This window comes from Myxococcus sp. MH1 (assembly GCF_059738865.1).
The window spans coordinates 3,654,127-3,765,898 of record NZ_AP026947.1; the positions used below are offsets into that span (position 1 = coordinate 3,654,127).

96 protein-coding genes (2 of these 96 running past the window's edge) are annotated in these 111,772 nt (G+C 70.6%); 47 read left to right on the forward strand and 49 right to left on the reverse strand.

Going from position 1 to position 111,772, the window contains the following annotated elements; genetic code table 11:
• A protein-coding gene (purL, locus tag AC6JA9_RS14555) for a phosphoribosylformylglycinamidine synthase (protein ID WP_497959963.1) crosses the window boundary here: on the forward strand, window positions 1-2,690 show its 3' portion. It extends 1,222 nt beyond the left edge of the window; only the last 2,690 of its 3,912 coding nucleotides appear in the window; its start codon lies beyond the left edge, outside the window; it ends in the stop codon at window positions 2,688-2,690.
• Between the two features lie 146 nt (window positions 2,691-2,836).
• On the opposite strand, the gene msrB is transcribed toward purL, so the two are convergent.
• Window positions 2,837-3,259, reverse strand: coding sequence for a peptide-methionine (R)-S-oxide reductase MsrB (msrB, locus tag AC6JA9_RS14560; RefSeq protein ID WP_141327068.1), 423 nt, complete (start codon window positions 3,257-3,259; stop codon window positions 2,837-2,839).
• A 211-nt stretch (window positions 3,260-3,470) separates the two neighbouring features.
• Here msrB and AC6JA9_RS14565 point away from each other — a divergent pair, with 211 nt between their 5' ends.
• Window positions 3,471-3,887: a CBS domain-containing protein gene (locus AC6JA9_RS14565; RefSeq protein ID WP_223746498.1), complete on the forward strand. Its 417-nt coding sequence runs from the start codon at window positions 3,471-3,473 to the stop codon at window positions 3,885-3,887.
• A gap of 61 nt (window positions 3,888-3,948) precedes the next feature.
• Here the strand turns inward: AC6JA9_RS14565 and thrS are convergent, their stop codons facing one another.
• The 5 genes from thrS to AC6JA9_RS14590 all read right to left on the reverse strand — a co-directional run bounded on the left by thrS (window position 3,949) and on the right by AC6JA9_RS14590 (window position 9,270).
• A complete protein-coding gene (thrS, locus tag AC6JA9_RS14570) occupies window positions 3,949-5,181 on the reverse strand; it encodes a threonine--tRNA ligase (RefSeq protein ID WP_497960692.1) in 1,233 nt (410 codons plus the stop codon).
• 236 nt (window positions 5,182-5,417) lie between these two features.
• Window positions 5,418-5,798, reverse strand: coding sequence for a hypothetical protein (locus AC6JA9_RS14575; protein ID WP_473567107.1), 381 nt, complete (start codon window positions 5,796-5,798; stop codon window positions 5,418-5,420).
• Window positions 5,799-5,923: 125 nt separating this feature from the next.
• Window positions 5,924-6,190 carry a hypothetical protein gene (locus tag AC6JA9_RS14580; RefSeq protein ID WP_497959964.1) on the reverse strand — a complete coding sequence of 89 codons (267 nt, stop codon included), beginning with the start codon at window positions 6,188-6,190 and terminating at the stop codon, window positions 5,924-5,926.
• A 155-nt stretch (window positions 6,191-6,345) separates the two neighbouring features.
• Window positions 6,346-8,208 (reverse strand): OPT/YSL family transporter, encoded by a 1,863-nt coding sequence (locus tag AC6JA9_RS14585; RefSeq protein ID WP_497959966.1) that lies wholly within the window; start codon window positions 8,206-8,208, stop codon window positions 6,346-6,348.
• A gap of 51 nt (window positions 8,209-8,259) precedes the next feature.
• Window positions 8,260-9,270 carry a hypothetical protein gene (locus AC6JA9_RS14590; RefSeq protein WP_223746503.1) on the reverse strand — a complete coding sequence of 337 codons (1,011 nt, stop codon included), beginning with the start codon at window positions 9,268-9,270 and terminating at the stop codon, window positions 8,260-8,262.
• A gap of 193 nt (window positions 9,271-9,463) precedes the next feature.
• On the opposite strand from AC6JA9_RS14590, the gene AC6JA9_RS14595 reads away from it, so the two are divergent.
• Window positions 9,464-10,282, forward strand: coding sequence for a methylase (locus AC6JA9_RS14595; RefSeq protein ID WP_497959967.1), 819 nt, complete (start codon window positions 9,464-9,466; stop codon window positions 10,280-10,282).
• Between the two features lie 133 nt (window positions 10,283-10,415).
• A complete protein-coding gene (locus tag AC6JA9_RS14600; protein ID WP_483577559.1) occupies window positions 10,416-11,732 on the forward strand; it encodes a carboxylate--amine ligase in 1,317 nt (438 codons plus the stop codon).
• Window positions 11,733-11,788: 56 nt separating this feature from the next.
• Here the strand turns inward: AC6JA9_RS14600 and AC6JA9_RS14605 are convergent, their stop codons facing one another.
• From AC6JA9_RS14605 to AC6JA9_RS14615, 3 genes are all read right to left on the reverse strand, one after another.
• On the reverse strand, window positions 11,789-13,237 hold the full coding sequence (locus AC6JA9_RS14605; protein ID WP_497959969.1) for a type III PLP-dependent enzyme domain-containing protein: 1,449 nt from the start codon (window positions 13,235-13,237) through the stop codon (window positions 11,789-11,791).
• Complete coding sequence (locus AC6JA9_RS14610) at window positions 13,234-14,085, reverse strand: glycosyltransferase family 2 protein (RefSeq protein ID WP_141327081.1); 852 nt, start codon at window positions 14,083-14,085, stop codon at window positions 13,234-13,236. The genes AC6JA9_RS14605 and AC6JA9_RS14610 overlap by 4 nt, the downstream gene beginning before the upstream one ends.
• 148 nt (window positions 14,086-14,233) lie before the next feature.
• Window positions 14,234-14,488 carry a hypothetical protein gene (locus AC6JA9_RS14615; protein ID WP_141327083.1) on the reverse strand — a complete coding sequence of 85 codons (255 nt, stop codon included), beginning with the start codon at window positions 14,486-14,488 and terminating at the stop codon, window positions 14,234-14,236.
• Window positions 14,489-14,680: 192 nt separating this feature from the next.
• Here AC6JA9_RS14615 and AC6JA9_RS14620 point away from each other — a divergent pair, with 192 nt between their 5' ends.
• Window positions 14,681-15,454, forward strand: coding sequence for an arginyltransferase (locus tag AC6JA9_RS14620; RefSeq protein ID WP_497959970.1), 774 nt, complete (start codon window positions 14,681-14,683; stop codon window positions 15,452-15,454).
• A gap of 10 nt (window positions 15,455-15,464) precedes the next feature.
• Here AC6JA9_RS14620 and AC6JA9_RS14625 read toward each other — a convergent pair whose 3' ends face one another.
• On the reverse strand, window positions 15,465-16,361 hold the full coding sequence (locus AC6JA9_RS14625; protein WP_497960694.1) for an alpha/beta hydrolase: 897 nt from the start codon (window positions 16,359-16,361) through the stop codon (window positions 15,465-15,467).
• A 220-nt stretch (window positions 16,362-16,581) separates the two neighbouring features.
• Between AC6JA9_RS14625 and AC6JA9_RS14630 the strand changes: the two genes are divergently transcribed.
• Window positions 16,582-17,685, forward strand: coding sequence for a glycosyltransferase (locus AC6JA9_RS14630; protein ID WP_473567095.1), 1,104 nt, complete (start codon window positions 16,582-16,584; stop codon window positions 17,683-17,685).
• 50 nt (window positions 17,686-17,735) lie between these two features.
• Window positions 17,736-19,418: a glutamine--tRNA ligase/YqeY domain fusion protein gene (locus AC6JA9_RS14635; protein WP_141327090.1), complete on the forward strand. Its 1,683-nt coding sequence runs from the start codon at window positions 17,736-17,738 to the stop codon at window positions 19,416-19,418.
• A gap of 14 nt (window positions 19,419-19,432) precedes the next feature.
• On the opposite strand, the gene AC6JA9_RS14640 is transcribed toward AC6JA9_RS14635, so the two are convergent.
• The 3 genes from AC6JA9_RS14640 to AC6JA9_RS14650 form a co-directional block, all read right to left on the reverse strand.
• Window positions 19,433-19,600, reverse strand: coding sequence for a hypothetical protein (locus AC6JA9_RS14640; protein ID WP_223746511.1), 168 nt, complete (start codon window positions 19,598-19,600; stop codon window positions 19,433-19,435).
• Between the two features lie 9 nt (window positions 19,601-19,609).
• Complete coding sequence (locus AC6JA9_RS14645; protein ID WP_497959972.1) at window positions 19,610-19,828, reverse strand: hypothetical protein; 219 nt, start codon at window positions 19,826-19,828, stop codon at window positions 19,610-19,612.
• Between the two features lie 115 nt (window positions 19,829-19,943).
• Complete coding sequence (locus AC6JA9_RS14650; RefSeq protein ID WP_497959973.1) at window positions 19,944-22,124, reverse strand: M4 family metallopeptidase; 2,181 nt, start codon at window positions 22,122-22,124, stop codon at window positions 19,944-19,946.
• Window positions 22,125-22,510: 386 nt separating this feature from the next.
• On the opposite strand from AC6JA9_RS14650, the gene AC6JA9_RS14655 reads away from it, so the two are divergent.
• Together AC6JA9_RS14655 and AC6JA9_RS14660 are read left to right on the forward strand one after the other, a co-directional pair.
• Window positions 22,511-23,101, forward strand: coding sequence for a DUF4291 domain-containing protein (locus AC6JA9_RS14655; protein ID WP_223783146.1), 591 nt, complete (start codon window positions 22,511-22,513; stop codon window positions 23,099-23,101).
• 95 nt (window positions 23,102-23,196) lie between these two features.
• Window positions 23,197-23,940, forward strand: coding sequence for a class I SAM-dependent methyltransferase (locus AC6JA9_RS14660; RefSeq protein ID WP_267696898.1), 744 nt, complete (start codon window positions 23,197-23,199; stop codon window positions 23,938-23,940).
• A 1-nt stretch (window position 23,941) separates the two neighbouring features.
• Here AC6JA9_RS14660 and AC6JA9_RS14665 read toward each other — a convergent pair whose 3' ends face one another.
• From AC6JA9_RS14665 to AC6JA9_RS14690, 6 genes are all read right to left on the reverse strand, one after another.
• Window positions 23,942-24,538, reverse strand: a complete 597-nt coding sequence (locus AC6JA9_RS14665; protein WP_141327100.1) for a tRNA-uridine aminocarboxypropyltransferase — start codon at window positions 24,536-24,538, stop codon at window positions 23,942-23,944.
• A 108-nt stretch (window positions 24,539-24,646) separates the two neighbouring features.
• Window positions 24,647-24,805: a XapX domain-containing protein gene (locus AC6JA9_RS14670; protein WP_497959974.1), complete on the reverse strand. Its 159-nt coding sequence runs from the start codon at window positions 24,803-24,805 to the stop codon at window positions 24,647-24,649.
• Entirely contained in the window at window positions 24,802-25,029 is a 228-nt protein-coding gene (locus tag AC6JA9_RS14675; RefSeq protein WP_046712631.1) for a DUF1427 family protein, read from the reverse strand. The genes AC6JA9_RS14670 and AC6JA9_RS14675 overlap by 4 nt, the downstream gene beginning before the upstream one ends.
• Complete coding sequence (locus AC6JA9_RS14680) at window positions 25,026-26,681, reverse strand: MFS transporter (protein ID WP_223783143.1); 1,656 nt, start codon at window positions 26,679-26,681, stop codon at window positions 25,026-25,028. Before AC6JA9_RS14680 ends, AC6JA9_RS14675 begins: the two co-directional genes overlap by 4 nt.
• The gene (locus tag AC6JA9_RS14685) at window positions 26,671-28,527 is read right to left on the reverse strand and encodes an amidohydrolase (RefSeq protein ID WP_497959976.1); all 1,857 of its coding nucleotides are present in this window, start codon (window positions 28,525-28,527) and stop codon (window positions 26,671-26,673) included. The genes AC6JA9_RS14680 and AC6JA9_RS14685 overlap by 11 nt, the downstream gene beginning before the upstream one ends.
• 103 nt (window positions 28,528-28,630) lie before the next feature.
• A complete protein-coding gene (locus tag AC6JA9_RS14690) occupies window positions 28,631-29,290 on the reverse strand; it encodes a hydrolase (RefSeq protein WP_223746517.1) in 660 nt (219 codons plus the stop codon).
• Between the two features lie 170 nt (window positions 29,291-29,460).
• Here AC6JA9_RS14690 and AC6JA9_RS14695 point away from each other — a divergent pair, with 170 nt between their 5' ends.
• Window positions 29,461-30,093 (forward strand): response regulator, encoded by a 633-nt coding sequence (locus AC6JA9_RS14695; protein ID WP_223746518.1) that lies wholly within the window; start codon window positions 29,461-29,463, stop codon window positions 30,091-30,093.
• Window positions 30,094-30,105: 12 nt separating this feature from the next.
• Here AC6JA9_RS14695 and AC6JA9_RS14700 read toward each other — a convergent pair whose 3' ends face one another.
• Window positions 30,106-30,588 carry a GNAT family N-acetyltransferase gene (locus tag AC6JA9_RS14700; protein WP_497959978.1) on the reverse strand — a complete coding sequence of 161 codons (483 nt, stop codon included), beginning with the start codon at window positions 30,586-30,588 and terminating at the stop codon, window positions 30,106-30,108.
• A gap of 328 nt (window positions 30,589-30,916) precedes the next feature.
• Between AC6JA9_RS14700 and AC6JA9_RS14705 the strand changes: the two genes are divergently transcribed.
• From AC6JA9_RS14705 to AC6JA9_RS14725, 5 genes are all read left to right on the forward strand, one after another.
• The gene (locus tag AC6JA9_RS14705; RefSeq protein ID WP_223746520.1) at window positions 30,917-31,480 is read left to right on the forward strand and encodes a hypothetical protein; all 564 of its coding nucleotides are present in this window, start codon (window positions 30,917-30,919) and stop codon (window positions 31,478-31,480) included.
• A gap of 215 nt (window positions 31,481-31,695) precedes the next feature.
• On the forward strand, window positions 31,696-32,262 hold the full coding sequence (locus AC6JA9_RS14710; protein ID WP_497959979.1) for a hypothetical protein: 567 nt from the start codon (window positions 31,696-31,698) through the stop codon (window positions 32,260-32,262).
• A gap of 427 nt (window positions 32,263-32,689) precedes the next feature.
• Window positions 32,690-33,235 carry a hypothetical protein gene (locus AC6JA9_RS14715; RefSeq protein ID WP_473567083.1) on the forward strand — a complete coding sequence of 182 codons (546 nt, stop codon included), beginning with the start codon at window positions 32,690-32,692 and terminating at the stop codon, window positions 33,233-33,235.
• A gap of 45 nt (window positions 33,236-33,280) precedes the next feature.
• On the forward strand, window positions 33,281-33,844 hold the full coding sequence (locus tag AC6JA9_RS14720) for a hypothetical protein (protein WP_223746523.1): 564 nt from the start codon (window positions 33,281-33,283) through the stop codon (window positions 33,842-33,844).
• 217 nt (window positions 33,845-34,061) lie between these two features.
• Complete coding sequence (locus AC6JA9_RS14725; protein WP_223746524.1) at window positions 34,062-34,628, forward strand: hypothetical protein; 567 nt, start codon at window positions 34,062-34,064, stop codon at window positions 34,626-34,628.
• A 63-nt stretch (window positions 34,629-34,691) separates the two neighbouring features.
• Here AC6JA9_RS14725 and AC6JA9_RS14730 read toward each other — a convergent pair whose 3' ends face one another.
• Window positions 34,692-35,189, reverse strand: coding sequence for a DUF3592 domain-containing protein (locus AC6JA9_RS14730; RefSeq protein ID WP_223746525.1), 498 nt, complete (start codon window positions 35,187-35,189; stop codon window positions 34,692-34,694).
• 198 nt (window positions 35,190-35,387) lie between these two features.
• Here AC6JA9_RS14730 and AC6JA9_RS14735 point away from each other — a divergent pair, with 198 nt between their 5' ends.
• Window positions 35,388-36,221, forward strand: coding sequence for a 3'(2'),5'-bisphosphate nucleotidase CysQ family protein (locus AC6JA9_RS14735; RefSeq protein ID WP_473567080.1), 834 nt, complete (start codon window positions 35,388-35,390; stop codon window positions 36,219-36,221).
• A 44-nt stretch (window positions 36,222-36,265) separates the two neighbouring features.
• On the opposite strand, the gene sitI6 is transcribed toward AC6JA9_RS14735, so the two are convergent.
• From sitI6 to mug, 3 genes are all read right to left on the reverse strand, one after another.
• The gene (gene sitI6, locus AC6JA9_RS14740; protein WP_223746527.1) at window positions 36,266-36,988 is read right to left on the reverse strand and encodes a SitI6 family double-CXXCG motif immunity protein; all 723 of its coding nucleotides are present in this window, start codon (window positions 36,986-36,988) and stop codon (window positions 36,266-36,268) included.
• A gap of 6 nt (window positions 36,989-36,994) precedes the next feature.
• Window positions 36,995-37,681 carry a SitA6 family polymorphic toxin lipoprotein gene (sitA6, locus tag AC6JA9_RS14745; protein ID WP_223783177.1) on the reverse strand — a complete coding sequence of 229 codons (687 nt, stop codon included), beginning with the start codon at window positions 37,679-37,681 and terminating at the stop codon, window positions 36,995-36,997.
• 81 nt (window positions 37,682-37,762) lie between these two features.
• Complete coding sequence (gene mug, locus AC6JA9_RS14750) at window positions 37,763-38,320, reverse strand: G/U mismatch-specific DNA glycosylase (protein ID WP_497959980.1); 558 nt, start codon at window positions 38,318-38,320, stop codon at window positions 37,763-37,765.
• Window positions 38,321-38,447: 127 nt separating this feature from the next.
• On the opposite strand from mug, the gene AC6JA9_RS14755 reads away from it, so the two are divergent.
• Window positions 38,448-39,395 (forward strand): 1-phosphofructokinase family hexose kinase, encoded by a 948-nt coding sequence (locus tag AC6JA9_RS14755; RefSeq protein WP_223746528.1) that lies wholly within the window; start codon window positions 38,448-38,450, stop codon window positions 39,393-39,395.
• A gap of 91 nt (window positions 39,396-39,486) precedes the next feature.
• The gene (locus tag AC6JA9_RS14760) at window positions 39,487-40,803 is read left to right on the forward strand and encodes a glycosyltransferase 87 family protein (RefSeq protein ID WP_223746529.1); all 1,317 of its coding nucleotides are present in this window, start codon (window positions 39,487-39,489) and stop codon (window positions 40,801-40,803) included.
• Here the strand turns inward: AC6JA9_RS14760 and AC6JA9_RS14765 are convergent.
• Window positions 40,791-42,068, reverse strand: a complete 1,278-nt coding sequence (locus AC6JA9_RS14765; protein WP_408890959.1) for a metal-dependent hydrolase family protein — start codon at window positions 42,066-42,068, stop codon at window positions 40,791-40,793. The genes AC6JA9_RS14760 and AC6JA9_RS14765 overlap by 13 nt on opposite strands.
• Window positions 42,069-42,233: 165 nt before the next feature.
• Between AC6JA9_RS14765 and AC6JA9_RS14770 the strand changes: the two genes are divergently transcribed.
• Complete coding sequence (locus AC6JA9_RS14770; RefSeq protein ID WP_141326453.1) at window positions 42,234-42,542, forward strand: hypothetical protein; 309 nt, start codon at window positions 42,234-42,236, stop codon at window positions 42,540-42,542.
• A 10-nt stretch (window positions 42,543-42,552) separates the two neighbouring features.
• Here AC6JA9_RS14770 and AC6JA9_RS14775 read toward each other — a convergent pair whose 3' ends face one another.
• Window positions 42,553-42,927, reverse strand: coding sequence for a DUF423 domain-containing protein (locus tag AC6JA9_RS14775; RefSeq protein WP_141326455.1), 375 nt, complete (start codon window positions 42,925-42,927; stop codon window positions 42,553-42,555).
• A 96-nt stretch (window positions 42,928-43,023) separates the two neighbouring features.
• Here AC6JA9_RS14775 and AC6JA9_RS14780 point away from each other — a divergent pair, with 96 nt between their 5' ends.
• Window positions 43,024-43,671, forward strand: a complete 648-nt coding sequence (locus tag AC6JA9_RS14780; protein WP_497959982.1) for an SET domain-containing protein — start codon at window positions 43,024-43,026, stop codon at window positions 43,669-43,671.
• Window positions 43,672-43,759: 88 nt separating this feature from the next.
• Here the strand turns inward: AC6JA9_RS14780 and AC6JA9_RS14785 are convergent, their stop codons facing one another.
• The gene (locus tag AC6JA9_RS14785) at window positions 43,760-45,238 is read right to left on the reverse strand and encodes a S1C family serine protease (RefSeq protein WP_497959983.1); all 1,479 of its coding nucleotides are present in this window, start codon (window positions 45,236-45,238) and stop codon (window positions 43,760-43,762) included.
• A 326-nt stretch (window positions 45,239-45,564) separates the two neighbouring features.
• Here AC6JA9_RS14785 and AC6JA9_RS14790 point away from each other — a divergent pair, with 326 nt between their 5' ends.
• Window positions 45,565-46,506 carry an acyl-CoA dehydrogenase family protein gene (locus AC6JA9_RS14790; RefSeq protein ID WP_497959985.1) on the forward strand — a complete coding sequence of 314 codons (942 nt, stop codon included), beginning with the start codon at window positions 45,565-45,567 and terminating at the stop codon, window positions 46,504-46,506.
• Between the two features lie 113 nt (window positions 46,507-46,619).
• On the opposite strand, the gene AC6JA9_RS14795 is transcribed toward AC6JA9_RS14790, so the two are convergent.
• Both AC6JA9_RS14795 and AC6JA9_RS14800 read right to left on the reverse strand, forming a co-directional pair.
• Window positions 46,620-48,368: a mediator complex subunit 15 domain-containing protein gene (locus AC6JA9_RS14795; RefSeq protein ID WP_223783135.1), complete on the reverse strand. Its 1,749-nt coding sequence runs from the start codon at window positions 48,366-48,368 to the stop codon at window positions 46,620-46,622.
• Between the two features lie 299 nt (window positions 48,369-48,667).
• Entirely contained in the window at window positions 48,668-49,393 is a 726-nt protein-coding gene (locus AC6JA9_RS14800) for a hypothetical protein (protein WP_223746535.1), read from the reverse strand.
• A 197-nt stretch (window positions 49,394-49,590) separates the two neighbouring features.
• Here AC6JA9_RS14800 and AC6JA9_RS14805 point away from each other — a divergent pair, with 197 nt between their 5' ends.
• The 4 genes from AC6JA9_RS14805 to AC6JA9_RS14820 all read left to right on the forward strand — a co-directional run bounded on the left by AC6JA9_RS14805 (window position 49,591) and on the right by AC6JA9_RS14820 (window position 53,442).
• Complete coding sequence (locus AC6JA9_RS14805; RefSeq protein WP_223783134.1) at window positions 49,591-50,397, forward strand: hypothetical protein; 807 nt, start codon at window positions 49,591-49,593, stop codon at window positions 50,395-50,397.
• 45 nt (window positions 50,398-50,442) lie between these two features.
• Complete coding sequence (locus AC6JA9_RS14810; protein ID WP_223746536.1) at window positions 50,443-51,753, forward strand: M18 family aminopeptidase; 1,311 nt, start codon at window positions 50,443-50,445, stop codon at window positions 51,751-51,753.
• 48 nt (window positions 51,754-51,801) lie between these two features.
• Complete coding sequence (locus AC6JA9_RS14815; RefSeq protein ID WP_223746537.1) at window positions 51,802-52,779, forward strand: spermidine synthase; 978 nt, start codon at window positions 51,802-51,804, stop codon at window positions 52,777-52,779.
• Between the two features lie 378 nt (window positions 52,780-53,157).
• Entirely contained in the window at window positions 53,158-53,442 is a 285-nt protein-coding gene (locus AC6JA9_RS14820) for a hypothetical protein (protein WP_223746538.1), read from the forward strand.
• 52 nt (window positions 53,443-53,494) lie between these two features.
• Here the strand turns inward: AC6JA9_RS14820 and mdoH are convergent, their stop codons facing one another.
• The 4 genes from mdoH to AC6JA9_RS14840 all read right to left on the reverse strand — a co-directional run bounded on the left by mdoH (window position 53,495) and on the right by AC6JA9_RS14840 (window position 60,166).
• The gene (gene mdoH, locus AC6JA9_RS14825) at window positions 53,495-55,519 is read right to left on the reverse strand and encodes a glucans biosynthesis glucosyltransferase MdoH (RefSeq protein ID WP_497959986.1); all 2,025 of its coding nucleotides are present in this window, start codon (window positions 55,517-55,519) and stop codon (window positions 53,495-53,497) included.
• Between the two features lie 22 nt (window positions 55,520-55,541).
• Complete coding sequence (locus tag AC6JA9_RS14830; protein ID WP_223783132.1) at window positions 55,542-56,036, reverse strand: hypothetical protein; 495 nt, start codon at window positions 56,034-56,036, stop codon at window positions 55,542-55,544.
• Window positions 56,033-57,589, reverse strand: a complete 1,557-nt coding sequence (locus AC6JA9_RS14835) for an OpgD/OpgG family glucan biosynthesis protein (protein ID WP_223783175.1) — start codon at window positions 57,587-57,589, stop codon at window positions 56,033-56,035. The genes AC6JA9_RS14830 and AC6JA9_RS14835 overlap by 4 nt, the downstream gene beginning before the upstream one ends.
• A gap of 360 nt (window positions 57,590-57,949) precedes the next feature.
• Window positions 57,950-60,166, reverse strand: coding sequence for a PAS domain S-box protein (locus AC6JA9_RS14840; protein WP_223746541.1), 2,217 nt, complete (start codon window positions 60,164-60,166; stop codon window positions 57,950-57,952).
• Window positions 60,167-60,366: 200 nt separating this feature from the next.
• Here AC6JA9_RS14840 and AC6JA9_RS14845 point away from each other — a divergent pair, with 200 nt between their 5' ends.
• Entirely contained in the window at window positions 60,367-60,990 is a 624-nt protein-coding gene (locus AC6JA9_RS14845; protein WP_426746966.1) for a DUF2378 family protein, read from the forward strand.
• Here the strand turns inward: AC6JA9_RS14845 and AC6JA9_RS14850 are convergent.
• Window positions 60,983-62,020, reverse strand: coding sequence for a S1 family peptidase (locus AC6JA9_RS14850; protein WP_223746543.1), 1,038 nt, complete (start codon window positions 62,018-62,020; stop codon window positions 60,983-60,985). The genes AC6JA9_RS14845 and AC6JA9_RS14850 overlap by 8 nt on opposite strands.
• A 182-nt stretch (window positions 62,021-62,202) precedes the next feature.
• On the opposite strand from AC6JA9_RS14850, the gene uvrA reads away from it, so the two are divergent.
• The 3 genes from uvrA (at window position 62,203) to AC6JA9_RS14865 (ending at window position 69,370) form a co-directional block, all read left to right on the forward strand.
• Window positions 62,203-67,512: an excinuclease ABC subunit UvrA gene (gene uvrA / locus AC6JA9_RS14855; RefSeq protein ID WP_497959988.1), complete on the forward strand. Its 5,310-nt coding sequence runs from the start codon at window positions 62,203-62,205 to the stop codon at window positions 67,510-67,512.
• Between the two features lie 62 nt (window positions 67,513-67,574).
• Window positions 67,575-68,171 carry a glutathione peroxidase gene (locus AC6JA9_RS14860; RefSeq protein WP_483577563.1) on the forward strand — a complete coding sequence of 199 codons (597 nt, stop codon included), beginning with the start codon at window positions 67,575-67,577 and terminating at the stop codon, window positions 68,169-68,171.
• Window positions 68,172-68,368: 197 nt separating this feature from the next.
• Window positions 68,369-69,370 (forward strand): DUF5996 family protein, encoded by a 1,002-nt coding sequence (locus tag AC6JA9_RS14865; RefSeq protein ID WP_408890949.1) that lies wholly within the window; start codon window positions 68,369-68,371, stop codon window positions 69,368-69,370.
• A gap of 183 nt (window positions 69,371-69,553) precedes the next feature.
• On the opposite strand, the gene AC6JA9_RS14870 is transcribed toward AC6JA9_RS14865, so the two are convergent.
• The 5 genes from AC6JA9_RS14870 to AC6JA9_RS14890 form a co-directional block, all read right to left on the reverse strand.
• On the reverse strand, window positions 69,554-70,696 hold the full coding sequence (locus tag AC6JA9_RS14870; RefSeq protein WP_473567052.1) for a chemotaxis protein: 1,143 nt from the start codon (window positions 70,694-70,696) through the stop codon (window positions 69,554-69,556).
• Window positions 70,697-70,801: 105 nt separating this feature from the next.
• Window positions 70,802-71,383, reverse strand: coding sequence for a DUF4136 domain-containing protein (locus tag AC6JA9_RS14875; RefSeq protein WP_223746548.1), 582 nt, complete (start codon window positions 71,381-71,383; stop codon window positions 70,802-70,804).
• A 117-nt stretch (window positions 71,384-71,500) separates the two neighbouring features.
• Entirely contained in the window at window positions 71,501-72,010 is a 510-nt protein-coding gene (locus AC6JA9_RS14880) for a hypothetical protein (protein ID WP_255652834.1), read from the reverse strand.
• A 5-nt stretch (window positions 72,011-72,015) separates the two neighbouring features.
• Window positions 72,016-72,546: a zf-HC2 domain-containing protein gene (locus AC6JA9_RS14885; protein WP_408890947.1), complete on the reverse strand. Its 531-nt coding sequence runs from the start codon at window positions 72,544-72,546 to the stop codon at window positions 72,016-72,018.
• A complete protein-coding gene (locus AC6JA9_RS14890; RefSeq protein ID WP_223746550.1) occupies window positions 72,546-73,181 on the reverse strand; it encodes an RNA polymerase sigma factor in 636 nt (211 codons plus the stop codon). Before AC6JA9_RS14890 ends, AC6JA9_RS14885 begins: the two co-directional genes overlap by 1 nt.
• Before the next feature lie 175 nt (window positions 73,182-73,356).
• Here AC6JA9_RS14890 and AC6JA9_RS14895 point away from each other — a divergent pair, with 175 nt between their 5' ends.
• Window positions 73,357-73,935 carry a TIGR02265 family protein gene (locus tag AC6JA9_RS14895; protein WP_223783126.1) on the forward strand — a complete coding sequence of 193 codons (579 nt, stop codon included), beginning with the start codon at window positions 73,357-73,359 and terminating at the stop codon, window positions 73,933-73,935.
• 1 nt (window position 73,936) lies between these two features.
• Here AC6JA9_RS14895 and AC6JA9_RS14900 read toward each other — a convergent pair whose 3' ends face one another.
• Window positions 73,937-74,413 carry a peroxiredoxin gene (locus AC6JA9_RS14900; protein ID WP_141333400.1) on the reverse strand — a complete coding sequence of 159 codons (477 nt, stop codon included), beginning with the start codon at window positions 74,411-74,413 and terminating at the stop codon, window positions 73,937-73,939.
• 255 nt (window positions 74,414-74,668) lie between these two features.
• On the opposite strand from AC6JA9_RS14900, the gene AC6JA9_RS14905 reads away from it, so the two are divergent.
• The 5 genes from AC6JA9_RS14905 to AC6JA9_RS14925 all read left to right on the forward strand — a co-directional run bounded on the left by AC6JA9_RS14905 (window position 74,669) and on the right by AC6JA9_RS14925 (window position 81,482).
• A complete protein-coding gene (locus AC6JA9_RS14905; protein WP_473567131.1) occupies window positions 74,669-75,778 on the forward strand; it encodes a YcaO-like family protein in 1,110 nt (369 codons plus the stop codon).
• Complete coding sequence (locus AC6JA9_RS14910) at window positions 75,775-76,932, forward strand: TfuA-like protein (RefSeq protein WP_483577564.1); 1,158 nt, start codon at window positions 75,775-75,777, stop codon at window positions 76,930-76,932. Before AC6JA9_RS14905 ends, AC6JA9_RS14910 begins: the two co-directional genes overlap by 4 nt.
• An 801-nt stretch (window positions 76,933-77,733) precedes the next feature.
• A complete protein-coding gene (locus tag AC6JA9_RS14915; protein ID WP_408891749.1) occupies window positions 77,734-79,728 on the forward strand; it encodes a serine/threonine protein kinase in 1,995 nt (664 codons plus the stop codon).
• 10 nt (window positions 79,729-79,738) lie between these two features.
• Entirely contained in the window at window positions 79,739-80,644 is a 906-nt protein-coding gene (locus tag AC6JA9_RS14920) for a DUF2381 family protein (RefSeq protein ID WP_497960698.1), read from the forward strand.
• A gap of 55 nt (window positions 80,645-80,699) precedes the next feature.
• Entirely contained in the window at window positions 80,700-81,482 is a 783-nt protein-coding gene (locus AC6JA9_RS14925; RefSeq protein ID WP_497959990.1) for a DNA-methyltransferase, read from the forward strand.
• A gap of 191 nt (window positions 81,483-81,673) precedes the next feature.
• On the opposite strand, the gene AC6JA9_RS14930 is transcribed toward AC6JA9_RS14925, so the two are convergent.
• A complete protein-coding gene (locus AC6JA9_RS14930) occupies window positions 81,674-82,312 on the reverse strand; it encodes a hypothetical protein (protein WP_223746555.1) in 639 nt (212 codons plus the stop codon).
• A gap of 105 nt (window positions 82,313-82,417) precedes the next feature.
• On the opposite strand from AC6JA9_RS14930, the gene AC6JA9_RS14935 reads away from it, so the two are divergent.
• The 3 genes from AC6JA9_RS14935 (at window position 82,418) to AC6JA9_RS14945 (ending at window position 86,276) form a co-directional block, all read left to right on the forward strand.
• The gene (locus AC6JA9_RS14935) at window positions 82,418-83,695 is read left to right on the forward strand and encodes a dicarboxylate/amino acid:cation symporter (RefSeq protein ID WP_223783123.1); all 1,278 of its coding nucleotides are present in this window, start codon (window positions 82,418-82,420) and stop codon (window positions 83,693-83,695) included.
• A 67-nt stretch (window positions 83,696-83,762) separates the two neighbouring features.
• Window positions 83,763-84,248, forward strand: a complete 486-nt coding sequence (locus tag AC6JA9_RS14940; protein ID WP_141331737.1) for an FKBP-type peptidyl-prolyl cis-trans isomerase — start codon at window positions 83,763-83,765, stop codon at window positions 84,246-84,248.
• Between the two features lie 126 nt (window positions 84,249-84,374).
• Complete coding sequence (locus AC6JA9_RS14945; protein WP_223783122.1) at window positions 84,375-86,276, forward strand: OPT family oligopeptide transporter; 1,902 nt, start codon at window positions 84,375-84,377, stop codon at window positions 86,274-86,276.
• Between the two features lie 3 nt (window positions 86,277-86,279).
• Here AC6JA9_RS14945 and AC6JA9_RS14950 read toward each other — a convergent pair whose 3' ends face one another.
• The gene (locus tag AC6JA9_RS14950) at window positions 86,280-87,191 is read right to left on the reverse strand and encodes a flagellar motor protein MotB (RefSeq protein WP_223783121.1); all 912 of its coding nucleotides are present in this window, start codon (window positions 87,189-87,191) and stop codon (window positions 86,280-86,282) included.
• Window positions 87,192-87,488: 297 nt separating this feature from the next.
• On the opposite strand from AC6JA9_RS14950, the gene AC6JA9_RS14955 reads away from it, so the two are divergent.
• Window positions 87,489-89,945, forward strand: coding sequence for an ABC transporter permease (locus AC6JA9_RS14955; RefSeq protein WP_223746560.1), 2,457 nt, complete (start codon window positions 87,489-87,491; stop codon window positions 89,943-89,945).
• A 188-nt stretch (window positions 89,946-90,133) separates the two neighbouring features.
• On the opposite strand, the gene AC6JA9_RS14960 is transcribed toward AC6JA9_RS14955, so the two are convergent.
• Both AC6JA9_RS14960 and fusA read right to left on the reverse strand, forming a co-directional pair.
• Window positions 90,134-92,065 (reverse strand): ABC-F family ATP-binding cassette domain-containing protein, encoded by a 1,932-nt coding sequence (locus AC6JA9_RS14960; RefSeq protein WP_223746561.1) that lies wholly within the window; start codon window positions 92,063-92,065, stop codon window positions 90,134-90,136.
• A gap of 83 nt (window positions 92,066-92,148) precedes the next feature.
• Entirely contained in the window at window positions 92,149-94,263 is a 2,115-nt protein-coding gene (gene fusA, locus AC6JA9_RS14965; RefSeq protein WP_223746562.1) for an elongation factor G, read from the reverse strand.
• A 213-nt stretch (window positions 94,264-94,476) separates the two neighbouring features.
• Here fusA and AC6JA9_RS14970 point away from each other — a divergent pair, with 213 nt between their 5' ends.
• Window positions 94,477-94,839, forward strand: coding sequence for a nuclear transport factor 2 family protein (locus AC6JA9_RS14970; protein WP_267696867.1), 363 nt, complete (start codon window positions 94,477-94,479; stop codon window positions 94,837-94,839).
• 21 nt (window positions 94,840-94,860) lie between these two features.
• A complete protein-coding gene (gene encD / locus AC6JA9_RS14975) occupies window positions 94,861-95,199 on the forward strand; it encodes an encapsulin nanocompartment cargo ferric reductase EncD (RefSeq protein ID WP_223746564.1) in 339 nt (112 codons plus the stop codon).
• Window positions 95,200-95,205: 6 nt separating this feature from the next.
• Here encD and sthA read toward each other — a convergent pair whose 3' ends face one another.
• From sthA to AC6JA9_RS14995, 4 genes are all read right to left on the reverse strand, one after another.
• Window positions 95,206-96,612 carry a Si-specific NAD(P)(+) transhydrogenase gene (gene sthA, locus AC6JA9_RS14980; RefSeq protein WP_223746565.1) on the reverse strand — a complete coding sequence of 469 codons (1,407 nt, stop codon included), beginning with the start codon at window positions 96,610-96,612 and terminating at the stop codon, window positions 95,206-95,208.
• Between the two features lie 43 nt (window positions 96,613-96,655).
• A complete protein-coding gene (locus tag AC6JA9_RS14985; protein ID WP_497959992.1) occupies window positions 96,656-98,452 on the reverse strand; it encodes a dienelactone hydrolase family protein in 1,797 nt (598 codons plus the stop codon).
• Between the two features lie 80 nt (window positions 98,453-98,532).
• A complete protein-coding gene (locus AC6JA9_RS14990; RefSeq protein WP_497959994.1) occupies window positions 98,533-100,362 on the reverse strand; it encodes a right-handed parallel beta-helix repeat-containing protein in 1,830 nt (609 codons plus the stop codon).
• Window positions 100,363-100,410: 48 nt separating this feature from the next.
• The gene (locus AC6JA9_RS14995; RefSeq protein ID WP_223746568.1) at window positions 100,411-101,211 is read right to left on the reverse strand and encodes a pseudouridine synthase; all 801 of its coding nucleotides are present in this window, start codon (window positions 101,209-101,211) and stop codon (window positions 100,411-100,413) included.
• A 143-nt stretch (window positions 101,212-101,354) separates the two neighbouring features.
• On the opposite strand from AC6JA9_RS14995, the gene AC6JA9_RS15000 reads away from it, so the two are divergent.
• The 4 genes from AC6JA9_RS15000 (at window position 101,355) to AC6JA9_RS15015 (ending at window position 104,683) form a co-directional block, all read left to right on the forward strand.
• On the forward strand, window positions 101,355-102,314 hold the full coding sequence (locus tag AC6JA9_RS15000) for an alpha/beta fold hydrolase (RefSeq protein ID WP_497959995.1): 960 nt from the start codon (window positions 101,355-101,357) through the stop codon (window positions 102,312-102,314).
• 322 nt (window positions 102,315-102,636) lie between these two features.
• Window positions 102,637-102,966 carry a YnfA family protein gene (locus tag AC6JA9_RS15005; RefSeq protein WP_223746570.1) on the forward strand — a complete coding sequence of 110 codons (330 nt, stop codon included), beginning with the start codon at window positions 102,637-102,639 and terminating at the stop codon, window positions 102,964-102,966.
• A gap of 374 nt (window positions 102,967-103,340) precedes the next feature.
• Window positions 103,341-104,324 (forward strand): DUF1028 domain-containing protein, encoded by a 984-nt coding sequence (locus tag AC6JA9_RS15010; protein WP_426732049.1) that lies wholly within the window; start codon window positions 103,341-103,343, stop codon window positions 104,322-104,324.
• Between the two features lie 116 nt (window positions 104,325-104,440).
• Window positions 104,441-104,683 (forward strand): hypothetical protein, encoded by a 243-nt coding sequence (locus AC6JA9_RS15015; RefSeq protein WP_223746573.1) that lies wholly within the window; start codon window positions 104,441-104,443, stop codon window positions 104,681-104,683.
• On the opposite strand, the gene AC6JA9_RS15020 is transcribed toward AC6JA9_RS15015, so the two are convergent.
• Window positions 104,680-105,393 carry an RNA methyltransferase gene (locus AC6JA9_RS15020; RefSeq protein WP_223746574.1) on the reverse strand — a complete coding sequence of 238 codons (714 nt, stop codon included), beginning with the start codon at window positions 105,391-105,393 and terminating at the stop codon, window positions 104,680-104,682. The two genes, AC6JA9_RS15015 and AC6JA9_RS15020, sit on opposite strands and share 4 nt — an antisense overlap.
• A gap of 251 nt (window positions 105,394-105,644) precedes the next feature.
• On the opposite strand from AC6JA9_RS15020, the gene AC6JA9_RS15025 reads away from it, so the two are divergent.
• On the forward strand, window positions 105,645-111,398 hold the full coding sequence (locus tag AC6JA9_RS15025; RefSeq protein ID WP_497959997.1) for an alpha-2-macroglobulin family protein: 5,754 nt from the start codon (window positions 105,645-105,647) through the stop codon (window positions 111,396-111,398).
• Between the two features lies 1 nt (window position 111,399).
• Window positions 111,400-111,772 carry the beginning of a penicillin-binding protein 1C gene (pbpC, locus tag AC6JA9_RS15030; RefSeq protein WP_497959999.1) on the forward strand. Its footprint extends 2,000 nt past the window's final position, so the window shows 373 of its 2,373 coding nt (coding positions 1-373); its start codon is at window positions 111,400-111,402; the stop codon falls past the right edge of the window.

The following is a 111,772-nucleotide window of genomic DNA, read 5'->3' on the forward strand; positions in this document are numbered from 1 at the left end:
TGGAGGTGCGCGGCTACCACAAGCCCATCATGATCGCCGGCGGCCTGGGCAACATCCGCGCCGAGCACGTGAAGAAGGGCCAGCTCAAGCCCGGTGACAAGCTCATCGTGCTGGGCGGCCCGGCCATGCTCATCGGCCTGGGCGGCGGCGCGGCGTCCTCCATGGCGCAGGGCGCGAGCGCGGCGGACCTCGACTTCGCCTCCGTGCAGCGGGACAACGCGGAGATGGAGCGGCGGTGTCAGCAGGTCATCGACCAGTGCTGCGCGCTGGGCGAGAAGAACCCCATCCGCTCCATCCACGACGTGGGCGCGGGCGGCCTGTCCAATGCGCTGCCGGAGCTGGCGCACGACAACGCGCTGGGCGGGAAGCTGGAGCTGCGCGCGGTGCCCAACGCGGAGCCGGGCATGTCGCCGCTCGAAATCTGGTGCAACGAGGCCCAGGAGCGCTACGTGCTGGGCGTGGCGCCGGAGGACCTGGCGCGCTTCACCGCGTTCTGCGAGCGCGAGCGCGCGCCCTTCTCGGTGCTGGGCGAGGCGACCGAGTCCCAGGTGCTGAAGCTGTCCGACGAGCGGCTGGGCACGCCGCCCATCGACCTGCCGATGGACGTGTTGTTCGGCAAGGCGCCGCGCATGCACCGCGACGCGACCACGCGCGCGCTGGAGCACGCCCCGCTGTCGCTGCCCTCGGATTTGAAGTCGATGGCCGAGCGCGTGCTGAGCCACCCGACGGTGGCGGACAAGTCGTTCCTCATCACCATCGGCGACCGCTCGGTGTCGGGGCAGGTGGCCCGGGACCAGATGGTCGGCCCGTGGCAGGTGCCGGTGGCCGACTGCGCGGTGACGCTGTCCACGGTGACGAGCACCACAGGCGAGGCGATGTCCATGGGCGAGCGCACGCCGCTGGCCGTGGTGGACGCGGCGGCCTCCGCGCGCATGGCGGTGGGCGAGGCGCTCACCAACATCGCCGCGGCGCGCATCGGCAAGCTGTCCGACGTGAAGCTGTCCGCCAACTGGATGGCGGCGGCGGGCAGCCCGGGTGAGGACGCGCAGCTCTACGCCGCGGTGAACGCGGTGGGCATGGAGCTGTGTCCGGCGCTGGGGCTCACCATCCCCGTGGGCAAGGACTCGATGTCCATGCGCACCGTGTGGCAGGACGGCGGCGAGAAGAAGACCGTGACGTCCCCGGTGTCGCTCATCATCTCCGCCTTCGCGCCGGTGCTGGACGTGCGCAAGTCGCTCACGCCGCAGCTGGTGGACGTGGAGCTGGACACGCGGCTGGTCTTCGTGGACCTGGCGCGCGGGCAGCAGCGGCTGGGCGGCTCCATCCTCGCGCAGACGCACGCGCAGGTGGGCCCCAAGGTCCCCGACGTGGAGGACCCCGCGCTGCTCGCGGGCTTCTTCTCGGCGGTGCAGGCGCTGAGCTCCGAGGGGCGGCTGCTCGCCTATCACGACCGCTCCGACGGCGGCCTGTGGGCCACGCTGTGCGAGATGGCCTTCGCGGGCCGCTGCGGCGTGGACGTGGACCTCTCGAAGCTGGGGCCCGACGCGGTGGCGGCGCTCTTCAACGAGGAGCTGGGCGCGGTGGTCCAGGTGCGCGCGGGCGACGTGGCGCGCGTGTGCGAGGTGCTGGAGCAGCACGGGCTGGGGGTGCACTGCCACGAGCTGGGGCGGCCCACGCCGAAGCTGGAGGTCCGTGTCCGGCACGGTGAGCGGGTGCTCCTGTCCGAGGGCACCATGGACCTGCGCCGCGTCTGGTCGCGCGTCAGCTACGAGCTGCAGAAGCTGCGCGACAACCCGCTGTGCGCGGAGCAGGAGTACGCGGCCAAGTGCGACGCGTCCAACCCGGGCCTGTCGCCGCTGTTGACGTTCGACGTGTCCAAGGACGTGGCCGCGCCCTTCGTGGGCAAGGGCGCGCGTCCCCGCGTGGCGGTGCTGCGCGAGCAGGGCGTCAACAGCCAGCAGGAGATGGCGGCGGCGTTCACCCGCGCGGGCTTCCTCGCGGTGGACGTGCACATGAGCGACATCCTCGCGGGCCGGGTGTCGCTGAAGGACTTCCACGGCGTGCTGGCGTGCGGCGGCTTCTCCTACGGGGACGTGCTGGGCGCGGGGGGCGGCTGGGCCAAGTCCATCCTGTTCAACCCGCGCGCCCGCGACGAGTTCGCCGGCTTCTTCGCGCGGCCGGACAGCTTCGGGCTGGGCATCTGCAACGGCTGCCAGATGATGTCCGGGCTCAAGGACATCATCCCCGGCGCGGAGCACTTCCCGCGCTTCGTGCGCAACGCCTCGGAGCAGTACGAGGCGCGGCTGGGGCTGGTGGAGATTGCCCGCACGCCGTCGCTCTTCTACCAGGGCATGGAGGGCAGCCGGATGCTCATCGCCGTGGCGCACGGCGAGGGGCGCGCGGAGTTCTCCGACGACGCGGAGGCCGCGCGCGTCAACGGCTCGGGCTTCATCACCACGCGCTGGGTGGACAACCACGGCCAGGTGACGTCGACGTACCCGGCCAACCCGAACGGCTCGCCGCACGGAATCGCGGGCGTCACCACGAAGGACGGCCGCTTCACCGTGACGATGCCGCACCCCGAGCGCGTCCACCGGCTGGTGCAGCACTCGTGGCGGCCCCGCGAGTGGACGGGCGATGACGGCCCGTGGATGCGCATGTTCCGCAACGCCCGCGCCTGGCTGGGCTGAGGCGCTGTCAGAAGGTCCCGGCTCGATGCCGCGAGCCAGGGCCGAGGTTTCGGCAGGTGTCAGGTCGTCCCCGCTCCTGCTCCGCGCTCGCGACGAACACCCGGCCCGGGCTCGATGAACCGAGCGGGGCCGGGGGCTTGCAGCGCTTACGCCCGGACCAGCTCCAGCGGCTGGCCCTCGGGCACGTGCTTCATCGCCACCGAGTTCATGCAGTAGCGCAGGCCGGTGGGCGGGGGGCCGTCGGGGAAGACGTGCCCCAGGTGGCCGTCGCAGCGGGCACAGCGCACCTCGGTGCGGACCATTCCGTACGAGCGGTCATCGATCTGCGTCACCGCGTCCGGTCCCACCGCCTGGGTGAAGGACGGCCAGCCGGTGCCGGACTCGAACTTGGTGCCCGACTTGAACAGCGGATTGCCACAGCCGGCGCACACATAGGTGCCCGGCGTCTTCGTGCCCAGGAAGCACCCCGAGCCCGGACGCTCCGTGCCGTGCCTGCGCAGGACGTCGTACTCCTCGGGCGTCAGGCGCTCGCGCCACTGCGCATCGCTGAGGGTGAGCTTGTCGACCATGCCGTCACGCTCCTTTGCCCGGGCCCACGCCCGGGAGCTTCAGTCAGATGCGCATCCTGCCCAATCGTCGCGCTCGCTGGCCAACCTGGAATGACGGCGGCCGTGTGCCCGCCCGCTGCTCCGCCGAGCCCGGGTGCCTTCCTGCCGGTGGGCCGCTCCGACCTCATGGTTGAGGACGCAGTCCTACCCTCAACCCGTCAGCGGAGGCGCCATGCGGATTTTCGAACTGATGACGCGGAACGTGGAGACCATCGAGGCGGACGAGCCGCTGCGGGTCGCCGCCCTGCGGATGCGCGAATGCAACATCGGCGCGCTCCCCGTCACCGAGGGCGGACAACTGGTGGGCATGCTGACGGACCGCGACATCACCGTGCGCTCCACCGCCCTGGGCCAGGACCCCAACACCACGCGCGTGCGTGAGGTGATGACGACAGCCCTCATCACCTGCGAGCCGGACGCGGGGCTCGATGTGGCCGAGCAGATGATGGAGGACAAGATGGTGCGCCGGCTCGTCGTGGTGGACGAGGCCCGTCGCCCGCTGGGCATCCTGAGCCTGGATGACCTGGCCACCGTGCCCGCGGAGGTGCTGCGCGCCGGCGTGGTGCTCGAGCACCTGCAACACGCGTAGCCGTCCTCCAGGAACCGAGGGGCGCGAGGAGCAGACCGCCCTCGCGCCCCTCGGGGCTTCATCACGCCGGGACTCCGGGGACACACGCGGACACCAGCTCCGCCAGGCCCGCGTCCCACGACACGTCCCGCTGGGCGCCATCCCGCTGTCGCAGGCGCAGGCCCTTCGCCTGCACCTCGCGCGCGCCCACCACCACGAGCCAGGGGACACCTCCCTGGTGCGAGTCCAGCACCTTGCGCGACAGCGACTCCTGTCGCGCGTCCACGCGGACGCGGCAGCCCGCCCGTCGCAGGCTGAAGGCGACGTCGCGCGCGTACTCCTGCGCGGCGTCACCCACGGGCGCCACCACCACCTGCTCGGGCGCGAGCCACGCGGGCAGGGCGCCCTGGTGGTGCTCGAGCAGCACGCCGATGAACCGCTCCAGGCTGCCCAGGAGCGCGCGGTGAAGCATCACCGGACGGACCCGCAGGCCCTGGGAGTCCTGGTAGCGCAGGTCGAAGCGCTCGGGCAGCACGAGGTCGAGCTGAATCGTCCCGCACTGCCACTCGCGCCCCAGCCTGTCTTTCAAGACGAACTCCAGCTTGGGGCCGTAGAAGGCCCCCTGACCCGGTTGGTACTTGCACTCCAACCCCGCCTGTCTCGCCGCGTCCGAGAGCCAGGCCTCGGCCTGGTCCCAGACGGCGTCGCTCCCCGTGCGGGAGGCGGGACGCCCGGAGAAGGCCACCTGGACGTCGTGGAAGCCCAGGCCCGCGTAGAACTCGCGCAGCGAGCGCGCGAAGTTCACGACCTCTTCCACCACTTGCTCGGGGGCACAGAAGATGTGCCCGTCGTCCTGCGTGAACTGACGCAGCCGGAACAGGCCATGCAACGCGCCGCCCGGCTCGCTGCGGTGGACCAGTCCGAACTCACTCATGCGCAGGGGCAGGTCGCGGTAGCTGAGGGACATGCGCCGCACCAGCTCGATGTGGCCCGGGCAGCTCACCGGCTTGAGCGCGAGCGGCCGCCCGCCGTCCTCCACGAGGTACATGTTCTCGCGGAAGTTCTCCCAGTGGCCGCTGCGCTCCCACAGGGGCTGCGCGTAGAGCTGCGGCGTACGGACCTCGAGGTAGCCCTCGCGCTGCATGCGCTGGCGGATGTGCTCCTCCAGCAGGCGGAACAACAAGAGCCCTCGGGGGTGCCAGAAGACCATTCCCGCGGCCTCCTCCTGCAGGTGGAAGAGGTCCAGGCGTTGGCCGAGGGCGCGGTGGTCGTTTTCGTCGAGCATTGCTTCGTCTCCGTTACGGAAGGTTGGAATTGCCTTGCCGGACGGAGCGCTGAGCGAACACACGGTTGCCCCGGCCGGTGAAGGCGGGGCGAGAAGCCGTGCGGTCGTCAGCTCACTTCACGACGCGCACCGCTCCACACCTCGCCGTAGCGAGTCGTGGTGCGGGTGGTCGTGGTGACGTTGACGATGCTCACGCGGAACAAGATGCAAGCGGGTCTGGAAATTGTCAACCAGACCCGCGGGCAACCCCTCACGGGTCAGGGGACTCAGCAGTCGTAGCGGCCGGCGATGCAGTAACAATAGCCCTCGACATCGCCACGGCAGCACGGCTGCGTGCCGGCCCGGCAGTTCTGTCCGTCCATCGCCGAGCACGAGCGATAGTCGCCCGGACACACCGCCGGCGGGCAGAGCTTCCTGACCCCGTCACACGTCACGCTCCGGCCTTCGAGGGTGCTGCAGGTACTTCCCGTGCAGGAGATGAACGTCCCGTTCGGGCAGTCCGTCATGCAGGTCACGAGCTCCTGGCGGGTTTGCGCCAGCTCGACGTCCGCCGGGCCTTCATCGACTTGCACCTCGAGCGCCTCGCCACCACAGGCCAGCAACGAGACGCCGAGGATTGCCACCATCATCACCAGCACGCGCTTCATGAGGACTCCCGCGGAAGAACGACGTGGGACCGCCTGCGACCCATGAGGGTCTTTTTCGTGTTTTCCCATGAAAGCGCGTATTTGTGCGAGCCGCGCCCCGCGGTGAAGTGCTCGCGAGCGGACGTCTACAGACAGTGGTAGCGCCGCGTCGTTGGATCGCAGGCGCACCACAGGAGGAACTCTCCATCGCAGCAGTCCACCCGGCGCACGCAGCGCTGGCCCTCGTAGATGGCGCACTGAGGGAGGTCCCCCGGGCAGGTGACCAGCTCCTGCGAGACCTCCTGCGCGGGCTCGGTGGAGAGGCGCTCCCCGTCCGCCTCGGACGTGGGGCCACCGCAGCCCAGCCACGCCATGCTGAACAACGACACACACAACACGAAGACACGCTTCATGGGACGCCCTCGAATCGGGTTCACGGGCTCCGGCCGCACCGTGCGAGGGACTGTGCCATGTTCACTTCGGGTGTGTCAGGAATGGGGGCTTCCCGCAACTGTCAAGGGCGTCGCGGAGCCGGGCGCCTCGGGCCCCGGCTCCGCCGCCGACCGGCTCACGCCAGCAGCGACGCGAGGCCAATCATCCCGGCGATGAGGAAGAAGAGCGACTCGCCCGCGATGAGGCCTCCGCCCGCCAGGGACATGGTGCTCATGTCCTCGGGGAGCGCCTCGCCCTGTGCGGGGCTGCCCGCGGAGGCCGGCGCGCGCTTCTTCGTGACGGTGTTCCACACGGACGCGATGACGCCGCCCGCGCCGAACCACAGCGCCACCGGGAAGGCCACGAAGCCGCCGAAGGAGGACGCATAGGGGCTGGCCAAGAGCAGCGAGTCCATGGTCCAGCCCACCGCGAAGCCCGCGCGCGAGCCCTTGATGTAGCGCTGGTAGCCCGGGTTGGCGTGCAGCACCTTGCGCAGCGCCTGGATGCCGAAGCCCAGCCCCAGGCCGAGCAGCATCGCCTTCACCTTGGTGTCCGACAGCGAGCCCAGGTCGCGGATGGCGCCCACCAGCTTGTACGTCATCGCCGAGCCCCACTGGCCCACCTCGGCGTTGGGGTTGTCGAGCTGGTTGATGGCGAGCGCGGGGTAGGCGGTCATGAACACGCGCGCCAGGCCCACGCACAGCAGGGCGCCCATGATGACGCCCATCACCTGGTAGCGGAACTGGATGACGCGGTTGGTGCCCAGGCGCCATCCGGTGGAGCGGTCCTGCTGCATGTCGCAGCCCACGGAGGTGGAGATGAGCAGGATGGTCGCGGCCATCAGCGCCACCAGCGGGTTCTTCAGGCCCAGCAGCGACATCATCATGATGGAGATGACGAACGCGCTGGAGATGGGGTTCTGGTCGGTGATGCCGTAGGAGATGCCGTTGATGAGCACGAACAGCAGCGCCAGCGCGAGGCCGAAGAGCAGCCAGCCCAGGGGCTGACCCAGCACCGCGGTGCCCACCACCAACGTCGCCGCGCCCCAGCCGAGGACCCAGGCCAAGAGCCGGGGCAGGTTGACCTTCTTCCACGCGGGCTCCTCGTCCTTCGGCGCGTCGGCCTGGGCCTTCACGCGCGCCACCGCCTGCACCGCGAGCAGCGACAGGTCCACCACCGCCGCGCCGCAGATCATCGCCAGGCCGATGAGGAAGCCAATCTTGCGGAAGGGGTCCTCGGGGCCGAGCCAGCCGATTTCACGCAGGTGCGGCACCTGCCATGCGCCGATGACGGCCATCAACACCGCGGGGATGGTGATGCGGCTGCCGACAATCATGCCCGCGCCCAGCGTGGCGGCGCTGGTGCCGATGGCGGCCACGACGGCGATCTTCTCCGTCATCCACGCGGCGATGGCGCCCAGCAGCGTGCCGCCGCCCAGCTTGGAGATGGAGGCCTTGAGCAGCCGCTTGTCGGTCAGCGCGCGCAGGATGTTGGCCACCGCGAAGCCCGACGGGTAGTCGAGCTGCAGCCGGTCCACGAGCAGCGGCGTGTAGAGCATGCCCACGCCGACGGCGAACATGCCCACGCAGCCGACGAAGAGCATCAGGTGCCACGCGGGGGGCATCTCCATGCCCAGCCACACCATGGCCTGGATGAGCACCGACATGGCGCACAGCGAGGCCACCGACGCGGCCATCGTCTGCATGTAGTTGGCGCCGTGCTTGCCCTCCGCGCCGTAGCCGTACGTGACGGCGCTGCCGAGGATGCCGGCGAGCACCTGGCCTCCGACGAAGAAGCCCACGCTGAAGTTCATGTACGACGCGGCGATGCCACCCAGGGGCCCGAGGATGAACAGGGCCACCGCGCTCAGGAGCAGGTGGTACTTCCAGGTCCCGACGGGAGGCAGCCAGCCGAAGCGCGGCTGGAGGTTGTCGGAGTCGGGGGGCGTCGAGGACGAGGGGGGCTCCGGGTGGGGGAGCGGCTGGACGGGAGATGCCATTGGGCCGGGAGGCTACCGGCGTTCCACGCCGCTGTCACAACCCGGGACGTTTCATCGCCCATTCAAGAAGGGGAGCGCTCGCAGGGCGGCGCGAAGCCGGGCCCGCTCCTTCCAGATTTGGAGGCCGTGGAAGACGGCCAGGGTCACGAGGCAGGCGATGCCGAGCGTGACGTAGCGACGGATGAGGTCACCCTCGGACCAGCCGTGGTCCTCGACCAGTCGGCTCGGGTCGCTCAGGCCCACGCCCTCCATGCGGCCGAAGGGGATCTCCTCGGCGTCGGTCCGCGCGCGCCACCAGGTGTGGAAGCCGTCCCAGAAGGCGAGCGCGCCGATGAAGACGAAGCCCCAGCGCAGGCCTCTCGCGTGGAGGTGGCCGCCGGGCCGGGCGTGGAAGGACGCGACCAGGAGCGTGCCCAGAATCAGCATCCCCGCGTCTCCGCCGAAGACGATGAACACCTCGGTGCGCCACAGGGGGATGACCAGCGTGCAGAAGGCCTGGGCGACGAGCAGCGCCGTGCTCCAGGCCATCCAGTCCCAGCGGCGCAGCTTCCAGCCGCGCCACGCCCAGAAGCCGAGGGCTCCCGCGAGCATCGCCGCCAGCGAGTACCAGCGCTCGGAGCCCGTGGGCGTGACCCACGGGGCCGGGATGGCGGGGATGCCGCACAGCCATGCGGTGACCGCGTGCCCGACCTCGTGGACGTACATGGTGAGCAGCCGCACGATGAAGCGCGCGGAGCCGGTGGCCACCAGGTAGCCCACCAGCAATGCCAGGGGCACGACGACGAGGCGCAGGCGCAGCTCATGGACGGCGTCCTCCTCGCTCGCGTCGAGAGAAGGCGTGCTCGGTGGCAGCACCTCGGAGCGCAGTTCCGGAGGCGCCAGCCACGGGGGGTCGACCTCGAAGGGCGTGGGAGCCTGCTCGGTGGCCTCGCGCTGGACGCGCTCCTCCTCGGCCTTGCGCGCGGCGCGGGCCTCGGCGCGGGCGTAGATGATGCCGCAGCGAGGACACTCGGCCCCCTGCACTCGGGGCGCCTGACAGCCGGGGCAGGTGAGGGCGGACACGGGGCGCACGAAGGTGGAGCCTAAAGCCTCCGCGCTCCAGACGAAAACAGGGGCCCTTCGACCATGCAGGCGGCCCATTGAATCGCGTGGGTGGTGGGGGCCTCGTCAAAGCGCACGGTCCGGTGCATGAGCGCATGCCCGGGCGGAAGCGGGGTGCTTGACGCGATGGGGCCGCCTCATCGAAGACCAGGGCATGTCCACGCTCGACGCGAAGACGCGGGGGCGCACCGCACCCGGAAGGCTGCGCGCGCTCGATGCCTTCCTGTTCCGCTTCGAGCCCACGCTGCTGTCGCGCGTCGACGGCCCGTGGGCCCGCGCCGTCTTCGTGGACGTGGGCTTCGGCGAACATCCGTGGACGACGCTCGAGAGCGCCGAGGCCTTTCGCGCGCTCCACCCGGAACTCGTCGTCATCGGCGTGGAGCTCGATGACGCGCGGGCCCTCGCCGCTCAAGCCCATGCGGGGCCTCGCACCCACTTCCGTCAAGGCGGCTTCACACTGCCGCTGTCCCCGGAGGAGCCCGCCCGCCTCGTGCGGGCCATGAACCTCTTGCGACAGGGCCCCGTGGAGCGCGTCGCCGAGGTGCACCACGCGCTCAGCCGCTTCCTGCTCCCCGCGGGGCTGCTCGTGGAGGGCAGCTCGGACCCGGAGGGTTCCGTTCTCACCGCGCACCTGCTGCGTCGCTCCGACAGCGCTCCCGATGCGCCCCCTGTCCGCGAGGCCCTGCTCTTCCACACCGACTTCCGCCAGGGCTTCGCGCCGCTCTTGTTCCGCGACTGGCTGCCGCGTGACTTGCGCCGCCGCGTGCGTCCCGGTGAGCCCATCCACGCCTTCTTCATGTCCTGGGTCGACGCGTGGAAACAGGCTCGCGATGCCGGCCACTCCGCGCCCGCGGATGCCTTCCGCGAGTCTGTCTCACGTTTGTGTCATCAGGTGGACGGCGTCTCCACGGACTCATGGCTGCTCGACTCCGGTTACCTGCTATGGCGGCCGCCGACAGGTGTGGCGTCCTGACGCATGGGGCCGGGCAACCCCATCCCCATCCACCCCAGATGATTCGCCCTCCAATCAAGCGCCGCGAAGAGGGAGGGGCAAATGGCGGAGGGGGCGGATATGGTGTGGGGCCCTCCAACGGGAGACAGCACAGGTGCAGGCAGAAGACGTGAAGGTGCAGCAGTCGGCGACAGAGCGCGTGGGAGAGCGGCCGGCCGCGCTGCTCTTCTCCGCTGGCTTCTATGGGACGCTCGCCGCCGCGCGGTGCTTCGGGCGCAATGGCATCCGAGTCACCGTGGCGGACCCCGGACGGCTGGGCCCCGCGAGCTGGTCGCGCTTCGTCGGACAGCGCGTGCAGTGCCCTCCCGAGTCCCAGCCCGAGGCGTTCCTCGCGTGGCTCCTCGACTTCGGAGCCCGGGCGCCCATGAGCCACGTGCTGTATCCGACGAGCGACGAGCTGGCGTGGCTGGTGTCCGTGCACGCCCAGGAGCTGTCGCGCTACTTCCACCTCTACGACCCCGGCATCGACGCCGTCTACGGGCTGCTCAACAAGCGCAAGCTCTTCGAGGCGGGCCAGTCGGTGGGGCTGACGCTGCCGCGTACCTGGTTCCCCGAGTCCGAGGCGGACCTGGAGAGCATCTCCCGCGAGGCGCGCTTCCCCGTCCTCATCAAGCCGACGACGCAGATCCTCTACTCCACGCACCGCAAGGGCCTGCCCGTCGCGGAGCCCTCGCAGCTCGTGGAGGAGTACCGCGCCTTCGCGCGCGACGGCTACGCGCCCATGCTGGTGAAGTTCGACCCGGCCGTGGCGCGGCCCATGGTGCAGGAGTTCCACCCCGAGGCGGCCCAGGGCATCTACAGCCTGTCGGGCTTCGTGGACCGCACGGGCGCGCTGTTCGAGGTGCGCGGCGCCATGAAGGTGCTCCAGCGTCCGCGCCGCCTGGGCGTGGGCGTGTGCTTCGAGTCCGCGCCGGTGCGCCAGGACCTGGCCGACGGCCTGCGCAAGCTGTGCGCGAAGCTGGGCTACCACGGCGTCTTCGAGGTGGAGTTCATCCAGACGAAGGACGACTTCCTGCTCATCGACTTCAACCCGCGCTACTACGGGCAGATGGGCTTCGACATCGCGCGCGGGCTGCCGCTGCCGCTCATGGCCTATCACGCGGCGCTGGGTGACTTTGACGCGCTGGCGCGCGTGGGGCAGTCGGCGCGCGCATGGACGGGACGCGGCGAGGTGTTCTGCAACCGCATCGCCCTGGAGATGCTGCTCAACCTCCAGCGGCTGTCCGGCGCGCTGCCCGCCGACGAGGCGAAGCAGTGGCGACGCTGGCTGCAGACGCACCGTCAGGTGGCGGTGGACCCGCTCATCGACTCGGATGACCCGATGCCGTCCGCGGTGGAGGTGGCGCAGATCCTCTACGGCTCCGCGCGCCACCCGCGCGCCTTCCTGCGGATGATGGTGCTCAACCGCTAGCAGGCCTTCGCCGCCCGTGTGTCAGCGCGCACGGGCGGCGGACCTCGACGAAGCGCTCAGGCCGCCTCGGGCTTGCCCGGGCTCTTCGCCACCGTGTCGAGCGCCACCTGGTCCTCGAACGTCTCCGCCCGGCGCAACAGCCGCGCCTCGCCGCCGTCCAGCGCGATGATGGCCGGCTGCGGATACGAGAAGGACGTCGCGAACGGCACGAAGTACGCGCCCGCGTCCATGATGGCCAGCGTGTCACCCTCGACCAGCTGGGGCAGTCGCTTGGCGTGGTACAGCGTGTCGCCCGGCGTGCAGATGGGGCCCACCACCGTGTAGACGCGCTCGGCGGGCGCGTCCGGCCGGTCCACGTGGAAGAGCTGGTGGTACTCGTTGCGCACGCACTCGGCATGGTTCACGCCCGCGTCGAGCACCGCCCACGTCCGGTCCTCGCCCGCCTTGAGCGTGTGCACGCTGCCGAGCAGGAGCTGCGTGTCGCCCGTCATGGCGCGGCCCGGCTCCAGGAAGATGCGCGGTCGCGCGCGCCCCTTCTTTTCGTAGTGCGACTCCACCATCTCCACCACGAGCGCCACGTAGCGCGAGATGTCCAGCGACGCCGCCGGGTCCGGCGCCGGCACGTCCCGGAAGAAGGTCAGGTTGAGGCGCCAGTCGCGCTCGGCGATGTGCTCCACCGACGGCGTGCAGAGGCTGCCGCCCAGATCCAGCACCTCCAGGTCCAGCCCCAGCTCCTGGTGCAGCGTGTCCGTGAAGCCGAGCACCGCCTCCACGAAGCCCGTCAGCTCGCCCTCGGTGCGGATGGTGGCGCCCCGGTGCGCGTGCAGGCCCACCACGTCCAGGTGCGACGACGCCCGCGCCTGCGCATACGCCCGGAGCGCCGCGCCGCCCGCGATGGGCGTGCCGAACTGCGCCGCCCAGCCGCTGTCCGTGCTCACCCGCACCGCCACGCGAGGCCGCTGGTCCAGCTCCGCCGCGACGCGCGCGAACAGGCCCAGCTCCTCCGCGTGGTTCGCGGCGAGCAGCTGGATGCCCCGGCCGATGGCCTCGCGCACGGAGGCCTCCGACTTCACCGGGCCGTTGTAGACGATGCGCTCGGGCGCGACCCCCAGCCGCAGCGCCAGCCACAGCTCGTAGGCGGAGATGATTTCGGCGCCCACGCCCATCCCGTGCAGCACCTCCAGCACGCCGGGGATCGGGTTCGTCTTGTACGAGTAGAACACCTCGCACCCACCCGCGCGCCCCGGGGGCACCGCGAGGAAGCGCTCCACGTTGCGCTTGAGCGCCGCCAGGTGCACCACGTGCAGCGGCGAGCCGAAGCGCTCCACCAGCGACTTGAGCGCCACGCCCTCCAGGCTCAGCCCCTGGCCGGGGACGTGCTGGAGCCCCCAGTACGACGCGGGAATCTCCGTGCGCGCGGGCGCCATGGCGCGCTGGAGCACGGGCCTGAGCGTCTGCTTCACCTGACGCTTGGCCGTGCCGACGAACCGACTCTTCAAGCTCATGAGACCCGGCCCTGCCTGGGCAGCCACAAGGGCAGCTTCTTGGCGATGTCGAACGGCAGGGTCCGCATGAGCAGCTGCAGCGCGCGGTACTCCAGCGCGCCGTTCGTCTTGCGGTACTTGCCGTGGATCATCTCGTTGGACTGCATCACCAGCGTGCCGTCCTTGCCCAGGTTGTGCATCAGCGAGGGCCGGCCGGTGCGGTAGTGCAGGATGGGGCGGTCCACGTAGACGTGGCCGAAGGCGCGGATGCCGCGCAGGTAGAAGTCCACGTCCTCGTAGACGGGGATGGACGCGTCGAAGCCGCCCAGCGTCGCGAAGTGCTCGCGGCGCACCATGCACGCGGAGTTCACGTACAGCGTCCCGCGGAACAGGATGTGCGCCACCGTCCACGCGCTGTTGGGCGTGCTGGCGCCCACCTTGGCCGCCCACTGGAAGTACTCGCTCTTGTCCTTGAGCCAGTCCGCGTCGTCGCCGAACGGCACCACCCAGCCCACCGCCACGCCCGCGTCGGGCCGCGCGTCCAGCGCGCTCACCATGGCGTGCAGCGCGCCCTCGGCGAGCATGTCGTCGTCGTCCAGGAAGTGCAGGTAGCGGCCCCGGGCCAGCGTCACGCCGTGGTTTCGCACCACCGCGGGGCGCCCCTTGGACGGCGGGTCGTTCACCACGTAGCGCACGCGCGAGTCGCCCAGCCCCTCCACCGACGCCCGGGCGGTGCCCTCCGGCGTGTCATCCAACACGATGACCTCGACGTGGACCCCCTCCTGGCGGAGCACCGAGCGGATGGCCTCCACCACTTCCTTCTCTCGTCGGTGGGTGGGCATCACCACCGAGACATCGATTGCGGACATGTCAGGCTTATATGCGTTCGCGCCGGGGCCTGAGAAGACGCCTCCGGGTTGGCGCCGCCGCCAGGCTTGCGCGCACGCCTGCTCCACGCGCAAGGGTTGCGGGAACGTGCGTTCTCAAAATGGATGAGCTTGAGAAGCGGCGCGGGCGTCAGTAGCTCGCCACCGCGAAATCGAAGTCGTCGGAATCCCACCCGGGGTCCTGCTCGACCTGCCGGGAAATCGCCGTCCGTGGGGCAACGATGTCCTGCTCCGCGAGGCGGGCCTCCACTCGGGGGCGCCGCATCGCCAGGCCCTGGCCATCCCACTCGCGGCCCCCCAGCCGGGCGCGGGGCGAGGTGTCCTGGACCTCCACGTCGACATGGGCCAGCCGGTCCATCCAGGGCTGCAGGCAGTCTCTCGCCATGTGCTTCCGCCTTCGCGTGGGGGTTGACGGGGAGAGGTTGCAGTCGTCATGCCATGGACCTGGTAGGGCGGGGGGCCGTCGGACGCGTGACAGGAGGGCGTGCGGGGCGCGGCCCGCCGGCCACGGTGGGCGTCCGGGAGCCCTCCGGCGACTTGACGCCGGACCGAGGGCCGGACAGGAACATGGACGCAAATGGCCCTCCTGCTGGCACACGACGTCGAGCCCCCGCGCCCCTGCAGCTACCTGCCCGAGCGGCAGGCCTCGCTGGAGAACCTGGTGCTGCGGGACCTGTCGCCGGAGGAGTACGAGCACCTGCTGGTGCGCGGCTGGCGGCGCTTCGGGCCGGTGTACTTCCGGCCCGCCTGCGCGGACTGCCAGGAGTGCGTGTCGCTGCGCGTCCCGGTGGAGGGCTTCCGGCCCAACCGCAGCCAGCGCCGCGCCCGGGCCGCGTGCGCCCACCTGCGGGTGGAGGTGGGCGTGCCCAAGGCCGACGAGGAGCGGCTGGCGCTCTACCGGGCCTGGCACGCGGAGCGCGAGGCCGCGCGGGAGTGGGAGCCCTCGCCGCTCACGGTGCGCGAGTACTCGCTCCAGTTCTCCTTCCCGCACCCCTCCGCGCGCGAGGTGGCCTGGTACGACGACGCGGCGGAGGGCGGCTCCCGGCTGGTGGCGCTGGGCATCTGCGACGAGACGCCGCACGCGTGGAGCGCGGTGTACTTCTTCTACGACCCGGACTACGCGCGGCTGTCCCCGGGCACCGCCAACGTGGTGTTCCAGGTGGAGCTGGCGAAGGCGCGGGGCATCCCCCACGTGTACCTGGGCTTCCGCGTCCAGGCGTGCGCGTCCCTGCGCTACAAGGGCGGCTTCCGTCCGCACGAGCTGCTCCAGGGGCGGCCCGCGCTGGACGCCGAGCCCACCTGGGTGCCCGCGTCGGACGCGCCGGAGCCGGAGTCCGGCGCCGGGCCCTGAGCCGCGTGGGTCAGCCCGCGCCCAACAGCGCCCGGTCGAAGTGCTCGCGGAGCCGGCGCGCGTACTCCTCCGGGGCCACGCGGGCGTACTCGCCATGGCCCGCGCCCTCGACGACCCACAGCGTCTTGGGCTCGCAGGCCGCGCGGAACAGGCTGGCCTGGAGCTTGGCCGGCGCGTCCGGGTCCACGTCGCCGTTGACGAGCAGGAGCGGGCGGCCCTTCAGCTGGCACATGCCGTCGATGGGGCGCACCGCGTCCACGTCCACGCCCGCGCGGCGCAGCGTCCACAGCACCGGCTCCGCGCTCAAGGCGCCCCACCTGCCGTAGCCCGAGTACACGTCCGTCTCCAGCGCGGGGTATGCGCCCGCGGCGGCCACCGCCTTCACGCGCGCGTCGCGCTCGGCCACCAGCAGCGCGGTGGTGCCGCCCATGGAGAAGCCGAAGAGCCCCAGCCTGGCGGGGTCCACGTCCGGCCGCGCCGCCACGAAGTCCAGCGCGGCCGTCACGTCGCGGCGCTCCAGGTCTCCCCACGTCACGCGGTCTCCGCCGCTCTCCCCATGGGCGCGCAGGTCGAACAGCAGCACGCCGTAGCCGGCCCGGGCCAGCGCGCGGGCCTCGAAGAGCAGCTGCGCGCGGTTGTCCGCGAAGCCATGCACCAGCACCACCGCGGCGCGGTTCTGCGAGGGCACGTACCAGCCTCGCAGCGTCAGCCCGTCCGCGTTGGTGAAGGCGACGTCCCGCATCGCGTCCAGCTCCGGCGCGGCGGACGGCCGCGTCACCGGCACGTGGGGCGGGTGCAGCAGGCCCTGGCCGATGCGGTGCCCCTTCACGACGAGCAGCCCCACGGACGCGAGCACGCCGAGGAGCAGGACCAGGGGGAAGACGAGTCGTGGACGGAGCGCGGTCATCACGGAGCGTGACAGGATGGGAGAGCCCGGCGGTCTGCCCGGGTGCCGGCGGAGCGTACGCCGGGAGGCGCGCGATGTGTCGCCAGGAGACGTTGCAGCCGGCCGTCTTGTTGGCGGGCGTGACACCCTTGGGTTACGGTGCACCCGCCTTCAGGGAGTGGGGGGCTGGATGCTGGTGCCGGTGCCACGAGACGCCTCGAAAGACCCTGGGAGGAAGCGAGTGCTGTTCACGCTCGTGTTCCTGGGCGGAGGCGGCATCGAGCGCTCGGTGTGCAACGTCCTCGCGGGGCTGGACCCCCGGCGCTTCGCCACCCGGCTGTTCTTCCACCACCGACCTCCACCGGGGCGCGAGGACCGGCTGCCCGCGAACACCGAGGTCTCCTGGGCTACCGACTCCTACGACTACCACCGGCAGAACCTGCCCCTGTACCTGTGGCACCTGTTGCGCCATGCCCGCGAGGCGGACGTCATCGTCGCGGGGCAGGAGGGGCGCGCGGCGCTGTTGGCCTGCCTGGCCGGGAAGCTGCTCGGCAAGCCCGTGGTGGGGATGATCCACTTCGACTGGGGTGCCTTCCACCGCGAGCAGCCGCGCCGCCAGCTGTGGGGCCTGCGGCTGCTCTACCCGCGCATGCAGCGCATCGTCGCGTGTGGCCATGACACGGCGCGCTCCTTCCAGTCCCTGGTCCCCGTGCCCGAGGAGCGGCTGCAGGTCATCCCCAACTTCGTGGACGGGGAGGTGGTGCGCGCCGCCGCGGACGGGCCGGTGCCGGACTGGGCGGGCCCCGTCTTCGAGCGCCCGGTGGTCATCGCCGTGGGCCGGCTGGAGCCCCAGAAGGGCTTCGACGTGCTCATCCGCGCCCATGCCCTGGCGCGCCAGGAGGGCGTGGACCACCACCTGCTCATCCTGGGGGTGGGCTCGCTGGAGGCCGAACTGAAGGCGCTAGCGCGCTCGCTGGGGGTGGAGTCGAGCGTGTTCATGCCGGGCTTCGCGTCCAATCCGCACGCGCTGATGCGCCGCGCGGCGGTGTTCGCGCTGTCCTCCCGGTTCGAGGGGCTGCCCATGGTGCTCCTGGAGGCGCTCGCCCTGGGGTGCCCGGTGGTGAGCACCGACTGCCCGTCCGGCCCCGCGGAGGTGCTGGAGAATGGGCGGCACGGCGTGCTGGTTCCAGTGGAGGACGCCCCGGCGCTGGCCCAGGCGCTGGCCCGAGCCGTCTCGGACGAGGTGCACCGCAAGGACCTGGCCCGGAAGGCCCGGGCCCGCGCGGAGGAGCTGTCCTCGGCCAAGGCGCTGGGGGCCTGGGAGGCGCTCCTGGACTCGCTCTGAAAGGAATCCCTTGCCGGCCCCGGGCGGCTTCACGAGGATTCGCCCCCATCATGACGACGACGAACGAGACGCAGGGCCTGAACTTCCTCCAGGAGATCATCGAGGAAGACCGGCGCACGGGAAAGCACGCGGGACGCGTGCACACCCGCTTCCCGCCCGAGCCCAACGGCTACCTCCACATCGGCCACGCCAAGTCCATCTGCCTCAACTTCGGGCTGGCGAAGCAATACGAGGGGCTGTGCAACCTGCGCTTCGACGACACCAACCCCGTCACCGAGGACACCGACTACGTCGAGGCCATCCAGCGCGACGTGAAGTGGCTCGGCTTCGACTGGGCGGACCGCAAGTTCTACGCCTCCGACTACTTCCCGAAGCTCTACGACTTCGCCGTGCAGCTCATCAAGCAGGGCAAGGCGTACGTGTGCAGCCTGTCGCCGGAGGAGATTCGCGAGTACCGCGGCGACTTCACCACGCCGGGTCGTGACAGCCCGTACCGCACCCGCTCCGTGGAGGAGAACCTGGACCTGTTCTCGCGCATGCGCGGCGGGGAGTTCCCCGACGGCAAGCACACGCTGCGCGCCAAAATCGACATGGCGTCGCCCAACCCCGTGCTGCGCGACCCGCCCATCTACCGCATCCGCCACGCGCACCATCACCGCACCGGCGAGGCGTGGCCCATCTACCCGCTCTACGACTTCGCGCACTGCCTGTCGGACGCGATTGAGGGAATCACGCACTCCGTCTGCACGCTGGAGTTCGAGAACCGGCGGGTGCTGTACGACTGGATCGTCGACAGCCTCATCAAAGGGGACCGGCCGTACCAGTACGAGTTCAACCGGCTGAACCTCAACTACACGGTGATGAGCAAGCGCAAGCTGCTCAAGCTCGTCACGGAGAAGTACGTCTCCGGCTGGGACGACCCGCGGATGATGACCATCAGCGGCCTGCGCCGCCGGGGCTTCACGCCCGCGTCCATCCGCGACTTCGCCACGCGCGCGGGCGTCAGCAAGACGCAGCAGCTCATCGACATGGGCGTGCTGGAGCTGTGCATCCGGGAGGACCTGAACGAGACGGCGCCCCGGGCCATGGCGGTGCTGCGGCCGCTCAAGGTGGTGGTGGAGAACTACCCCGAAGGCCAGGTGGAGATGCTGGAGGTGCAGAACCACCCGCAGAAGCCGGAGATGGGCACGCGCCAGGTGCCGTTCATGCGCGAGCTCTACATCGAGGCGGACGACTTCATGGAGGTCCCCGCCAAGGGCTTCTTCCGGCTGGCGCCGGGCAAGGAGGTGCGCCTGCGCTCGGCGTACTTCATCACCTGCAAGGAGGTCATCAAGGACGCGGACGGCAAGGTGGTGGAGCTGCGCTGCACCTATGACCCGGCCACGCGCGGCGGGGACTCGCCGGATGGCCGCAAGGTGAAGGGCACCCTGCACTGGGTGCCGGGCAACGCGCCCACCGCGGAGGTGCGGCTGTATGACCGGCTCTTCTCCGTGGAGAGCCCGGACTCGGACGACGCGACGGACTTCACCACGTTCCTGAACCCGAACAGCCTGGAGGTGCTGCGCTCGGCGCGCGTCGAGCCGATGCTCGCCGACGCGGCGCCGGAGTCGCGCTTCCAGTTCGAGCGGCTGGGCTACTTCTTCGCGGACCCGAAGGACTCGCAGCCCGGCAAGCCCGTCTTCAACCGCACCGTGTCCCTGAAGGACTCGTGGGTGAAGGAGAAGGGCAAGTAGTCGAGGACACACGCTCAGGGTGTCGCCGGGCCCTTGCCGGGCGGCACCCTGCACGCGGCGTGACCCAGGATGACGTCCCCCTCGACGGTGCTCGTGGGCGTGGGCGTCCAGCCCGCCTGGAGCCGGGCGTCCAGGAGGTCATCGGCGCTGGGGCGACGGTCCCACACGGAGACCGCAATCACACCGCCCAGTCAGGTGGTGTCGAAGACGAGGTAGCCCCCGTCCTTCCAGGGCACCACCACGTCGTGGGTGAACTCGTCCTGGACGACGACCTCGGTCACGTCGCGCGGCGGCGTGCTCGCGAAGCCCCACCGCACCACGTCCTGGAGCAGGGTGAGCGGCCCAAGCTCCCGCTCCAGCGCCGAGCGCTCCTCGGGGGACAACCCAGCCCTGTCGTTCAGCGGGAGCATGACCCCGGCAGTGTAGCCCCGCTCCGGGCGCGGACACACGTGGGGCCCCGCGCGGCCGTCCCCGCCGCCCGTCGGTCCGGGCGGAGGTGGAGGCCGCGAGGGCGGGTGTCACGTGTCAGGGAGGATAGGACACGAGGATGGCGGTGTTCTGATAGCCGCCCTTCGCGCCGACGACCCAGACATACAGCTTGCCGGAGGTGACCTGGGGGATGACGCACTTCTCGGCGTTGGTCTCCTTCATGCCGCGGCAGTCGTACTCGTAATGGTTGGGGATGGCCCCCATGCGCACGTAGAGGTCCGCGTTGCCCGTGCCGCCCAGCAACTGCACGGTGACGCTGCGCGGCTTCCCGTTCGCGCGCGCCGGCACCTGCACGATGTAGCCATGGCTGCCATTGGCGGGGGCGGACAGTCCGCTCACCACCACGTTGGGCTCGAGCGGGAAGAAGCCGCCGTCGAACTTCATCACCAGCGAGGCGTTGGTGTAGGGCGTATAGGTGTTGACCATCGCGTACCACTTGCCGGCGGTGGGCGTGGGGAAGACGCACTCCTCGTTGGCGCCGGAGCGGTAGGGCCGGCAGTCATAGAGGCCCGTCGTGGGGTAGTTGCCCTGGCGGATGTACAGGTCCGGGTCGCCCGTGGTGCCGGACAGGGTGAAGCGCAGGTTGGTGGCGCCCTCGGGCACCTCGGCCCAGCCGTACTCCTTGGCGCCGCTCGCCGTGCCGGAGAGGACGACGGGCACGTTGCGCTCCAGCTCGAAGGGGTCGGTCGGCTCGAACACCACGCCCACGTTCACGGCCTTCCAGGCCGCGGCGACGGAGGCGACGACGGACGCGTCGTAGCCCAGCTGGACGGCGGCCTGCTCGGTGGCGATCCTCGCGGCGTCGAAGGTGGAGTTGGGCATCAGCAGGTCCCGGTTGGCCTTGTAGAAGATGCGGCCCGCCATCTCGATGCCGATGCCCGTCACGGCCGGGCGCGTGGGGAAGCGCGGGTGCGTGCCGCCCTGGGCCAGCAGGTAGAAGGCCAGGTTGGAGATGCCCGAGCTGTAGTGGACGTCCACGCCGTTGCTGTAGTTGTGGTAGTCGTCCAGCGAGTCCCCATCCTGGGTGGGGTTGTTCATGTAGCGCAGCGCATCGCCGGGGACTTCGGGCGTCCACACGTCCTCGCCCACCAGGTAGGTGCCCTCGTTGATGACCTTGCCCTCGCTGTGCCACTCGCAGACGGCGCCGAAGATGTCGGAGATGGACTCGTTGAGGCCGCCGGACTCACCCGAATAGATGAGGTCCGAGTCGACTTCCGTCACCGCGTGCGTCAGCTCGTGGGCGATGACGTCCAGGCCGTAGGCCAGGTTGATGGCGGTGGTGCCGTCACCGTCGCCGAAGACCATCTGCTCGCCGTCCCAGTACGCGTTCACGTAGTTGACGCGGTGGTGGACGGTGGAGTGGAGCGTCGCGCCGAGGTCGTCGTAGGAGTCGCGGTCGAACAGCTCCTTGTAGCAGCGCCAGACGGCGCCCGTGTTGTCGTACGCCGCGTTGACGACGGGGTCCGCGTGCGGTGCTTCTCCCTCCCGGCGCGCCACCGTCCCCGGCAGGTCGTTGGTGTTCTGGCCGTCGTAGACGATGCGGTCGAGCGCGGAGTGGATGTGGTTGAAGCGCTCGAACACCTCGCCGGAGCGGGCGTTGACGAGCACCGACTCCTTCACGGGCGTGCCGTCCTGCTTCGCGCCCGCCACCAGCACCCGCCAGGAGAGGATGAGCTGGTCCTGGTCCCTCCAGTAGACGAGCGCGGGCGCCTTGCGGACGACGAGGCCCGGCACCGAACCCTTGTCCGCCAGGGCGTTGGCCTTCGCCAGGTCCACGCCGATGGGGTCGCTCTGGAGGGCGGCAAGGCCTCCTCGCGCGTTGCCGTTGACGGCGAAGACCTGGCCGTCGCGCGCGTGCAGCCGCAGCTCCGCGCCCAGCACCTCCACGCCGTGGTAGCGCACGCCGAAGCGGTAGTGCGTGTCCCCGTCGGAGCCGACGTAGGCCTTCTTCAAGAAGAGCTGCTCGGTGTCGAGCTTGAAGAGCGGTGCCACCCGGGCGAGCACCGGCGCGAGGGAGTGGGTCTGAAGTCCCTTGAGGGCGAGCTTGCCGGTGGGGACCTCACCGAACCTGCCTCGGAGGAAGGTGGGGACCTGGTCCGGGTCCGCGGAGAGGACTTCATGGCCCTGGGCGAGGGCCGCTGCTGCCTGGGTGGCGGCGTCGTCGTGTAGGTCCTTCGGTGTGTCGGCATCGGTGCAGGCGCTCAGTGTCAGGCTCAACAGCGTGGCACCCAGGACACCGCGTCCCCGTTTCACAAACATGCACTACCCCCCAGCGAGAGATGAAGTCGCCAGCCTGTGCAATCACAACCCGAAGGAGAATTCGGTACCGGCAACCCCATGGCAATCTATCGCGAGGCCCCGGCAGTGCCCTCTCCCTCCCCGTCGGAGTTTGCTTGTCCTGAACACCTCCCTCCGCGACAGCGTCCGTTGCCTGATGTTGGTCGCTCGCGGTGTCCGGAGGACCTGGGAACGCGTGTTCCATCACCCGCTCGTCTGGGACTCCAGGACAGGGTCCGCCATGTCTGGGATTCTCAGGGAATGAAAGGACGCGAAGCTGCTACGGTGCGCGTCATGCGACGAGGATGTGGGTGGAGGCTGGTGTCATGAGCGCGCGGCGGGAGGTTCGCGCGGACTTCGACCGGGGCTCCATCGTGATGTATCAGGCCTATCCGGACGCCATCGCGGACGTGGCGGTGGCGACGCAGCGCTTCGGGCCGCCGTTCTCCGTGGGGCGGATGACCTGGATCAAGCCCAGCTTCCTGTGGCTGATGCACCGCTCCAACTGGGGGCGCAAGAGCGGGCAGGAGCGGACCCTGGCGGTGCGCATCCACCGCGCGGGGTGGGAGGCGGCGCTGGCGGTGGGCGTGCTCACCGCGTACGAGCCCGGCGCCCACGGCTCACCGGAGGCCTGGAGGAAGGCCTTCGAGGTGGCGCCCGTCCACGTCCAGTGGGACCCGGAGCGCTCGTTGCGTGGCGCGGGGCTGCCGCACGACAGCATCCAGGTGGGGCTGGGGCGCGCCATCATCCAGCGCTACGTGGAGGACTGGGTGGTCTCCATCACCGACGTGACGCCGCTGGTGCACAAGCTGCGCAAGCACCTGGACGAGGGGCGCGCGGAGCAGGCCACCCGGCTGTTGCCCCGCGAGGCCGTCTATCCGGTGCCGCGGGAGCTGGTGCGCCGACTGGGGATGTGAACGGCGGGCAGCGTCCGCTGTACGCTCGGGGCACCTTCCCTGGCTGGGGGAGGGGCCGTTCAACTGGAGCTGGGGGTCTGACGATGGGAATCACGATGTCCCCGCGGGAGTACGCCACCGCGTTCCGTCTGCTCGCATCCACCGCGCGCCATCCGGAGAACATCGCGCGGCTCGTCGAGGAGCGCTTGTCTGCGCGCATGTCCCAGGCGCCGTCGCTCCTGGACGTGGGCGCGGGCTCCGGCAAGGTGGCCCAGGCGCTGGCGACGCGCTTCGGCTCGCTCACGTTGCTCGAACCCAACCCGGAGCAGGTGGCGCAGCTGCGGCTGGAGAAGGCGAAGGTGCTCATCGAGCCCTTCGAGCGGTTCGATTCGTCCGAGCGCTTCGACCTGGTCCTGTGCTCCCACGTCCTGTACCACGTGCCGCCCTCGGACTGGCCGGGCTTCATCGACCGGCTCCTGTCGTTCGTGCGTCCCGGAGGCCACGCCCTCATCATCATGGCGGCGGGGCGCGGGCCCACGTTCGAGCTGTGCCGCGACTTCGCCGACACGCTGAACTTCGGGCAGCTGCTCCTGGACACCCTGGGGCGCATGTCGCTCTCGCACGAGGTCCTCCCGGCGATGAGCGGCTTCACCGCGCGCACCTTCGAGGAGATGTTCACCCTCTGCCGCTTCTTCGTGCTGGAGGGGTGCTTCACGGCCGAGCAGCTCGCGGCGATGGGGCCGGAGGCGTCGCGGGAGATGGACCGGAAGCTGCGCCTGCACGCGGAGGCCTGCCTGCGTCCGGACGGCACCTACCAGCTGGAGCAGGACGAGGACATGGTGCTCATCCCGAGGCCGTGACTCAGCGGCTGGGGCCCATCGCCTCGCGGTTGAGCGAGCCGCACTCGGCGATGCGCTGGACGCGCAGCTGGGCGAGGCGCGCCAGGGGGGCCGCCGTCTGGGGCCCCTCCAGCAGCTCCACCGCGCGGGCTATCGCGTCCAGGGTGGACATGCCCGCAGGGTGGCTCGGCTCGCGCAGGTGGAGCATTCCCGGGGGCGGCGGCGGCAGCACGAGCCGGGGGAGCAGGCGCAGCGTGGGGAGCCGCTGGCTCATCCGCCGCGCCTGGGACCAGCTGCCATCCAGCACCACCACCTGCCGGGGCGGCGGGGTGTCCTCGGGGAGCTCGGGCCCGTCCGGGAAGAGCAGCCACGTGCCGGGCTCGGCGAACAGGGAGCTGTCCAGGACGTCGGCGGGCGAGCCGTGGGTGAGCAGGGTGGCGTTGGTGAGGGCGAGCGCGGCCACCCGGCCGGTGTTGCTCTTCTTGCGGATCTCCAGCGCGTGCTGCACCAGGAGGAACCGCGTGCGCGTCTGCACGCGGGGAATCTCCGCGCACAGACACAGGTGCGACGGGAGATAGCAGCGGTCACATCGGGGGCGGAGGGCAACGCGCGAAGACATCCTCCGACATCCTGTTCCGTGGCCCCCCGGAAGAGAAGCGTTGTTTCGCCCCGTCGGGAGGTGGGGCCCGGCCCGCTCCCCCAGTGTGATTGATACAGGCCGGAGGGCTCAGCCCAGCAGCCGCTCCCCCAGGAGGAACCCCACCGTCATGGCCACCACGAGCAGGGCGCCCTGGATCTTCGGGGGGGCGGGCAGGGGGATGTCGAGCAGCCGGCATCCCGCGCCGATGAGCAGCGCCAGGGCGACGCCGACGAGGGCCAGGGTCATGACCTGCTCTCCTGGGTCTCCCCGGTGGGCCCACCGCAGTGGATGTGATTGCGCGACGGGCGCGAGGCGAGCAGCCGGTCCGTGAGCGTGTAGCCCGTCGTCATGGTGACGACGAGCAGCGCGCCGACGAGCGCCGGCGGCGCGGGCACGGGCACCCCCAGCCAGCGACAGCCGAAGCCGATGCCCAGGCCCAGCAGCAGTCCCACACACAGTTTCCAGTTCACGCGTCGTTCTCCAAGGGGGTGCGGCGGGGGACCATCGGCGCGGCGCCGACGTAGTGATGGACCACGGGGGGATGCGCGCCCTGGTGCAGCGCGCGCAGCTGCTCCTGCAGCGCCTTCTCCTCGCGGGTGACGCGCTCGTGCTGGCGCAGGTGCTCCATCCAGGAGCCGAGCACGAAGTACTCGAGGAACCGCCCGGGCTCCGCCGTGTCCTCCATGACGCCCCACTGCACCGCGCCGTCGCGCCGTCGCGTGTCGCCCAGCTGGTGCACCAGGGGGAGGAACGCCGCGCGACCCGTGGGGGCGACGCGGTACTCCACCGTCACGAGGACCGGGCCCTGGTCCTTCTCGACGTCCTCGGAGACCTGGGGCGTGGGCCAGTGGGCGGACGGCGCGGTGTCGCGAGCCATGGCCTGGCCCAGGCGGAAGCGCAGCGAGAAGAAACCCGCGAGCACCGCCGCGCCCGCCGCCACCGTCAGCGACACGGGCACGCCGAAGCGCTGGGCCACCGAGCCCCACACCAGGCCGCCGCCGGCCATTCCCGCGGAGAACACCACGATGTAGAGCGACAGCGCGCGGGCGCGAACCCAGGTGGGCACCGACAGGTGCGTGGCCGTCTGGAGCGAGGACAGCACGCTGATCCACGCCAGCCCGTTGGCCACCATGGCCACGCCCAAGACCGGCAGGCTGCGCACGAAGGCCACCGTCACCATGGTGAGCGCGTAGAGCAGCGTCGCCCCCAGCACCCACCGGTCCACGCCCCACCGCGCCCGCATGCGGGGCAGCACGACGGCGCCCGCCACCGCGCCCGCGCCGATGCACGTGAGCAAGAGCCCGTACGTGCCCGCGCCCGCGCCCAGCTCCTTGCGCACGACGATGGCGAGCTGCGCGGGCAGCGCGCTGGCGAAGGCGTAGAAGCAGGCCGACTTGAGCAGCACCGAGCGCAAGTCTCCCGAGCGCGCCGCGTACCGCAGCCCTCCGCGCAGCGCGGTGCCGAAGGGCTCCGACGGGAGCGTGGACTCCGCCTTCGCCCGCCGCCAGGACACGAGCGCCAGCAGCACGCCCAGATAGGAGACGGCGTCGATGGAGAAGGCCCACCCCACGCCGAAGCGCGCGACGATGAGCCCACCGAGCGCGGGGCCCACCGAGCGCGCGATGTTCATCCCGATGGAGCTCAGCGCCACGGCGGGCGCGAGCAGGGGCCTGGGGACCAGCTCCGCGGTGGTGGCCGCCTGCGCCGGCATGGCCATGGCCGCGCCCATGCCCAGGGCGAACGTCAGCCCCAGCAGCGTCCACTCCGTCATCTCCCCCACCATGGAGGCCCACGCGAGCAGCGTGGCCATGACCAGCATCCACACCTGGATGGTGATGAGGTAGCGCCGCCGGTCGACGATGTCCGCCAGCGTGCCCGCCACCAGCGCGAACACGACGACGGGCATCGTGGTGGCCGACTGCACCGCGGCCACCATCAGCGGCGAGCCGGTGCGCTCCGACATGAACCACGCCGCGGCCACGTCGTGCACCCAGGTGCCGATGTGGCTGGCCAGCACCGCGAGCCACAGCGTGCGGAACGTGGCATGACGCAGGGGCGCCAGGGCCCCCACCTCCTGGGCCACGGGGGCGGGGCTCACCGCGACGTTCGCTTCAGAAGGCATAGCAGAGGCACCCCAGCGCTCCCCAGAAGCCCGTCGCGTCGGAGGTGGGCACCTCGTGGCGCGACGCGTGTGTCCTCCCGTGGCCGTGCACGGCGCAGGCGTCGCCGTGGGCGTGTGACGCGTTGGCGAGGGCCTCGCGGGCCTGGGCCAGCGTGCCGCCCTGGTAGCCGCCGAAGCGATTCACCGGGGACCAGTCCGGCATGGGCCGGGGCAGCTCGGGCGCCAGCGGCTCGAAGTCTCCCGTGCCGTGCACCACCCGGCCGCCCACCACCGTGAGCACGCTGGTGATGTGCTGGATGGACTCCTCGGGCACCTGGAAGTAGTCCGAGGACAGCACGGTGAAGTCCGCGAGGTAGCCCCGCTTGAGCAGTCCCTTCTTCTCCTGCTCGTGGGAGAACCACGCGCTGCCGTGCGTCCACAGGCGCAGGGCCTCCTCGCGTTCGAGCAGGTTGTCCTCGCCGTACATGGACAGGCCGCCCAGCGTGCGGCCCGTGACGAGCCAGTACAGCGCCACCCAGGGGTTGTAGCTGGCCACGCGCGTGGCGTCCGTGCCCGCGCCCACCGGCACGCCCGATTCCAGCATCTTCCGGACGGGCGGCGTGCGGCGCAGGGCGTCCTGGCCGTAGCGCTCCTGGAAGTACTCGCCCTGGTAGACCATGCGGTGCTGCACGGCGATGCCGCCGCTGAGCGCGCGCACCCGCTCGAGGTTGCGCTCGGAGATGGTCTCCGCGTGGTCGATGAACCAGTGCAGGCCGTCCAGCGGCACCTCGCGGTTCACCTTCTCGTAGACGTCCAGCACCCGGCTGATGCTCTCGTCGTAGGTGGCGTGGATGCGGAAGGGCCAGCGCTTGCTGGCGAGCAGGTGGACGACGGACCCCAGCTCACCCTCCATGCCCGCGGGCAGCTCCGGGCGGGGCACGCGGAAGTCCTCGAAGTCCGCCGCGGAGAACACCAGCATCTCGCCCGCGCCGTTGTGGCGCATCATGTCGTCGCCCTGCCGGGGCGAGAGCATGCGGGTCCAGCGCTCGAAGTCCGCCTGCTCGGAGCCCTTCTTCTGGGTGAAGAGGTTGTACGCGATGCGCACCGTCAGCTCGCCGTCGGCGTGCAGCTTCTGGATGATGTCGTAGTCCTCCGGGTAGTTCTGGAAGCCGCCGCCCGCGTCGATGACGGAGGTGACGCCCAGCCGGTTGAGCTCGCGCATGAAGTGGCGCGTGGAGTTGAGCTGGTACTCCGGCGGCAGCTTGGGGCCCAGCGCGAGCGTGGCATAGAGGATGAGGGCGTTCGGGCTGGCCAGCAGCAGGCCGGTGGGGTTGCCGCGCGCGTCGCGCTCGATGCGGCCCCCGGGCGGCTCGGGCGTGTCCTTGCCGTAGCCCACCGCGCGCAGGGCGGCGCCGTTGAGCAGGGCCCGGTCATACAGGTGGAGGATGAAGACCGGTGTCTCGGGCGCCGCGGCGTTGAGCTCGGCGAGCGTGGGCAGGCGCTTCTCGACGAACTGGTGCTCGCTGAAGCCGCCCACCACGCGGACCCACTGGGGCGCGGGCGTGCGGGCCGCCTGCTCGCGCAGCATCGCCATGGCGTCCGCCAGCGAGCGCACGCCGTCCCACCGCAGCTCCAGGTTGTAGTTGAGCCCGCCGCGAATCAGGTGGATGTGGCTGTCATTGAGGCCGGGGATGAGCCTGCGCCCGCCCGCGTCGATGACCCGGGTGGAGGCTGTCGCGAGCGCCATGATGTCTTGCTCGTCTCCCACGGCCTCCACGACGCCGTCGGTGACGGCCAGGGCTTGGGCCTGGGGGAGGTCCCGGTCCAGGGTGGTGACGCGGGCGTTGCGGACAATCAGGTCGGCCATGAGGGGAGCTCGTGCTGAGGGGGAGGCGGGACGACGGCCCGGCGGAGCGCTCGAGAGGGGGCTTCGAGTCCGCCGCCGGGGTACGAAGGGGGCACGGCGGACGTCAGTGACCGCCGCCCTCGGAGGCGTTGAACATGCTCTTGGCGTACTGCACGCCCAGGCCGTAGCCGCCGCCGTGGGCGACCGCGACGCCCGTGGTCATGGCGTAGGTGGCGCCGCGCGCCCAGTCGCGCTGGAGCTCCAGCAGGTACTGGAGGCTGGTCATGGGGATGGCGCCGGCCTGCACCATGCGCTGCACGGCGCGCTCGTGGGCCTCCTGGGACACGTCACCGCTGGCGTCGGTGATGACATACACCTGGAAGCCCTGGTCGATGGCGGACAGCACCGGGCCGACGATGCACACGCCCGTCCAGAGGCCGGCGAACACGACGCGCGCCTTGTCGAAGCGGTTGACCTGCTCGGTGACGTTCGGGTCCTCCCAGCAGTTCATGGTGGTGCGGTCGATGACCTTCGCCTCGGGGAAGACCTCCTTGATTTCGGGGAACAGGGGGCCGGAGAAGCTCTTCTCCGCGACGGTGGTGAGCAGCGTGGGGACGCGGAATCCCGCGGCGGCCTTGCAGACGAGCGCGGTGTTGTTGCGCAGCAGCGGCAGCTCGATGCTGTGGGTGGCGAAGGCCATCTGGGACTGGTGGTCCACCAGGATGAGCGCGTGGTTGTCCGGGGTGAGCAGGCTCTTGCCGGGCGTGGGGGAGGCGTTGGGCATGGGGCGTCTCGCGGGGCTTCGGGGGTGTCAGGGAATTGATTTCAGTCATTGTCATGAAACACGGGGAGGCCCGTGTCGGCATCACCCGAATGGGGGATGCGCCGTTTCGATGGGCAGCCTCGCGGATGTGAGTCTTTTCACGGGGCGACGACGGGGGTACCTTGCGACGCATGACTTCGAAGGACGCGAACATCCGCATCCTGGTGGTCGACGACCATCCGATGTTGCGTGAAGGGCTCTGCGGGATGATTGCCGGTCAGCCGGACATGACGCTCGTGGCGGAGGCGGAGACGGGCGAGCAGGCGCTGCGGGCGTACCGGGCGCACACGCCGGACATCACGCTGATGGACGTGCAGATGCCGGGGATGAACGGCATCGATGCCATCACGGCCATCCGCGCGGAGTTCCCCGCGGCGCGCATCATCGTGCTGACGACGTACAAGGGAGATGCGCAGGCGCTGCGCGCCATCAAGGCGGGGGCGTCCGGCTACCTGCTCAAGAGCATGCTGCGCAAGGAGCTGGTGGAGACCATCCGCAGCGTGCATGCCGGCCGTCGCCGCATCGCCGCGGACATCGCGTCGGAGCTGGCGGAGCACGTGGCGGATGACGAGCTGACGGCGCGCGAGCGGGAGGTGCTGATCCGCGTGGCCGCGGGCAACGCGAACAAGGAGGTCGCCGCGCAGATGGGCATCTCCGAGGAGACCGTGAAGACGCACATGAAGAACGTGCTGACGAAGCTCTCCGCGCGGGACCGGACGCACGCCGTGGTGGTGGCGATGCGCCGGGGCATCATCGACCTGTGAGGTGAGCCGGGCTCAGGGCTTGGTGGCCTCGCGGGTCATCTCCACCATGGTGGGGCGCCAGCCCAGGCGGGCGAACATGCGCTGGGCGGCCTCGTTCTTCGCGGCCGTGTGCAGCACGACGCGCGGCACGCCCAGGGCGGTGAGCCGACGCATCAGCTCCTCGGCGAGCTGGGCGCCCACGCCCGCCTTGCGCGCCTTGTCGTCCACCCAGAGGTCATGGAAGCCTCCGGAGCGGTCCAGCAGGGCGTTCCAGTCCACGGGCTCGACGCGGCCGTAGGCGTAGCCCACGACCTCGCCATCCATCTCCGCGACGATGACGACGGCGTCCGGCTTCTTCGCTTCGCGTCCCAGCCACCAGCGGTAACCGGCCTCGACGTCGTCGGGCATCATGAAGCGCTGGTTGTCGAAGTCGTGGTGGAGCTGGGCGAGCGCCGCGCCCATGCGGCCCAGGGCGGGTTCATCCGAGGGCTGTGCGGGACGGAGGGTGATGGTCATGCGGGGCTCCTCTGCGGGCCGCGCAAGAGGCGCGGGGCGGCGAGCCTCACACAGGCCCGAGGCGCGTGCACCCCTCGCGTCATCTCTGTGGGGTGGTGGACGGGGGCGATGTCCACCGCGTCCATTGTCTGGAAGGACAATGACAGATGCTGCCCTGACGCGGTTGGTGCGTCCATTGTCGGAAGGGACAAGGCTGTTGTCTGGTTTGTGGGGTGGGGATTCGTCGGGATTCGCTTGTTCTTGGGAGTTGGTGTTAGTGATTGTGCCGGTGCGGATGCCGCGTCGGCGCTGGGGAGGCCGAGGATATTCGACGCCGGAGGTGGGTGACATGCGCGGAATGGCTTCGTGTCTGCTGGGGCTCATGATGCTCCTGGGGAGTCCGTCGTGGGCCGAGCCGCGAGGCGAGGTGGACCGCGCCCAGGAGGAACTCCTGCCCCTGGCGGTGGTGACCTGTCCCGTGGGGGCCTTTCGGACCACGTTCACGCCGCCGCTGCGGGAGACCCCTCAAGATGTACGCATCCAGGGGGAGGGAGGATTCAGCAACTGTTACACGCTCCTGGGTGAGCGGGTGACATCGTCGGTGAGTGCCACGGACTTCGTCAGGCCGAACTACGACTGTTTTGACCTGCTGGAGATCCTCCCGGTGACGATTCAGCTCACCTGGAACACGGGAGAGGTCTCGACGTTCCGTCTGACGCAGGTGACGGCGCGGGCGGATGGGCCCCTGCTGGTGCTGGTTCAGACGGGGACGGTGCTGTCGGGGAAGTTCGAGGGAGCCACGGTGGTCATGAACGTCACCTTCACCTCCACGGACCTCGATGCGTGCCGCAGTCCCGAGGGGCTCCGTGGCATGAGCGCCACCCAGACGCTCGTGATGACCCGGGTGCTCTGAGTCGCCGGGCGGAGGCAGCACGTCCATCGTTCGAAGGGACGATGCTGTCTGTCGGGATTGCCGCCGGCGATTGCCTGGTGGAGCAATGGCTGTCTGTTCGTAGCGCGGTGAGATGAGTGTGTCTTGTGTCCTGTTGTTAGGCGCTGTTCCTGATTGCGTCGATGCGGATGGAACCGGAGAGCCCTGGGACCTCTGTCATCGGAGGGGTGTGTGACATGCGTGAGATTGCTTCGTGCCTGATGATTTCGCTGTTGCTCGTGAGTGGCCAGGTGTCCGCGGAGCCGAGCGTTGAGGGAGGGGCTTCGTCGCGTGAGGTCTTGACGCTGGCGGTGGTGACGTGTCCGGTGGGCGGCGTCCAGATTCGCTACAACCCGCCGTTGCGGGACACCCCGCAGGATGTCCGTATCCAGGGTGAGGGGGTGTTCAGCAACTGCGTCACGGTGCTGGGAGAGCGCGTGACGTCCGGGACGACTGGGACGGACGGCGTCCGGCAGGGCTACAGCTGTGCGGACCTGCTGGGCATCGTGCCGGTGCCGGCGGGGCAGCTCGTCTGGAACACGGGGGAGGTCTCGACGTTCCGGCTGACGCAGATTTCGGCGCGCGTGGACGGACCGTTGCTCGTGGTGGTGCAGTCGGGGACGGTGCTGTCGGGGAAGTTCGAGGGCGCGCAGGCCGTCAACACCATCGCCTTCGCCGCCACGGACCTGGATGCGTGCCGTTCCCCCGAGGGGCTTCCCAGGATGAGCGGCAACCAGACCCTGGTGCTCACGAAGGTGCTGTAAAGCACTCCGTTTCACGCACCTGGACCTGGGGTGGAGCTGGGCGAACGCCGCGCCCATGAGGCCAGGGCGGGATCGTCGGAGGGCCGTGTGGGGACGGAGGGGGCCGGTCACGCGAGGCTCCTCCGCAGGCCGCGCGAGGGTGCGGGGCGGCGAGCCTCACACGGGCGCGAGGTGCGTGCACGGCGCTCGTCACCACTGCGGAGCGGCGGACTGGGACGCGGGCCTTGTCCTGGGTTCGTCGGTGCGTCGTCATGATGAGGACGGGATGTCCCGACACCGTCCATTGTCTGTCGGGACACGCGCGATGTCTGTTTTGTGCGCGCGAGCGTGGGCGGCGTCGCGCGTGCTTGATGTCTGGTGTCATGGGCGTCTGGCGCGAAAGGCCTTGACCCGAAGAGAGCGCAACTGGCGCTATGAGGTGGGGGACATGCGTGGACTTGCTTCATGGCTGTGGGTGCTGGCGATGCTTGGCAGTGGTCCGGCGTTCGGCGCGTCGGGCGAAGGAGTCCTTCCCGCGTTGACGTTGTTGACGTGTCCGTTGGGGACGACGGTCAGCGAGTACTCTCCGTCCTTGAAAAACGAACCCCAAGACGTGACGGTCCGTGGGGCGGGGGAACTCAGAGGATGCATCGGATTGCTGGGGGCCCAGGTTTCTTCGGCGAGCAACCGGACGGAGACGTTCCGTCCTGGGTACAGCTGTCTGGATTTGCTGGCCATTGTCCCGGTCCTCGCGCGCCTGACCTGGAACACAGGGGAGATCTCCGAAATCGCGCAGACCCAGGTGACAGTGCGCACCGAGGGGCTCTCGCTCGTCTTCGTGCAGATGGGGACGGTCCGGTCCGGGAAGTTCGAAGGGGCGACGGTCGTCCGGACGTTCTCCTATCTCTCGACGGACTTGGAGGCCTGTTCGTCCGCCGAAGGGTTGGCTCGACTGGAGGGAACCCAGACGCTCGTCCTGACGGGGCTGCTGTGAGCGCCGTCGGCAAGTTGGCTCACGATGCTGAGAAGGAGACGTGACATGCGCGGAATGGCTTCATGTCTGATGGGATGGATGATGCTCGCGGGCAGTCCTTCGTCGGCGGAGCCGCGAGGCGAGGTGGACCGCGACCGGGAGGAACTGCTGCCCCTGGCGGTGGTGACCTGTCCCGTGGGAGCGTTCCAGACCACGTATACCCCGCCGCTGCGGGACACTCCTCAGGACGTACGCATCCAGGGGGCGGGAGGGTTCAGCAACTGCTACACGCTGCTGGGTGAGGACGTCAGGTCGACGTCGAGCGCGGCGGACTTCGTCAAGAGGGGCGCCTCTTGTTCGGATCTGTTGGAGATCGTCCCTGTGACGAATCAGCTCACCTGGAACACGGGAGAGGTCTCGACGTTCCGACTGACGCAGGGGGCGGTGCGAGCCGATGGGCCTCTGTTCGTGTTGGTTCAGACGGGGACGGTGCTGTCGGGGAAGTTCGAGGGGGCCACGGTGGTCATGAACGTCACCTTCACCTCCACCGACCTCGATGCGTGCCGCAGTCCCGAAGGGCTCCGTGGCATGAGCGCCACCCAGACGCTCGTGCTGACCCGGGTGCTCTGAGTCGCCGGGCGGAGGCAGCACGTCCATCGTTCGAAGGGACGATGCTGTCTGTCAAGAACACCGCGGCCTGTCGCCTGGTGAAGCAATGGCTGTCTGTTCGTGGCGCGGTGAGATGAGTGTGTCTTGTGTCCTGTTGTTAGGCGCTGTTCCTGATTGCGTCGATGCGGATGGGACCGGGAAGCCCTGGGACCTCTGTCATCGGAAAGGGGTGTGTGACATGCGTGAGATTGCTTCGTGCCTGATGATGTCGCTGTTGCTCGTGAGTGGCCAGGTGTCCGCGGAGCCGAGCGTTGAGGGAGGGGCCTCGCCGCGTGAGGTCCTGACGCTGGCGGTGGTGACGTGTCCGGTGGGCGGTATCCAGATCCGCTACACCCCGCCGCTGCGGGACTTCCCTCAGGATGTCCGTACCAATGGTGAGAGTGTGTTCAGCAACTGCGTCACGGTGCTGGGAGAGCGCGTGACGTCCGGGACGTCCGGGACGGACGGCATCCGGCAGGGCTATAGCTGCGCGGACCTGCTGGGCATCCTACCGGTGCCGGCGGGGCAGGTCGTCTGGAACACGGGCGAGGTCTCGACGTTCCGACTGACGCAGATTTCGGCGCGCGTGGACGGACCGTTGCTCGTGGTGGTGCAGTCGGGGACGGTGCTGTCGGGGAAGTTCGAGGGCGCGCAGGCCGTCAACACCGTCACCTTCGCCTCCACGGACCTGGATGCGTGTCGTTCCCCTGAGGGCCTTCCCAGGATGAGCGGCAACCAGACCCTGGTGCTTACGAAGGTGCTGTAGGTCTCTTGGGGGACGAAGCGCCGGTGGCCCCGCGTCCCGCCCTGTGACCAAAAGGTCCGTGAGTCAGGCGGAGAGCTGCCTGCCCTTGTTGCGCCGACGCTCGCGGGCGTCGGCGCTGATCATGTCCACCATGCTCGTCCCCGCGACGCCGGCGACGGCGAGGCCGCCGAACATCACGACGTAGCTGGACACGCCCGCGCCACCGCATTCGACGCACGCGATGGCCGGGTCGTCCGGCGCGTAGTGGACAGCCATCTTCGTGCCGGAGGCATACCGGCGCGTCAGCCGCTGCGCGTCCGGCAGCGCGCCCGTGTCGTTGCCTCCGAAGGAGACGGTGTCGGACGTGTAGTGGCTGCCGCCCACCGTGTACTCGTAGCGCACCTCGGGGTGGAAGCGGGTGTTGCGCCGGTCGTGCATCGTCTGCACGGACGAGGAGACGACGGTGCCCTCGGTGGTGGGCCACTGCTCGCTCGCATGCGCGCGGTACAGCAGGCGTCCGCCTCCGTAGGCCAGCATCACGCCGAACAGCAGCATCAACCCCGTCATCAATCCCTTCATCATCTCGGCCTGTCCTCGCGCTGGCCCGGGGAGGCCCCAGGGCTCACGGTTCGCTTCCTGCAGTGCAGAAGCCGCGCCAGCATCTCTCCTCGGGGCCATCATCCGGCGATGGGGCAATTCGCCCCGCGTGGGGCGGTTCGCCCCATGCCCGTTCGCTTGGGGCTCCCCGGAACGCGTCAACGGGGGCAGACTGTGAGGACCATGCCCTCCCTCGACACCGAGCTGGAAACCGCCCGTCGAATCGCCCGTGAAGCAGGCGCCGTGCTGCTCCAGGTCTACGCCACACCCTTCGCGGTGGAGGACAAGGCGGGCGGGCAGGGGCCCGTCACGGAGGCGGACACCCGCGCCAATGCGCTCATCGTGGACGCGCTGCACCGGGCCTTCCCGAAGGACGGCGTGGTGGCGGAGGAGTCGGAGAACGACGCGGTGGCGACCCGCTTCGAGCGGTGCTGGTTCGTGGACCCGCTCGATGGCACCCAGGAGTTCGTCCATCGCAACGGTGAGTTCGCCATCCACATCGGTCTGGCCATCGGCGGCGAGGCGCGGCTGGGCGTCGTCTACCGGCCGGTGGGCGACAAGCTCTACTCGGGCGTGGTGGGGGAGGGCGGCTTCGTGGAGGAGGCGGGCGCGCGCCGGGCCCTGCGGGTGTCGGACGTGGCGGAGCCCTCGGCGCTGCGCCTGGTGGTGTCACGCTCGCATCGCTCGAAGCTGACGAACCAGGTGGTGGCGCGGCTGGGAATCACCCGCGAGCAGGAGTCCGGCTCGGTGGGCATCAAGTGCGGCCTGCTCGCGGAGTCCGTCGCGGACCTCTACCTGCACGTCAGCTCCAAGAGCTACCGCTGGGACAACTGCGCGCCGGAGGCGGTGCTGCGCTCCGCGGGCGGAATCCTCACGGACCTGGGCGGCACGCCGTATCGCTACAACACCGCGGAGTTGCAGAACCTGCGCGGCCTGTTGGCCTGCAACGCCGCGGCCTTCCCCCACGTGCAGCCGGTGGTCACCCGCTTCGCTCGCGAGGCGGGGCTGCTCGACTGAGCAGGCGGACCTGTTCGAGGGGACATCCTCGGGCGGACAGCCCTTCACCGTGTCGGCACCTCGCGGAACGTGAGCCCCTCGAGCCCGAGGTGACTCACGGCGTCCTTGAATCGTTCGGTGCCGATGACCATCGTCGCGAGGTTGCCGAGCCGGAACAGGTCCACCTCGGTCGGCAATGAGGCTGCGTCCAGAATCGGGTCATCGGGGCGCTTCAGTCCCATTCGACCGCAGGTCTTGCACGGCCCCGGATGGTCTGGCGGCATGCAGTCTCGATGCAGGTGCCCCTGGAGTGGGATTTCAAGCTCCAGAAGCGCTGGGGCCTGCTTCTGACGGAACCGCAGCTCGGTAGGGAATCCACGAAGGCCGTTCACCGCCTGCTCCTGAAGGCGTTGAAAGGGCTCGTTCTGAATCATCAGGGCGGTTGCCGACCACGCGAAGTCCGGGACCTTCCCAGTCACCCGACCGACGAGTGGTCCGAACTCAGTCCCTGGGGGGAGCTGTGTCTCGGGCGGCACGAGCGGGCGGACGAGGTCGCGCAGCCGCATGAACTCTTCGTAGGGCTCGGGTCGAGCCTCCTCGAAGGACTCGCTCTCCGCCAGTCGCGACAAGTCGACACTGGGCAGGTGGTGCCCCGCGCTACTCCAGGTGACCGCGCAGGCGGGGCATGTCCGCAGGCCCGGCAGTCCCCACTTGTGGGACGCGTCCACCAGCCCACCTCGCTGGGCCGCCGCGACGCGGTCTTCGTCCACCCAGAAAAATCGCCGCATTCACCCTCACGTCCCTGGCCGCGAATAGTACGATTGGATGGGGCCACCCAGTAGCTGGAAGCGATAGATGAGCTCACCCGCGTGCCTGAAAATCGCCTCCGGCGACGCTTCGCCATTGTCCCGTTGGAACTGTCGCCAGGCTTCGTTCCACTCTCCGCCGCGATTGCCTCCACTGTGGATCCTCCGATGAACCTCATAGGGAATCGGCAGCGTGTAGCTGTGGATCTTGACGCCCTGGCGCCTGAACCATCTCGCGAGCCCTTCCTCCTGGGGGAAGATGTGGTGCTTCTCCCATCGCCCAGGCGGGAGTCGGTGCGATGGCGGAACGACCTGCTCCGCGCCATTCCAGTTGGGGAACGTCATGATGGGTTCGCCCGGCAGCCTCTGGGCATCTCCCCAATTCCGACGAGGCCCACTTCCCGGAGCTGCTGCCGCGGCGGGTGGACGGGACGGTGGGAACCGCGCCGGCTCAATCACTCCCTCGAAGCGGTCCTCGCAGCGATAGAAGCCGCAGCGATCGCCGAGACACAACAGCGTGACGCACTGGTCCTCGTGCGGCGCTTCGCACTCGAGCTCCGCGGACTCCCATGCCTCCTGCATGGGAGGTGGCGGTGTCGCGGCACAGGCCATCCACGCCAATGCGAGAATCGATAGACACCAAGAGCGCCAGTTCCGACAGACAACTGTTTGCATGAAGACCCCCGCGCCAGCATTGGCCAATCAGGGAATATCCATCAAGAACCTGATGCGTCGAGGACCCGGCGGACCTTGCCGTCAGGCTTCCTCCGCCGCGTGGCGGAGCTGCGCGAAGAGTCTGGCCAGGTCTGGAAGCTGGTAGTGGGCGTTGAGCCCGCTGGGATTCGGCAGCACCCACAGGCGCGTGGCGCCGAGCGTCTCCGGCTGGAGCCCGAGCTTCGCCTTGGGCCTCGCGAAGGCCGTGCGGTACGCCCCCACGCCCAGCACCGCGAGGACCCGCGGCCGATGGCGACGGACCTTGGCCTCCAGGGACTTCGCGCCTGCCCTCAGCTCCGAGTCGTCGAGCTGGTCCGCCGTCGCCGTGGCCCGGTCGACCACGTTGGTGATGCCCAACCCGAACCCCAACAGCGCCCCCTGCTCCGAGGGCGACAACTGCCGGGGCGTGAAGCCCGACTGGTGCATCGTCGGCCAGAAGCGATTGCCCGGGCGCGCGAAGTGGTACCCCACCACCACCGAGTACAGGCTGGGATTGATGCCGCAGAACAGCACGCGCAACAGCGGGCCGATGAGGTCCGGCATGGTGTGGCCCATGGCGGCATCGAGCTCCTCGCGCGTGGGTCGCCGTGATGCGGGCATGGGGCGCTTCTCGCACCCCTGGCGGGCCATGACAACGCTTCGCTGGCGCCCGGCGCGTCCGCTGGGGCACTCTGTCGCGATGCGTCCCCGTGGGGACGTCCCCTTCTGATTGCTGGAGACCCCGCACATGGCTCACATCGTGACGCTGACGCTCAACCCCGCCATCGACGTCGCGACGTCCGTGCCGGAAGTCACGCCGGAGCACAAGCTGCGCTGCGGCTCGGTGCGCAGGGACCCGGGCGGCGGCGGCATCAACGTGGCCCGCGTGGTGCGCGAGCTCGGCGGTGAGTCCATCGCCGTCTACACCCGCGGCGGCGCCACGGGGCTGCTGCTCGAGGAGCTGCTGGAGGAGAAGGGCCTCCTTCGTCGCTCCATCCCCGTGGAGGGCTCCACCCGCGAGAGCTTCACCGTCGCCGAGGGCAACAGCGCCCGCGAGTACCGCTTCATCCTCCCTGGCCCCGTTCTCACCGAGCGCGAATGGCAGCGCTGCCTGGACGCGGTGGGTGAGGTGTCCCAGGGCGCCGCCTTCATCGTCGCCAGCGGCAGCCTGCCCCAGGGCGTCCCCGAGGACTTCTACGCGCGCGTCGCGCGACTCGCCAAGAAGCTGGGCGTGCGCTGCGTGGTGGACACCAGCGGCAAGGCGCTCGCCGCCGCCCTGGAGGAGGGCGTGTTCCTCGCCAAACCCAACCGCCGCGAGCTGCGGGAGCTGACGGGCATGCAGGTGGAGGACCTGGACGCCCAGGCCTCGGCCGCCCGGGAGCTGGTCGCCCGGGGCCGCGCGGAGGTGCTCGCCGTGTCCATGGGCGCCGATGGCGCGCTGCTCACCACCCGCGACGTCCAGCTCCGCGCCTCGCCGCCTCCGGTGGAGACCCACAGCTCCGTCGGAGCCGGGGACAGCTTCGTGGCCGGGGTGACCCTGGCGCTCGCCCGGGGACAGTCCCTGGAGGAGGCCCTGCGCTGGGGCATCGCCTCCGGCACCGCGGCGCTCCTGTCCCAGGGGACCGACCTGTGCGCCCGGGCCGACGTCGAGCGTTTGTTCACGCTGGTGAAGGCGCTGCCCGTGGCGCGTTCGTAACCCGGGTGGGCCTTGCCTCCTCGCACGCCCGCCGGGCGGGGCGGCGGCATGTCTCGACAAGGATGGCCGGGATTGGACAGAGTGCGCTCGCGTGTCCGCCCCCACTCCGCCGCTCCCCGTTGATTCCCGTGTCCGCCTCGGCCCCTGGCATTGGGTCGCGCTCCTCGTCGGCGTGACGCCGCTCGTGGTGTACGCGTTCTCGCCGCGCGTCGGTGACCTGGACCTCTACTTCCGGACGGCGCGCGCGTTCCTCACCGGGGCCACGCCCAACCAGGACTTCCGCTTCGAGTATCCGCCCTACGCGCTGCTCTGGTTCGTGCCGGCCGCGTGGCTGCGCTCCACGCAGTGGGAGTTCGTCCCCGTGTTCGGCCTGCAGCTGGCCATCATGGACGGGCTCATCAAGTGGACGCTCCTGCGCGAGGGCGCGCGGCGCTGGGGCCGCGAGTGGCGCTCCGTCGTCCCGTGCCTGGCGTACTCGGTGACGTCGTGGGCGGCGGCGCTCTACTACCTCAAGCGCTACGACCTCATCCCCGCGGTGCTGACGCTGGGCGCGCTGGTGGCGCTGGCCCGGCGGCGGGACGCGCTCGCGGGCCTGGCGCTCGCGGTGGGCATCGTGACGAAGCTCTACCCCGTGGTGCTGGTGCCGCTCGCGGTGGCGGTGTGCTGGAAGCGCGGCACGCTGGGCAAGCTGGTGATGGGATTGACGCTGGGCGTGGCGCCGCTGGTGCCGCTGAGCTTCGTGTGGCCGTGGTGGGGCTTCGCGTCGTTCCACGTCGACCGGGGCCTGCAGGTGGAGTCGCTGGGTGCGTCCCTCCTGTGGGCGGCGCACCACCTGGGGCTGGTGAAGGGAGTGCTCTGGGTGCACGCGCCGGCGGCGTACGAGCTGCACGGCGCCGTGGCCGAGGGCGTGAGGGCGACGACGCGCTGGCTGTGGGTGGCCGGCTCGCTGGGCATGGCCGCGCTGGGCATGTGGTCGGTACGCCGCAAGATGCCGGAGCGGGTGGAGGACCTGGCCCGGCTGGCGCTGGGGCCGCTGGTGGCCTTCATCATCCTGAACCCGGTGCTCAGTCCCCAGTTCCTCACGTGGCTGATGGGCGCCGCGGCGCTGTCGCTCCTGTCCGGCTCGCGCTCGGTGGCGGTGCTCGTCCTGGTGGCGGCCATCCTGTCGCGAGGCGTCTTCGTGGGCCCCACGTACAAGCATGGGCTGGGCATCCCGCAGACGCTGCTCCTGCTCACGCGCAACGGGCTGTTGATGGCCGCGGCGGTGCTGCTCGTGCGTGATGCGTGGCGCCGGGCCTCGGTGAGCGCCTCCGCGCCGGACGCCTCCGTGCCGTCGGTGGACTTCATCCCCGCGGCGACGGAGCCGGTGGACCCCGCGAGCGTGGGGCTCGCCGCTCAGCGACGGTAGGGCACGCCGCCCTTCATCACCCAGCGCACGCGGCGCACGGCGGAGATGTCCTTCGTGGGCTCTCCGTCCACGGCGACCAGGTCCGCGAGGAGCCCGGGCTTCACCTGCCCGAGCGAGTCCTCGCGGTGCAGCATCCGCGCGTTGCCGGACGTGGCCGCCCGGAGCACCTGCACCGGCGTCATGCCGTACTCCACCATCAGCTCCAGCTCGCGCCCGTTCTCTCCGTGCACGAAGACGCCCGAGTCCCCGCCCACGCACATGGGGACCCCGGCCGCGAGCGCCGCGCGGAAGCTGACCTTCTTGGCCTGGATGGCGGCGGGCTCCGGGTCCACCCCCTTCTTCCAGCCGTGGTAGCGGTAGAGCGCGTCGCCGGCCGCGAGCGTGGGGCAGAAGAAGACGCCCCGCTGGGCCATGAGGCGGAAGACCTCCGTCGTGCCGCCGTCGCCGTGCTCGATGCTCTCCGCGCCGGCGAGCACCGCGCGGCGCATGCCCTCGGGTGTGCTGGCGTGCACGGAGACGGGGCGGCCGCCGTCGCGCGCGGTGTCGACGATGCGCTTCAGCTCCTCGAGCGAGTACGTGGGGCGCGCCTCGCCACCGGGGCCCCAGCGGTAGTCGCCGTAGACCTTCACCCAGTCCGCGCCCCGGCCCATCTGTTCGCGCACCGCGCGCACCAGCGTGTCCTCGCCGTCGGCCTCCTCGGCGCCCTGGGGGACGTGCCACTCGGGGGCGAAGCCCTTGGGGCCGTAGGTGCCGCTGGCCACCAGCGCGCGCGTGGCCACGAGCAGTCGGGGGCCGGGGATGATGCCCTGCTGGATGGCCTGCTTGAGGCCGACGTCCGCGTCACCCGCGCCCTCGGTGCCCAGGTCGCGCGTGGTGGTGAAGCCCGCGAGCAGCGTCGCCTTCGCGTGCTGGGTGGCGCGGGCCACGCGCAGGGCCAGGGCCTCCTTCAGTACCTGGTCGTTCCAGTTCGCCTCGTTGTACGGGTGGAGGAAGAGGTGGGAGTGGCCCTCGATGAAGCCGGGCAGGAGCGTGGCGCCGGCGAGGTCGACCCCCTCGGCGCCCTCGGGGACCTGGACCTGGCCAGCGGGGCCGGCGGCGGTGATGCGCTCACCGGTGACGACCACCACCCAGCCCGCGTGGGGCTTCGCGGTGACGCCGTCGAAGACGCTCGTGGGGCGGAGCACGTAGCTCTTGGGCGGCGTGGGGCTCGCGGGCTGCTGGGCCGAGGCCGTGGTGACGACGAGGGCGAGGAGGAGGGCGCGCATGGCGGTGCCGGGGAGTGGGTGTGGGGGAGGGGATGATGACGCGCCACCAGGAGAGGGGCCACTTCGCCGCCCGGGGGGTGTGGGGACAAGCGGGGCTGAGAGGCCGCTTCAGCGGGGCTCATCGACGGCGCTGCCGGTGGGCGCGCGGATGGTTAGAGGGAGGGCATGGCCCGAAACGAGAACGTCAACGCGTTGTTGCCGGTCGAGGTCGAGTTCCAGAAGGAGAAGGCGTCCGCGCTCAGGCGCACCGGCGAGAAGCTGGAGAAGGCGCTCGCGGCGCTGGCCCTCGCGGAGCGGGAGCTGCTGAGTTCCCAGGGGACGGCGCGTGCGGCGCGCCATGCGCGCTACCGGGAGGTCCGCAAGGAGGCGGAGGTCCAGCGGTGGAACCTCATGGTGCAGCGCGAGGCGTGCGGCATCCGGAACAACCGGGAGCTGGACCTGATGTACCCGATGCCGCCGCTGGTTCGCGAATGACTCGGGCGGCTCAGGGCGTGGAGCGCCAGGCGGCGACGGCGAGCAGGGCCCAGCCGGCGAGGAAGCCCAGGCCGCCCAGGGGGGTGATGGCGCCCAGGGCACGCACGCCGGAGAGCGCGAGCGCGTAGAGGCTTCCGGAGAACAGGAGGATGCCCACGAGCATGGCCCAGCCCGCACCATTGAGCAGGGGCGCGGGGCGCAGGGTGCCCAGCAGGCCGACGGCGACGAGGCCGAGCGCGTGGTACATGTGGTAGCGCGCGCCGGTCTCGAAGATGACGAGCAGGTCCGGGGAGAGCCGGGACTTGAGGCCATGGGCCCCGAAAGCTCCCGCCGCCACGGACAGGAACGCGTTCACAGCACCCAGGACGAGCCACCACCGCATCATCGTGCGCCTTTCATCGAGAGTCCGACTGGTGCACGCTACACCGGCAGTTGATGGAGCGTCCCGGCCGACGTGAACTCCGGGCCGCTCATACTCCGCATGACATCCCCCAATTTCGTTCCTTCCTCCAAGCCTCTCCCCTTCGAGCTGCGTCCGTCGTCCATCCAGGGCACGGGCGCCTTCGCCACGCGTCGCATCCGCAAGGATGAGCGCCTCATCGAGTACGTCGGTGAGCGCATCAACCAGGCGGAGGCCGACCGCCGCTACGACGACGAGGCGATGGGCCGCCACCACACCTTCCTGTTCAACCTGGACAGCAAGACGGTGCTCGACGCCGGCACGCTCCACAACGAGTCGCGCTACATCAACCACTCGTGTGATCCGAACTGCGAGGCGCTCATCGACAAGAAGCGCATCTACATCTTCGCCCTGCGCGACATCGAGGTCGGGGAGGAGCTGGTCTACGACTACGCCTACGAGCGCACCCCGGAGATGGATGCGGAGTCCGAGGCGCTGTACGTGTGCCGCTGTGGCTCGCCCAAGTGCCGGGGGACGATCCTCGCCCCGGTGAAGCCCGCTCCCGCGAAGAAGAAGTCCGTGAAGAAGAAGTCTGGTGCGAAGAAGGGGACGAAGTCCGCGTCCAAGTCGCGCTCGGCGAAGAAGCCCGTGAAGGGCAAGACGTCGAAGCCAGCGAAGTCGACGAAGGGCAAGAAGTCCGCGGGTGGTCGCAAGCGCCTGGCGGGGTGATGCGTTGGTTTAGAGGCCCGGCGGTGGGCGCCGGGCTTCGCTTTCTAGCGTGAGACTGTCTGACTGAGGGGTGTCGGGGACCCAGCGGCTACAGCCCACAAGCAGTCTCTCCGATCAATTCCCCGATGCTTCCCGGTGTCCAGGGCAACCAGCGACTTGATGCTCCATCCGAGTCGACCAGTTTGCCGTCTTCATAGTAGGCATCGCTGAGATGATGAGTTGCCCGCTCGGTACAGTCGTATTCTTGTTGCGACTTGTAGTTGTTGTAGCGGCCTAGGTTATGGCTTTCCCAACCACGGTACTCCCACCACACCCATGCCTTGCGGTGGGTCTGTGTGGCTTTGCGGAACGAGGTTTTGTCGAGGTAGATGGAGTACTTTGATTCCTTTGTTAGAAGCAGCCAGCGATTGCTGGATATACGCTTGGAAGCGTCAAGGAGGCCGAGTTCTCCCTTGAAGAGGCCAATTTTATAGCTGCCGGTTACGTCGGATGTGACTGTGGATATGAGAAGTCCGAATAGACCTGAACTTCTAAGCCGGATGACGAGTCGGGAGAGGTGCGCACCGGAGCCGTCCATGGTGCCGATGCTTTCGGGCACACCATTACTGTTCGCAATGACCACTGCAATGGATGGGCTGAATGATTCGCTAACTGCGACGACAGTGTAGACGTCTCCCTTCTTGCCTTCCGCAGAGAATATATCAGTCCGTCCTCCCGAAGGGAGCGGGGGGTCGTCGTCATTGATCTCGCCGTAGAGGGGTTGATTGGGGGAGATACGGGGATATGCGAGAAGGGCCCTATTGAAGTCAGGTTTGGGTGGGGGCTCTGGTTCACTTGATGCGAGAGCGGTGTCCTGGGGCTGGCTTTGTGGCCGGGGTACTGTAAAGGTAATGCGACCAGGTGGGCTTCCAATCAAAGCTTTCACGTCTCGGATTGGGACCGCAAAGTTCAAGTTCTGCCCATCACGGAGCACTGCGACGCTGACACCAACGACCTCTCCCGAGTGGTTGAGAACGGGGCCTCCACTAGAGCCTTGTGAGATTGGCGCCGTAATTTGAATCCAGCGTTTTCCTTCGTTTCCGCGAAGGGCGCTGACGATGCCTGTTGAAACGGTGTTGGAGAGACCCTGCGGGGCTCCTATGACGAAGATGTTCTCCCCAACAAGTGGCTCGCTTGTCGCGAGATGCAGTGTTTTCGGAGGGCTGGGCATTGCTGGAAGTACCGCCAGGTCGACGTGCGCGCTGAGGCTCTCGGCATAGTCCGTGACGCCCAAGAGCTGTTCTTCCGAGTCGTAGACTTCGGCGCGCGCAGCGTTCTCGACTACATGTGCATTGGTAACGACTCTGCCACCCTCGACAAGAAATCCGCTTCCCAAACCGAGAGGAGCGCCTTGACTGTCATAGGTCTTGATGGTGACGACGCCAGGAGCAACGAGCTTGATGGTTTGAGGAAGGCTTGTGCTCGGTGCTCCAGCAGGAGTTGTTTCTGTCGGAGGTGGTGTGGCCGCCTCCTCCGTTGGTGGAGTCGACATGCTGGTACACACGAGCAACACGAGTATGGAGACCATGTCCACCCCTCGGTACAATGGTTGCTGAATGGTTGCAGGTTTGGTGGATTTCTTCAAGATGCCGGTCCCTGTGCGCGCCAAGAGAGACAGCCTGGGACAAAGTCGACTCAGGTCCAAGTGACACGACTTCCCCACGCTCATTCAGTCTGGTTTGGACGGATGGCTGTGCTTGAGCTTGAAGATGGCGCCAATGCTCCTGCAGATATTCATAGTTTGTGGGAAGGGCGGCAGGTGTCTCACCTCTCTAGAGGCGGTGCTACTTTAGCCTACGGCCCCTGGGGCCGACTTGACTGGGGCACGAGTCGAGAGTGACGTACGATGCCCCCGTGAATGCCATCCTGAACTTCCTGCTCACTGAGTCGCCCGAGCCTGTCGTGCTCGATTCCATCGAGTCTTGGTGGCGACGGCATGTGGAACTGGTGTCCCGCTTTCCCGAGCCCGCGGACCTGGCGCTCGCGGGTGGGTTTCGCGCGGACCGGCTCGGCTATGCGTTTGCCTCCGGGTACCACGCCGCGCACCGCTTCCTGTTCCCCTCGCTCCCCGCGGACAAGCCCGTCGCGCTCTGCGCCACCGAGCCCATGGGCGGCCATCCCAACGCCATCCAGACGCGCCTCGAGTCCACCGCGTCCGGCTTCTCCCTCACGGGTGAGAAGGCTTTCGTCACGCTGGGCACGCGCGCGGAGGTTCTGCTCGTCGTCGCGACGGAAGGACAGGATGCGCAGGGGCGCAACCGGCTTCGCATGGTGACGGTCGACGCGAAGCGCGCGGGCATCGTCGTCAGCGAGCTGCCCGAGCTCCCCTTCGTGCCCGAGGTGCCACACGCCGAGCTGCGGCTCGAAGGCGTCGCGGTGGCCGACGGCGAGGTGCTCCCGGGCGATGGCTACACGCGCTATCTGAAGCCGTTCCGCACCGTGGAGGACTGTCACGTCCAACTCGCGCTCCTCGGCTGGCTCATCCAACTGGCGCGGCGCTGTGGCTGGCCGGAGGTCGTGCGCGAGGAGTTGCTCTCTCTCTCGTTGATGATGCGGGGCCTCGCTCAGGCGGATCCGACGGCGGCCTCGACGCATGTGGCGCTCGGCGGTGGACTGGCGCTGGTGAATCGGGCGCTGACCTCCATCGAGCCCTTGTGGGCCCAGGTCGATGCTCCCACCCGTGAGCGATGGGAGCGTGACCGGCGTCTGCTCGGTGTCGCGGGGAAGGTCCGCGCCAAGCGCCTGGAGGCCGCTCGCGTGAAGCTCGCCGGTGGTGCGCCGACACCCGACGTCTGACGCCCCGGCGCTTGAAATAGAAAGACCCTCGGAGCTTCCCTGCCGCCGCAAGGTTGCTCCGAGGGCCCCTCTACCGAGCAGATCCCCCGCTCGCGTCACGACTCACTTCAAGCTCACAGCATGCTGGCGATGTCCTTCACCGGCTGCGGCGCGGCCTCCGTGTTGGCCAGCGCGCCCGCCGCGCCACCCAGGATGAGCGAGGCCGGGTTGATGCGGCCCGTGGTGACGGCGCCGAGCACACCCTCGGCCGCGCCCTTCAGCGTGTTGACATAGCCCTTGGCCGCGCCCTCGAACACGCCCTTCACGCCACCCTCCGAGTTGCCGATGCCCGTCAGCACGTTGCTCACTCCCGGCAGGAACCACAGGTGCTTGCCCGCCTCACCCGCGGCCCACTGGAAGTTGTCCTTGTTGCTGCCGTCCGCCTTGACGTGCGTGTCCTTCGTCTCCGGCAGCTTCTGCTCGCCCAGGAACGAGTAGCCCTTCTCCGCGAAGTCCTTCACCATGCCGGCCTCGGTGCCGTGGCGCGCATCACCGTCCTTGGTGATGCCCTCGATGTTGCCGTCGCCCTTGCCGTTCTTCACCTTGTTGTCCCGGTCCCCACCGTTGGCCGCCTTCGCGCTGTCGATGAACTCCAGCACCTTGGCCAGGCGGAACACCGCGTCCGGGTTCTGCTTCGCGTCCTTCAGGTCCAGCTTCGGGTCGATGCCCGTCTGCTTGCAGAGCAGGTCGAACTTGATGTCCTTCTGACGGCCCAGGTTCTTCAGCGCCGGCGAGTCGTCGACGATCTGCGCCGCCGAGCGCTTGTCCCCGGCCGGACGCTTGTCATTGGCGCTCGGGATGCCCGAGGACTCCGGCTCGGCCTGCTGCGTGACGCGCGGCGTGGTCTCACGGGCCGGAATCATGTCCCGCAGCTGCGGGGGCAGCCCGCGCGGCGCGGGGTTGGCGGTCTCGTGGGGGAGCGTCGGAGAGAGGTTCTGGGCCTCCGGGGGCATCCCGCGAGGCCCGAACTCGGCCGGCCCCGGCAGCGACGGCACCCGCAGGCCCTCCAGCATGTTCGGCGTCATCATCGGCGGCGCCATCGGGAGCCCAAGCTCCGGCGGGAGCGCGTCCAGCGAGGGCATCCCCCTCTGCATCGGCGCGTTCATGGGCGCCAGGGTGTCCATCGCCGGCAGCCCCTGCTGCATCGGCGAGAAGCCGCCCATCGCGGGCAGGCCCTGCTGCGTCGGCGCCAGGGTGTCCATCGCCGGCAGCCCCTGCTGCATCGGCGAGAAGCCGCCCATCGCGGGCAGGCCCTGCTGCATCGGCGAGAAGCCGTCCATCGCGGGCAGGCCCTGCTGCATCGGCGCCAGGGTGTCCATCGCGGGCAGTCCGCCGGCCATCATCGGGGAGAGCTGCGCCGCCCCGGGCAGTCCGCCGGCCATCATGGGCGACAGTTGCGCCGCCCCGGGAATCCCGCCGGCCATCATGGGCGAGAGCGCCTGCATCGCCGGCAGGGCCGCCCCCGACACGTTCGCGAGCGTCTCCATCGCGGGCGCGGCGACCCCCGAGATGTTCGACAGCGCATCCATCGCCCGGGTGCCCCGGCCGCCCAAGGGGTTCTTGCCCTCGAACCCGTCCGTCGGCCGCTGCGACTGTCCGGGCGAGTTGGTGGGGTTGCGGAACTTCGGGTCCGACGCCCCGGGCGAGTTCGTGGGGTTGCGGAACTTCGGGTCCGACGCTCCGGGCGAGTTCGTGGGGTTGCGGAACTTCGTGTCCTGCGGCGCGGGGGCCGGGGTGGGCGTCTTCTTCGGCGGGCTGATCGAGTCGGCCGGGTTCTTGTTCAGCTTCGGGGAGGAGAACGACGGGACCTTGAGCTTGACCATGAGAGCACCTGTTTCAGGACAGCGATGGGGGACCGCTGCGGCGAGGAGTTCGTCGTCTCGCCCGTGCTCTCCCTCATTGCAGCGCGGATGCCAGCCCTTCCGGCCTCGCAACCCCGCGACTTCACTGAGCCGATGCCTCCCACTCGGCCCCCCAGCCGATGACTGCAGACATCAGGGGACTGGCTCCAGTCATCAGCACGCGGTGATCAGCGGGACACCTGGACCCCTGGAAACACGAAGGGCCGTGTTCCCCTCGAGGAACACGGCCCAGGTGCCAGGATCGGCGCGTGGCCGGTGCTTCAGTACCGCCCGCCGCCCACCGCGGAGACGATGGCGGAGAGGATGCGGCCCTCGACGCCCCAGACGGCCTTGTTCAGGCCCTTGATGCCCGCACCGCGCAGGTAGTCCGTGAAGTCGTGCAGCGCCGTGGAGCGCTGCAGGCCCGCGCCGTCCGCCGCGAACAGCAGCGGGGTGCCCGGAGCGCCCGTCAGGCCCAGGTCCGGGCAGGCCTCGGACAGCTTCTGCGGATCAATCCCCGTGGCCGCCGACAGCATCGCCACCGTGAACTTGTGCACCGGCAGCTCGCGCGCGTTCGGCACCTTCTTGAGCACCTTCTCGCGGTCCTTCGGATCCGTCGCGAGCTGCTCCAGCGTCACCTTCGACATCGCGATGATCTGCTCGTTCGTGACCTTCTTGCCGTCCAGGATGGCGCGGCCGAGCAGCGACGCGGGCGTGTCACCCTTGATGGTGACGTCCGCGCCCGGCATGGTCTGCATCCGGTCCCAGATGGCCTTCACGGCCTTGCCCACCTCGGTGTCCGGCCCGCCACGCCACGCGCCCGGCGTGGGCTGCGCGGCCTGGGCCTGCGCCGGCGCCACCAGCTTCGTCTCGAAGGAGCTCAGCTGCGTGTGCCCCACCGCGTTGGCCCGCGCGGGAGCGGCCGTCGGACGCGCCTCCGCCTGCGGCTGGAGCGACGTGGAGGGGTTCGAGGTGACGACGCGGGGACGGCTGCGGATGGGGTCCATGCCTGGGGGAGTCTCCGGAGTTCGACGATTGGGAGGTTATCGCAGTCGTCCGGTAAAGGTTTCCGCCCAGCGTCACTTCACCCGGACGCCATGTGTGACGCGCTGAGTCGAGACGTCGTGGGTCTTCTGGAACACCGGGCACGTCGGCTCGCGCATTCCGCACGACAACCGGCGCGTGAAGCCGTATTCGGGGCGGCATGAAGCGATTCCCCAGCCAGTTCGCAGACCTGCTCACCCCCAAGGGCCGCCGCATCCTGGAGGGCAAGGACAAGGCGGTGGCGGGCGCGCTGCTGGACCCCGCGCGGCGCTTCGTCGCGCTGCAGGGCGTGGTGGACGTGGCCAAGGCGACGGCGTGCCGCGACGCGCTCGACGCGGCGCTGCGCGACCTGGTGGTGCCCATGGAGGACCCCATCCCCGTGGACTCCATCTCCGGGATGACGATGAACTACATGGAGCTGCTGCCCAAGACGGTGCGGGTGCGCACCGCGCTCCTGGAGAACCGGCGCTCGCGCTCCTGGAAGGCGGCGGAGGCGGTGGGGCTGACGGGGATGCTGCGCTCGGACACGTTCGCGGGCTTCGCCGCCGCCGTCAGTGGCCGCGTGCTGCGCCGCAACTGGGGCATCCAGGTGCTGTGCTACGGCCCCGGGGACTACTCCGGGCCGCACAATGACCACCACCCCGAGGAGGCCGAGGCCCGCGACGGCTACGTGGACATGCACCTGAGCCTCACCATGCCCGGGGTGGAGCACCAGTACCTGGTCTACGAGAAGGACCATCACCTGTCGGAGATGGCGAAGGTGAGCACCGTGGGAGGGATGACCGTGTACCGGCTGCCCTTCTGGCACTACACGACGCCGGTGGTGGCGCGGCGCGGCGCGGAAGGGGAGGCGCGGCGCTGGGTGCTGCTGGGCACGTTCCTGGACGCGGCGCCCAAGGCCCGGCCAGCCTCCGTGGTGGTTCCCCCGGGACAGCCCGGGGGCCGCTCCCCCGTCCGGGTGGCGTGATTCGGACGTGGCGCGACGCCCGCCAGGGGTTAGCTTCGGGCCGACATGAGCCCGACCGATACCGATGCCCTGGCCAATGACTTGCTCGCGTACATCGACGCCTCGCCGACGCCGTACCACGCGGTGCGCGAGACGGCCCGCCGCCTGGAGAAGGCCGGCTATCGCGCGCTGGACGAGCGCGAGTCCTGGACGCTGAAGCCGGGCGAGCGCGTCTACGTCACCCGCGGCGACACCAGCATCGCCGCCTTCCAGCTGGGCACGGCGCCGGTGGACCGCTCGGGCTTCCGGCTGGTCGGCTCGCACACGGACTCGCCCAACCTGCGGCTCAAGCCGAACGCGCAGGTGTCGAAGAACGGCTACCAGCAGCTCGGCGTCGAAATCTACGGCGGCGTCCTCCTGCACACGTGGACGGACCGCGACCTGTCGCTCGCCGGCCGCGTCGTGGTGATGGAGGGCGGCAAGCCCAGGGGCCACCTGGTGGACTTCCGCCGGCCGCTGTTGCGCGTGCCCAACCTGGCCATCCACCTCAACCGCACCGTCAACTCGGACGGCCTGAAGCTCAACGCCCAGGAGCACATGGTGCCGGTGCTGGGGCTGGAGAGCGGCGGCGCGGTGGACCTGCGCGGGCTGCTCGTGCACGAGCTGGCGAAGGGTGGGGTGAAGGCCGAGCCCGCGGACATCCTCGGCTACGACCTGTGTCTCTATGATTTGCAGCCGTCCACGCGCTCGGGCGCGCACGACGAGTTCCTCCATGCCGCGCGCCTGGACAACCTCGCCAGCTGCCACTCGAGTCTGACGGCGCTGTTGACGGGCCCGGCGTCGCGCGAGGCCACCAGCGGCGTCATCCTGTTCGACCACGAGGAGGTGGGCAGCCGCAGCGCGCAGGGCGCCGCGTCCCCCTTCCTGCGCACGCTGCTGGAGCGCCTCACCCTGGCGCACTCGGACGGCAAGCCCGACGCGTTCCACCGCGCCATCGCCCAGTCCTTCCTGGTCAGCGCGGACATGGCGCACGCGGTACACCCCAACTACGCCTCGCTGCACGAGCCCAAGCACCAGCCGCAGATGGGCCTGGGCCCGGTCATCAAGTCCAACGTGAATCAGTCGTACGCGACGGATGGCGAGTCGTGGGCGCACTTCGCCGCGCTGTGCCGCGAGGCGGGCGTGACGGCCCAGCACTTCGTGACGCGCACGGACCTGGGCTGCGGCAGCACGATTGGGCCCATCACCGCCGGGCAGCTCGGCATCCGCACGGTGGACGTGGGCAATCCCATGCTGTCCATGCACTCCATCCGGGAGATGGCGTGCGCCAGCGACGTGGCGGCGATGGTGGCCGTGCTGCGCAGGTTCTTCGCCTAGCAGGCCATGTCCGCCAGCCTTGCGCGCGGAGGTGATAGACCTGGGCCCGTGACCTGGCCACGCGCACGAGGTCCCTGGTGGAGACAGGCGCCCTGGACGCGGGTCCTCTCGCGCTCCGGGGCCTCGCTCGGCCTGACGTCGCCGGGGGCCCGCGCCGCGCGCACCCGGCGCACCCTGTCCCGCGTCTTCCGCTGGCTCAACGTCCCGCGCACCGTGCTGTACGTGGGCCAGCCCGGCGCCTACCGCTGCATCGTCAGCCAGGACACGGAGGGCCGGCGCTACCTCCAGTTCGGCTGGGACAGCGCCTATCAGAGCGTCACGGGGCAGGGCTTCCCGCTGCAGTTGGAGCTCGAGTACACGCAAGGCATGGTGGCCGGCGTGGCCTTCGTGGCGCAGCCCCGGCGCATCCTGATGGTGGGCGTGGGCGCGGGCTCGCTGCCGATGTTCCTGCGTGCCGCGCTGCCCCAGGTCCACATCGACGCGGTGGACTGTGACGCGGAGGTGCTCGACGTGGCCCGGCGCTACTTCGGCCTGCGCGAGGACGCCCAGCTGCGGCTGCACCTGGAGGACGGGCGGCGGTTCATCGAGACGCCCGGGCCCGCGTACGACGTCATCCTCCTGGATGCCTTTGGCCCCCGGGGCGTGCCGCGCTCGCTGGCGACGTGGGAGTTCCTCCGGGCCGTGCGCTCGCGCTTGACGCCCGACGGCGCGGTGGTGAGCAACGTGCACCGCTCCCCCAATCCGCTCTATCCCGCCATGCTCCAGACGTGGCGCGCGAGCTTCGAGCAGTTGCATGCCTTCGATGCGCGCACCACGGCGAACCGTGTGTTCGTGGGGTTGACCACCTCACGCAAGGTCTCGCGTGGCACGCTGAAGGCTCGCGCGGGACCGCTGGCGCGGGCGGCGCGCTTCAACCTGCGCGGGCTGATGACTCGCAGGCTCGAGGACCGCGAGGTCCGTCGCACCGCGGAGCAGGGCCTGCCGTGGCCGCTGACGGCGGGCATCCTGCGCGACTCGGACGAGTAGACGGCGAGGCCTGGTCGTCGATAGGCCCGAGGCCCGCGAGTGCGGACTCAGGCCTCGTGTCGCGAGACCGGGTTGGCGGCCCTCCGTGCGCGGTCGCGAGCCGGAGCCGGCGGTCATCCGTCAGCGGGAGCGAGTCGTCTACGGTGTCGCGTTCAATCGAGCGCCCGAGGTCCGCGGGCGAGGACACGTCGTGTCTCGCGGATGACGAGCCGCCTGAAGTGAAACATTGCAGTCGCTCGCCCCTGCGAGATGTCGCGGGTCGGGAAAGACACATCAGGGTCCGAATTGGCCGTCTGGACAGTGCTCAGCCAGTTGGCTGAGTCTCTCACCGCCGTTCGTCGCAGTGCCGTCTCAACCCCCTCACAACTGGAGTGGTCCATGCGAGTCCACGGAGTGTCGGCAGCGCTGATGATGAGTCTCTTCACGGTGGGCTGCGGTGGCGTCGAAGCAGAGGCACCGACGGACGTGGCCGCGGAGAGCCAGCAGCAGGCCCTCTATGACGGCTGCGCACCCGGGGACACGGGCTATCCCGTCTGGGAGTGCCTGTCGCTCGACGAGTGTGGTGGCCGCTGGGGCAACCAGATGCGCTACTACTGCTACACGCCGGGCGGAGGCATGTACCTGGGCAGCGTCATCACCTCGAACTGCGCCGAGTGTTATTGACACGGCTCCCAGGAGCCCGGGCATCCGCGTGACGCGGGTGCCCGCTCCAGGCTCACGACAGCGTGCGCGTCAGCCGCTGCTCGCGGGCCTCGCTCAACGTGGTGACATCCAGCAGCGCCGCCACCTTCTCCTGCGCGGAGAGGGGCTCTGCATTGTCCCCCAGCAGCTTGCGCCGCGCGGACTCCAGTGCCGCGGGCGTCGTCGTCTCCGCGAGCCCCGGCTGCGACTCCAGCAGCGCCACGTGCAGCGCGTGGGTCTTCGCGTCGGTGAGCACCCGCTCGATGGCGTCCGGCACCGGCTCCACCCCGTGCTCCTCGGTGATGGCCTGCGCGCGCTCCACCACCTCGGGCGGCTCGGTCTCCTCGGGCATCAGGAACAGCCCCCGACGCGCCGCCCACAGCCCCAGCGACGCGCGCGCCGTCAGCACCGTGAGGGGCACCGCGAGCAGGAGCCCCACCACCACCGGCATCAGCCACGCCACCAGCGCCGTGGACACCAGCGCCGCCACCGCCACCATCGCCACGCCCACCGCCATGTGCGCCACGTGCCGCCGCGCCGCCTCGGACCAGGGCAGGTCCGCGTCCTCGCGCTGCTGGCTGGACCAGTTCACCCGGTAGCCCAGCAGCGTGCCGAACACGAAGTGCGACTGGAACAGCATCATCACCGGCGCCAGCAGCGACGCGAGCACGCTCTCCGCGAGCACGCTGAGGATGAGCTTCCACCTTCCGCCCATCCGCGCCGCCTCGCCCTTCTTGAAGAGCGCCAGCGTCAGCCCCAGGAACTTGGGCGCGAACAGCATCCCCATCGACACCGCGAACAGGCGCAGCGCGCCCGGCGCGTCGAACGCGAGCGCGGGGGACTCCAGCGTGGACACGTCCAGGAGGAAGCGGTCGTGCAGCGCGGCCACCAGGCCCGCGGTCAGGAACAACAACCACAAGGGCGAGGCCGCGTACGACATGACGCCCATCAGGAAGTGGCCCCGGCTGAGCGGATGCCAGCCCCCCGCCATCACCAGGCTCAGGTGCTGCAGGTTTCCCTGGCACCAGCGCCGGTCCCGCTGCGCGTACGCCAGCAGGTTCGGCGGGGGCTGCTCGTAGCTGCCGCCCAATTCCGGCACCAGCCACACCGTGTAGCCCGCGCGCCGCATCAGCGCCGCCTCGACGAAGTCGTGGCTGAGGATGTGGCCGCCGAAGGGCTGCTTGCCCGGGAGCACCGGCAGCCCGCAGTGGTTGATGAACGCCTCCGTGCGGATGATGGCGTTGTGGCCCCAGTAGTTGGACTCGCCCAGCTGCCACGCCGCCGCGCCCGCGGCCACGACGGGGCCGTACACCCGTCCGGCGAACTGCTGCAGCCGGGCGAACAGCGTGGTGCGGCCCACGTTCAGGGGCGGCGCCTGGAGGATGCCCGCGCGCGGGTTGAGCTCCATCAGCCGCGCCATCTTCACCAGCGTGCGGCCATCCATCAGGCTGTCGGCGTCCAGCACCACCGTGAAGTCGTAGCGGCGTCCCCACCGCTCACAGAAGTCACCCAGGTTGCCGGCCTTCTTGCCCGTGTTGTCCGTGCGCCGCCGGTAGAAGATGCGGCCCTGTCCGCCCACCCGACGGCACAGGTCCGACCACGCCAGCTCCTCGGCCACCCACGACTCGGCGCGCGTGGAGTCGCTCAGCACGAAGAAGTCGAACGCGTCCAGGTGCCCCGTCGCGGCCACCGACTCGTACGTGGCCTGCACGTTGGCGAAGACGGCGGCGGGGTCCTCGTTGTGGATGGGCATCACCACCGAGGTGCGCGACCCCAGCGGCTGCGACTCCTCCTCCGGCGTGGGGTAGCGCAGCCCGGGCATCCGCGAGGCGAACGCCAGCTGGAGGAAGCCCGCCACCGCCGTGAAGAACGACAGGGCAATCCAGCCGAAGCACAGCGCGAAGAGCCCCACCAGCACCACTTCCGGCACCGACGTCCCTTGAGCGCTCAGCAGGCGGTGCATCTCGCACGTCCCCACCACGGTGGTGACGGCCGCCAGTCCCAGCACTCCGGCGCGCCGGTAGCCGGCGCTCTCGGGCGAAAACGAGTGGGCTTGCATCGCGAGGCTCCCCAGGCCCGCCTCAGGGCGAGGTGGACATGCCCGCCGTGGCGCCACGCCACCAGCGGCGCAGCATCTCCCCGAACGGGTTGAGCACCAGCTGCTGCTCGGGCATCACCGAGCTGACCTGCGCGGGTGCCGGCACCGGCACCGCCGCGCGCACCGCCCGGACGAAGTCCTCCGGCGCCGCGGGACGGGTGAGCAGCCGCGCGCCCCGGCTCGCGCCGTCGCACAGCACGAAGGCCGCACGGCCCCGCGACAGCAGCCCCGGACCCGAGTGCTCCAGTCCCAGCACGCCCGACAGCCACGTCTCCATCCGGGCGCGGGCCAGCGCCACCGCCGCCTGGGGCTGGGCCCCGTGCGCGCCGAAGCCATCCAGCACCCACGCGGCCAGCGTGGAGAGGTCCGCCTCGGCGGTGAAGCCGAAGCCCTTGAAGAAGGTGTCGAGCGCCGCGCGAGCGCGCGGGCCGGCCCACACGGTGGTCGGGACGGAAGGGCAGGTGGTCAGTGTCGTCACGGAATCCACAGGTAGCTCCAGGTCTCGGTGAGGGTCTCCGGGCCGCGCTTGAGGAACGCGCGCAGCTCGGTGGGGACGGGGGTGGTGGGGTGCAGCTCGAAGGTGGCGCGCCAGCCGCCGGTGGGCGTGTGGCGCGTGGCGATGGGGCGCAGGACCTTGCCCGAGGAGGCGCTGACGACCAGCTCCACCGGGACGTCGTCCTCCGCGAAGTCGGGCAGCGCCGCGAAGTCGATGATGAAGCGGCGCATGGGGCGCGCGTCCTTGAGCCGGGCGCCCTTCCACGAGTCGCCCGCGTCCACGCGCGTGGCGACCACCGTGGAGCCCGTCACCGGCCAGGGCGAGTGCGCGCCCCAGTGCAGCTTGTACGCGACCTTCAGCGAGTCCCCGGGGCCCAGCGTCTTCCTCGGGACCCAGAAGGCGACGATGTTGTCGTTCGTCTCGTCCGGCGTCGGCAGCTCCACCAGCCGCACCACGCCCGGACCCCAGTCGCCCACGGGCTCCACCCACGCGGAGGGCCGGCGCTCGTAGTGCGCCTCCAGGTCCTCATAGTGGGCGAACGTGGTGTCGCGCTGCAGCACGCCGAAGGCGCGCGGGCTCTCCACCTGGAAGCTGGAGACGTTGATGCGCTCGGGGTTCTGCAGGGGCCGCCAGAGCTGCTCGCCCGCGCGCGTCCAGACGAAGAGGCCGTCCGAGTCGTGCACCTCCGGGCGGAAGTCGTCGTAGTCGCCGCGGTCGTTCTCGCCGAACAGGTACATGCTCGTCAGCGGCGCCACGCCCAGCTCCGCCACGGCCTTGCGCGCGAAGACGGTGGCCTCCACCTCCATCACCGTGTTCGCCCCAGGGATGATGGTGAAGCGGTAGGCGCCCGTGACGCTGGGGCTGTCCATCAGCGCGTGCACCACCACGCGGTCCGCGCCGGGCGCGGGCTTCTCCAGCCACAGCTCCCTGAAGTCGGGGAACTCCTCGGGGCGCGACGTCGCGGTGTCGATGGCGAGCCCGCGCGCGGACAGGCCATACAGGCTGCCCCGGCCGAGCGCGCGGAAGTAGCTGGCGCCCTGGAACACCACCAGCTCGTCGAACACGTCCTCGCGGTTGAGCGGATGCGACAGGCGCATGCCCGCGAAGCCATCCGCCTTCTTCAGCGGACCGGGCTTCACCAGCGGGCCGTAGGTGAACAGCTCCGGGGAGAAGGCGAGCGGCCGGGCCTTGCCCTCGGCCACCTCGTGCATCACCACCGGGAACTGGAACGAGCGGCCCGGGTGGAAGAACTGCGCCTGGAAGGGCAGCTTCGCGTCACGCCAGCGCGCCTTCTCCGGGCGGTAGCGGATGTCCCGGTACGCGTCGTAGTCGAGCGACTTGTAGGACTCCGGCAACGTCGACACCGGCGCCTCGTACGGCCGCGCCGCCTTCTGCCGGGCCAGCTCCACCACCGTGTCCGCGGAGAACGTCTGGGCGCCGCGCGTCTGGGCCGCGGAGGCTGGAGTCGCCGCGCACGCCGTGCCCGCCGTGGCCACCATCGCCGCGCCCAGCCACCGCACGCACACCGCGCGCATCCCGCCCTGCCTGTTGCTGTCCGACGTCACGCCTGCTGCCTCCAGGAGACCGAGGGGGCGGGCGAGCCTCAGACTGCTTGGAGCTCACCCGGTTCCGCCGCTCCGAGAGGCCTCCTCGGTGCGGCGCGTCAGTCCTGGAGCAACCCGCGTACCAGCCCGCGTCAGAGGGCCTGGATGCTGGAAATTCTTCAGGAATCCCAAGGTCTTCCTCGGAGGGATTCGTTTGAGCTCAATGAAACTGGGGGCTTGTGATGGCCTTCTTGGACACCGGGTGGGGAGGCCCGGAGAGTCGCTGGGGAATTGAAGGACAGCCGGCGAGTGAGCCTGTCCGATTCTTCCACAGGTGGACAGTGACCCGGATCAGGCGCGGGCCAGTCGTTCCTGCACCAAGGACAGCAGTTCGCGTCCCGCGAAGGGCTTTTCGATGTGGGGACTGGTGACGGTTTCGAGGAAGGCGCGGGCCTGGGGGGTCACCGCACCGCCGGTGAGGAAGATGACGCGGCGGGCCTGCTCCGGATGGCGCTTCATGAGGGTGGAGTAGAAGTCCATCCCGCTCATGCCGGGCATCATCAAGTCGCAGAAGACGACGTCGTAGGACTCGCCGGCCTCGATGCGCTCCAGCGCGTCCTGTGCGCGTGTCGCCAGGGTGACATCGTGGTGGGGGCGCAGGGTGCGGCCCAGGGCGGTGCAGACCAGGGGCTCGTCGTCGACGACGAGCAGCCGGCCGCGCTTCTCCACCGGCGCGGCGGGCTCGGGCCGCGGCGCGGGCGGGGCGGGCTCGACGCGCACGGGCTCCGCGGAGGGCAGCAGCACGCGGAAGGTGGAGCCCCGGCCGGGAGCGCTGCGGACCTGGATCTCGCCGCCGAGCGCCGTCACCAGGTTGTGGCAGATGGACAGGCCCAGGCCGGTGCCCACGCCGGGGGCCTTGGTGGTGAAGAACGGGTCGAACAGGCGCGGCAGGTGCTCGGTGGCGATGCCCACGCCCGTGTCCGTCACCTCCACCAGCACGCGGCCGCCCTCGCCCAGGCGCGCGCCCACGCGAATCTCGTGGCGGTCCGGCGCGCCCTCGGGGATGGCCTGCGCGGCGTTGACCAGCAGGTTGAGGAACACCTGGCCCAGCCGCGACTCGTTGGCGCGCACGGGGGGCACGTCCTCGAAGAGCTTCACCAGCCGCGCGCGGTGGCGGATCTCCGTGGTGGCAAGGTTCAGCGTGGACTCCAGCACCGCGCGCACGTCCACGACGGAGTCCTCCACCGAGTCCACCCGGCTGAAGGTTTTCAGGTCGCGGACGATGGTGCGCACGCGCTCGGCGCCCTGCTGGGCCTCGGAGAGCGCGGCCTGCGCGTCCGACAGCGCCTCCGACAACGACGCGTCCACGCCGGGGGCGGGCACGCGCGCGAGCTCCTCGCGCGCGAAGGCGAGGTTGGCGGTGAGGTACGCCAGCGGGTTGTTGATTTCGTGCGCCACGCCCGCGGCGAGCGTGCCCACCGACGCCATGCGCTCGGCGAGCATCAGCCGGGCCTGCATCTGGTGGCGCTCCGTCAAATCATGCGCCACGGAGACGATGGAGTCCTCGCCGTCGAAGTGCAGCGGGAAGGTGGTGGACTCCACGTGGAGGATGCCGCCGTCGCGGCGCACCATGCGCCTTTCCTGCAACGCGTTGCGGCCGGTGCGCAGGGCCTCGTGCATGCGCGCGTCCGCGGAGGCGAAGTCCTCGGGGGGAATCATGTCGGAGATGTGCTTGCCGACCAGCTCCTTCACGTCCGAGTAGCCCAGCGCGCGCGCCACCTTGAGGTTGGCGTAGCGCACGCGCGCGTTGCGGTCGAACACGGCGACCAGGTCCGGCAGGCTCTGGATGAGGGTGCGGAAGCTCACCTCGGAGCGGCGCACCTCCTCCTCCGCCTGTTTTATCGGCGTGATGTCGGGGAAGAACGAGATGACGTGCGGCTCGCCCGCGTAGGGCACCAGGCCCATGAAGAGCAGCGTGTGGCGCACCTCGCCCGTGCGCGTGTGGTACTGGGCGTCCACCCCGCGCACCGAGCCGTGCCGGCGCAGCCGCTCCATCACCTGCGCGCGGTCGATGGGGCGCTCCCACAAGTGCAGGTCCACCGTCGTCTTGCCCAGCATCTCCTCGCGCGTGTATCCGAAGGCGCGGAAGTACGCGTCATTGGCGGCGACGACCTTGCCCTCGCCCAGCGTGGTGATGGAGGTGGGCACGGGGCTGACGGCGAGCATGGTGTCGCGCAGCTCGTCCCCGAAGGGCACCCCCATCCGGGACTCGCGCCGCGCGTACCTGCGCTCGGCCATGTCCAGCCGCACCCGCAGCTCCTCCAGGTCCGGGGGCCAGGCCAGCACCTCGTCGGCGCCGTCCTCCAGCGCCGGCTCCAGGGCCCGCAGCGCGCCGCGGCGTCCCACCAGCAGCACCACGGCGGACGCGCCGCCGGGCAGGCTGCGCAGGGCCCGCACGAGCGGCATGCGCGAGCCACTCTCGCGTGCATCCAGCACCACCAGTGGGCAGGGGCCGGCGCGCCATGCCGCTGGCACATCCACGTCCCTGGAGACGTGGACCACCGTCATGCCCCGCTCTTCCAGCAGGGTTTCCAGTGGCGACAGGTCCGCCCCTCCCTGAGCGACTATCAGGACCCGCATGGGACTCCTCGCATTGCAAACGGCCATCGTTGCACGAGCCCTCCGGTTGTAAAAGTGCGCCGAGGGTCTAGTTTTCCAGGGCAACCAAAGCCTCGCGCCCGGCGGGCTGTTAGACTGCGGGACGACGGGTGGATTCGAAGCACGGGGGGGTGGTCATGGAACGGCGGGGCTCACAGGACGTGGTGACGGTGGGGCGCAGGGCGCAGGTGGCCGTCTGCGTGCCGCGGCGCAACTTCGAGGGGCTGTTCGTGCACGCGCTGAAGCCGTCCGGGGCGTTCGCCCAGTCCCTCAAGGACATCGGCTACGACGAAGAGGACCTGCAGGAGTCCTATCCGCTCACCGTGTGGCGCGCCGCGCTAGGGGTGGCGCGGCGCTTCGTGTGCGCGGGGCAGACGCCGGAGGCGGCGAACCGGGCCCTGGGGCTGTCCTACGTGGAGGGCTTCGCGCAGACGCTGGTGGGGCGCATCTTCGCCACGGCGGCGCCGCTGCTGGGCACGGAGCGGTGCCTGACGCGGCTGCCCACGTACCTGAAGGCGGGCCGCGAGGACATGCGCATGGAGCTTGCGCCCGTGCGCGAGCGCGAGTGGTGCGTGCGGGTGGTGGACGCGGACCCGCTGCCGGACTTCGTGGCGGGCGTGGTGGAGGGCGTGCTCCTGCGCACCCGGGTGACGGCGCGGGTGGAGGTGCTGGAGCGCGCCCCGGCGGGCTACGCGCTGCGGGTCTGGTGGGAGGAGCCGCGCGCGACTAGTTGAGGTAGCGCTTGGTCGCGGGCGCCACCACGAGGCTGGGGGTGCCCGGGCTGGACTTGGGCGAGGGGCGCGGCGACGTGGGCCGGACCTGGAGCCAGCGGCCGATGACGTCCAGCAGCCCGTCGAAGGCGTCGCGCAGGGCCCAGGCGCGGTCGTCGGAGTCCTGCAGGCCGGCGCAGCGTGACAGGCCGTCGCGCAGGGCGCGCTGGGCGCCGGGGAAGGCCTCGCACGTGGCGATGAGCTTCTCGGCGGTGCGCGCATAGAGCCGGTAGCAGCCGTCCACGTCGCCGCGGTTGTACGCGGGCGCGCCGGCGTTGATGGCGTGGCCGAGCGTGGTGGCGATGGACTCGAGCGCGTCGGTGTTGGCGCCTTCCAGCAGGCTCAGCGGGTGGCGTGGCACCTGGCGCACGCGGCTGGCGCGGCGGCGCGGCGTCTCCAGCGCGGACAGGGGCAGGCTTCCGGCGCCCTGCAGGAGCGGCAGCAGGTAGCGGGTGGGGATGACCAGGCCCAGCGAGCGGCCGTTGGCGAGCGCCGCGGTGGCCACGCCCACCACGCCGCCTCGCAGGTCGAGCACCGGACCGCCGGAGAAGTCGTCGGGGAGCGTGCGGGTGAGCTCCAGCAGGGTGAGCCAGTCGCCGAGCACCTGGACGGCCCGGACCTCCTGCGAGCGGACCTCCGGTGCGGGGCTGGCGGTGGCCCGCAGGACATAGACGGTGTCCCCCTCGCCGGGCAGGCAGACGGGAGCCAGGTCGAGCGGCGGGGCGAGCTCGGGGACGGGCAGTCGCAGCACGGCCAGGTCGCGGCGGTCATCCATGGCGACGACCTGGACCACCTCCGTGCGCGTGCCGTCCGCCATCACCGCGTGAATCTCGCGGGCGCCGGCGACGGCGTGGAGGCTGGTGACGAGGTGTCCCTGCCCGGTGGCGACGAAGCCCGAGGCGGGGCGTCCATCGACTTCCAGCAACACCAGGGAGGGCGAGGCGGAGAACAGCGCGTCACGGGGGGGGGATTTGTCGACGACTCCCTCGGCCATAAGGCCTCCTGCGTCGCGAGGCTGGGATGGGCACCGGGCCGGGTGCCGCCCTCGCGCGCTCGATTGTACCCCCGTTGTATCAAGCCGCTCGGCCTCCACCCAACCGGGGAGGGCTCGCATCGGTAAACAGCTTCACTTGTCTGTGGCGTTGGAGTGTCGGGTCGTTAAACCTCCGACCCGAAATGCACAAGACCCACCTCGTAGGCGCGCGCACCCACAACCTCAAGGACCTCTCCGTCGACCTGGCGGAGGGGGAGCTGGTCTGCATCACCGGAGTCTCGGGCGCGGGCAAGTCGAGCCTGGCGCTCGACACGCTGTACGCCGAGGGACAACGGCGCTTCGTGGAGAGCTTCAGCCCGTATGCCCGGCAGTTCCTCGAGCGGCTGGAGCGGCCGCCCATGGAGGCGCTGGAGCCGGTGGCGGCGGGCGTGGCGGTGGACCGTCGGGCGCCGGTGAAGAGCTCGCGCTCCACGGTGGCGACACTGGCGGACGTGGAGCCGTACCTGTCCGCGCTCTTCACGCGCGAGGCGATGCCCGTGTGTCCCGCATGCGGGGTGGAGGCGGTGCGCACCGACGCGGGCGTGGCGGCCCGCGCGCTGGTGGCCGAGTCCCCGGATGCCGCGGCGCTCATCGCCTTCCCGCTGCGCATCCCCGACACGGCGTCGTTCCTGGACGTGCGCGCGCGCCTGTTGAAGGACGGCTACCACCGGCTGGTGGTGCAGGGCGAGGTGCGGGAGCTGGAGTCGCTCAAGCCCTCGGAGGCCACGGATCCGGCGGGCATCGCCCGCGTGCTGGTGGACCGGGTGAAGCTGTCGTCGTCGCAGGTGGGGCGGGTGACGCAGGCGCTGGAGGACGCGTGGACCCGCGCCGAGGGCGAGGCGGTGGTGCTGTTGCCCGGCGCGGAAGCGAAGCGGGTGCGCCGGGGCCTGGTGTGTCCGAAGTGCGCGCGCGAGTTCGAGGCGGCGCGGCCGGGCCTGTTCAGCTACCAGTCGCCCGTGGGCGCGTGCGCGGCGTGCCGGGGCTTTGGCCGCACCATCGGCATCGACTGGGACAAGGTGATTCCCAACCCGGCGCTGAGCCTGTCGCAGGGCGCTATCCGTCCGTGGTCCGGCGCGTCGACGGAGTGGGAGCGCGGCATGCTCCAGCGCTGGTGCCGCGAGAAGAAGATTCCCCTGGATGCGCCCTGGTCCTCGCTGACGCCGGCGCAGCGCGAGTCGGTGCTGGAGGGCGCGGGGGACTACGACGACGGCCGCGCGTATCCGGGCGTGCGCGCGTGGTTCCGGTGGATGGAGGGGCGCACGTACAAGATGCACGTGCGCGTGCTGCTGGCGCGCTACCGGGCGTATTCGCTGTGCAAGGACTGCGGCGGCGCGCGGCTCAACGAGCAGGCGCGGGCCTACCGCGTGGGCGGGTTGGACCTGCCGGGGTGGCACGGGCTGGAGCTGACGCAGGCGCTGGCGCGGCTGGACGCGCTGGGCACGACGACGGGGCAGGGGGAGCTGGCGCGGCGCGAGCTGGCCGGACGCCTGCGCTACCTGCAGCGCGTGGGGCTGGGCTACCTGACGCTGGACCGGCAGGCGCGCACGCTGTCCGGTGGCGAGGCGCAGCGCGTGTCGCTGACGGCCGCGCTGGGCACCTCGCTCACCGGCTCGCTCTTCGTGCTGGATGAGCCCACCGTGGGGCTGCACCCGGGCGACGTGCCGCCGCTGACGGAGGCCATCGCGGAGCTGGCGGAGCGCGGCAACATCGCGCTCGTCATCGAGCATGACCCGCTGGTCATCCGCTCCGCGCACCGCGTGCTGGAGCTGGGGCCGGGCGCGGGCCGCGAGGGCGGCGAGCTGTGCTTCGACGGTCCTCCCGAGGCGCTGGCGAAGCGCAAGGACCTGCCCACGGGCCGGCTGCTCGCGGGTGGAGCCGAGACGAAGCGGGCGCCGCGCGAGCGGACCGGTGAGCTGGTGGTGAAGGGCGCGCGCGAGCACAACCTCAAGGCGCTGTCGGTGAAGGTGCCGCTGGGCGTGCTGTGCGCGGTGACGGGGCCGAGCGGCTCGGGCAAGAGCACGTTGGTGGACGAGGTGCTCTACCGGCACCTGGCGCGGCGGCTGGGCGTGAAGGACGTGGAGGCCCCGGGCGCGGTGGACGCGCTGGAGGGGGCCGACGCGGTGAAGGCCATCACCTTCGTGGACCAGTCTCCGCTGGGGCGCACCTCGCGTGGCAACGCGGCCACGTACACCAAGGCGTGGGACCGGCTGCGCGAGCGCTTCGCCGCGGAGCCGGACGCCGAGGTGCGCGGCCTGACGCCGGCGCACTTCTCCTTCAACGTGGACAAGGGGCGCTGCGAGGCGTGCTCGGGCGAGGGCTACGAGACGGTGGAGATGCAGTTCCTCGCGGACGTGGCCCTGTTGTGCGCGGTGTGCCGGGGCCGGCGCTTCAAGGAGGAGGTGCTCGCCGTCCGACACCAGGGCTTCAGCGTGGCGCAGGTGCTGGAGATGACGGTGGCGGAGGTGCTCCAGCACTTCGGGAGCGACGCGGCCCTGCAGCGCGCGCTGGGGCCCGTGGCGCGGCTGGGCCTGGGCTACCTGCCGTTGGGACAGCCTCTGTCCACGCTGTCGGGCGGCGAGGCGCAGCGGTTGAAGCTGGCGCGGGCGCTGGCCAGCGAGGCGAAGGGCGCGCTGTTCCTCATCGACGAGCCGAGTGCGGGCCTGCACGCGGAGGACGTGCGTCACGTCATCGACGCGCTGCACGCGCTGGTGGACAAGGGCGCGAGCGTCATCGTGGTGGACCATGACGTCGCGGTGATGAGGGCGTCGGACTGGGTCATCGACCTGGGGCCGGTGGGCGGCAAGGACGGCGGGCGGCTGGTGGCCGAGGGCACGCCGGAGTCGGTGGCGCGCGGCGAGGGCGCGACGGCGGTGGCGCTCCGGGGCGAGCGCAAGCCCCTGGGCCGCGTGGTGAAGGCGCGGCGGCCGGGCAGGGACGCGGCGCCCGCCATCGAGGTGGAGCACGCGCGCGAGCACAACCTCCAGGACGTGTCCTGCAAGATTCCCCTGGGGAAGATGACCGTCGTCACGGGGCCGAGCGGCTCGGGCAAGAGCTCGCTCGCGTTCGACGTGGTGTTCGCGGAAGGGCAGCGGCGCTTCCTGGAGACGCTCAGCCCGTACGCGCGCCAGTTCCTGCCCACCATGCCCCGGCCGGACGTGGAGCGCGTCAGCTCCATTCCGCCGAGCGTGGCGCTGGAGCAGCGCACCTCGCGCGCGGGCGGCACCAGCACGGTGGCCACCGTCACCGAGGTGGCCCACTACCTGCGGCTCTTGTTCGCCAAGCTGGGCGAGCCGCACTGCCCCAACGACGACACGCCCATCACCTCCACGTCGCCGGAGGTGTTGTTCGCGCAGCTCTCGCAGATGAAGGGGGATGGGACGGTGCTGGCGCCGGCGGTGCGCTCGCGCAAGGGCACGTACCTGGATGTCTTCGCCGCCGCGGCGCGCGCGGGCATCACCACGGCCATTGTCGACGGGCAGCTGTCCTCCACGGACGACCCGCCGCGCCTGGCGAAGACGCGCGAGCACGACATCGACCTGGTGATGCACGAGGGCAAGCTGTCGAAGCTGCCCCGGGACGTGTTCGACAATGCGCTGGGCTGGGGGCAGGGCGCGCTCAAGGTTCGCACGTCGAAGGGCGAGACGCTCCTGTCCACCGAGCGCACGTGCCCCAAGTGCGGCACGGCGGTGCCGGAGCTGGACCCGCGCTGGTTCTCGTTCAACACCAAGCAGGGCCGCTGCGAGTCGTGCGAGGGCACGGGTGTGAAGGGTGGCCCCGAAGCGCAGGCCGAGGGCGAGACGGCGCCGTGCCGTGAGTGTGGCGGCAGTCGACTGGCGCCGGTGCCTCGGGGCGTGCGCCTGGAAGGAGCGCGCTACCACGAGGTGGTGCAGCAGTCCGTGGCGGCCTCGCTGGCGCGGGTGCGGGGCTGGAAGTTCAAGGGCGACCGGGCGCTGCTCGGCGAGCCGTCGCGGCAGGAGTTGCTGCGGCGCATGGAGTTCCTGGAGCGGGTGGGCCTGGGCTACCTGTCCCTGGACCGCAACGCGGCCACGCTGTCGGGTGGGGAGATGCAGCGCCTGCGGCTGTCGGCGCAGCTGGGCGCGGGGCTCACCGGCGCGATGTACGTGCTCGACGAGCCGACCATCGGCCTGCACCCGCGCGACACGCACCGGCTGCTCGACAACCTGCGCGCGCTGGTGAACACCGGCTCCACGGTGCTGGTGGTGGAGCATGACTCGGACACCATCCGCGCGGCGGACCACCTGCTGGATTTGGGCCCGACGGGCGGACGCGGCGGTGGGCGCATCCTCGCGGAGGGACCTCCGGACGTGGTGCTCCAGGGCGAGTCCCCCACGGCGCTCGCGCTGCGGGCGTCCCAGGTGCGGCCTCCCTCAGGACGCGGGGAGCCGAAGCAGTGGCTGGAGCTGAAGGGCGCGCGGGCCAACAACCTGAAGCGCGTGGACCTGCGGCTGCCGGTGGGCCGGCTCAACGTCGTCAGCGGCGTGTCCGGCTCGGGCAAGAGCACGCTGATTCGGCAGGTGCTGTACCCGGCGCTGCGAGAGGCGCTGGAGCTGGTGTCCTCGCGGCCCGGACCGTTCGACTCGCTCAAGGGCGTGGAGGCGGTGAAGCGGGTGATGTCGGTGGACCAGTCTCCCATCGGCCGCACGCCGCGCTCGGTGCCCGCGACGTTCCTGGGCATCTGGGACGAGCTGCGTCGGGCCTTCGCGGCGACCCCCGAGGCGAAGATTCGCGGCTTCTCCGCCGCGCGCTTCTCCTTCAACACGGCCAGCGGTGGACGGTGCACCGCGTGCGAGGGCCAGGGCTCCATCTCCCACGAGATGTCCTTCCTCCCGGACGTGGTGACGCCGTGCGAGGCCTGTGGGGGCGCGCGCTTCGACGCGGCGACGCTGGAGGTGCGCTACCACGGGCTGTCCATCGGCGACGTGCTGCGGCTGTCCGCGGACGAGGCGAAGGACGTCTTCCAGAACCTGCCCAAGGTGGCGGCGCCGCTGCAGTGCCTCGCGGACCTGGGCGTGGGCTACCTCCAACTGGGCCAGGGCTCCAACACGCTGTCCGGCGGTGAGGCGCAGCGGTTGAAGCTGGCGGCCGAGCTGACGGCGTCCTCGCGGCACGAGCCCACGCTCTACGTGCTGGACGAGCCCACCACGGGCCTGCACGTGGGCGACGTGGAGAAGCTCATCACCTTCATGGGCCGGCTGGTGGACCGCGGCGACACGCTGGTGGTCATCGAGCACCACCCGTCGGTCATCGGCGCGGCGGACCACCTGGTGGAGCTGGGGCCCGAGGGCGGCGAGGAGGGTGGCCACATCGTCGCGGCGGGCACGCCTCGCGAGGTGGCGAAGCTGAAGACGGCGACGGGCCGGGTGCTGCGCTCGCTCTTCACGGGCGAGGAGGCCCCGTCATCGCGACGTGGCGCGTCGGGGGGACGGCGGTGATTGTCACGGACAGGACAGAAGGGCGTGAAACGGGGCCGGGGCTTCGGCATCCTTCCGGCCGCATGCGAACCCTTCATGTCCTGTGCGTCGCCTCGGCGCTCGTCGTCACCCCGGCCCTGGCCGGTGATGTGGCGACGAAGCCGTCCACTCCCGCGAAGTCCCAGCCCTCCAGCGAGAAGAAGCCCATGTCCCTGCACGCGTTGTCCGCCAACCGCCTCGACGGCAAGCCCGCCAACCTCTCCGACTACCAGGGCAAGGTCCTGGTCATCGTGAACACGGCGTCCGAGTGTGGCTACACGCCGCAGTACGCGGGCCTGGAGAAGCTCTACCAGGACTACAAGGACAAGGGCGTCGTGGTGCTGGGCTTCCCGTCCAACGACTTCGGTGGGCAGGAGCCGGGCAGCTCGGAGCAGATCGCGAAGTTCTGCGAGCTGCGCTTCAAGGTGACGTTCCCCATGTTCGAGAAGGTGAAGACGAAGGGCGAGGGCCAGTCGCCTGTCTACGCCTTCCTGTCGAAGGACCACGACGCGCCGAAGTGGAACTTCCACAAGTACGTGGTGGGTAAGGACGGCCAGGTGCGCGCGGGCTTCCCGAGCAAGGTGACGCCGGAGAGCGACGAGCTGCGCAAGGCCGTCGACGCCGCGCTCGCCCAGCCCTGAGCGGGGCCTTGTTCGCCGGCCCGGGTGGGGACAGCCGCCCGGGCGGGTGATGCGTCGTTCGTGAGGGACTGGGTGTCCTCGTGGGCCGGCGCTCCTTCCTCCGCCCTCACGGCATGCGGGCCTGGGGGCTCGTGTGGCGCGGGCGTGCCCCTGGGGTCACCGTCCCAGGTGGACGTGGCCCTTGAGGAGGGAGCCGCATGGCCCTGTCGACATCCGGATTCGGGACGCGGGAGGAGGCGTGGCCCGCGCTGCCCTTCGCGGAGTGGAAGGACACCTATGCCACGCTGCACCGTTACACCCAGGTGCTCGGCAAGGTGCGGTTGGCGCTGACGCCGCCGGAGAACCACTGGTGGAACGTGTCGTTCCGCGTGACGTCTCGCGGGCTCACCACGGGGCTGATTCCCTATGGGAATGGGAGCTTCGAGGTGGACTTCGACTTCCTGGCCAGCGAGCTGCGCTTCCTGACGAGCCGTGGAGACGTGCGCGTCATGGAGCTGACGGCGCGCTCGGTGGCGGAGTTCTATCGGGACGTGATGTCGACGCTGCGCGAGCTGGGCGTGGAGGTGCGCATCTGGGAGCAGCCGGTGGAGATTCCCGATGACACGACGCCCTTCAGCCAGGACACGCACCACGCGACGTATGTGCCCGGGCACGTGCGCAACTGGTGGCGGGCGTTGTTGCAGGCCCACATCGCGATGAAGGCGTTCCGCGCGGGCTTCACGGGCAAGTGCAGCCCGGTGCAGTTCTTCTGGGGGAGCTTCGACCTGGCGGTGACGCGCTTCGGCGGCAGGCCCGCTCCGGCGCGGCCGGGCGCGGACGCGGTGACGGCGGAGGCGTACTGCGAAGAGGTGTGCAGCGTGGGCTTCTGGCCCGGCACCGAGGCGCTCGGCGGCGCGGCGTTCTATTGCTATGCGGCGCCCGAGCCGAAGGGGTTCTCCGCCGCGAGCGTGAGGCCCTCGGGCGCGGGGTACGACGCGAACCTGAAGGAGTTCCTGTTGCCGTACGAGGCCGTGCGGCGCGCGGAGGACCCGAGGGCCTTCCTGCTCGACTTCTTCCAGTCCACGTATGACGCGTGCGCGGACCTGGGGAAGTGGGACCGCGCCCGTTGCGAGCGGCCCCTCATCATCCCCGAGAGCGTGAAGGGCGCGTGGAGGAGCGTCACCCTGCCCGAGCAGCCTCCCGCCGACGCGAGTCCCTGAGTGGAGCTGGTGGCGGTCCGCGTGGCCTCGTGGGGGGGTGTTCGAACGAGGCCGCGTGGCTCCGCGCTCAGCAGGTGGCCGCAAGCGGCGGATGGGGGGCGAGAGCGGACGGGGGCGTGGCCTCGTGGGGGCTTGCTCGCGCGAGACCGCGTGACTTCCGCGCCCGGCGGGAGGTCGCGCGACTCAACCTTGCTTGCGCCTCCACGCGCGCAGCAGCAGCGCCGCGAGGCCCAGCCCCCCCAGCACGCCCACGAGCGTCATCCCGAGCAGCCACAGGAACACCCGGTCGACCAGCAGCGTCGCGCGCTGGAAGGTCAGGTCCACCATCCCGAGCCCGATGCGCTCGCCCTGCTGAAGGGTCTCCACCCGCTCCGTGTGGAGCGCGGAGAGCACGGCCTGTCGCTCGCCCGCCACCTCCACCATCAAGGCCCGTCGCTCCTGCTCGACGAAGCGCTGCAGCGCCTCGCGCTCCGAGGTGAGCGCGGACAGCATCGCGCTCCGCTCCCGCGCCACCAGCGCGGACGTCCCCGCCGCCAGAGCTCCGAACTGCTCCAGCGTGTCCACGGCGCGCCCCAGGTCCGCCAGCACCTCGCGCGTGGGCACCGCCTTCAACGCATCCTGCGCCATCGACTCCGCCTGCCAGCGCGCCTGTCGCGGCAGTGACGCCGCATACAGGTCCACGCGCGCCGTCAGGTCCCGGACATCCTCCACCAGCACTCCGGCCGTTCCCAGGGCCCCCATGCCGGACATCGACGTCACCTCCGCGAGCAACGACACCGTGGACACCCGCGTGACGAGCGGGCCCACTAGCGGGTGCTCCGCGGCCCACTCATGGACCCGCGCCCGCGCGCCCTCCACGTCCTGACGTCCGCAGACGTCCTTCCAGAGCGCCTCCACCTCCGCCTCCTGCTGGCGCAACATCCGCTCCGCCCGGGCCACGAGCTCCGGTGACGCGCCCGCGCCCGTCGCCCGCGGGGGCAGGGCGAGCTCGAGCTGCGCGAGCAGCGCCCACGCATCCACCAGCGCCGCCACGGGGTCCGGCTGGAGCAGGGCCGCCTGCATCGCGGGCACCGCGTTGATCTTGAACCGCGTCATCGCCGCGCGCACCTCCTCGGAGCCGGACTCCGCCGCGATTTCATCCGCGGAGGCCTCCAACAACCCCGAGAAGCGCCGGGCCATGTCCCGCACGCGGACGCGCAGCGCCTCGACGGACAGGTCCGAACGTCCCACCCGCCGCACCAGCTCCGAGCGGGGCGCCGCGACGGAGCAGCCGCTCACCCAGAGGAGCAGCAGGACGCATCCAACGAGTCGGCGCGGAGGGGACATGGAGCCGGCTCAAGCTGCTCACGTCCCCGCCACGTCACGACCGGACCTCCAGGACAGCGGGCGTGTCCGGCGTCCGACGCCCCGGCGCCGGACACGCGCACCTGGCTACTTCCCACCCCGGGGTGGGAAGCGCTCGAGGATCTCCTCCACCGACTTGTTGATGCGCGACTGCTGCTTCTCCGCCTTGGCGCTGTCGTCGATCTCCGACTGGGCCTGGCCGCGCCACACCAGCTTCTTCGACTGGGCGTCGACCACGTCGATGATCAGCGTCCCCTGCTCGTACTCGCGCACCACCGTCTCCGGCGCCGACATGGCCACCGGGCCGCCCCCATAGAACGGATCCCACATCGGGTCGTACGGATAGCCGTAGTACGCGTTGACGGTGTCCGCCTCCAGCTTGTTGTCGATGGCCCCGTGCCAGCCGAGGAGGAAGTCCGGATTGGCCTCCACCTTCTGGTAGCCGTGCGACTGGAGATAGGCGTCCGCCGCCCGCTCCACCTCGCCGCCGACGATGGGGTTGTACACGCGCTTGTCGCTGCCCTGGGGCTGCGGCAGCCACGCGTAGGTCTTGTAGCCGTCGAGCTGCTGGACGGCGCTCGGGTCGTAGTTCGTGCTCACGTCGATGCCGGCGCAGGCCGTGAGGGCACACGCCATCAACAGGGGCGCGAGTCGAATCAGCGGACGCATGGAAGCCTCCTCGGTGACGGCGCGACACGCGCCGTCGGCTCCCTGACGGTAGTCATGCCCCCGCGCCGCACTCCGGGTTGGATGCCTGTTTGTCCCGGACCCGGGGCGCACCCGCGCTCAGTCGTCCGCGCCCGCGTCGCCCGGCCCCTCGCCCCTCCAGGGCCGCTTCATCCGGCCACCGTCCCTGGCCAGGGTGAGCGCCAGCTTCGCCCGCTTGTCCGCGGGCAGCTCCTTTGCCAGCGCCTGGTACATCTCCCGGTCCAGCACGGTGATGCGCTCACGGGCCTCGAAGGCGCGCTGCGCGGCCGCGTCCACCTGCGCCAGCGCCGCGCTGTCACCCCGGGCCGCCTGGTGCAGCGTGCGCGCGGCCTCCCGCACCTGCTCGCGCAGGGGCCTGCGCTTCTCGTCGAACTGGCGCAGCGTCTGCTCCATCTTCAGCGCCTGCTGGTTGTCCAGCTCCAGCGCCTCCGACAGCGCCAGCACCTGCCGCAGCCGCAGCCGCTTCTCCAGGCGCTCCATCCGCTCGGTCACGCGCGCGGAGCGCTCCTCGCCCTTGTCACCGGGCTTCGCCAGCGCCAGCCAGGGCACGAGCACCACGGACAGCATCACCCACGACGTGCGCGTCATCGTCTTCACAACGTCTCTCCCAGCAGGTCGTCGTCCCAGCTCTCGAGGTCCTCGAAGGACTCCTCGTCTTCCCACGTCGCCCCGCCCTCCAGCGGCTCCAGCCCCGCCCAGGCCTCGAAGTCCGCGAGCGTCTGCGCCTCCACCGCGCGCTCCTCGGCGCGGACATCGGCGGACTCGGTGGGGGAGGCCCCCTGCGTCGTCCACGGACGCGGCAGGCCCGGCATCAGCACCATCGCCGCGACCACCGCCGCCGCGGCCAGCAGCGAGCCCACCGTGCGCCGTCGCAGCGTCTGGCTCATGCGCTCGCGCCTCCACGTCTCCAGCGCGCGCTGGGGGACGGTGTCCTGCGCGGCCTTCTCCGCGGCCGTCGGCGCGGGCAGCGCCACCAGCGACAGCACCTCCATCGACTGCGCGAGCGCCTCGCGGCACCCCGCGCACGCCTCCACGTGCCGCAACAGCGGCACCGACTCCTCGGGCTCCAGGGCCCCCGCGGCGTGCAGGTCCAGTCGGGCTTCCATGTCCGGGCATGCGGCCATCAGTGCTTCTCCTCCGGCTCACCCACCCGCGCCTTCAGGCGCTTCACCGCATGGTGGAACTGAACCTTCGCATTGTTCTCGGTGATGCCGAGCGTCTGCGCGATATCCTTGAACGCCAGGCCCGCGTCCACGCGCAGCGTCAGCACCTCGCGCTGACGACGGGGCAGGGTGAGGACCTCCTCGCGAACCTTCCGCGCCCGCTCGGCCCGCTCCAACCCGTCCTGCGCGGATTCCCCGGGCGCCTCGGCCACGTCCTCGCGGGGGGCCTCCACCAGCACCGGCCGCCACCGCTGCCCCTGGCGCGCGTGGTTCTTCGCCAGGTTGAGCGCGATTCGCACCAGCCACGCCCGGAACGGCGCTGGCCCCGTCGGCGTGAAGCGCGAGAACACCCGCCGCGAGGCCTCCAGCGCGCGCAGGAACGCGCCCTGCGTCAGGTCCGCGGCGTCCTCGGGCCGCGTCGTGTAGCGGCGCACCAGCGAGAAGATGAGCGCCCGGTGCCGCAGCACCAGCACCTCGAACGCCGCCGTCTCCCCGTCCAGGAAGGCGCGGCACAGCACCTCGTCCGGTGCCCCCTCCAGGGCCAGCCGGCGAGACGGCATCGCCACCACCTGGCCGCCTGTCTCCCTGATGCTCACGACTGCCTCAACCCCCAGCACCCCCCCAGGTTATTTTTCACGGCCGCGGTGAATCTGAAATCATGTTTCCCTAGAAATAACAGCGTGTTGAGGGACGGCCGGGCAGGGGGATGGTTGCCGCCTCCGCCACCCGGCTGTCACAATGCGTGAGGTTGGTGCAACCCACGGACTTCTCATGGTTCTGGAAGGCTCGGGCTCTCGCATCAAGGGGGGCGTACTCATCGCGCGCCTGAACATGCTGCGCCGGGTGGGCGGGCAGGTTCGGGTGGACGAGGTCCTGGGGCGGCTGCCCCCGGTGGACCAGGCCGTGTTGCGCCAGGCCATCCTCCCAGTGGCCTGGTATCCGCTGGAGCTGAACCTGCGGTTGGACTCGGCCATCGCGGAGGTGCTGTCGCCGGAGGACGAGGGACGGGCCTTCATCGACATGGGCCGCTCGTCCGCGGACGAGGCGCTGCACGGGGAGCAGAGCGCGTTCATCCGGCGCGGAGAGCCGCACTTCCTGTTGAGCCAGGCGCCGCGCATCTACCGCTTCTATTACGCGGTGGGCTCGCGCACGTACGAGTCCACGGGGCCTCGCTCCGCCATCCTGCGCACCTTCAGCGCCGAGAACGTCACGGAGGCGGACTGTCTCACCATCATCGGCTGGCACGAGCGGGCCATCGAGCTGTCGGGCGGGCTGTCGCCGCGCGTCACGCATCCGATGTGCCGGGCGCGGGGCGCGGCCCACTGCGAGTACCACTGCGCCTGGGAGTGACTCAGGCGGCCGAGTCGTACGCGGCCGTCATGGGGTGGGACTCGAGGTAGGCGAGCACGTCGTCCAGATGGCGGTACACGCGCACCTCGTGACGGATGATGTCCTCGATGCGGCCTTCCGGGCCGATGATGAAGGTGACGCGGCGGTCCACGCGGAGCACGGGCCAGAGGACGTCGTAGGCGCGGCTGATGACGCGGTCCGGGTCTCCGAGCAGCGAGAAGTGGATGTCCTCCTTCTCGGCGAACGCGCACTGGGTGGCCTGGGTGTCCACGGAGACGCCGACCAGCTCGGCGCCCAGCTCCTGCAAGTGCAGGTGGTTGTCGCGGAACGCCCGGTTCTCGATGGTGCAGCCGAGCGTGAAGGCCTTGGGGAAGAAGAAGAGGACGACGCGGCGTCCTCGCAGCGCGGACAGGCTCAGGGGCACGCCATGACAGTCGATGGCGACGAAGTCAGGCGCGAGGTCTCCGATGGCGAGCATTCCGGCAGCTCCCTTTCTGGTGGCCGCGACGGTCCACCGGTACCACGTCTTCGGTGCGGGGCTGGGTGACGATTGCTCGCCAGCTCCCGCCGCGTTCGCCCCAGGACGGGGCGACTGTGTCCTTCCCGAGTCCCAGGGAGGGCCGCGTCCTGCATCGCATGGTTGATGTCGCCGGGGTGTTAAGAACTGTTGAGGAGTGCTATCCGCCCGGGCGTGTCGAGCGAGCGAGTGAGTTCGTCCGGGCTGGCCCGGGCCATGGGCGTGACGCGGGTGGCGCGGGTCACCGGGTTGGACCGCACGGGCGTGGAGGTGGCCTGCGCGGTGCGTCCAGGGGGCCATGTGCTCCAGGTGTGCAACGGCAAGGGGCTCACGGCGGACGAGGCGGCCTGGGGCGCGCTGTTCGAGACGGCGGAGCTGTGGGCGGCGGAGACGGTGGCGCCGGGGCGGCTCGCCTGGGGCTCTTTTGCGGAGCTGGAGGGACGGCTGGGGACGTTGTGGGGTGCGCCGGCCCTGGGCTCGGCGGGCGCGCTGGTGGAGCCGAGGTTGTGGGGTGAGGGTGTCCGGTGTGCGTGGCGCGAGGCCACGGAATTGGGTTCGGGGCGGAGCGTCTGGGTGCCCGCGCAGGGGGTGCACGTGACGCCGCCGGGGGGCGTGTCGCTGGGGCCGGTGTCGGTGGCGTGGACCAGCAATGGCTCGGGCGCGCATCCGGAGCCGGCGCGGGCGCTGCTGCATGCGTTGCTGGAGGCCACGGAGCGGGACCAGCTGGCGCGGGTGTTCCCCGAGGGGTGGACGGAGGAGGCGGTGCGGGGGCGGCTGCTGCGTGGCGCGGAGCTGGCGCGCTCGGCGCCGAGGACGGCCGCGTTGGCGGAGCGTCTGCGGGAGCGTGGCTTCGGGGTGTTCCTCTTCGATGCGACGCCGTCCGCGCGGACCGCGGGGGCGGTGGGGCTGCCCGTGGGCGCGGCGGTGTTGGTGGACCTGGAGGAGGGGCCGGTGCCGCTCACGGCGGGCTATGCGTGCGCGCTGGAGCGGGACGTGGCGCTCTTGAAGGCGCTGCTCGAGGCGGCGCAGTCGCGGCTGACGGACATCCATGGGGCCAGGGAGGACGTGGGCTCGACGGACCGGGAGGCGGCGCGGGGGTTCGCGGAGGCGTGCGCGGGGGTGAAGGCGCGGCGGCGGGTGACGGAGCTTCCGGACCTGGGCGCGGTGGCGGAAGAGGACGCGGAGGTCCAGGTGCGACGGGTGCTGGCGCGGCTGAAGCGGGCGGGATTCACGCAGGTGGCGTCGGTGGAGCTGGATGCGCCGGTGCCGGGCCTTCATGTGCGGCGGGTGGTGGTGCCCGGCATGCGCGTCTCGGAGCTCCTGTGAAGCGGCGAGCCGAGGACGTGGTGGTCTTCCTGGGCCCGTCGCTGCCGGCCGAAGAGGCAAAGCGGCTGGGACCGTGCGTGGTGCTGCCTCCGGCGCGACAGGGCGACGTGTGGCGAGTGCTGGGGGCGAGGCCCCGGGCCATCGCGTTGGTGGACGGTGTCTTCGAGGCACAGCCCTCGGTGTGGCACCACGAGCTGCTGGCCGCGTTGGAGGCGGGCGTGGCGGTCTTCGGCGGCTCCAGCATGGGAGCGCTGCGCGCGGTGGAGCTGGCTGCGCACGGCATGGTGGGCGTGGGGCGCATCTTCGGCTGGTACCGCGATGGGGTCGTGGCGGACGACGCGGAGGTGGCGCTGCTGCATGCGGATGCCGAGAACGGCTGGCGTCCCCTCACGGTGCCGCTCGTCAACGTCCGGCACGTGGCGGAGCTCGCGCGTGAGGCCGGTGTGCTGAGCGCGCCACGGGCCCGCGAGCTGGTGTCGGTCGCCGCGGAGATGTTCTACCAGGAGCGCACCTGGGCTCGGCTGCTCGAGCGTGTGCGCTGGCCCGAGGACACGCGACGCGGGTGGGCGCAGTGGTTCTCCCGTGGCGTGGAGGACCTGAAGCGCGCCGACGCGGTGGCCTGCATCCGCACGGCACAGGAGTGGGTGGCTTCGGGGGCGCCGTCGAGCCGAGGGGCGCGTCGGGTTCCCTCCTCGCTGGTACGGCGGCGGCGACTCGTGGAGGACGAGACCCGCGTGCCCGATGCGCGGGTTCCCTCGGGGCACGTGCTCGAGGTGTTGAGCCAGGCGCCCGACGCGCGCGAGCTGGCCGAAGCGGGCCTGCGTCGCGCGTTGCTCGCGGGCTGGGCGAGGACGATGGGGTTGTCCGTCACCGAGGACGAGGTGGCGCGTGAGCAGGAGGCGTGGTGGCGCGAGCGCCGTGTCCCCGCGCGCAAGCGCGATGCGTTCCTGTCCGCGAGCGGGCTGGACCCGGAGGGACTGCGTGCGCTGTGTGAAGAGCGGGCGCTGGAGCGACTCGTGCTCGCGCACTCGACACGGCTGCTGCCGGATGGCCCGTCCTGGGATGAAGCGCTCGCCGCCGAGGCGAGGTTGCGTGGACGCTGGGCAGAAGCCGCGCTCGACATCGCCGCGAGCGATGAAGAGCCCGTCGACTGATGCACTGAGCATGTTTCGAGCGGCGAGTCCTTCGACCGCCGCGAGCGATGAAGAACCCATCGACTGATGCACTGAGCATGTTTCGAGTGGCGACGAGCGCGTCGCCTGACGTGCCGAGCAGGCTTCGAGCAGCGAGTCCTTCGACCGCCGCGAGCGATGAAGAACCCATCGACTGACGTGCCGAGCAGGCTTCGAGCGGCGACGAGCACGTCGCCTGACGTGCGAGCAGGCTTCGAGCAGCGAGTCCTTCGACCGCCGCGAGCGATGAACAACCCATCGACTGACGTGCCGAGCAGGCCTCGAGCGGCGAATCCTCCAGACGCCTCTCGCGACGAAGCGCCCATCGCCTGAGGGCGCCATATGTGCCTCGTGCGGCGACGCGTCTGTCGACTGACGCGCCGAGCGTGCCTCGAGCGGCGAGTCCGCCAACCCGCGCGCCGTCCCTCACCGGCGCATGAGGCGGTGGGGCGTGAGCCGGACGCCTCCTGGCCACGGGCCCCCCCGGGGCGCCGTGCTCGGTCGGGGCCTCCCGCTCCACGAGACTACGGGGGACGTTGGGTCTCCCGGACCCGATGTTGCCCACCTGGCGGGTGGGGAAAATTCGTGACAGGCCTTGAATCGAGGCTAGGGTCAACCCTGGAGGTTACCCTTGTACGGCCCCGTTTCCTGGGTGGTCACAGCGCCCCTCGCGCCAGACTCACGTGCCCGCATTGGCATTGAGGCCGTCCCATGCCTCCGCGCGGATGCGCTCGTGCTTTGCCGGGAAGGCATGGTCTCGCGACAAGAGGGCTCTCCGCCGTGATGTCGGCGCCGTTCCATCCGGACCAGCTCGTTCCCGGCAGCGAAGTGGGCCCGTGGCGCGTGGTGGCGTCGCTGGGCGCGGGAGGCTTCGGCCGCGTCTTCAAGGTCGAGCGGGGAGGGCGCTTCTTCACGATGAAGATGGCGCTGCGTCCCGCCGGTCCCCAGGTCTCCGAGGAGGAGGACGTCAACGGTCGGCTGTCGCACGAGGTGGCCGCGCTGCTCGCCTGCGCGCCGCACCCGAACCTCCCGCGCCTCCACGCCGTGGACCGCTGGCCGGAGCCCCCCGAGGGCTACCTGTTCTTCGTCACCGACTTCATCGACGGAGAGACCTTCCACGAGTGGCGCTGGCGCGTGAAGCCCTCCGCGGCGCACCTGCTGTCCGTCTTCACCGAGGTGGTGCGCGCCGTCTCGGACCTCCACCGACGAGGCCTGCACCACCGCGACCTGAAGGGCGACAACCTCCTCATCCGCCGCGATGACGAGCGCCCGTTCCTCATCGACCTGGGCACCGTGCGCATGCCGGGCGCGACGACGCTGACGGTGGGCGTGGCTCCAGCCTCTCCGCATCTGTTGCCCCCCGAGTGCGTGGCCTTCCTGCGCGAGGGCCTCTGGGAGCAGGGCGCGCGCTTCGACGCGGGCATCCCCGGAGACCTCTACGCGCTGGGCGCGCTGCTCTACGAAGCGCTCACGGACGGGTACGCCTTCGACCCCAGGCTGCCCTACGACAGGCTGCTGCCCGCCATCGAGACGGTGACGCCGCGCGCGCCCCACCTGGTCAACCCCAAGGTGCCTCCCGCGCTGGGAGACCTCGCGCTGCGGCTGCTCGCCAAGCGCCCCGAGGACCGCTACCCGAACACCGAGGCGCTGCTGCAGGCCCTGTGGGAGGTCGCCAAGGAGAAGCGTCAGCCCGCATGGAGGCTGTCGCTGGACCTTCCTCCCGAGCCCGAGTCCCCGCGTGACGTGGACTCGAACACGCCCCGGGTGCGCATGGTGCCGGAGCTCGTGCGCATGCCCGAGCCCTCCGCGTCGGACGCGGAGCAGGACTCCGACGCCGAGAACACACCTTCGCATCCCCTCGCACCGGAGGCCGTCGCCGCGCCGGCGGACGCGCTCCCGTCCTCTCCGCCGCCGCCCGCTCCCACGTCGCCGTCCCGCGAGCCTCCCTGGACGCGCGGTGTCGCGGTGGGCGTGCTGGTGCTGTTCGTCCTGGGCGCGGTGGCCCTGGGTGTCTCGCGTCGCGAGTCGCCCGCTTCGAGCTCCACGCAGGCGGTCGTCCCCCTCCCACCTCCTGCAGAGAAAGGAAGTCCTGTCGTGACGAGTCGTCCCCTCACGCCCCCCGACACAGCCCGTCCCTCTTCACCGTCCGCCGAGCCCGCGGAGGCTCCCACCCGGTGGGCTTCCGCGGCCCCCGCTCCCTCGGACGCGCCAACTCCTGAGTCGCCCCCTTCGCGGAAGCGTGGCTCGGTGAGCGGCACCTTGGGGAAGACGGCGGCGGTGGCGTGCCTGGCCGGAGCCTGCGCGGGCGGCTCACCCCAGACACGCCTGACGTCGCCCGAGGGGGAGTGCCCGGCGGGTTCCATCGAGCGTCTGAATGCGCTGGGCTACTCCCCGAGCTCGCAGTTGTCGCGGACGGACTTCTCACTGCAGGCCCCCGGCGAGCGGTATGTGTCGGTGATTCCGCTTCCTCCCGAAGGTCCCATCTCCATCTACCTCTACCGCAACCTGCCGGATCCAGCCCTCGTCGAAGCGTTCCCGCGCGGGACGAAGTTCCACGGGAGGCTCTTTCACGGACAGAAGAGGTACTACATCTGGGTGTCCGAAGCGGAGACTCCCAATGGCAAGCGCATGGCGGTCTGTCTCCAGGTGTCGGTGGCCAATCTCGGCGAGCGCGTGCAGGTGGGCATGACCTACGACAGTGTCAACAGCACACCTGAGCAGAAGATGATCAGCACGATCGTGGGGCTCACCTCTACCGACTACTTCGGAAGGCCGTGACTTGCTCGCCGTGTTCCCGGTCCTCGCGCTCACCTGGGGCGTTCTGCTGAGCTCGGGTGCGGAGCGCCCTGGGCCCACCCCTTCCTCGAGTCTGCCCCCTGTGCGTCGGCTCGAGGTGGGCGGCGAAGTGGCCGCGCCGTCCCTCGACATCCGCATCTCCCCAGGGCGCGCCACGACCCTCTTCTTCGACGCCCGCATCCGGACCGAAGAGGTCCTGCTGGAGGGGCGTGAGCGTTTCCATCGCGTGGGCCTGGCGGATGACCACCTGGTGCTCGTGCCGTCGACCACGTTCCGCCAGGGGGAGCGGCTGCGCCTCGAGGTCCGCTTCCTCGATGGGGCGGCTCCGGAGCAGCTGGTGGTCTGGTTGGTGGTGGACCCGATGCGCGGTGAACCGCAGGTCGAGGTCTTCCGTCGCGTCCGCACCGCGGAGTCCTATCGGCGGGAGGTCGAGGAGCTCAGGGCGCGGCTGGCGCAGGCTCGCTCCGAACTCGAGCGACTCCAGTCCGCGGGGCGCGCCTCGAGCTCGTTGGAGGAATTGGTCGCGATGCTGGGGCGGTCCTCGAGGTCGCTCTACGTCCAGGTGCTTGAGTCCGCCTCCCCACAGGGGCCTGACCTGTACGCCAAGGCGATTCGCCACGTGGCCCTCCATTCACATTGGAGTGCCCTGGTGCTGGGCATCTCCGCTGAGTCGGAGGGCCTGGGGTGGGTGGCGAGCGGCGGCTCGCTCACCAGGGACTCCGGGCAGGTGCTGGAGCTGAAGCCTCCCTGGCAATCAACGCCGCTGCGCGCGGAGGAGGAGCAAGATGTGGTCGTCCTCCTGGCTGACGAGGCCGCCCTGACACCCGGGCGCTACACGCTCAAGCTCTGGGATGTACGGGGCCGGACGTTGACGGTGGACCGACTGGTGGTGAAGTGACGGCGCGAGGGGCCTTGAGCCTTGTGGCCCACCGTGTAGGGTGCCGCCCCGGACGATGACCCCTCCGCTTCCTTCCGATGCCCCGCGCTGCATCCGCGCCGACTCCCGCGAGCCCTCGGGCTACCGCGAAGCCCTGGGCGAGCGCCGCGCCTCGCTGCTGCTCACCGACCCGCCGTACTGTCTGCTCACGCGGCGTCGCAAGGGCGGGGACCTGAGGGACCCGCGCGCGCACAAGAAGATCGACCAGAACCCCATCGTCCGCTTCGAGACGGTGCGCGACTACCGGGCGTTCTCCGAGGCCTGGCTCACGCGCGCCCTGGCACACCTGACGCCCGACGCGCCGCTGGTCATCTGGACGAACCTGCTCGGCAAGGAGCCCATCCTCACCGCCGCGCGCGCGCTGGGCTATCCCCACCTGCGCGGCGAGTTCACCTGGGGCAAGCGCACCACGGACAAGAACGCGAACGAGCAGACCCTGCGCGTCTACGAGGTCGCGCTCGTCATCGCCCGGACGCCCGAGCCGGTGCTCGCGCCCGGGGACCTGCCCACCGTCTGGGCCGTCGTCGGCGGCTATGACGATGACGGCGACGCCGCGCGCTGGGGCAGCCATCCCCACCACAAGCCGTTCTCCGTGGTCGAGCCGCTGGTGCGCACGTACAGCCGACCCGGTGACACCGTGTTGGACCCGTTCGCTGGCAGTGGCTCGCTGCCCGCCGCCGCGCTGCGCCTGGGTCGACAGACGGCGTGTCTCGAAATCGAGCCCGAGTGGGCCGAGCGCGTCACCCACCGCCTGCGTGAGACGGTCGCCGCGTACCTTCAGCCCCCGAGCGGCAGGTAGCGCCGCGACTCGAATCCTCGGGGCCAGGCGCGGCCCATGTTCATCACGCGACTCATCACCCGGTCGCGTCGCGCCTCGAGCCCTCGGGGCATGCCGCGAGGAGCGGCGCGTCCTCCGCATCACGCGCCGCAGCGCCCGGCAGCGTCGCGTCTCGAATCGCCGAGGTCGGCGCGTCCTCTGCTCACTCGCCGTCAGCCCCCGAGTGCCCGGTAGAGCTTCGTCTCCGACCAGCGGGGCACGTCGGTGGGACGGTGTCCCCACCAGTTCATCACCAGCGTGCGCCGCAGCCGCGAGCGCCCCGGCAGCTTCCCGTCCGGCACCTGGTTCCGCGCGTCCAGCACGCCGTGCGTGAGCGAGCCGTCGAACACCACCAGCCGGTTGGGCCTGGGCGTCACCAGGTCCGCGGTGTCCAGCCGCGACGGCGCGAGGGACGGGTTGGACTCGTCCGGCTTCTCGCGCGTCACCACCAGCGCGCCGCCGCGCACGCGGTTGAGGAAGAGCACCGAGCCGATGCGCGGGTGCACCAGCTTCCCCGTGCGCAGCGCCAGCTTCTCGTCCCGGTCCTGATGGAAGTCCACGCGCACGTCCGTCGGGTACATGCGCGACAGCCACCACTCCACGCCCGCGATGCGCCGCCGGCCGGCGATGGCCGGACGCAGCGCGGTGACGATGTCCTCCACGACGTTCGTCGGCGGGCCGAAGTCGTACCAGAACGTCGTCTGGTACGTGTCCTTCAGCCGCTCGCGGCCGAGGACTCCCAGGCGCCGCAGCAGCCGGCGGAAGAGGGCGGGGGGCACGGCGGCTTCGGTGAGCTGGACGAGGGTTTCCACGGCGAGGCGCAGCTTTGTCTCATGCGGAGGGTGGGCGCCACCTTCCTTTGCCAGTAGGCTGCGCGCCCCATTGCCCTCCCGCCGGGAGGACGCGGAGATTGCGCGATGAAGGCTCACCACAAGATGCTCATCGGCATCGTCACCGGCACGGTGGCGGGGCTCGGCGCGAATGCCCTCGCGGGCGGTGCACCCTGGCTGGACTGGGCCGTCAACAACGTGGCCTCCCCCGTGGGGCAGATCTTCATCCGCCTGCTCCTCATGCTCGTGGTGCCGCTGCTGTTCGCGGCCCTCGTCATGGGCGTGGCGGAGCTGGACCTGCGGCAGGTGGGCCGCCTGGGCGCGCGCACGCTGGGCTACACCGTGGTGTTCTCCGCCATCTCCGTGCTCATCGGCCTGGTGCTCGTCAACGTCATCCAGCCCGGCCACGGCCTGAGCGAGGAGGCCCGCGCGCTCGCCCGGGGCGGCACCCAGGTGAAGGCCGCGCCCCCTCCGTCCGAGACGTCCTTCGGCGCCGTGCTCATGTCCATGGTGCCCACCAACCCGCTCAAGGCCGCGGCGGACGGGGACATGATCGGCCTCATCGTCTTCTCGCTCATCTTCGGCCTGGGCGTGGCCCTCACGCCCACCGAGGGCGTGCAGCGCCTGAAGGAGACCCTCCAGGGCCTCTACGACGTGATGATGAAGCTCATCGACGGCGTGCTGCGGCTTGCCCCCTACGGCGTCGGCGCGCTGCTGTTCGCCATGACGGCCAGGCTGGGGCTGGGCATCCTCCAGCAGCTGGCGGCCTACGTGGGCACGGTGCTGCTGGCGCTGTCGGTCCACATGTTCATCGTGTACTCGCTGTCGGTGCGCTTCCTGGGAGGGCGCAATCCCATCGAGTTCTTCCGCGACTGCCGGCTGGCCATCGTCACCGCGTTCTCCACGTCCTCCTCCAGCGCCACGCTGCCCACCGCGCTCAAGGTCGCCGAGGAGAACCTCAAGCTGCCCCCCAACGTGTCGCGCTTCGTGCTGACGGCCGGCTCGGCGATGAACCAGAACGGCACCGCGCTGTTCGAGGGCGTCACCGTGCTCTTCCTCGCGCAGGTCTATGAGGTGCCGCTGGATTTGTCGCAGCAGGCGCTCATCATGTTCATCTGCATCCTGGCGGGAATCGGGACGGCGGGCGTGCCCGCGGGCTCCATCCCCGTCATCGCGATGATCCTCACCATGTTCAAGATTCCGGTGGAGGGGCTGGGCCTGGTGCTGGGCGTGGACCGCTTCCTGGACATGTGCCGCACCACGCTCAACGTCACCGGGGACCTGGCCGCCGCCGTGTACGTGGCGCGCGGAGAGCCGCCCGCTCGCACGGACGTGGAGCGGGCAGCGGGGCCTTCCACCTCCTGACATCGGGATGAACCCATCCCCATCCTTCTCCGCGGAGTCGTCCCACCGTCGCACCCAAGGAGCCCGCATGAGGGTCGCCAAGGATTCAATCGTCTCGCTCGAGTACCGGCTGCACCTCGGTGATGGACAGGTCATCGACCAGAGCGAGCCCGGCCAGCCGCTCGCCTATCTGCACGGGCACCGTCAAATCGTCCCCGGCCTGGAGGGCGCGCTGGAGGGCCTGTCCACCGGCGACAGCAAGCAGGTGGTGGTGCAGCCCGCACAGGGCTACGGCGAGCATGATCCCGAGGGCGTGCGCGTGGTGCCTCGCGCCATGCTCCCCGCGGGCTTCGTGCCCCAGCCCGGCCAGACGCTGATGGCCCAGACGGACCAGGGCGACATCCCGCTGCGCATCTCCGAGGTCCGGGGCGACGACGTGGTCATCGACCTGAACCACCCGCTCGCCGGCAAGACGCTGCACTTCGACGTCACCGTGAAGGAGGTCCGCCAGGCCTCCAACGAGGAGCTCTCCCACGGCCACGTCCACGGGCCGGGCGGGCACGACCACGGCTGACCCCAGGGCGTGACGCCCTGCGGCGACGAGCGAAGGGGCGGGGCAGGAGTACCCCGCCCCTTTTGCTTGCCTGCTGGAGTCCGTGCTTCGTGACAGCGGGGGCCGTGCACTATCTTTTCGCCCCCAATGAGCCAGTCCCCGTCCCAACAGACACCGAGCCCCACGGGGCTCCGCCTCCAGCCCACCGACGCCAACGCCGACGAGCCCGGGGCGTCCGCGGAGAAGGACCCGGAGCTGTACTGGCTCAAACACGTCTACCAGGGCGGCTCGCGGCAGCTCACCGTGCGCGCCGTCATCGCGGGCATGTTGATTGGCGCGGTGATGTGTCTGTCCAACCTGTACGTCATCCTCAAGACGGGTTGGAGCCTGGGCGTCACCATCACCGCCTGCATCCTGGCCTTCGCCGTGTTCAGCACGCTGCGCTCGCTGCGCGTGCTGAAGAACGACTTCACGGACCTGGAGAACAACGCCATGGGCTCGGTGGCCTCGGCGGCCGGGTACATGACGGGCGGCGGCAACATGGCCGCGGTGCCCGCGCTGCTGATGCTCACCGGCACGCTGCCGCCCGCGGGCTGGCTGGTGGTGTGGTTCGCGGTCATCTCCGCGCTGGGTGTCTTCGCGGCCATCCCCATCAAGCGCCAGCTCATCAACATCGAGGCGCTGCCGTTCCCCACCGGCACCGCCACCGCGGAGACCATCCGCGCGCTGCACGGCCACGGTGAAGTGGCGCGGCGCAAGTCGCGGCTGCTCACGGGCGCGGGCGTCGTCGGCGCGCTGCTGGTGCTGGTGCGTGACGCGCGCTTCCCGTGGCTGACCAACATCCCGGAGAAGGTGAGCCTGCCCTTCACGATGCTGGGCAAGAAGGCCTCGGCGTGGACGATGTCGCTCGACTTCAGCCTGCTGCTGGTGGGCGCGGGCGCGCTGGTGAGCTTCCGCACCGGCTGGTCCATGTTCCTGGGCGCGGTGCTGTCGTACGGCTTCCTGGCCCCGGCGATGGTGACGCAGGGCTCCATCCCCGAAATCACCTACAAGGCCATCAACAGCTGGATGGTGTGGACGGGCTCGGCGCTGCTGGTGTCGTCGGGCCTGCTGGCGTTCGCCTTCCAGTGGCGCAGTGTGGCGCGCTCGTTCAAGGCGCTGTCGGGGCTGTTCCGGGGCAAGGGCGCGCAGCAGGAGGAGACGGACCCGCTGGCCGGGATTGAATGTCCGCCGTCGTGGTTCCCGCTGGGCTTCGCGGTGCTGGGGCCCATCGCCATCTTCCTGATGGCGTACCTGTTCCAGATTCCGTGGTGGGCGGGCGTGCTGGCCATGCCGCTGGCGGTGGTGATGGGCGTGGTCGCCAGCCGCGTCACCGGCGAGACGGACACGACGCCCACCAAGGCGCTCGGCCCCGTCACGCAGCTCATCTTCGGAGGCCTCGCGCCGGGGAACATCCCCGCCAACGTGATGAGCGCCAACGCCACCGGCGGCGTGGGTCTGCACTCGGCGGACCTGCTCACGGATTTGAAGTCCGGGTGGCTGTTGGGCGCCAACCCGCGTCAGCAGTTCGTCGCGCAGCTGTTCGGCGTGGTGGCGGGCGCGGCGGTGGTGGTGCCGGTGTTCAACCTGCTGATTCCCAACGCGGAGGCGCTGGGCACCGAGGAGTTCCCCGCGCCGGCCACCATGGTGTGGGCGGGCGTGTCCAAGCTCCTGGCCACGGGCGTCTCCGCGATGCCCGTCACCGCGCGCTGGGGGGCGCTGTGCGGCGCGACGCTGGGCATCTGCCTGGTGCTGCTGGAGCGCTGGGCGCCCGCGAAGCTGAAGGGCTACATCCCCTCGCCGGCGGGCTTCGGGTTGGCCATCGTCATCCCGGCCTCCAGCTCCATCGCCTTCTTCCTGGGCTCGGCCATCGCCGAGGTGCTGCGCCGCAAGAAGCCCAAGCTGGCCGAGGACATGGTGCTCCCCGTCTCCTCGGGCTTCATCGCGGGTGAGAGCCTGCTGGGCATCGCCATCGCCATGGCGAAGGCCTTCGGCGTGATGCCCAAGTAGGCGTCAGTCCACGCGGCCGGTGGCGAACGACGCGCCGGCCACGAAGCGGAAGGTGGGCGTGTCCAGGCCCGCGCCCACGCCCGGGCCGCCCATCACGAACAGGTCCATCCAGGACGTGGTGTGGCGGCGGATGGCCACCAGCAGCTCCGCGCCCGCCTGACCGCCCTGCAGCGGCACGCCGACGAGCATGCTGATCTCCCCGCGCGTGAGGTCTCCGGCGCGCGACGTCACGGTGCCGCCCAGCCGCAGCTCGTTGCCCACCACGTCCACGCTGGTGCCCGACAGCGGGCCCAGGTCCTGCTTGTCTCGCAGCAGGACGCCGGTCTCCAGGCCCAGCTGCCACGTCTCCGCCAGGAAGCCGAGCTGGAGGCTGGGGTGCACCGCGTACCGGTCCCTGGCGAGCAGCGCCTTGCTGCCCACCGGAATCGCCGCGGACACATCCAGCGCCACCTGGAAGCCGAAGTCCGGCCGCAGGAGCGCCGCGCGCGCGCCCACCCACGGCGAGCCCAGGCCCTGGCCCTCGGGGGCGTTCACGTTCAGGTGCTTCGAGCCGCCCTGCGTGACGATGAAGGGCACCTCCGCGTCCACCTGGAGCCAGTCCGTCACGCCGATGGCCGCGGTGAGGTCCATGGTGAACTTGTTCTCCACCAGGCCCATGCCACCGCCCGGCTCCCAGCGCGTCTGGAAGTGGAGGGGCAATTGCTCGTAGTGGCCCTGGACGCCCACGCGCACCAGGCCCGCGGGCAGCGTGCGGCCGGTGCTCACCACCAGCGAGCCGAGCCCCGCCGGGTCCAACTCCATCCGCTGCAGATTGAAGGTCGGCAGCGTCTTCGCCTGGGCGGAGGCGGCGGAGGGGAGCACCAGGGCGAGGGTGAACAGCGCCGACAGCAACGCGAACGCGGGCCGGAACGACACGACGACTCCTTGAAGGATGGAATGACAGCTCACACGTGAGCCGTGAGCTCCAAAGACGAACGAGTCGCATGGCGCCGAGGGGATGCGCAAGCTCACGCCCAGGTGCCTCATCCCGGGAAAGTATCCCTGAGCCTCCGCGTGGAACGACTTGACGCGCGATTCGTCCCGATTCTCCGGGGCTTGCCGTGAAGTCCCAATCCCGCGCACGCGTATCCCAATCATGGGAAAACAAAACACCGTGCAATCGCAGGCGCCGGCCGGGCGTAGGATTTCTCATTCCCGCCCAAGGAGTCATCCGTGGCCGTCCTTCTCGAGGATCTCCGCTACGCCGTCCGGTTGCTCTTCAAGAATCGGGGGTTCACCGCCGTCTCGCTGCTGACGCTCGCGCTGGCCATCGGCGCGAACACGGCCATCTTCAGCGTCGTGCACGGCGTGCTGCTGCGGCCGCTGCCCTATCCCCGCTCCGAGCAGCTGGTGCGGGTGGACGCGCGGGACGCGGACGGGCCCAACACGACGTTGGCGATCGCCCACTACGCCTGGCTGACGTCGGAGGGCTCGCCCTTCTCCCAGGTCTCCGCGTCGGAGATGTTGCCCTCGGGCTTCAACCTCGTGGGGGACGGACTGCCGGAGCGGCTGGCGGGGGTCCGGGTGACGGGGAACTTCTTCGAGACGTTCGGCGTGAGGCCTCAGCTGGGGCGCGGCTTCCTTCCGGAGGAGGACGTTCCGGGGGGGCCGCGCGTGGTGGTGCTCGGCCAGGGGCTGTGGAAGCGCCGCTTCGGTGGGGCGCCGGACGTCGTGGGGCGCACGCTCACGCTCAACGACGAGCCCTACACCGTGGTGGGCGTGGCGGCGGAGTCGTTCCGCTTCCCGGCGGAGGCGCAGCTGTGGACGCCGCTGCAGCTGGACATGACGAACAACGAGGCCTCCAACTTCCTGTTCGTCACCGGGCGGGTGCGTGACGGGCTGTCGCCCCAGGGCGTGGAGGCCGCGTTGAAGACGCTGAGCGCGCGCCTGACGGCGCAGAAGCCGCACCTGATGCGCGCCCACGAGTTCTTCGGCGCGGTGGACCTGCGGGCGGCGCTCGCGGGGGATTTGCGCCTGGCGCTCTGGGTGCTGCTGGGCGCGGTGGGGCTGGTGCTGCTCATCGCGTGTGTCAACCTGGCCAACCTCCAGCTCGCGCGCTCCGCGGCGAGGCAGCGGGAGCTGGTGGTGCGCGCGGCGCTCGGCGCGGCGCCCCGGCGGCTGGTGCGGCAGTTGCTGACGGAGAGCCTGCTCTTGTCGCTGGTGGGCGGCGGGTTGGGGGTGCTCCTGGCGTCGAGCGCGCTGCCCGCGCTCCTGTCGCTGGCGCCGCCGGAGCTGCTCACGCCGGGGACGCAGGTGGAGCTGGAGGGCACGGTGCTGCTGTTCTCCCTGGGGCTGTCGGTGGTGACGGGGCTGCTCTTCGGGCTGCTCCCGGCGTGGCAGGCCTCTCGGCCCAGGCTCCAGGACGCGCTGCGCGAGGGGGCCCAGCGGGCGACGGCGGGGGCGGGGGCGGGGCGCACGCGCAAGGTGCTGGTGGTGGGGCAGGTGGCGCTCGCGGTGGTGCTGCTGGTGGGGGCGGGGCTGCTCATCCGGAGCTTCGGTGCGCTGCAGGAGGTCAAGCCCGGCTTCGACGCGACGGACGTGCACGTGCTGCGGCTGTCCTTGCCGGAGGGCCGCTACGGCGAGCCGGAGGCGGTGGAGCGCTTCCTGCGCCAGGTGGAGGAGCGGGTGCGCGCGCTGCCCGGCGTGGTGGAGGTGGGCTCCACGCCCACGCTGCCGATGGAGATGGGCTCCAGCATGGGCTTCGCCATCGAGGGCAAGTACGAGGGCCGCGAGGACGGCCCCGGGGTGGGCTTCGGCCAGTACCGGCCGGTGTCGCCGGGCTACGCGCGCACGCTGGGGCTGGGGCTGGTGGGAGGGCGGTGGCTGGAGGAGACGGACACGTCGCGCTCGGCGCCGGTGGTGGTCATCAACGAGGCGGCCGCGCGCAAGTACTGGCCGGGCGAGGACCCCGTGGGCAAGTCCATCCGGGTGGCGCACTCGGTGCCGTCGCTCCGGGACGACACGCCGCGCCGGGTGGTGGGCGTGGTGCGCGACGTGCGTGAGCGGGGGTTGGACCAGGAGGCGCCCGCGGTGCTGTACGTGCCGACGGGGCAGGTGACGCGCAGGCTCAACGAGCTGCTCGTGCGGATGTTGCCGCGCAACCTGGTGGTGAAGTCGCCCGGGAGTCACGCGGCGGTGGTGGCGTCCGTGCAGAAGGAGCTGTGGGCGGTGGACCCGCGGCAGCCCGTGTCGGAGACGCTGATGCTGGACGCGCACGTGGCGCGCACGCTGGGCTCCGAGCGCTTCAACATGGTGCTGCTGGGGTTGATGGCGGCGCTGGCGCTGGGGCTGGCGGCCGTGGGCATCTACGGCGTGCTGTCGTACCTGGTGAGCCAGCGCACGCGGGAGATGGGCGTGCGCCTGGCGCTGGGGGCCACGCGCGGCGAGGTGGTGCGGCTGGTGTTCCTCCAGGGCCTGGGCTCGGTGGGCGCGGGCGTGGGCCTGGGCTTCGTGGGCGCGCTGGCGCTGACGCGGGTGGTGTCCGGGCTGGTGCACGGGGTGAGCGCGTTGGACCCGTGGGCCTTCCTCCTCGCGCCCCTGGCGCTGCTCGCCGTGGGCCTCGTCGCCACGTGGCTGCCCGCGCGCAGGGCCTCGCGCGTGGACCCCATCATCGCGCTCCGGTACGACTGAGCCGGCAGGGCCCTCCTCCGGACGACAGCCCCACGCCAACAGCAGACACAACGGTGACAACACCCGGCACACCGGGCGGCACGAAATGAATGAATGACATGTCAGGGACTCCCTGGGAGGGAAGGAATGGCTCCGCACGGGAGCCCCTGGATTCAAGGGCGGACTTCGCGCGCCGGCAAATGGGGTGACTAGGCCCCAGTGCCCGCGAGGTCCTGGAGGACCTGCCACCGGGTGTAGAGCCGGTCGACCTCGGCGACGGCGGCGTCCAGCTCCTTCTGGACCTCCGCCACCTTGCCGCTCTTGCTGTAGATGGTCGGGTCGGCCAGCTGTGCCTCCAGCTCCGCCTTGCGCGTCTCGGCCGCTTCAATCGCGGCCTCCATGCCGTCCAGCTCGCGCTGGTCCTTGTAGGAGAGCTTGCCCGGCTTCTTCGCGGCCTTCGGCGCGGGGGCGGGGGCGACGGGCTCGACCTTCTTCGGCGCGGCCTTGGCGGCCTCCGCGGCGGCCATGGCGTCCGACTGCTCCTTGAGCCGCCGGTACATCGTGTAGTTGCCCTCGTAGCGCGTGACGCGGCCGTTGCCGTCGAACGTCACGATGCTCGTGGCCACCTTGTCGAGGAAGTACCGGTCGTGCGTCACGAGCAGCGTGCTGCCCCCGAAGTCCAGCAGCAGCCGCTCCAGGACGTTGAGCGTGACGATGTCCAGATCGTTCGTCGGCTCGTCCAGCACCAGCACGTTGGCGCCCTCCAGGAACAGCCGCGCCAGCAGCAACCGGTTGCGCTCGCCGCCCGACAGCGCCTTCACCCGCATCCGCTGCATGGGCACCGGGAAGAGCAGGTCGTCCAGGTAGTCGCGCAGCGCGACCTTCTGGTCTCCCAGGTCCACCCAGTCCTCGCCCTGCGAGGCCGCGTCGTACACCGTCATCTCGGGGTCCAGCTGCGCCCGGTTCTGGTCGTAGTACGCCACCTTCGTGTTCTTCCCGATGACGAGCTTGCCGCCGTCCGGGGGCAGCTCGCCCAACAGCACGCGCAGGAAGGTCGTCTTGCCCACGCCGTTGGGGCCGACCAGGCCCACGCGCTCGCCGCGCTGCAGCCGGAAGTCCACGCCGTCGAGCACCTTGCGCGCGCCGAAGGCCTTCGTCAGCCCCTCGGACTCGATGACGGTGTGGCCCAGCCGGGGCGCGGCGATGACCCGCAGGTCCGCCACCTTGGGGCGCTGGAAGCCCTTCTCCGCCATCAGCTTCTGTGCCCGCTCGATGCGCGCCTTGCTCTTGGTGCGCCGCGCCTCGGGCCCGCGACGCAGCCACGCTACTTCCTGCGCAATCCACCGCTCGCGCTTGTGCTGGGCGACCTCGGCGTTCTCCTGCGCCACCAGCTTCTGCTCCAGGTACGCCTGGTAGTTGCCCGGATACGACGTGACGCCCGCGCCCGGCTGGATCTCGACGATGCGGTCCACCAGCCCGTCCAGGAAGTAGCGGTCGTGCGTGACGAGCAGCAGCGCCCCGGGCAGCTTGTCCAGCTCCTCCTCCAGCCAGTCCACCGTGTCCGCGTCCAGGTGGTTGGTGGGCTCGTCGAGCAGCAGCATGTCCGGCCGCGTGAGCAGCGCCCGGGCGATGGCCACGCGCTTGCGAAGACCGCCCGACAGCTGCGCCACGGGCCGGTCCCAGTCCTTCACGCCCAGCCGGTCCAGCAGCGTCTTCGCGTGGTGCTCGGTGTCCCAGCCGCCCAGCTGCTCGATGCGGTCCGACAGCGCCGCCAGCTGCTCCATCAGCTTCTCGTGGGCCTCCGGGGGCGAGGACTCCAGCTTCTTCGCCAGCTCCGCCTGGGCCGCCAGCGCCTCGCGCAGCGGCCCCTGGGCCACGGACAGCTCGGAGGCCACCGTGGCGCCCTCCGCGAACTCCGGCTCCTGGGGCAGGTAGGTGACCCGGGCTCCACGGCGCAGCTGCAGCTCCCCCGTGTCCGGCCTGGCCGCGCCCGCCAATATCTTCATCAGCGACGTCTTGCCCGAGCCGTTGACGCCGACCAGGCCCACCCGCTCACCCTCTTCGATGGTGACGGTGAGCCCTTCGAACACGGTGCGGCTGCCGAAGCTGAGCTGGACGTTGGCGGCACGGAGCAGCGTCACGGTGAGTCTCCCGAAAAGGCGAAAGGCGCCCCTCACTGAAGAGGAGCGCCTTCCTTACAACCTGGACGCCCGGGAGGCGCGGACTACTTGCGCGCCGCCTGCTCGGCCGCGAGCTTCTCCTTGTACGCGGCCATCAGGGCCTCGGACTCGTTGCGCGGCACCGGCGTGTACTTGGCGAACTCCATCGTGAACTCGCCCTTGCCCTGCGTCGCGGAGCGAAGGTCCGTGGAGTAGCCGAACATCGTGTTCAGCGGAACCTCGGCCACCGCCGTCACGTAGCCCTCGGCGGTCTCCGTGGAGAGGATGGTGCCGCGGCGCTGGTTGAGCTGGCCGACGACGGAGCCCTGGAAGTCCTCGGGCGCGGTGACCTCCACCTTCATCATCGGCTCGAGGATGATGGGCTTGGCGGCGGCGTAGCCCTCGCGGAAGCCCATGATGGCGGCCGTCTTGAACGCCATTTCGGACGAGTCGACCGCGTGGAACGCGCCGTCGTTGATGACCACGCGCACACCGACGACGGGGAAGCCGATGAGGCTGCCCTTCTTGACGGCCTCGGCGAAGCCCTTGTCGCACGCGGGGATGAACTCGCGCGGAATCGAGCCACCGACGATGTCATCCACGAACTCGTACTGCTGCACCGCGTCCGAGGGCAGGGGCTCGATGTAGCCGCACACGCGCGCGAACTGACCGGAACCACCGGTCTGCTTCTTGTGCGTGTAGGCGAACTCGCCCTTCTGGCTGATGGTCTCGCGGTAGGCCACCTGCGGCTTGCCGGCCTTCACCTCGCACTGGTACTCGCGCTTCATGCGCTCGATGTAGATCTCCAGGTGCAGCTCACCCATGCCGCGGATGATGGTCTGCCCGGACTCCTCGTCGCGGTGCACGCGGAAGGTGGGGTCTTCCTTCGTGAAGCGGTTGAGGGCCTTGGAGAAGTTCTGCAGCGCCGAGCGGTCCTTGGGCTCCACGGCGAGCGAAATCACCGCGTCCGGGACGTGCATGGACGTCATCGTGTAGTTCACCGAGCCGTCGGTGAACGTGTCGCCGGAGGCGCACTCGATGCCGAACAGCGCGACGATGTCGCCGGCCGTCGCGTCGTTGATGTCGTTCATCTGGCTGGAGTGCATGCGCACGATGCGCGGCACCTTGACCTTCTTCTGGTTCACCTGGTTGACGATGAAGTCGCCCTTGGTGACGCGGCCCTGGTAGACGCGCATGTACGTCAGCTGCCCGTAGCGGCCGTCCTCCAGCTTGAACGCCAGACCGACGAAGGGCTTCTCCGGGTCCGACTCGAGGATGACCTCCGCCTCGTTGTTCTTCTGGTCCAGCGCCTTGTTGGTCGCCTCCTTGGGGTTCGGGAGGAAGTTACACACGGCGTTGAGCAGCAGCTGGACGCCCTTGTTCTTGTAGGCGGAGCCACACATCACGGGCGTCATCTTCAGGCCGATGGTGGCCCGGCGGACGGCGGCGATGATGGCGTCGTTCGGGATGGCGGCGTCCGACAGGAACAGCTCGCCCAGCTGGTCGTCGACCTCGGCCACGCCCTCGATCATCTGCTGGCGGCGCTCCTTCGCGTCCTCCAGCATGTTCGCGGGGATCTCCTCCTCGCGGATCTTCTCGCCGTTCTCACCGTCGAAGTAGAACGCCTTCATCTGGATGAGGTCGATCAGACCCTCGAAGCGGTCCTCGCCGCCGATGGGCATCTGCAGCTTGACGGGGTGGTGCGACAGCTTCTCCTTCAGCTGCGCGGCCACGCGGTCATAGTTCGCGCCGGCGCGGTCCATCTTGTTGACGAACGCGATGCGCGGAACGCGGTAGCGCTTCATCTGCCGGTCGACCGTGATCGACTGCGACTGCACGCCGGACACCGAGCAGAGCACCAGGATGGCGCCGTCCAGCACGCGCAGGGAGCGCTCCACCTCGATGGTGAAGTCCACGTGTCCCGGCGTGTCGATGAGGTTGATGTTGAAGTCGCCCCACATCGCGTACGTCGCGGCCGACTGGATGGTGATGCCCTTCTCACGCTCCAGGTCCATCGAGTCCATGATCGCGCCCACGCCGTCCTTGCCGCGGACCTCGTGGATCTCATGGATCTTGCCCGTATAGAACAGGATGCGCTCGGAGAGCGTCGTCTTGCCCGAGTCGATGTGGGCGGAGATACCGATGTTACGAATCTTCTCGATGGGTGCGTTGGCGGCCACGATCCGGTCCTTCTTTTCTTGAATGTGCCTGACGGAACAGAGCAGGCGGGGCCCTTACTTCCCACGGGACTTGGTTTCCAGCCAAATCCGCATGACGGTGGAGTCCAATACTCCCACCTTGTCCTACAATCTGGGCCCTACCTTATATAAGAGGCGGCTTGGACTCTCGCTGTCGAGAGACTGTCACCGAATTCTTCCGAGGGTTTCTGAACCATGAGCGCGAGCGAAAACTTCTCCGTGGCCCGGGCCTGGCTGGCCGCCTTCAACGCGCATGACGTGGAGGGGCTGGTGGCGCTGTACGCCGAGGCCTGCACGCACACCTCGCCCAAGATCAGGCTCCTGCACCCGGAGACGGGCGGGAAGCTGGTGGGCCGGCCGGCCCTGGCGAAGTGGTGGCGGGAGGCCATCGCCCGGCTGCCTGGCCTGCGCTACGAGGAGACGGCGCTGACGGCGGACGGCGAGCGCGTCTTCATGGAGTACCTGCGGCACGCGCCCGGCGAGGAGCCCATGCCGGTGGCGGAGGTGCTGGAGGTGAAGGGTGGACGCATCGTCGCCTCGCGCGTGTACCACGGCTGAAGACCGGGATAGGGTGCCCCCATGGCGACGAACCCCAGCGCCTTCGACAAGGACTTCGGCTACCTGCTCCCGTTCCTGGACAAGGTGGCCGCCGCGGCGGCGGGCCTCGAGGACCCCCAGGCCCGCGAGGAGCTGACGCGACTGATGGCGGAGGAGAAGGTCCGCTGGGAGCGCGCGCGGGAGCTGTTGCGCGGCGCCAGCGGCAAGGGCGGCGGGCGCTCCGCCGCGGGCGAGTCCCCCGAGTCCTCGCTGGCCCGGGCCTCGGCGGATGACGTCCACCGCGCGGCGCCGGGCCCGTCGGGGCTCACCGTGGGCAGCCTGAAGGGGGCTGGCGCGGCGCCGAAGTCCCAGCGCCGCTGAGCGCGCTCAGACGAGGCCGCGCTTGAGGCGGTCCATCGCGTCGAAGGTGGCCGACTTGTAGGCCTCCGACAGCGTCGGGTAGTTGAAGCACGTCTCCAGGAAGAGCCGCGCGGTGGAGCCGGTGAGCATGGCCACCAGGCCGATGTGCACCAGCTCCGAGGCCTGCTCGCCGAGCACGTGCACGCCCAGCAGCTTGAGGCTCTCGCGGTGGAAGAGCAGCTTCAGGAGGCCGTGCGTCTCGCCGATGATCTGCCCGCGCGGGTTGGTGGCGAAGCGCGCGCGGCCGGCCACGTAGGGGATGCCCTTGGCGCGCAGGCCCTCCTCCGTCTCGCCCGCCGTGGAGACCTCGGGGATGGTGTAGATGCCGTAGGGCAGCACGGTGGCGATGGCCAGGGGGCCCCCCAGGCAGAAGGCGTGCTCCACCGCGACGCGCGCCTGGTCCATGGAGGTGGAGGCCAGGGCGGGGAAGCCGATGACGTCTCCCACCGCGTAGATGTGCGGCACCGCGGTCTGGAAGCCCGGGCCCACCTCCACCTGTCCCCGGGAGCCCAGCTTCACGCCCAGCTCGGAGAGCCCCAGGCCGTCCGTGTTCGCCGAGCGGCCCGAGGCCACCAGCACCTGGTCCGCGGAGACCTCTTCACCCGAGGACAGCGTCAGGCGGATGGGGACCTCGCACGCGGCGGGCACGTCCACCTTCTCCACCGTCTGGCCGAAGCGCAGGCGGATGCCGAGCGCCTCCATGCGCTGGGCGAGCAGCGCGGAGAACTCGTCGTCGAGGAAGGACAACAGCTCCTGCTTCACCTCCACCAGCGTCACGGGGATGCCGAGCGCGGCGAACATGCACGCGTACTCACAGCCGATGACGCCGCCGCCCACCACGACGAGGGATTTGGGCAGCTGGCCGATCTCCAGCACCTCGTCCGAGTCGTGCACGCGCACGTCGCCGAAGGGGTACAGCGGAGGCCGGTAGGGCTTGGAGCCGGTGGCGACGAGGATGAAGGCGCCCGTGAGGCGCACGTCGTCGGCGCCCGCGCGGCGCACCACGACGGTGTGCTCGTCCAGGAGCGTGCCGTTGCCCTGGAACACCTGGATGCCGTGGCGCTCCAGGTTGTGGGCGATGCGCTCGCGCTCCATGCCCTTCACGCGGCGCTCGCGGTAGAGGAAGTCGGAGACGGTGGCCTCGTGGCGCAGCGTCGTCTCCACGCTGTAGAGGCCTCGCGCCTTGAGGCCGGACAGGTGCAGCGACGTCTCGCGCAGCGTCTTGGACGGCAGCGTCCCGGTGTTGGCCGCGGTTCCACCCAGCACGGGCTCACGCTCCACCACCGCCACGCGCTTGCCCGCCAGCGCCGCCTGCACCGCCCCCCACTCACCGGCCGGGCCGGAGCCAATCACCACCAGGTCGAAGTCCCTCATAGGACCCCAAACTACGCGACCCCACGCACCCTTTGAAGCGAACTCACCGTGTCAGGTGCTCCTCGAGGAAGAGAGCGGTCTGCCGCATCAGCTCCCGAGCGCTCTCGACGTCGTCCGTGAGCTCGAAGCCGTGGTGGCCCTCGGGCAGCTCCAGCAGTGTGAGGGGCGCACCTCGCGTCCGGGCCTCCTTCACGAAGTCATCGAGCGCGGCGTTGAGCGCCGGCGCATCCTGGCCCGCGCGCAGCACGAGCAGGGGCGGCACCTTCTTCGCGTTGGTGGCCTTCAGGGCAGAGAGCGGCGAGGGGCTCACGCCCGGAGCGTCGAGCAAGGGGTACCACGCCACCGCGCAGCGCAGCCAGGCGGGAGGCTCCTTGCGCAGCGCGGGCGACAGGCCCCAGAGCCCGCCCGCGGACATTGTCATCAGGCAGACGCGGCTCGCGTCGAGCTTCTCGGTGGCGGCCTGCTTGCGCACGAAGGCCAGCGCCGAGTCGAGGCGCTTCTGGAGGTCCGCGACGCGCGTGTACCACTGGGCGGGCTCCGCGCCGGTGGCCGGTGAGCCGAGCTCCACCAGCGCCACCGCGTAGCCGTGTGCGGCCACCCAGCGCGCCTGTCCGGCGAAGGCGGGCAGGTCCCTCACGAAGGGCGTGAGGCCCGGGTGCAGCATGCCGTGGGCCAGCACGACCACGGGGACGGGGCCCTGGGAGATGGCATCCGGGATGTAGAGGTCCAGCTTGTAGTCGCGGTTGCCCATGCGCGTGTACGTCAGTCCCCGGCGCACCTGGACCTCCTCCATGCCGGGGATGGTCAGGACGGGGCGGGCCTTGGCCCACTCGGGCACCGGCGTGTCCAGGGACGCGGGCAGCGCGGGCGCAAAGAACATGGGCGGGCCGTAGGAGGGCACCTCGCCGAAGCCCAGGTGCATGCGCAGCCACTGGGCGCGGTCCCTTCGCGCGGCGTCACCCAGCTCATGCGCGCCTTCGTAGAACCGGGCGAGCTTGGGCTCGGTGCCCGCGTCGATGAAGGCGCGGACCTGCTCGGGCGTGACCCACGGGTCCGAGCGGCCGTACTGGAAGAGCAGGGCGCGGGGACTCGCGGCGCCGACACCGACCACGCCGTCGAGGGCCGCCATCTTCCGGGCGAACACGGCGAAGTCCGGCTCGGACATCGCGTCGGCGAGCTTCTTCTCGTTCTCGCGCTCCAGCGTGAGGATGCTCTTGGAGTAGTCGCCCACGCCGTTCATCAGCACGAAGGCGCGCACGCGAGTTTCGACGCCGGCCAGCGCTCCACCCACCATGGCGCCCATGCTGTGGCCCACGAAGCCGAGCCGGTTCGCGTCGACCTCGGGACGGCTGACGAGCAGGTCCACGCCGCGCCGCATGTCGAGCAGCGTCTGGAGGTGCGTGGGGTACAGCGCCGCGCCCCGGAGCGAGCCGCGCCAGGGCTCGGGCCGCACGTGCGGCGCATCGACGAGCAGCGACACCACGCCGGAGCGCGCGAGGGAGAGCGCCTCGTCGAGGAACTCGTTCTTCGAGCCCTGACCCCAGTGCAGGAACACGAGCCCCGCGAAGGGACCTGGGCCCGGTGGGGTGACGAGGAAGGCGGGGACGCGTCCGCCCTTGGGGCTGGCATAGGTCAGCTCCGTCACCGTGACGTCTCCGCGCTTCTGCTCGCGGACCTTCTTCACGTCGAGCGGCGCGGTGGCGTCATGCTTCGTCACCTCGCGCAGCTCGGCGAGCAGCGTGGCCGGCTCCGGCGCGGGCGCGGCCGCGACGGGGAGCGTGATGAAGAGGGCCAGCAGGAGGACGCGCTGACACCACGACGAGGGGCGAGACCCGGACATGGAACGCCTCGACTGTGAGAGGGCCCCGTGAAGGGTGGGGCCCTCGCGAGTCTGAGCGCTCCTGGCGCGAGCGCAAGTCCTCAGGGGCGTGGGCCGTAGGTGGGGATGGGGGCGCCGACCTCGAGGGCGCCGAGGTCCGGGGCCGAGCCGGAGTAGCCGTCCGTGATGTTCTCGAGCGGCGTGCCGGCGTTCTCCACGGTGGAGCCCGCGCGAGGACGCAGGTCGGGCGCGGCATAAAGCGTCATGGGGGACGCGGGGTAGGCGACCGTCGCCGCGAAGACCCCGAGGTCCACCTGGACGGCGTGCTTCTCGGTGGTTTTTGCGCGCAGGTCGTTCAGGGAGGTGATGCGCGTGCCGCCCCAGTTGGCGTTGAAGGTGCCGGAGGTGGAGCCATAGCCATCGTGGTCCAGGTCGGCGTTCGCCGTGGTGAGCGAGGGGAGGTGGAGGACGCTGCCCTGGGCGCTGCCGCTGCTGTAGCCGTTGAAAGTTCCTCCGGGCCCGCCGATGAACAGGTTGTTGCGAGCGTGGAGCCGGGCCACGGGTGTGGTCGCGGTGATGCCGAAGCCGTCACCGTGCTTCACCACGGTGTTGTGCAGGAGCACGTCGCCCGAGCTGCCCCGGTAGAGTTTGAAGGCGATGTGCACCGCGTTGTAGACGGCGTTGCGGACGAAGTACGTCGGCCCGCCCAGGCTCGGCTGGGACGACAGCGCGATGAAGTTGTTGGTGAGGCGGTTGCCGACGATGCGGCAGTTGTGGGCGCAGAAGTCCGCCTCGACGCCGTCGTCCGCGTTGCCGATGAGGTCGTTGTCGAGCACGTCGATGCTGTACTGGTCCACCGCGGCGTCGTCCTCCATGAAGGAGATGCCGTCGCGGAAGCCGGTGACGCGGTTGTTCTGGATGACGTGTCCAGGCCCCGTGATGCAGATGCCCTCGCCCTGGTTGTTGCCATTGACGCCGAGCGAGGACTCCGCCCACGGGGTGATGCCCGTCACGACGTTGTCGGCGATGTACGCGTTCTCCGCGCGCAGGAAGGTGACGACCGCATCGCCGCCGTTCGCGGAGGTGGCGTTGATGGTGGAGCGGGTGAGGGCGAAGTTCTTCGTCCCGTTGAAGCGCAGGCGGCCGTTGATGGTGAGCCGGTCGAAGTGCACGTGGTTCTGGTTGAACAGGTTGACGGGGCCGTTGATGACGGTGCCCGACGTGCCTCGCAGGACGATGGGCTTGCCCTCCGTGCCGCTGCGCGACCAGTCGAAGCCGCTGTACGTCCCGCTGCCGAGCTCGAGCAGGTCTCCGGGCTGGGCGCTCGCGGCGACGCTGGCGAAGGTGGCGGGCGTCACGGCCTTGACGGGAGCGTTCGCCATGGGCGCCGGGACCGCGCGCGTGGTGGCTGTCGCGGTGCGCACGGCGCCGCCGCCGTCCGGGTCGGCGAGTGTGAGCTCCAACTCGTACTGCGTCGCGGGCTGGAGCCCGAAGATGCTGCCGGAGTGTCGCTGGGCCCAGGAGAAGCCCTCGTTGCTCCCGGCGGGGATTCGGCGCAGGGGCAGGGCCTTGCGCCAGGTGCTGGAGCCCGCGGGGCGGAAGCGCACGGCGACGGTGCCGTTGGCGTTGGCGTCGCCGGTGAATGCCCACTCCACCGTCAGGTGTTGCAGCGTCGGGAAGGGGAGGGTGACGGCGCCGGGGACGGTGGCGTCGGGGCCACCGCTCGGGCCTCCATCCGGGGAGGTATTCGTGCCGCCGTCCTCTTCGGGTGTGCCGCTGTCGGGTGCGCCAGCGTCCGGGGTGGGCACGGAGCCGTCGGGGGTGTGCGTCCCCGCGTCGTCTCGGGTGTCGTCTTGACCGCTGTCACCGCAGGCCACGCTGAGAAGCAGCGCGGCGGCACCACACCACGTCCGGAGGATGCGAGGGCTCATGCGCGGATTGTGCGCCGAGGGGCAGACATCCCGCGAGCTCGGGCGTGTCTATTCTGGTGACTCGGTACGTCCCGTGTAGCGCAGGCCCTCGCGGACCTCGTCATCGGTGAGGAGCCGGAAGGTGCCCTCGGGGATGTCGAGCTCGATGCCGCCCACGGCTTCCCGGTGGAGGGCGCGCACGGGGAGGCCGACGACGCCGAGCATCCGCTTCACCTGGTGGTGACGGCCCTCGGTGAGGGTGACCTCCACGGTCTTCTCGTCGCGCACGCGGACGGTGGCGGGGCGGGCGGGGCCGTCGTCGAGGACCATGCCCTTGCGCAGCGGCTCCACGCGCTCGTCATCCGCGGTGCTGAAGACGGTGGCCACGTAGCGCTTGGGCAGGTGCGTGTCCGGTGACGTGGCGTGGGCGACGAGCTTGTCGTCATTGGTGAAGAGCAGCAGGCCCGTGGAGTCCACGTCGAGCCGGCCCACCGCGTGCCACGTGTAGCCGGCGAGCTCGGGAGGGAGCTGTCGGAGGAGGATTTCGAACACGGTGCCGGTGCGGTGCTGCGACACGGTGGAGGACAGCACGCCCGCGGGCTTGTGGAACGCGAGCACCCGGGTGGCGGGGGCGGACAGCGGGACGACTCTTCCGTCGACGCGCACGGTGGCGCCGGGGGGGACGGGGGTGAGGGCCATCTTGGCGACGCGGCCGTTGATGGTGACGCGTCCGGCGGTGATGGCGTCCTCGGCCTCCTTCTGGGGGAACACGCCCGCGCGTGCGAGGGCGCGAGACAGCCAGTCCGGCTTCTCCTTGCCCTCCCATCGTTGGTGCTGCGGGGGCTTGGTCTTGTCGGGCTTGCGCGGCATGGGCTTCCAGAGGGGACGATGGAGTCGGGCGTCATATCATCGTCACCTGGAGCGCGTGGCGCCTCCGTGACGCCGTTGGCCCGCGTAGAGTCGGGGACATGACCGCTCGTGCCGGGAATCCGTCTGTCGGGGATGAATCACGGATGCATCCGTTGGATGCGTTCATGGCCGCCCTGGCCAGTCGTCGGCTGTTCTGTGATGGCTGGGGGGATGAGGAGACCTTCGCGGGGGCTCCGTTGTCGGGGCGGCTCGCGGCGACGGTGTCGCCGCTGGAGGTCCGCTGGGGCGCGGAGCAGGCGGCGGGGCGTCGAAGGTTCTGGGATGGGGCGTTCGATTCGCCGTGGGTGGCGTTGCCGTCGGAGGTGCGGTTGGGCTCGGTGCGATGGATGACGTCCGAGCGAGGGCGGGGGCGCGACGCGTGTGTGGTGCTCGCGGCGTCGCGGGACGAGGGGTTCCGGCTGCGGAGCTGGTTGTTCGCGCCGTTGGTGGAGGAGGGGGTGGATTTGTTCCTGCTGGAGAACCCCTATTACGGGACGCGGCGGGCGCTGGGGCAGAAGGGGCCGCACATCCGCACGGTGAGCGAGCAGCTCCAGATGAACATCGCGTCCATCGAGGAGGCGAGGGCGCTGGTGGCTCATGCGCGGCGCGAGGGCTACGAGCGCGTCGCGGTCGCGGGCTACAGCATGGGTGGGTACATGGCGGCGTTGACGGCGGCGACGATTCCGGAGCCGGTGGGCGTCGCGGCGCTCGCGGCGGGGGCCTCGCCGGCGCCGGTGTTCACGAAGGGCGTGCACTCGCGCTCCATCGACTTCAGGAGGCTGGCGGGTTCACCGGACGACACGGAGGCGAGGGCGCGGCTCGCGACCATCCTGGATGCGGCGAGCGCGCGCCTGTTGCCGCCGCCCGTGAAGCCGAGCGCCGCCGTCATCCTGGCTTGCGCGAGGGATGCCTTCGTTCCCTTGGCGGAAGCACGCGCGCTCCATGCGCACTGGCCTGGAAGCGAGCTGCGCATCGTGGACGCGGGACACATCTCCGCGGTGATTACGTCGGGTGCCGCGCTCCGGGGCGCCATCCGGGACGCGGTGCATCGCTCGGGGACGTGAACGAGGCAGGAGCGTCACGGGAGGCCTCGAACAGCCGAGGGCCAGGCTGTCCCGCACCTCGCTCGTGCGGCGATTCGCGGAACCTCGAGGACGACGCGATGCGAGGCTCGGCACCGCGAGGAGACAGCCCGGGCCGCCCGGAAGCAATCAGTGCCCGGGCGAGGAGCGCAATCGCCTCACGCATGGGTCGAGTCGCGAGGCTTCGACGGGGCTCGGCGCGAAGCTCCGGCACTGCAATGAGTGTCGAGGCAGTCCGGGCGCAAGCGGTTCGGGGCCGTGGTACGAGTCCTCGCGCAATCGAACTCCGTCGGGACCCCTCCTCATGTCGTTTGCGCGCGCTCTCGGACTCTTCATCCTCACGGCCCTGGCTGAGATCATCGGCTGCTATCTGCCGTATCTCTGGCTGCGACAGGGGCGCTCGGTGTGGTGGCTGGTCCCCGCGGCCGCGAGCCTCGCGCTCTTCGCGTGGCTGCTGACGCTGCATCCGACAGGCGCCGCGCGGACCTACGCCGCCTACGGAGGCGTCTACATCGCCGTGGCGCTCGCGTGGCTCTGGCTCGTCGAGGGAGAGCGGCCCACCCCATGGGATGTGGTGGGCGCGCTCGTCGCCATTGCTGGCATGGCCATCATCATCCTGGCCCCCCGACGTTAGCGGCCATGTCCACGTGAACGTGGAGTCTCACGACCTCCGCGGAGCTGGATCCTCGCCCTCGGCGCTCCCAGGTGTCTTCCCGGGCTCCTCCTGAGGCATCCGGCGCTCCTCCTCGAGCCCACCTGCCTCCGCCGACTTGGGCGTACGCCCCGGGGCCTCCTCCTCGGGAGAACTCCGCCGCCGGCCGTTCTGTCCCGGCTCCTCGTCACCGACCTCCATCGACTCATAGGGCATGTGGTCCATGCTGCGTCCTCCTCACGTGGGTTCAGGACTTCCTCGAAGGTAAGGCCGCCGTCGCGCCCCATGCCGCGTCGGGCCTTGCGGTCGCACGCCCCCTCGCTCAGCCTGCGCCCCTCCTCCGTGGGAGTCCCCGCATGTCCCGACTCGCCCTCTGCCTCGTGCTCCTGTCCCTCCACGCCGTGGCCGCCGAGCCCTCCACCGTGCCGCGCCGCCCCGTGAACACCTACTCCATCGTCGCCCGGGACCCGGCGACAGGAGACCTGGGTGTCGCCGTGCAATCCCACTGGTTCTCCGTGGGCGCCACCGTGCCCTGGGCCGAGGCCGGCGTGGGCGCCGTCGCCACCCAGTCCTTCGTCGACCCGTCCTACGGCCGTCTCGGTCTGGACCTCATGCGCGCGGGCCGCTCCGCCCCCGATGCGCTCAAGGGGCTGCTCGCCGCCGACTCCGCCAGCCAGGTGCGCCAGGTCGCCATGGTGGATGCCCAGGGCCGCGTCTCCGCGCACACGGGCTCGAACTGCATCGCCGCCGCCGGACACCTCGTGGGCGAGGGCTTCTCCGTCCAGGCCAACATGATGCAGAAGGACACCGTCTGGCCCGCCATGGCCAAGGCCTATCGCGCCTCCAAGGGCGACCTCGCCGAGCGCATGCTCGCCGCGCTCGAGGCCGCCGAAACCCAGGGCGGAGACCTCCGCGGCAAGCAGTCCGCCGCCCTCATCATCGTCTCCGCGAAGCCCTCGGGTCGCCCCTGGGCGGACCGCCGCTTCGACCTGCGCGTCGACGACCACCCCGAGCCCCTCAAGGAGCTCCGCCGCCTCGTCACCCTCCAGCGCGCCTACAACTTCATGAACGAAGGTGACCTCGCCCTGGAGCACAAGGACATCGACGCGGCCCTCGCCGCCTACGCCTCCGCGGAGAAGCTCGCGCCGGGCAACGCGGAGATGACCTTCTGGCACGCCATCTCCCTCGTGGGCGTGGGCCGCGTGGAGCAGGCCCTGCCGCTGCTCCAGCGCGCCTACGCCGCCGACCCGCGCTGGCGCGAACTCCTCACCCGCCTGCCCGCCGCCGGCCTGCTCCCCGATGACCCCAAGCTCCTCGCGCGCTTGAAGAACGCGAAGTAGCCCCGCGCCCACCGAGCAGGGACCCGAGCGCTGGGCACGCCACCTCGCGGACCCGGCGAGCCCCATGGCTTGTAGTGGCCCGCGAGGATGGAGAGGTTACCTGGACGAGGATGCCCATGAGTGACGCCCAGGCTCCACTTGCCGCATTGACCGTCCCGCTCTTCGCGCTGGCGCAGGTGCCCCAGGAGGTGTCCGTCTCTCCCGAGGGCGCCACGGGACACAGCTACTGGTACTGGGTGGCGCTGCTCGTGCTGGCCGCGGCCGTCTTCGCGTGGGTCGCCGTGGCGCTGGCCCGCAAGCGCAAGGCCCCGCCTCCCAGGTCCACGCGCGCCACCCCCCGCTATCGACGCCCCGTCTAACCTCGCTTGCGCAGCGTGTGCAGCGCGGCCAGCCACAGCCGCGCCTCCTTGCGCGTCAGCCGTGAGCGCCGCAGCGGCGCGAACAAGTCCCGCAAGCCCGTACGCCCCGGCTGCTCGTCGATGAGGAACCCTCCCGCCGTCAGCACGCCCTCCAGCGTCGACTCCACCTGCGCCAGCTCCGTGTCCGTCGCCGCCACCGGCAGGGGGCCGGGCGGCGGGGCGTGCGCCTCCAGCGTGGCCACGCGGACCTCGTAGGCATACAGCAGCACCGCCTGCGCCAGGTTGATGGAGGGCTGCTCCGGCGCGGTGGGCACCGCGGACAGGTCATGGCACCGCTCCACCTCCGCGTTGGTGAGCCCGCTGCGCTCATCCCCGAAGACCACGGCCACCGTGCCCTGCGTCGAGCGCGACACCCACTCCTCCGCCACCGCTCGCGGGGCCAGGCGCCGCTTGCCCTCCACCTTGCGCGAGCTGGTCCCCACCACCCACACGCAGTCGGAGATGGCCTCCTCCAGCGTGTCCGCGCGACGCGCGCCGTCGAGAACGTCCTCGGCATGGACCGCCAGCCGGCGCGCGGGCGTCAAATCCTCCACCTCGGGCGTCACCCAGACCCAATCCGACAGGCCGCAGTTCTTCAGCGCCCGAGCAGCGGCACCCAGGTTCTCCGCGTTGCGCGGACGCATCAGGACGAAACGGACGGGCAGCACCATGCCGGACCACCATACCCGCTTCCCTGGGGGCGTTGACCCCGATGCGTGGCCCTCCTATAGCGTGGCGCCATCGACCGCTGGGTGCGTGCTCGGAGGCCACCGGGAGTGTGGCTCCGCGTACACCCTGTGGGCCCGAGGACGCGTGGGGGACGCGTGCGGGCCGTGGGCGTTCGACCGCACTCCCCAAGCTTCCTGGCGTGTGCGCCGTCGGCACGTCGCATGAAGAACAGCAGGCACCTTCCGGAGGAAACATGGGTCCGCAGTCCGTCGTCTCCAATCCGCCACCGCGCGCCAGACGCGCCAGCTGGCTCGTCGCCGCGCTGCTCCTGGGCATCTCCATCTCCGGCTGCAAGAAGGACGAGCAGCAGCCCGCCACCTCCTCGCCGAGCACCCCGGACACCACCACGGCGCCACCCGCGGTCTCCGGCGGTGACGCGGGGACGACCGCCGCCGCCGTGAAGGTGCCGCCCAAGCCGGAGGCCGTCACCCCCATCATCCGCCCCCAGGGCGCGGTGGGCGTGCTGCCCCAGTCCATCGTCATCGAACTGGCGCGGCCGCTGCGCCCCGATGACCACGAGGTGAAGCCGGGCACCGTCGTCTCCATCTCGCCGCAGGTGGCCGGGAACCTGACCTGGAGCGGGCCCTCCACGCTGACGTTCAACACCTCGTCCGGTCAGGCCTTCGCCTTCGGCACCGAGTACACCGTCAAGGTCGTCTCGCTGGAGACCGACGCGGGCGTGGTGAAGGCGCCCTCCGACGACGCCTGGAAGCACGTCTTCAAGACGCCCACCTTCCAGTTCCTCCGCATCCAGCCCAAGCAGCTGGACCTGGCCAAGAGCCGCATCGAGGTGGACGTCGTCTTCTCCGGTCCGGTGTCCCCCAGCGCCATGCGCGGCAAGGGCACGTTCCTGGTGGGCACCCAGCCCATCTCCGACGTGAAGTGGCGCTCGGTCGCCGGCATGTCGAACGCCGTCACCGCGGAGCTCGCGAGCCCCGGCCTCAAGCCCTCCGCCGCGCTGCGCTTCACCCTCAAGCAGGGCCTCGCCGCCGCGTCCGACGCGAAGGCGCTCGCCCCCGCGGCCGAGGCCACCTTCGTCCTGCACGGCGGCCAGCGCATGGACATCACCGGCGTCAACCGGAAGGAGGGCAGCAGCGGGCACTACCTCGAGGTGGCCTGCCGTGACGTGGCCGCGGAGGCGCCGGCCAGCCCCCGCTACTACCAGGAGTACGACTCGTACTACTGGGAGTCGGGCAACAAGGGCTGCGTGCTGGACGACGCCACGGCGGAGGCCTCCATCCACGTGACGCCCCCGGTGAAGGTCTCCGTTGCGCCCACGCGGCAGGGCTTCCGCATCTTCGGCGACTTCAAGCGCGGCACGTACACGCTGCGCATCGACGCGGGCACCACGTCCGTGGGCGGCGGCACGCTGCTGGCGGACTTCGAGCAGGAGCTGTCCATCCCCGCGCGCCAGTCGCAGCTCTCCTTCACCTCCGCGGGGCGCTACCTGCCGCGCGGCGCGTGGCGCAACCTGCCCCTGCAGCACCTCAACCTGGACGCCGTGGAGCTCACCATCCGCAACGTCCCGCCGGAGAACCTCATCTTCTGGATGAGCGATGACCAGCGCGAGACGGCGGACGAGCGCACGTCCAACCTCGTGGTGAAGAAGACGCTGCCGCTCCAGTCGGCCTCGGACACGCTCACCACCACGTACCTGGACGTCGCGAGCCTGGTGCCCGCGTCGACGCGGGGCCTGGTGGAGGTCTCCGTCCGTCGCAACGACTTGTCGGCCGCCACGCGCGTGCTGCTCACCGACCTGAGCCTCGTGGCCAAGCGGGGCGGACCGGCGCCGGGCTCGAAGGACGCGGGGGAGGTGTGGGTCTGGGCGCTCGGCATCGAGAGCACGGACCCGGTGTCCGGCGTGGAGGTGTCGCTGGTGAAGAAGAGCGGCCAGGCCGTCAGCCGCTGCGTCACCAAGGGCGCGGACGGGTGCGTGCTCAACGTGCCCCCGGGCGGCGTGGATGACAGCCAGCCCTTCGCGCTCATCGCGCGCCAGGGCGACGAGATGACGTACCTCAAGTACAACGAGCTCAAGACGGAGATCGCCAACTCCGACGTGCAGGGCGAGCCGTACCGCTCCGAGAAGGCCTACCGCGCCTCGCTCTGGTCCGACCGCGGCGTGTACCGCCCCGGCGACACCGCGCACATCGCGGGCGTGCTGCGCGGCCAGGATGACCTGGCGCCGCCCACGGGCATGCCGGTGGAGCTGGTGGTGGTGGACCCGCGCGAGCGTGAGCTCAAGAAGGTGCCGCTCAAGACGAACGACGCGGGCCTGGTCTCGCTCGACGTGCCCTTCGAGGCGTTCCAGGACACGGGCCACTACCGCGTCACGCTGAAGGTCGCCGACCGCGAGGTGGCCTCCTACGGCCTCAACGTGGAGGAGTTCGTCCCCGAGCGCATGAAGGTGACGGCCACCGCGGAGGCCCCCGGCTACGTGCAGGGCGTGGAGATTCCCGTCGCCGTGGAGGCCGCGTACCTGTTCGGCGGCTCGGCCGAGGGCAGCCCCGTGGAGCTCAACTGCCGGCTGGTGCCGTCCGACTTCAAGCCGAAGCAGAACGCGCAGTTCACCTACGGCCTGTGGCGCCAGGACGGCAAGGAGCCGCGCCCCGTGACGCTGGGCCAGGCGAAGGGCGCGCTGGACGCGAAGGGCCAGGCGCTCATCCACTGCCCGGCGCTGGCGGCCATGGGCGGGCTGCGCGGGGCCGCGCGACTGAGCGCGCTCGCGAGCGTGTTCGAGTCCGGCAGCGGCCGCTCCACGGTGAACGAGGCCAGCGTGCCCGTGCACCCGGAGCGCTACTACGTGGGTCTGCAGGCCAGCGTGGGCAAGGTGAAGGCGGGCAAGCCCTTCACGGTGAACGGCGTGGTGGTGGACTGGGACGGGAAGCTCGTCGCGTCCTCGTCGCTGGCGCCGGCCACCGTGCAGGTGGAGTACGTGCGGCTGGAGGAGGAGTACGGCTACTACTACGACGAGGGCGAGGGCTATGACCGCTACCAGCGCTACCTGAGGCCGCTGCGCGAGGGCAGCGCCACGGTGAAGGTGGTGGACGGCCGCTTCAACCTCACCGTCACGCCGGGCGCGGACGCCGCGGGCTACCTGGTGCGCGTGCGCTCCGGCAACGCGCAGACGGACCTGGAGCTGGAGGGAGAGGGCCGCTACTACTGGTGGGGCGAGGGCTCGCGCGTCGACCAGACGCCGCGTCCGCTCAAGCCCACGTCGCTGGACGTGGCCGTGCCCGCGAAGGCCGTCGTCGGCAAGCCCATCAACGTGAAGCTCAAGGCGCCGTACAAGGGCCGCATCCTCTTCACCGCGGAGACCGACCGCGTCCTCGCCACCGAGTGGAAGGCCGTGGAGCCGGGCGAGGTGACGTGGAGCTTCACGCCCAAGCAGTTCGCGCCCAACGTCTACGTGAGCACCTTCCTGGTGAAGGACCCGCACCTCGAGTCCGCCGAGGCCTTCATGCCCGACCGCGCCTTCGGCGTGGCCAGCGTCGTGCTGGAGCCGGTGGACTACACGCAGCAAGTCGCGCTGAACGTGCCCAAGGAGGTCCGCTCCAACGACACGCTCACCGTGGACCTGGACCTGGGCGCGCTCGAGGGCGCCACCTTCGCCACCGTGGCCGTGGTGGACGAGGGCATCCTCTCCCTCACGCGCTTCCAGAGCCCGGACCCGCTCAAGGACATCTTCACCAAGCGCGCCCTGGGCGTGGACACCTTCGAGACCATCGGCTGGACGTTGCTGGTGCCCCCGGGCGGCAGCTCGCGCTCCACCGGTGGTGACGCGGAAGGGGACGCCGCGGGCCGCGTGCAGCCCGTCAAGCCCGTGGCCCTGTGGAGCGGCGTGGTGCCGGTGCCGGCCAACGGCAAGCTGCGCCTGCCGTTCCAGCTCCCGCAGTACCGGGGCGCGGTGCGGGTGATGGCGGTGACGGCGGGGCCCAAGCGCATGGGCCGCGCCAGCGCGCAGGTGCTGGTCAGGGACCCGCTGGTGCTCCAGACGACGCTGCCGCGCTTCCTCACGCAGAACGACGAAATCCAGGTGCCCGTCTTCGTCACCAACCTGTCCGGCAAGGCGCAGGACGTGAAGGTGACGCTGGCCGCGGAGTCACTGCCGGTGCCCGGGCTCGCCCTGCCCGCGGACACGGCGTCGCCGCTGCAACTGCTTGGCAAGAGCGAGGGCCGCGCGCGCGTGGCGGACGGCAAGTCCACCACGTTCGTCTTCCAGGCCCGCGCGGTGCAGTCGGTGGGCGCCGCGCGGCTGAGCGTGGTGGTGGAGGGCGGCGGCTACACGTCGAAGGAGACACTCGACGTGCCGCTGTCGCCGTCCGGTCCTCGCGAGCGCCGCGTGCAGCGCATCGAGCTGGCGCAGGGCGTGACGGATGTCTCCAAGCACCTGCAGGGGTGGGTGCCCACCACGGAGCGCTCGACGCTGTGGGTGACGGCCAATCCCTATGCGCAGTCGCTCCAGCACCTGTCGTACCTGGTGCAGTACCCGTACGGCTGCATCGAGCAGACGACGTCCTCCACGCGGCCGCTGCTGTTCGTGTCGGAGCTGGTGGACCAGGTGGACCCCACGCTGAAGAAGCACGGGGACGTGGGGGACATGGTGCTCGCGGGCATCAACCGCGTGCTGTCCATGCAGACGCCGTCGGGAGGCTTCGGCTACTGGCCGGGCGCGATGGAGCCGCAGCTGTGGGGCACCGCGTACGCGACGCACATGCTCCTGGACGCGCAGAAGCAGAAGTTCCCCGTCCCGCAGGACCGGCTGGACGACGCGCTCCTGTGGATGGGCAACACGCTCAACTCCCTGGAGGGCAACGCGAACGTCCGGGACTACCACGGCAGCTCGGAGGCCTACATGCACTACGTGCTGGCGCTGTCCGGCAAGGGCCGCAAGGCGCGTGTGCAGAAGCTGGTGGACGCCCTCGCGGAGAGCGCGAAGAAGGCCCCGCTCAAGGGCGAACAGCGGGAGGAGGACTACATGCTCAAGGCGGCGCTGTGGCTCGCCGGAGACCGCCGCTATGAGAAGGAGCTGCGCAGCCCGGACCTGTCGCCCGTCACCGAGGAGCGGAGCAACAGCTGGTCCTTCTACTCGGACCGACGCCGGCGCGGCTTCATGCTGAGCACCTACCAGGACCTCTTCGGCACCGACGCCGCGGGTGAGCCCCTGGCCGCCATGGTCGCCAGCGCGCTGAGCTCGAGCCCCAGCTCCTGGTACACGACGCAGGAGCTGGTCTGGGGCATCACCGGCCTGGGCAAGCGCCTCAAGGGCGCGGCCACGAGCTTCACCCCTCCGACGCTGACGGTGGATGGCAAGGAGGTGGCGGCGAAGCAGGCCAAGGACGCGCGCGCCTCGGACCGCACCTGGGCGCTGGCCCGCGCGAGCGAGCGCAAGAGCCTCCAGCTCGACCTGAAGGAGAAGTCCGCGGGCACGCTGTTCCTCGTGCTGAGCAGCGAGGGCGTGCGCTCGGAGGGCCCGCCGCGCGTGGGCGGCGAGGGGCTGAAGCTCAGCCGCAAGTACCGCGGCCAGGATGGCTCGGAGGTGGACCTGAAGAGCGCGCCGGTGGCGCTCGCGCAGTTGGTCTACGTGGAGCTGGAGCTGACCAACACCACGGCCGAGCGGGTGCAGAACATCGCGCTGGTCGACCGGCTGCCCGCGGGCTGGGAGATCGAGAACGCGCGGCTGGGCCGGGGCGGCTCGGTGGACTGGGTGCAGGCGGACGCGCTGTGGACCCCGGACTACGTCAACATCCGGGATGACCGCATGGAGGTCTTCGGCGCATTGGGGGCTCGCGAGTCGAAGAAGATTGTCTACGCGGTGCGCGCGGTGACGGCGGGGGCCTTCACGCTGCCCACGGCGGAGGCCGAGGCGATGTACGACCCTCGCCTGTGGGCCCGCGAGGCGGGTGGCACGGTGCAGGTGTCCGGCCCGTGGAAGGACAACCTCCTCTGACATGCGCCGCGTCCGTCCACTCCTGAAGAAGCTCCTCTGGACCGCCGCGGGGCTCTTGCTCCTCGCGGCGGTGGGAGTGGCGGCGGCGTGGTCCGTGCCGCTGCCGTCGCGGCTCTCCGCACCACCCTCGGTGGTGATGGAGTACCGCGACGGCACCCCGGCCCACGTCTTCCTCGCGCCCGACGAGCGCTGGCGCATCGCCGCGCCCGTCGAGCGCATCGACCCGGCCTACCTCCGGGCGTTGTTCGCGCTGGAGGACAAGCGCTTCTCCTCACACCCCGGCGTGGACCCGCTCGCCGTGGTGCGCGCCGCCGCGCTCAACGTGGCGCGGGGGCGCCGGGTGTCGGGAGCCTCCACGCTGACGATGCAGCTGG

What these genes read in the sequence shown, in the direction of transcription:
- sthA (WP_223746565.1), bottom strand. Translation starts at nt 96,612, where the DNA reads ATGAGGGACTTCGACCTGGTGGTGATTGGCTCCGGCCCGGCCGGTGAG.
- AC6JA9_RS14730 (WP_223746525.1), bottom strand. Translation starts at nt 35,189, where the DNA reads ATGATGAAGGGATTGATGACGGGGTTGATGCTGCTGTTCGGCGTGATG.
- AC6JA9_RS15010 (WP_426732049.1), top strand. Translation starts at nt 103,341, where the DNA reads ATGTCCCGACTCGCCCTCTGCCTCGTGCTCCTGTCCCTCCACGCCGTG.
- AC6JA9_RS14575 (WP_473567107.1), bottom strand. Translation starts at nt 5,798, where the DNA reads ATGAAGCGCGTGCTGGTGATGATGGTGGCAATCCTCGGCGTCTCGTTG.
- AC6JA9_RS14765 (WP_408890959.1), bottom strand. Translation starts at nt 42,068, where the DNA reads ATGCGCGCCCTCCTCCTCGCCCTCGTCGTCACCACGGCCTCGGCCCAG.
- AC6JA9_RS14670 (WP_497959974.1), bottom strand. Translation starts at nt 24,805, where the DNA reads ATGACCCTGGCCCTCGTCGGCGTCGCCCTGGCGCTGCTCATCGGCGCG.
- AC6JA9_RS14945 (WP_223783122.1), top strand. Translation starts at nt 84,375, where the DNA reads ATGAGCCAGTCCCCGTCCCAACAGACACCGAGCCCCACGGGGCTCCGC.
- AC6JA9_RS14860 (WP_483577563.1), top strand. Translation starts at nt 67,575, where the DNA reads ATGCGAACCCTTCATGTCCTGTGCGTCGCCTCGGCGCTCGTCGTCACC.
- AC6JA9_RS14615 (WP_141327083.1), bottom strand. Translation starts at nt 14,488, where the DNA reads ATGGCGAGAGACTGCCTGCAGCCCTGGATGGACCGGCTGGCCCATGTC.
- AC6JA9_RS14685 (WP_497959976.1), bottom strand. Translation starts at nt 28,527, where the DNA reads ATGGCCGACCTGATTGTCCGCAACGCCCGCGTCACCACCCTGGACCGG.
- AC6JA9_RS14770 (WP_141326453.1), top strand. Translation starts at nt 42,234, where the DNA reads ATGGCCCGAAACGAGAACGTCAACGCGTTGTTGCCGGTCGAGGTCGAG.
- uvrA (WP_497959988.1), top strand. Translation starts at nt 62,203, where the DNA reads ATGCACAAGACCCACCTCGTAGGCGCGCGCACCCACAACCTCAAGGAC.
- AC6JA9_RS14995 (WP_223746568.1), bottom strand. Translation starts at nt 101,211, where the DNA reads ATGCCGCGCAAGCCCGACAAGACCAAGCCCCCGCAGCACCAACGATGG.
- AC6JA9_RS14655 (WP_223783146.1), top strand. Translation starts at nt 22,511, where the DNA reads ATGAGCGCGCGGCGGGAGGTTCGCGCGGACTTCGACCGGGGCTCCATC.
- AC6JA9_RS14820 (WP_223746538.1), top strand. Translation starts at nt 53,158, where the DNA reads ATGCGAGTCCACGGAGTGTCGGCAGCGCTGATGATGAGTCTCTTCACG.
- AC6JA9_RS14885 (WP_408890947.1), bottom strand. Translation starts at nt 72,546, where the DNA reads ATGGCCGCATGCCCGGACATGGAAGCCCGACTGGACCTGCACGCCGCG.
- AC6JA9_RS14735 (WP_473567080.1), top strand. Translation starts at nt 35,388, where the DNA reads ATGCCCTCCCTCGACACCGAGCTGGAAACCGCCCGTCGAATCGCCCGT.
- AC6JA9_RS14880 (WP_255652834.1), bottom strand. Translation starts at nt 72,010, where the DNA reads ATGACGCGCACGTCGTGGGTGATGCTGTCCGTGGTGCTCGTGCCCTGG.
- AC6JA9_RS14775 (WP_141326455.1), bottom strand. Translation starts at nt 42,927, where the DNA reads ATGATGCGGTGGTGGCTCGTCCTGGGTGCTGTGAACGCGTTCCTGTCC.
- AC6JA9_RS14725 (WP_223746524.1), top strand. Translation starts at nt 34,062, where the DNA reads ATGCGTGAGATTGCTTCGTGCCTGATGATGTCGCTGTTGCTCGTGAGT.
- AC6JA9_RS14755 (WP_223746528.1), top strand. Translation starts at nt 38,448, where the DNA reads ATGGCTCACATCGTGACGCTGACGCTCAACCCCGCCATCGACGTCGCG.
- AC6JA9_RS14645 (WP_497959972.1), bottom strand. Translation starts at nt 19,828, where the DNA reads ATGCTCCCGCTGAACGACAGGGCTGGGTTGTCCCCCGAGGAGCGCTCG.
- sitI6 (WP_223746527.1), bottom strand. Translation starts at nt 36,988, where the DNA reads ATGCGGCGATTTTTCTGGGTGGACGAAGACCGCGTCGCGGCGGCCCAG.
- AC6JA9_RS14780 (WP_497959982.1), top strand. Translation starts at nt 43,024, where the DNA reads ATGACATCCCCCAATTTCGTTCCTTCCTCCAAGCCTCTCCCCTTCGAG.
- mdoH (WP_497959986.1), bottom strand. Translation starts at nt 55,519, where the DNA reads ATGCAAGCCCACTCGTTTTCGCCCGAGAGCGCCGGCTACCGGCGCGCC.
- AC6JA9_RS14620 (WP_497959970.1), top strand. Translation starts at nt 14,681, where the DNA reads ATGGCCCTCCTGCTGGCACACGACGTCGAGCCCCCGCGCCCCTGCAGC.
- AC6JA9_RS14905 (WP_473567131.1), top strand. Translation starts at nt 74,669, where the DNA reads ATGGGCGTGACGCGGGTGGCGCGGGTCACCGGGTTGGACCGCACGGGC.
- AC6JA9_RS15020 (WP_223746574.1), bottom strand. Translation starts at nt 105,393, where the DNA reads ATGGTGCTGCCCGTCCGTTTCGTCCTGATGCGTCCGCGCAACGCGGAG.
- AC6JA9_RS14970 (WP_267696867.1), top strand. Translation starts at nt 94,477, where the DNA reads ATGAGCGCGAGCGAAAACTTCTCCGTGGCCCGGGCCTGGCTGGCCGCC.
- AC6JA9_RS14985 (WP_497959992.1), bottom strand. Translation starts at nt 98,452, where the DNA reads ATGTCCGGGTCTCGCCCCTCGTCGTGGTGTCAGCGCGTCCTCCTGCTG.
- AC6JA9_RS14915 (WP_408891749.1), top strand. Translation starts at nt 77,734, where the DNA reads ATGTCGGCGCCGTTCCATCCGGACCAGCTCGTTCCCGGCAGCGAAGTG.
- AC6JA9_RS14585 (WP_497959966.1), bottom strand. Translation starts at nt 8,208, where the DNA reads ATGGCATCTCCCGTCCAGCCGCTCCCCCACCCGGAGCCCCCCTCGTCC.
- AC6JA9_RS14805 (WP_223783134.1), top strand. Translation starts at nt 49,591, where the DNA reads ATGAAGCGATTCCCCAGCCAGTTCGCAGACCTGCTCACCCCCAAGGGC.
- AC6JA9_RS14990 (WP_497959994.1), bottom strand. Translation starts at nt 100,362, where the DNA reads ATGAGCCCTCGCATCCTCCGGACGTGGTGTGGTGCCGCCGCGCTGCTT.
- msrB (WP_141327068.1), bottom strand. Translation starts at nt 3,259, where the DNA reads ATGGTCGACAAGCTCACCCTCAGCGATGCGCAGTGGCGCGAGCGCCTG.
- AC6JA9_RS14690 (WP_223746517.1), bottom strand. Translation starts at nt 29,290, where the DNA reads ATGCCCAACGCCTCCCCCACGCCCGGCAAGAGCCTGCTCACCCCGGAC.
- AC6JA9_RS14565 (WP_223746498.1), top strand. Translation starts at nt 3,471, where the DNA reads ATGCGGATTTTCGAACTGATGACGCGGAACGTGGAGACCATCGAGGCG.
- encD (WP_223746564.1), top strand. Translation starts at nt 94,861, where the DNA reads ATGGCGACGAACCCCAGCGCCTTCGACAAGGACTTCGGCTACCTGCTC.
- AC6JA9_RS14835 (WP_223783175.1), bottom strand. Translation starts at nt 57,589, where the DNA reads ATGCGCGCGGTGTGCGTGCGGTGGCTGGGCGCGGCGATGGTGGCCACG.
- AC6JA9_RS14605 (WP_497959969.1), bottom strand. Translation starts at nt 13,237, where the DNA reads ATGAGCTTGAAGAGTCGGTTCGTCGGCACGGCCAAGCGTCAGGTGAAG.
- AC6JA9_RS15005 (WP_223746570.1), top strand. Translation starts at nt 102,637, where the DNA reads ATGTCGTTTGCGCGCGCTCTCGGACTCTTCATCCTCACGGCCCTGGCT.
- AC6JA9_RS14810 (WP_223746536.1), top strand. Translation starts at nt 50,443, where the DNA reads ATGAGCCCGACCGATACCGATGCCCTGGCCAATGACTTGCTCGCGTAC.
- AC6JA9_RS15015 (WP_223746573.1), top strand. Translation starts at nt 104,441, where the DNA reads ATGAGTGACGCCCAGGCTCCACTTGCCGCATTGACCGTCCCGCTCTTC.
- AC6JA9_RS14940 (WP_141331737.1), top strand. Translation starts at nt 83,763, where the DNA reads ATGAGGGTCGCCAAGGATTCAATCGTCTCGCTCGAGTACCGGCTGCAC.
- AC6JA9_RS14865 (WP_408890949.1), top strand. Translation starts at nt 68,369, where the DNA reads ATGGCCCTGTCGACATCCGGATTCGGGACGCGGGAGGAGGCGTGGCCC.
- AC6JA9_RS14935 (WP_223783123.1), top strand. Translation starts at nt 82,418, where the DNA reads ATGAAGGCTCACCACAAGATGCTCATCGGCATCGTCACCGGCACGGTG.
- AC6JA9_RS14660 (WP_267696898.1), top strand. Translation starts at nt 23,197, where the DNA reads ATGTCCCCGCGGGAGTACGCCACCGCGTTCCGTCTGCTCGCATCCACC.
- AC6JA9_RS15000 (WP_497959995.1), top strand. Translation starts at nt 101,355, where the DNA reads ATGCATCCGTTGGATGCGTTCATGGCCGCCCTGGCCAGTCGTCGGCTG.
- AC6JA9_RS14680 (WP_223783143.1), bottom strand. Translation starts at nt 26,681, where the DNA reads ATGCCTTCTGAAGCGAACGTCGCGGTGAGCCCCGCCCCCGTGGCCCAG.
- AC6JA9_RS14635 (WP_141327090.1), top strand. Translation starts at nt 17,736, where the DNA reads ATGACGACGACGAACGAGACGCAGGGCCTGAACTTCCTCCAGGAGATC.
- AC6JA9_RS14720 (WP_223746523.1), top strand. Translation starts at nt 33,281, where the DNA reads ATGCGCGGAATGGCTTCATGTCTGATGGGATGGATGATGCTCGCGGGC.
- AC6JA9_RS14595 (WP_497959967.1), top strand. Translation starts at nt 9,464, where the DNA reads ATGTCCACGCTCGACGCGAAGACGCGGGGGCGCACCGCACCCGGAAGG.
- AC6JA9_RS14925 (WP_497959990.1), top strand. Translation starts at nt 80,700, where the DNA reads ATGACCCCTCCGCTTCCTTCCGATGCCCCGCGCTGCATCCGCGCCGAC.
- AC6JA9_RS14665 (WP_141327100.1), bottom strand. Translation starts at nt 24,538, where the DNA reads ATGTCTTCGCGCGTTGCCCTCCGCCCCCGATGTGACCGCTGCTATCTC.
- AC6JA9_RS14840 (WP_223746541.1), bottom strand. Translation starts at nt 60,166, where the DNA reads ATGACGGTGGTCCACGTCTCCAGGGACGTGGATGTGCCAGCGGCATGG.
- AC6JA9_RS14895 (WP_223783126.1), top strand. Translation starts at nt 73,357, where the DNA reads ATGGTTCTGGAAGGCTCGGGCTCTCGCATCAAGGGGGGCGTACTCATC.
- AC6JA9_RS14900 (WP_141333400.1), bottom strand. Translation starts at nt 74,413, where the DNA reads ATGCTCGCCATCGGAGACCTCGCGCCTGACTTCGTCGCCATCGACTGT.
- AC6JA9_RS14795 (WP_223783135.1), bottom strand. Translation starts at nt 48,368, where the DNA reads ATGGTCAAGCTCAAGGTCCCGTCGTTCTCCTCCCCGAAGCTGAACAAG.
- mug (WP_497959980.1), bottom strand. Translation starts at nt 38,320, where the DNA reads ATGCCCGCATCACGGCGACCCACGCGCGAGGAGCTCGATGCCGCCATG.
- AC6JA9_RS14710 (WP_497959979.1), top strand. Translation starts at nt 31,696, where the DNA reads ATGCGTGAGATTGCTTCGTGCCTGATGATTTCGCTGTTGCTCGTGAGT.
- sitA6 (WP_223783177.1), bottom strand. Translation starts at nt 37,681, where the DNA reads ATGCAAACAGTTGTCTGTCGGAACTGGCGCTCTTGGTGTCTATCGATT.
- AC6JA9_RS14875 (WP_223746548.1), bottom strand. Translation starts at nt 71,383, where the DNA reads ATGCGTCCGCTGATTCGACTCGCGCCCCTGTTGATGGCGTGTGCCCTC.
- AC6JA9_RS14580 (WP_497959964.1), bottom strand. Translation starts at nt 6,190, where the DNA reads ATGAAGCGTGTCTTCGTGTTGTGTGTGTCGTTGTTCAGCATGGCGTGG.
- AC6JA9_RS14850 (WP_223746543.1), bottom strand. Translation starts at nt 62,020, where the DNA reads ATGGCCGAGGGAGTCGTCGACAAATCCCCCCCCCGTGACGCGCTGTTC.
- AC6JA9_RS14700 (WP_497959978.1), bottom strand. Translation starts at nt 30,588, where the DNA reads ATGACCATCACCCTCCGTCCCGCACAGCCCTCGGATGAACCCGCCCTG.
- AC6JA9_RS15025 (WP_497959997.1), top strand. Translation starts at nt 105,645, where the DNA reads ATGGGTCCGCAGTCCGTCGTCTCCAATCCGCCACCGCGCGCCAGACGC.
- AC6JA9_RS14715 (WP_473567083.1), top strand. Translation starts at nt 32,690, where the DNA reads ATGCGTGGACTTGCTTCATGGCTGTGGGTGCTGGCGATGCTTGGCAGT.
- AC6JA9_RS14695 (WP_223746518.1), top strand. Translation starts at nt 29,461, where the DNA reads ATGACTTCGAAGGACGCGAACATCCGCATCCTGGTGGTCGACGACCAT.
- AC6JA9_RS14610 (WP_141327081.1), bottom strand. Translation starts at nt 14,085, where the DNA reads ATGTCCGCAATCGATGTCTCGGTGGTGATGCCCACCCACCGACGAGAG.
- AC6JA9_RS14625 (WP_497960694.1), bottom strand. Translation starts at nt 16,361, where the DNA reads ATGACCGCGCTCCGTCCACGACTCGTCTTCCCCCTGGTCCTGCTCCTC.
- AC6JA9_RS14785 (WP_497959983.1), bottom strand. Translation starts at nt 45,238, where the DNA reads ATGGTCTCCATACTCGTGTTGCTCGTGTGTACCAGCATGTCGACTCCA.
- AC6JA9_RS14870 (WP_473567052.1), bottom strand. Translation starts at nt 70,696, where the DNA reads ATGTCCCCTCCGCGCCGACTCGTTGGATGCGTCCTGCTGCTCCTCTGG.
- AC6JA9_RS14705 (WP_223746520.1), top strand. Translation starts at nt 30,917, where the DNA reads ATGCGCGGAATGGCTTCGTGTCTGCTGGGGCTCATGATGCTCCTGGGG.
- AC6JA9_RS14800 (WP_223746535.1), bottom strand. Translation starts at nt 49,393, where the DNA reads ATGGACCCCATCCGCAGCCGTCCCCGCGTCGTCACCTCGAACCCCTCC.